Annotated in this window: 100 protein-coding genes and 5 CRISPR repeat arrays (1 of these 105 running past the window's edge); of the genes, 21 read left to right on the forward strand and 79 right to left on the reverse strand. The window is 30.1% G+C overall.

What is annotated here, in order from left to right:
• Both ACX6CF_RS08545 and ACX6CF_RS08550 read left to right on the forward strand, forming a co-directional pair.
• The coding region (locus ACX6CF_RS08545) for a ribbon-helix-helix domain-containing protein (protein ID WP_458784902.1) at positions 1 to 204 on the forward strand (204 nt) is incomplete at its 5' end.
• 116 nt (positions 205 to 320) lie between these two features.
• Positions 321 to 608, forward strand: coding sequence for a hypothetical protein (locus tag ACX6CF_RS08550; RefSeq protein ID WP_458784903.1), 288 nt, complete (start codon positions 321 to 323; stop codon positions 606 to 608).
• A 158-nt stretch (positions 609 to 766) separates the two neighbouring features.
• A CRISPR array of direct repeats spans positions 767 to 2339; the repeat unit is 37 nt; unit sequence GTTTCAATCCTTATTGTATTGGATTATGTATTACTAT.
• A gap of 337 nt (positions 2340 to 2676) precedes the next feature.
• On the opposite strand, the gene ACX6CF_RS08555 is transcribed toward ACX6CF_RS08550, so the two are convergent.
• From ACX6CF_RS08555 to cmr1, 8 genes are all read right to left on the reverse strand, one after another.
• Positions 2677 to 2811, reverse strand: coding sequence for a hypothetical protein (locus ACX6CF_RS08555; protein ID WP_458784904.1), 135 nt, complete (start codon positions 2809 to 2811; stop codon positions 2677 to 2679).
• A 418-nt stretch (positions 2812 to 3229) separates the two neighbouring features.
• Positions 3230 to 4246 carry a type III-B CRISPR module RAMP protein Cmr6 gene (gene cmr6, locus ACX6CF_RS08560; RefSeq protein ID WP_458784905.1) on the reverse strand — a complete coding sequence of 339 codons (1017 nt, stop codon included), beginning with the start codon at positions 4244 to 4246 and terminating at the stop codon, positions 3230 to 3232.
• On the reverse strand, positions 4247 to 4705 hold the full coding sequence (gene cmr5 / locus ACX6CF_RS08565) for a type III-B CRISPR module-associated protein Cmr5 (RefSeq protein ID WP_458784906.1): 459 nt from the start codon (positions 4703 to 4705) through the stop codon (positions 4247 to 4249).
• Positions 4695 to 5606 (reverse strand): type III-B CRISPR module RAMP protein Cmr4, encoded by a 912-nt coding sequence (cmr4, locus tag ACX6CF_RS08570; protein WP_458784907.1) that lies wholly within the window; start codon positions 5604 to 5606, stop codon positions 4695 to 4697. The genes cmr5 and cmr4 overlap by 11 nt, the downstream gene beginning before the upstream one ends.
• Positions 5607 to 5630: 24 nt before the next feature.
• Complete coding sequence (locus ACX6CF_RS08575; protein ID WP_458784908.1) at positions 5631 to 6947, reverse strand: hypothetical protein; 1317 nt, start codon at positions 6945 to 6947, stop codon at positions 5631 to 5633.
• A complete protein-coding gene (locus ACX6CF_RS08580) occupies positions 6948 to 8036 on the reverse strand; it encodes a type III-B CRISPR module-associated Cmr3 family protein (protein WP_458784909.1) in 1089 nt (362 codons plus the stop codon).
• 14 nt (positions 8037 to 8050) lie between these two features.
• Positions 8051 to 9874, reverse strand: a complete 1824-nt coding sequence (gene cas10, locus ACX6CF_RS08585) for a type III-B CRISPR-associated protein Cas10/Cmr2 (RefSeq protein WP_458784910.1) — start codon at positions 9872 to 9874, stop codon at positions 8051 to 8053.
• 5 nt (positions 9875 to 9879) lie between these two features.
• Entirely contained in the window at positions 9880 to 10866 is a 987-nt protein-coding gene (cmr1, locus tag ACX6CF_RS08590; protein ID WP_458784911.1) for a type III-B CRISPR module RAMP protein Cmr1, read from the reverse strand.
• Positions 10867 to 11313: 447 nt separating this feature from the next.
• Here cmr1 and ACX6CF_RS08595 point away from each other — a divergent pair, with 447 nt between their 5' ends.
• The 4 genes from ACX6CF_RS08595 (at position 11314) to ACX6CF_RS08610 (ending at position 13904) form a co-directional block, all read left to right on the forward strand.
• Positions 11314 to 11490 (forward strand): hypothetical protein, encoded by a 177-nt coding sequence (locus tag ACX6CF_RS08595; protein ID WP_458784912.1) that lies wholly within the window; start codon positions 11314 to 11316, stop codon positions 11488 to 11490.
• Between the two features lie 120 nt (positions 11491 to 11610).
• On the forward strand, positions 11611 to 11898 hold the full coding sequence (locus ACX6CF_RS08600; protein ID WP_458784913.1) for a hypothetical protein: 288 nt from the start codon (positions 11611 to 11613) through the stop codon (positions 11896 to 11898).
• A 199-nt stretch (positions 11899 to 12097) separates the two neighbouring features.
• A CRISPR array of direct repeats spans positions 12098 to 12864; the repeat unit is 37 nt.
• A gap of 458 nt (positions 12865 to 13322) precedes the next feature.
• Positions 13323 to 13502, forward strand: coding sequence for a hypothetical protein (locus tag ACX6CF_RS08605; protein ID WP_458784914.1), 180 nt, complete (start codon positions 13323 to 13325; stop codon positions 13500 to 13502).
• 114 nt (positions 13503 to 13616) lie between these two features.
• The gene (locus ACX6CF_RS08610; protein WP_458784915.1) at positions 13617 to 13904 is read left to right on the forward strand and encodes a hypothetical protein; all 288 of its coding nucleotides are present in this window, start codon (positions 13617 to 13619) and stop codon (positions 13902 to 13904) included.
• A gap of 122 nt (positions 13905 to 14026) precedes the next feature.
• Positions 14027 to 15161: a CRISPR direct-repeat array (repeat unit 37 nt; unit sequence GTTTCAATCCTTGTTTTACTGGATTATGTATTACTAC).
• Between the two features lie 268 nt (positions 15162 to 15429).
• On the opposite strand, the gene cas4 is transcribed toward ACX6CF_RS08610, so the two are convergent.
• The 13 genes from cas4 to ACX6CF_RS08675 all read right to left on the reverse strand — a co-directional run bounded on the left by cas4 (position 15430) and on the right by ACX6CF_RS08675 (position 32017).
• Positions 15430 to 16041, reverse strand: coding sequence for a CRISPR-associated protein Cas4 (gene cas4, locus ACX6CF_RS08615; RefSeq protein WP_458784916.1), 612 nt, complete (start codon positions 16039 to 16041; stop codon positions 15430 to 15432).
• Positions 16016 to 16306 (reverse strand): CRISPR-associated endonuclease Cas2, encoded by a 291-nt coding sequence (gene cas2 / locus ACX6CF_RS08620; RefSeq protein WP_458784917.1) that lies wholly within the window; start codon positions 16304 to 16306, stop codon positions 16016 to 16018. The genes cas4 and cas2 overlap by 26 nt, the downstream gene beginning before the upstream one ends.
• 1 nt (position 16307) lies before the next feature.
• Positions 16308 to 17294, reverse strand: a complete 987-nt coding sequence (cas1, locus tag ACX6CF_RS08625; protein WP_458784918.1) for a CRISPR-associated endonuclease Cas1 — start codon at positions 17292 to 17294, stop codon at positions 16308 to 16310.
• An 11-nt stretch (positions 17295 to 17305) separates the two neighbouring features.
• Complete coding sequence (locus ACX6CF_RS08630; protein ID WP_458784919.1) at positions 17306 to 17962, reverse strand: CRISPR-associated endonuclease Cas6; 657 nt, start codon at positions 17960 to 17962, stop codon at positions 17306 to 17308.
• A 12-nt stretch (positions 17963 to 17974) separates the two neighbouring features.
• A complete protein-coding gene (gene cas3 / locus ACX6CF_RS08635; protein ID WP_458784920.1) occupies positions 17975 to 20305 on the reverse strand; it encodes a CRISPR-associated helicase Cas3' in 2331 nt (776 codons plus the stop codon).
• Between the two features lie 68 nt (positions 20306 to 20373).
• Positions 20374 to 21081, reverse strand: a complete 708-nt coding sequence (gene cas5b / locus ACX6CF_RS08640; RefSeq protein ID WP_458784921.1) for a type I-B CRISPR-associated protein Cas5b — start codon at positions 21079 to 21081, stop codon at positions 20374 to 20376.
• A 9-nt stretch (positions 21082 to 21090) separates the two neighbouring features.
• The gene (gene cas7b / locus ACX6CF_RS08645) at positions 21091 to 22020 is read right to left on the reverse strand and encodes a type I-B CRISPR-associated protein Cas7/Csh2 (protein ID WP_458784922.1); all 930 of its coding nucleotides are present in this window, start codon (positions 22018 to 22020) and stop codon (positions 21091 to 21093) included.
• Positions 22021 to 23814 carry a TIGR02556 family CRISPR-associated protein gene (locus ACX6CF_RS08650; protein ID WP_458784923.1) on the reverse strand — a complete coding sequence of 598 codons (1794 nt, stop codon included), beginning with the start codon at positions 23812 to 23814 and terminating at the stop codon, positions 22021 to 22023.
• A gap of 372 nt (positions 23815 to 24186) precedes the next feature.
• Positions 24187 to 25536: direct repeats of the CRISPR family, unit length 37 nt; unit sequence GTTTCAATCCTTGTTTTACTGGATTATGTATTACTAC.
• A 424-nt stretch (positions 25537 to 25960) separates the two neighbouring features.
• Positions 25961 to 26458 (reverse strand): hypothetical protein, encoded by a 498-nt coding sequence (locus tag ACX6CF_RS08655; RefSeq protein ID WP_458784924.1) that lies wholly within the window; start codon positions 26456 to 26458, stop codon positions 25961 to 25963.
• A gap of 138 nt (positions 26459 to 26596) precedes the next feature.
• Positions 26597 to 27950: a CRISPR direct-repeat array (repeat unit 37 nt).
• A 277-nt stretch (positions 27951 to 28227) separates the two neighbouring features.
• Entirely contained in the window at positions 28228 to 28914 is a 687-nt protein-coding gene (locus tag ACX6CF_RS08660) for an ABC transporter ATP-binding protein (protein ID WP_458784925.1), read from the reverse strand.
• Positions 28914 to 30026, reverse strand: coding sequence for an ABC transporter permease family protein (locus ACX6CF_RS08665; protein WP_458784926.1), 1113 nt, complete (start codon positions 30024 to 30026; stop codon positions 28914 to 28916). Before ACX6CF_RS08665 ends, ACX6CF_RS08660 begins: the two co-directional genes overlap by 1 nt.
• A gap of 2 nt (positions 30027 to 30028) precedes the next feature.
• Entirely contained in the window at positions 30029 to 31105 is a 1077-nt protein-coding gene (locus tag ACX6CF_RS08670; protein ID WP_458784927.1) for a hypothetical protein, read from the reverse strand.
• A gap of 141 nt (positions 31106 to 31246) precedes the next feature.
• Entirely contained in the window at positions 31247 to 32017 is a 771-nt protein-coding gene (locus ACX6CF_RS08675; protein ID WP_458784928.1) for a hypothetical protein, read from the reverse strand.
• A 381-nt stretch (positions 32018 to 32398) separates the two neighbouring features.
• Here ACX6CF_RS08675 and ACX6CF_RS08680 point away from each other — a divergent pair, with 381 nt between their 5' ends.
• A complete protein-coding gene (locus tag ACX6CF_RS08680; protein WP_458784929.1) occupies positions 32399 to 33277 on the forward strand; it encodes a DegV family protein in 879 nt (292 codons plus the stop codon).
• Positions 33278 to 33599: 322 nt separating this feature from the next.
• On the forward strand, positions 33600 to 34553 hold the full coding sequence (locus tag ACX6CF_RS08685) for a calcium/sodium antiporter (protein ID WP_458784930.1): 954 nt from the start codon (positions 33600 to 33602) through the stop codon (positions 34551 to 34553).
• Positions 34554 to 34658: 105 nt separating this feature from the next.
• Here the strand turns inward: ACX6CF_RS08685 and ACX6CF_RS08690 are convergent, their stop codons facing one another.
• Together ACX6CF_RS08690 and ACX6CF_RS08695 are read right to left on the reverse strand one after the other, a co-directional pair.
• Positions 34659 to 35114 (reverse strand): DMT family transporter, encoded by a 456-nt coding sequence (locus ACX6CF_RS08690; protein ID WP_458784931.1) that lies wholly within the window; start codon positions 35112 to 35114, stop codon positions 34659 to 34661.
• A 13-nt stretch (positions 35115 to 35127) separates the two neighbouring features.
• Positions 35128 to 35550 (reverse strand): DMT family transporter, encoded by a 423-nt coding sequence (locus tag ACX6CF_RS08695; RefSeq protein ID WP_458784932.1) that lies wholly within the window; start codon positions 35548 to 35550, stop codon positions 35128 to 35130.
• 129 nt (positions 35551 to 35679) lie between these two features.
• Here ACX6CF_RS08695 and ACX6CF_RS08700 point away from each other — a divergent pair, with 129 nt between their 5' ends.
• Entirely contained in the window at positions 35680 to 36360 is a 681-nt protein-coding gene (locus ACX6CF_RS08700) for a Crp/Fnr family transcriptional regulator (protein WP_458784933.1), read from the forward strand.
• A 99-nt stretch (positions 36361 to 36459) separates the two neighbouring features.
• On the opposite strand, the gene ACX6CF_RS08705 is transcribed toward ACX6CF_RS08700, so the two are convergent.
• Positions 36460 to 39114, reverse strand: a complete 2655-nt coding sequence (locus ACX6CF_RS08705; protein ID WP_458784934.1) for a calcium-translocating P-type ATPase, SERCA-type — start codon at positions 39112 to 39114, stop codon at positions 36460 to 36462.
• 487 nt (positions 39115 to 39601) lie between these two features.
• On the opposite strand from ACX6CF_RS08705, the gene ACX6CF_RS08710 reads away from it, so the two are divergent.
• The 7 genes from ACX6CF_RS08710 to ACX6CF_RS08740 are packed head-to-tail and all read left to right on the forward strand — an operon-like array spanning position 39602 to position 45602.
• The gene (locus tag ACX6CF_RS08710) at positions 39602 to 40360 is read left to right on the forward strand and encodes a hypothetical protein (RefSeq protein ID WP_458784935.1); all 759 of its coding nucleotides are present in this window, start codon (positions 39602 to 39604) and stop codon (positions 40358 to 40360) included.
• A gap of 22 nt (positions 40361 to 40382) precedes the next feature.
• Positions 40383 to 41636, forward strand: coding sequence for an aminotransferase class III-fold pyridoxal phosphate-dependent enzyme (locus ACX6CF_RS08715; RefSeq protein ID WP_458784936.1), 1254 nt, complete (start codon positions 40383 to 40385; stop codon positions 41634 to 41636).
• A gap of 24 nt (positions 41637 to 41660) precedes the next feature.
• Positions 41661 to 42515 (forward strand): transketolase, encoded by an 855-nt coding sequence (locus ACX6CF_RS08720; RefSeq protein ID WP_458784937.1) that lies wholly within the window; start codon positions 41661 to 41663, stop codon positions 42513 to 42515.
• 3 nt (positions 42516 to 42518) lie between these two features.
• Positions 42519 to 43526, forward strand: a complete 1008-nt coding sequence (locus ACX6CF_RS08725; protein ID WP_458784938.1) for a transketolase family protein — start codon at positions 42519 to 42521, stop codon at positions 43524 to 43526.
• A gap of 3 nt (positions 43527 to 43529) precedes the next feature.
• Positions 43530 to 44321 (forward strand): hypothetical protein, encoded by a 792-nt coding sequence (locus ACX6CF_RS08730; protein WP_458784939.1) that lies wholly within the window; start codon positions 43530 to 43532, stop codon positions 44319 to 44321.
• Positions 44322 to 44356: 35 nt separating this feature from the next.
• Positions 44357 to 44869 carry a VOC family protein gene (locus ACX6CF_RS08735; protein WP_458784940.1) on the forward strand — a complete coding sequence of 171 codons (513 nt, stop codon included), beginning with the start codon at positions 44357 to 44359 and terminating at the stop codon, positions 44867 to 44869.
• Between the two features lie 52 nt (positions 44870 to 44921).
• Positions 44922 to 45602: a TetR/AcrR family transcriptional regulator gene (locus ACX6CF_RS08740; RefSeq protein WP_458784941.1), complete on the forward strand. Its 681-nt coding sequence runs from the start codon at positions 44922 to 44924 to the stop codon at positions 45600 to 45602.
• Positions 45603 to 45661: 59 nt separating this feature from the next.
• Here ACX6CF_RS08740 and ACX6CF_RS08745 read toward each other — a convergent pair whose 3' ends face one another.
• The 16 genes from ACX6CF_RS08745 to ACX6CF_RS08820 form a co-directional block, all read right to left on the reverse strand.
• Complete coding sequence (locus ACX6CF_RS08745) at positions 45662 to 45892, reverse strand: DUF3892 domain-containing protein (protein ID WP_458784942.1); 231 nt, start codon at positions 45890 to 45892, stop codon at positions 45662 to 45664.
• 104 nt (positions 45893 to 45996) lie between these two features.
• Positions 45997 to 47061: an ornithine racemase Orr gene (orr, locus tag ACX6CF_RS08750; RefSeq protein ID WP_458784943.1), complete on the reverse strand. Its 1065-nt coding sequence runs from the start codon at positions 47059 to 47061 to the stop codon at positions 45997 to 45999.
• A gap of 49 nt (positions 47062 to 47110) precedes the next feature.
• Positions 47111 to 48484 carry a GlmL-related ornithine degradation protein gene (locus tag ACX6CF_RS08755; RefSeq protein ID WP_458784944.1) on the reverse strand — a complete coding sequence of 458 codons (1374 nt, stop codon included), beginning with the start codon at positions 48482 to 48484 and terminating at the stop codon, positions 47111 to 47113.
• A 40-nt stretch (positions 48485 to 48524) separates the two neighbouring features.
• Positions 48525 to 50741, reverse strand: a complete 2217-nt coding sequence (oraE, locus tag ACX6CF_RS08760) for a D-ornithine 4,5-aminomutase subunit OraE (protein ID WP_458784945.1) — start codon at positions 50739 to 50741, stop codon at positions 48525 to 48527.
• Between the two features lie 2 nt (positions 50742 to 50743).
• Positions 50744 to 51127: an ornithine aminomutase subunit alpha gene (locus ACX6CF_RS08765; protein ID WP_458784946.1), complete on the reverse strand. Its 384-nt coding sequence runs from the start codon at positions 51125 to 51127 to the stop codon at positions 50744 to 50746.
• A gap of 71 nt (positions 51128 to 51198) precedes the next feature.
• Positions 51199 to 52596, reverse strand: coding sequence for a 2-amino-4-oxopentanoate thiolase subunit OrtB (gene ortB / locus ACX6CF_RS08770; RefSeq protein ID WP_458784947.1), 1398 nt, complete (start codon positions 52594 to 52596; stop codon positions 51199 to 51201).
• On the reverse strand, positions 52589 to 52897 hold the full coding sequence (gene ortA / locus ACX6CF_RS08775) for a 2-amino-4-oxopentanoate thiolase subunit OrtA (protein ID WP_458784948.1): 309 nt from the start codon (positions 52895 to 52897) through the stop codon (positions 52589 to 52591). Before ortA ends, ortB begins: the two co-directional genes overlap by 8 nt.
• Positions 52898 to 52972: 75 nt before the next feature.
• The gene (gene ord / locus ACX6CF_RS08780; protein ID WP_458784949.1) at positions 52973 to 54022 is read right to left on the reverse strand and encodes a 2,4-diaminopentanoate dehydrogenase; all 1050 of its coding nucleotides are present in this window, start codon (positions 54020 to 54022) and stop codon (positions 52973 to 52975) included.
• Positions 54023 to 54095: 73 nt separating this feature from the next.
• Entirely contained in the window at positions 54096 to 55082 is a 987-nt protein-coding gene (argF, locus tag ACX6CF_RS08785) for an ornithine carbamoyltransferase (protein WP_458784950.1), read from the reverse strand.
• A 67-nt stretch (positions 55083 to 55149) separates the two neighbouring features.
• Positions 55150 to 56376 carry an arginine deiminase gene (gene arcA, locus ACX6CF_RS08790; RefSeq protein ID WP_458784951.1) on the reverse strand — a complete coding sequence of 409 codons (1227 nt, stop codon included), beginning with the start codon at positions 56374 to 56376 and terminating at the stop codon, positions 55150 to 55152.
• A gap of 550 nt (positions 56377 to 56926) precedes the next feature.
• Positions 56927 to 58909 (reverse strand): alpha-amylase family protein, encoded by a 1983-nt coding sequence (locus ACX6CF_RS08795; RefSeq protein WP_458784952.1) that lies wholly within the window; start codon positions 58907 to 58909, stop codon positions 56927 to 56929.
• Positions 58910 to 59081: 172 nt separating this feature from the next.
• On the reverse strand, positions 59082 to 59669 hold the full coding sequence (locus ACX6CF_RS08800) for a hypothetical protein (RefSeq protein WP_458784953.1): 588 nt from the start codon (positions 59667 to 59669) through the stop codon (positions 59082 to 59084).
• Positions 59666 to 60106 carry a hypothetical protein gene (locus ACX6CF_RS08805; protein WP_458784954.1) on the reverse strand — a complete coding sequence of 147 codons (441 nt, stop codon included), beginning with the start codon at positions 60104 to 60106 and terminating at the stop codon, positions 59666 to 59668. The genes ACX6CF_RS08800 and ACX6CF_RS08805 overlap by 4 nt, the downstream gene beginning before the upstream one ends.
• A 26-nt stretch (positions 60107 to 60132) precedes the next feature.
• A complete protein-coding gene (locus ACX6CF_RS08810; protein ID WP_458784955.1) occupies positions 60133 to 60957 on the reverse strand; it encodes an AraC family transcriptional regulator in 825 nt (274 codons plus the stop codon).
• A 39-nt stretch (positions 60958 to 60996) separates the two neighbouring features.
• Positions 60997 to 61503, reverse strand: a complete 507-nt coding sequence (locus ACX6CF_RS08815; protein WP_458784956.1) for a GNAT family N-acetyltransferase — start codon at positions 61501 to 61503, stop codon at positions 60997 to 60999.
• A gap of 47 nt (positions 61504 to 61550) precedes the next feature.
• Positions 61551 to 62486 (reverse strand): AEC family transporter, encoded by a 936-nt coding sequence (locus ACX6CF_RS08820; RefSeq protein WP_458784957.1) that lies wholly within the window; start codon positions 62484 to 62486, stop codon positions 61551 to 61553.
• 380 nt (positions 62487 to 62866) lie between these two features.
• Between ACX6CF_RS08820 and ACX6CF_RS08825 the strand changes: the two genes are divergently transcribed.
• The gene (locus ACX6CF_RS08825; protein ID WP_458784958.1) at positions 62867 to 63649 is read left to right on the forward strand and encodes an SDR family NAD(P)-dependent oxidoreductase; all 783 of its coding nucleotides are present in this window, start codon (positions 62867 to 62869) and stop codon (positions 63647 to 63649) included.
• A 60-nt stretch (positions 63650 to 63709) separates the two neighbouring features.
• Here ACX6CF_RS08825 and iolG read toward each other — a convergent pair whose 3' ends face one another.
• From iolG to ACX6CF_RS08905, 16 genes are all read right to left on the reverse strand, one after another.
• Positions 63710 to 64723, reverse strand: coding sequence for an inositol 2-dehydrogenase (gene iolG, locus ACX6CF_RS08830; protein WP_458784959.1), 1014 nt, complete (start codon positions 64721 to 64723; stop codon positions 63710 to 63712).
• 14 nt (positions 64724 to 64737) lie between these two features.
• The gene (locus ACX6CF_RS08835) at positions 64738 to 65574 is read right to left on the reverse strand and encodes a sugar phosphate isomerase/epimerase family protein (protein ID WP_458784960.1); all 837 of its coding nucleotides are present in this window, start codon (positions 65572 to 65574) and stop codon (positions 64738 to 64740) included.
• A gap of 39 nt (positions 65575 to 65613) precedes the next feature.
• Positions 65614 to 66606 (reverse strand): ABC transporter permease subunit, encoded by a 993-nt coding sequence (locus ACX6CF_RS08840; RefSeq protein WP_458784961.1) that lies wholly within the window; start codon positions 66604 to 66606, stop codon positions 65614 to 65616.
• Positions 66599 to 68116, reverse strand: coding sequence for a sugar ABC transporter ATP-binding protein (locus tag ACX6CF_RS08845; RefSeq protein ID WP_458784962.1), 1518 nt, complete (start codon positions 68114 to 68116; stop codon positions 66599 to 66601). Before ACX6CF_RS08845 ends, ACX6CF_RS08840 begins: the two co-directional genes overlap by 8 nt.
• Positions 68117 to 68192: 76 nt before the next feature.
• Positions 68193 to 69176, reverse strand: a complete 984-nt coding sequence (locus ACX6CF_RS08850) for a substrate-binding domain-containing protein (RefSeq protein WP_458784963.1) — start codon at positions 69174 to 69176, stop codon at positions 68193 to 68195.
• A 244-nt stretch (positions 69177 to 69420) separates the two neighbouring features.
• A complete protein-coding gene (locus ACX6CF_RS08855; protein WP_458784964.1) occupies positions 69421 to 70968 on the reverse strand; it encodes a response regulator transcription factor in 1548 nt (515 codons plus the stop codon).
• A 15-nt stretch (positions 70969 to 70983) separates the two neighbouring features.
• Entirely contained in the window at positions 70984 to 71874 is an 891-nt protein-coding gene (locus tag ACX6CF_RS08860) for a substrate-binding domain-containing protein (RefSeq protein ID WP_458784965.1), read from the reverse strand.
• 53 nt (positions 71875 to 71927) lie between these two features.
• Positions 71928 to 73646 (reverse strand): sensor histidine kinase, encoded by a 1719-nt coding sequence (locus ACX6CF_RS08865; protein ID WP_458784966.1) that lies wholly within the window; start codon positions 73644 to 73646, stop codon positions 71928 to 71930.
• Positions 73647 to 73931: 285 nt separating this feature from the next.
• Entirely contained in the window at positions 73932 to 75185 is a 1254-nt protein-coding gene (locus tag ACX6CF_RS08870) for a uroporphyrinogen decarboxylase family protein (RefSeq protein WP_458784967.1), read from the reverse strand.
• Between the two features lie 14 nt (positions 75186 to 75199).
• Positions 75200 to 75523, reverse strand: a complete 324-nt coding sequence (locus ACX6CF_RS08875; RefSeq protein ID WP_458784968.1) for an L-rhamnose mutarotase — start codon at positions 75521 to 75523, stop codon at positions 75200 to 75202.
• A 17-nt stretch (positions 75524 to 75540) separates the two neighbouring features.
• On the reverse strand, positions 75541 to 76731 hold the full coding sequence (locus ACX6CF_RS08880; protein ID WP_458784969.1) for a uroporphyrinogen decarboxylase family protein: 1191 nt from the start codon (positions 76729 to 76731) through the stop codon (positions 75541 to 75543).
• A gap of 83 nt (positions 76732 to 76814) precedes the next feature.
• Positions 76815 to 78032: a sugar ABC transporter substrate-binding protein gene (locus ACX6CF_RS08885; RefSeq protein ID WP_458784970.1), complete on the reverse strand. Its 1218-nt coding sequence runs from the start codon at positions 78030 to 78032 to the stop codon at positions 76815 to 76817.
• A gap of 34 nt (positions 78033 to 78066) precedes the next feature.
• Positions 78067 to 79209: an ABC transporter permease gene (locus tag ACX6CF_RS08890; RefSeq protein WP_458784971.1), complete on the reverse strand. Its 1143-nt coding sequence runs from the start codon at positions 79207 to 79209 to the stop codon at positions 78067 to 78069.
• Positions 79202 to 80227, reverse strand: coding sequence for an ABC transporter permease (locus ACX6CF_RS08895; protein WP_458784972.1), 1026 nt, complete (start codon positions 80225 to 80227; stop codon positions 79202 to 79204). Before ACX6CF_RS08895 ends, ACX6CF_RS08890 begins: the two co-directional genes overlap by 8 nt.
• Positions 80211 to 81731 (reverse strand): sugar ABC transporter ATP-binding protein, encoded by a 1521-nt coding sequence (locus ACX6CF_RS08900; protein WP_458784973.1) that lies wholly within the window; start codon positions 81729 to 81731, stop codon positions 80211 to 80213. The genes ACX6CF_RS08895 and ACX6CF_RS08900 overlap by 17 nt, the downstream gene beginning before the upstream one ends.
• A 129-nt stretch (positions 81732 to 81860) precedes the next feature.
• Positions 81861 to 83069: a sugar ABC transporter substrate-binding protein gene (locus tag ACX6CF_RS08905; RefSeq protein WP_458784974.1), complete on the reverse strand. Its 1209-nt coding sequence runs from the start codon at positions 83067 to 83069 to the stop codon at positions 81861 to 81863.
• Between the two features lie 215 nt (positions 83070 to 83284).
• On the opposite strand from ACX6CF_RS08905, the gene ACX6CF_RS08910 reads away from it, so the two are divergent.
• Together ACX6CF_RS08910 and ACX6CF_RS08915 are read left to right on the forward strand one after the other, a co-directional pair.
• Positions 83285 to 84886: a response regulator transcription factor gene (locus ACX6CF_RS08910; RefSeq protein WP_458784975.1), complete on the forward strand. Its 1602-nt coding sequence runs from the start codon at positions 83285 to 83287 to the stop codon at positions 84884 to 84886.
• 2 nt (positions 84887 to 84888) lie between these two features.
• Positions 84889 to 86700 (forward strand): cache domain-containing sensor histidine kinase, encoded by a 1812-nt coding sequence (locus ACX6CF_RS08915; RefSeq protein ID WP_458784976.1) that lies wholly within the window; start codon positions 84889 to 84891, stop codon positions 86698 to 86700.
• 48 nt (positions 86701 to 86748) lie between these two features.
• On the opposite strand, the gene ACX6CF_RS08920 is transcribed toward ACX6CF_RS08915, so the two are convergent.
• Positions 86749 to 88053 carry a hypothetical protein gene (locus tag ACX6CF_RS08920; RefSeq protein WP_458784977.1) on the reverse strand — a complete coding sequence of 435 codons (1305 nt, stop codon included), beginning with the start codon at positions 88051 to 88053 and terminating at the stop codon, positions 86749 to 86751.
• A 138-nt stretch (positions 88054 to 88191) separates the two neighbouring features.
• On the opposite strand from ACX6CF_RS08920, the gene ACX6CF_RS08925 reads away from it, so the two are divergent.
• Both ACX6CF_RS08925 and ACX6CF_RS08930 read left to right on the forward strand, forming a co-directional pair.
• Positions 88192 to 89016 (forward strand): helix-turn-helix transcriptional regulator, encoded by an 825-nt coding sequence (locus ACX6CF_RS08925; RefSeq protein ID WP_458784978.1) that lies wholly within the window; start codon positions 88192 to 88194, stop codon positions 89014 to 89016.
• 81 nt (positions 89017 to 89097) lie between these two features.
• Entirely contained in the window at positions 89098 to 89508 is a 411-nt protein-coding gene (locus ACX6CF_RS08930) for an FxsA family protein (RefSeq protein WP_458784979.1), read from the forward strand.
• 59 nt (positions 89509 to 89567) lie between these two features.
• On the opposite strand, the gene ACX6CF_RS08935 is transcribed toward ACX6CF_RS08930, so the two are convergent.
• The 22 genes from ACX6CF_RS08935 to ACX6CF_RS09040 form a co-directional block, all read right to left on the reverse strand.
• Entirely contained in the window at positions 89568 to 90839 is a 1272-nt protein-coding gene (locus tag ACX6CF_RS08935) for an ABC transporter permease subunit (protein WP_458784980.1), read from the reverse strand.
• On the reverse strand, positions 90829 to 91875 hold the full coding sequence (locus ACX6CF_RS08940; protein WP_458784981.1) for an ABC transporter permease subunit: 1047 nt from the start codon (positions 91873 to 91875) through the stop codon (positions 90829 to 90831). The genes ACX6CF_RS08935 and ACX6CF_RS08940 overlap by 11 nt, the downstream gene beginning before the upstream one ends.
• 2 nt (positions 91876 to 91877) lie before the next feature.
• Positions 91878 to 93476 (reverse strand): sugar ABC transporter ATP-binding protein, encoded by a 1599-nt coding sequence (locus ACX6CF_RS08945; RefSeq protein WP_458784982.1) that lies wholly within the window; start codon positions 93474 to 93476, stop codon positions 91878 to 91880.
• 105 nt (positions 93477 to 93581) lie between these two features.
• Positions 93582 to 94739, reverse strand: coding sequence for a DUF3798 domain-containing protein (locus ACX6CF_RS08950; protein ID WP_458784983.1), 1158 nt, complete (start codon positions 94737 to 94739; stop codon positions 93582 to 93584).
• A 275-nt stretch (positions 94740 to 95014) separates the two neighbouring features.
• Positions 95015 to 95419 (reverse strand): hypothetical protein, encoded by a 405-nt coding sequence (locus ACX6CF_RS08955; protein WP_458784984.1) that lies wholly within the window; start codon positions 95417 to 95419, stop codon positions 95015 to 95017.
• A 42-nt stretch (positions 95420 to 95461) separates the two neighbouring features.
• Positions 95462 to 96625, reverse strand: a complete 1164-nt coding sequence (locus ACX6CF_RS08960; protein ID WP_458784985.1) for an ABC transporter permease — start codon at positions 96623 to 96625, stop codon at positions 95462 to 95464.
• A gap of 13 nt (positions 96626 to 96638) precedes the next feature.
• Positions 96639 to 97286 carry an ATP-binding cassette domain-containing protein gene (locus ACX6CF_RS08965; protein ID WP_458784986.1) on the reverse strand — a complete coding sequence of 216 codons (648 nt, stop codon included), beginning with the start codon at positions 97284 to 97286 and terminating at the stop codon, positions 96639 to 96641.
• A gap of 13 nt (positions 97287 to 97299) precedes the next feature.
• Positions 97300 to 98079 (reverse strand): class I SAM-dependent DNA methyltransferase, encoded by a 780-nt coding sequence (locus ACX6CF_RS08970; protein ID WP_458784987.1) that lies wholly within the window; start codon positions 98077 to 98079, stop codon positions 97300 to 97302.
• 6 nt (positions 98080 to 98085) lie between these two features.
• Complete coding sequence (locus ACX6CF_RS08975; RefSeq protein WP_458784988.1) at positions 98086 to 100443, reverse strand: B12-binding domain-containing radical SAM protein; 2358 nt, start codon at positions 100441 to 100443, stop codon at positions 98086 to 98088.
• A gap of 16 nt (positions 100444 to 100459) precedes the next feature.
• Positions 100460 to 101800, reverse strand: a complete 1341-nt coding sequence (locus ACX6CF_RS08980) for an aminotransferase family protein (RefSeq protein ID WP_458784989.1) — start codon at positions 101798 to 101800, stop codon at positions 100460 to 100462.
• 1 nt (position 101801) lies between these two features.
• Complete coding sequence (locus tag ACX6CF_RS08985; RefSeq protein ID WP_458784990.1) at positions 101802 to 103229, reverse strand: PqqD family peptide modification chaperone; 1428 nt, start codon at positions 103227 to 103229, stop codon at positions 101802 to 101804.
• Positions 103213 to 103428 carry a hypothetical protein gene (locus ACX6CF_RS08990; protein WP_212690973.1) on the reverse strand — a complete coding sequence of 72 codons (216 nt, stop codon included), beginning with the start codon at positions 103426 to 103428 and terminating at the stop codon, positions 103213 to 103215. Before ACX6CF_RS08990 ends, ACX6CF_RS08985 begins: the two co-directional genes overlap by 17 nt.
• Complete coding sequence (locus ACX6CF_RS08995) at positions 103425 to 104783, reverse strand: B12-binding domain-containing radical SAM protein (RefSeq protein WP_458784991.1); 1359 nt, start codon at positions 104781 to 104783, stop codon at positions 103425 to 103427. The genes ACX6CF_RS08990 and ACX6CF_RS08995 overlap by 4 nt, the downstream gene beginning before the upstream one ends.
• Entirely contained in the window at positions 104761 to 105063 is a 303-nt protein-coding gene (locus tag ACX6CF_RS09000; protein WP_458784992.1) for a hypothetical protein, read from the reverse strand. Before ACX6CF_RS09000 ends, ACX6CF_RS08995 begins: the two co-directional genes overlap by 23 nt.
• Positions 105064 to 105086: 23 nt before the next feature.
• Positions 105087 to 105776, reverse strand: a complete 690-nt coding sequence (locus ACX6CF_RS09005) for a CPBP family glutamic-type intramembrane protease (RefSeq protein ID WP_458784993.1) — start codon at positions 105774 to 105776, stop codon at positions 105087 to 105089.
• A 220-nt stretch (positions 105777 to 105996) separates the two neighbouring features.
• A complete protein-coding gene (locus ACX6CF_RS09010) occupies positions 105997 to 106263 on the reverse strand; it encodes a hypothetical protein (RefSeq protein WP_458784994.1) in 267 nt (88 codons plus the stop codon).
• Positions 106264 to 106414: 151 nt separating this feature from the next.
• The gene (locus tag ACX6CF_RS09015) at positions 106415 to 106843 is read right to left on the reverse strand and encodes a hypothetical protein (RefSeq protein WP_458784995.1); all 429 of its coding nucleotides are present in this window, start codon (positions 106841 to 106843) and stop codon (positions 106415 to 106417) included.
• Entirely contained in the window at positions 106836 to 108566 is a 1731-nt protein-coding gene (locus tag ACX6CF_RS09020) for an ABC transporter ATP-binding protein (RefSeq protein ID WP_458784996.1), read from the reverse strand. Before ACX6CF_RS09020 ends, ACX6CF_RS09015 begins: the two co-directional genes overlap by 8 nt.
• A 515-nt stretch (positions 108567 to 109081) precedes the next feature.
• Positions 109082 to 110002 carry a helix-turn-helix domain-containing protein gene (locus ACX6CF_RS09025; RefSeq protein ID WP_458784997.1) on the reverse strand — a complete coding sequence of 307 codons (921 nt, stop codon included), beginning with the start codon at positions 110000 to 110002 and terminating at the stop codon, positions 109082 to 109084.
• A 59-nt stretch (positions 110003 to 110061) separates the two neighbouring features.
• The gene (locus ACX6CF_RS09030) at positions 110062 to 110967 is read right to left on the reverse strand and encodes a DMT family transporter (protein ID WP_458784998.1); all 906 of its coding nucleotides are present in this window, start codon (positions 110965 to 110967) and stop codon (positions 110062 to 110064) included.
• Between the two features lies 1 nt (position 110968).
• Positions 110969 to 113290: a glycoside hydrolase family 65 protein gene (locus ACX6CF_RS09035; RefSeq protein ID WP_458784999.1), complete on the reverse strand. Its 2322-nt coding sequence runs from the start codon at positions 113288 to 113290 to the stop codon at positions 110969 to 110971.
• Positions 113291 to 113304: 14 nt separating this feature from the next.
• Positions 113305 to 115343, reverse strand: partial view of a glycoside hydrolase family 2 TIM barrel-domain containing protein gene (locus tag ACX6CF_RS09040; protein ID WP_458785000.1) — the 3' portion only. Its footprint extends 1006 nt past the window's final position; only the last 2039 of its 3045 coding nucleotides appear in the window; its start codon lies beyond the right edge, outside the window; its stop codon occupies positions 113305 to 113307.

Here is a 115343-nt window from a genome sequence, read left to right on the forward strand (position 1 = left end):
ATTATTATACTAGGAGGTGAACATTTGTCTGAGAAAAAAATAGGTCGTCCTACGGATAACCCTAAGAATTTTTCAGTACGAATTAGAATGGATAAGACTACGGTTGAAAAACTTGATAAATGTTGTGAGATAGAAAAACTTAACCGTTCAGAAATGATTCGTGAGAGTATTCATAGAGCCTACGATAACCTAGAGGATAAATAAAAGTGATGGTCGCCTGCAAGCTAACACATCACTTCTATATCCACCACTATCAAAAATAGAGGTAAATCTATTATACCCTGTTTGCGATAGTAATTCAATAATGGAGGTATGATTTTATGTTAGATATCACAGAACACTTTAATGTTTTTGCAGTACATATGTTAGATAAAACTTATAGAGATTTTGTTAATACAGATTTAGAATACCAAGAATTAGATTGCTACTTGGATAAAAACAAGCATAAATTTGAAACAATAATAAATTCCTTAAGTGAAGAAGATAGTAAGTTTGTAAAAGCATATATTTCAAAGCAATCAGATAAATTGACGTGTGCTAATCAATGCTTATATTTAGCCAGTTATAAAGATTGTATTAAGTTGTTGAAGTTGCTTGGCGTAATATAAGAATAATTTTTTTAATGTTAAAAAGTCATCTAATAGATTTAATCTATTGGGTGACTTTGTTTTGTTATCTTTCATCTAATTACATTATTTCAAAACATAATTTCCTGGATTATGTATTACTACGTAAAAAGAGTTGATTCAAACAACTTTAAAAGCGTGTTACAATCCTTATTGTATTGGATTATGTATTACTATTAATAGTATTTAGGAGGTGAGCAAGTGAGAAACCTGTTTCAATCCTTATTGTATTGGATTATGTATTACTATTCGAACTTATCTAATGTTTGTTGATTGTCATTCTCGGTTTCAATCCTTATTGTATTGGATTATGTATTACTATCAGCACGTGGGGAGTAGCTCCTCAACCTTTAACAACGTTTCAATCCTTATTGTATTGGATTATGTATTACTATGTGGCATCTTATTTTTTTTACATTTTTTTACAAAAGGTTTCAATCCTTATTGTATTGGATTATGTATTACTATATTCAACTGTAGAATATTTATATCAAACCGAACAGAGTTTCAATCCTTATTGTATTGGATTATGTATTACTATTAATAGAGTTAATTAATGAATTACAATTATCCATTACGTTTCAATCCTTATTGTATTGGATTATGTATTACTATATAACTATACTGCATCTGAAGTTATACAAGACGATTGTTTCAATCCTTATTGTATTGGATTATGTATTACTATTAATACTGGCTACCTTCTTTTATATCGCTTCTGAACCGTTTCAATCCTTATTGTATTGGATTATGTATTACTATAGTAACGGAAAACGGAGGAAATGAATATGTCAAAAGGTTTCAATCCTTATTGTATTGGATTATGTATTACTATGCCTTTTTTCGTTAAGCGTTAACATTTTGGACTCGTGTTTCAATCCTTATTGTATTGGATTATGTATTACTATTGTAACTGCTGCTATTATTACTATAGCTAATAGTAAGTTTCAATCCTTATTGTATTGGATTATGTATTACTATATCAATACGTGGCTTCACAAGATTCTGAACAAGAGGTTTCAATCCTTATTGTATTGGATTATGTATTACTATAAACAATAACGAGAATCAGGAGTTAATTAGTTCTCTGTTTCAATCCTTATTGTATTGGATTATGTATTACTATTCCATTATACGGTGAACATGAATACTGGAAAGAAGTGTTTCAATCCTTATTGTATTGGATTATGTATTACTATGTATTCGGACACATTAAGCAAGGGGCATAATATAAAGTTTCAATCCTTATTGTATTGGATTATGTATTACTATTTCAAAATACTTTTATGTTGCTCTTCAACAATCTTTGTTTCAATCCTTATTGTATTGGATTATGTATTACTATAATCAGAGTGAATTGCAAGCACAGACAGATTTTATGTTTCAATCCTTATTGTATTGGATTATGTATTACTATCAATTACAGATCGAGAAGCAAGAAAGCACAGACATATGTTTCAATCCTTATTGTATTGGATTATGTATTACTATCCGACACCAGTAGTTGCAGATCAAGAACCAGAAGTTAGTTTCAATCCTTATTGTATTGGATTATGTATTACTATGCAGAAAAGAAAAACCAGGAAGTATCAGTTAAGGTTAGTTTCAATCCTTATTGTATTGGATTATGTATTACTATAAAAAGAAGCCGACGGTAGTATATTGGCAACGGATTTGTTTCAATCCTTATTGTATTGGATTATGTATTACTATAGACCCCATGGCTAAAATCCACCAATTTCAAGGGTTCAGGGCTTTTTTATACTTCAACAAGTTTTGTAATATTATGTATAATAATATTGGATAATGTCAAAAATATCGTCATTTTCAGTTGGGACGAGTAAGCTTGAACCCTTATTATATCTGACCTTAAGTGTGGTGACAAATTTTGCACCAATAATTTTGTAACAATTTTAGTAATAAACTTCTCTATTCATATGATATTATATCATAACTCATTGTGTTATTGTTGCATTTCCTTGAATTTACTTAGAATAATATTCTTGAATTAATTCATCAATAATACTTTTGATTTTTTCATATTGATCCATCAATTGTTGATTGTCATTATTATTTTCTTGTCTTTGAATATTTCTAACAGGGATTGAACATTTTTTTCTAGTTCTATTTCAGTATCAGTCATTTCATCTACATCATAATAAATGGATGCTGAAGAATCACTCATTCTACCATATATATATCATCACGTATTATATTATTATTAATTTCAACAGTAAAATATGGTAATACCATCTTTAATAAATTTCTTTTGAAATATTATATCTAATACATTTGTTAACTATTATTCTTTCTATATGTATAAGAACTGGAATTATTAATTTGTATATTATAATTGAGGTTATTAAGGATATTATTAAAATGAGTGGTAACGGTAAATGATATTTTGAGTTTGATAAAGTTATGTTAACAACATTACCAAAACTTATTATTATGATAAACCATTTCATTATCTTAATATCATATAATGGATTGGTTTTACCTTTGGCTGTTTTTATTGGATTAAATATTATGCTTAGTATTATTTTCAAGTTGTTAAGAATCATTTTAATGCTCCCTTTTGGATTTTCAATATTATAATTACTTTATTTTATATTAAAATAACCATATCCAACAGAAGTTTTTGCCCCTAATCCATTCAGTTCTATTGCGTCTTTTATGTTTTTTTCTATAAAATCATATAAATAATAATCTTTATATACATTTAATTTTTCATTTTCTTCTATATCTCCAATTTTAAGTCTTGAAATACTTTTATCTACAAGTAAATTGAAATTAAACTTACATTCTTTATCATCATTATTTTGCAAAATCAAAAATTCTATAGGCTTTGGTTCATCTGTATCTAAAGGAAGCACATCATTTTCATTTTCTCTATAATAATTACTATGATGAGGCGTTATAATATCTTTTTTAATACAAAATGATGTAGGAAAAATATCCATAAAAATAACCTTACCTTTTACATTTTTACCATCTTTATTTTTACCGCCGAAGATAGTTGTTAACAACTGACTTTCACATGAATCATCTTTGTGATTACCATTATTATCTGTAAAAATAACATTATAGTATTCTTTTATTAAATAATTTCTTAGAACTCCTTTTATTGCGGAACTAGGAATATATGGTATTCCATAAGTTCCATGTAAAGTAATACTTGTCTCATGAACTGAATGGTTACCCAACCCTACTATTAATTTATCATTAATTACTCCTTCTAGTTCAATTCTATCATAAATTAATTCCAGTTTTTCAAATAAGAGTTTATAATCTTTTGTAATTTTACTAAGTATTTCTATCTCGCATTTATTCATTGAATACTCATCATGTAAACTAAAAAAATACGAGAATTTATTAATCAATAATGCTTTATTAGCATTATTCGGAATATTATTATAATATTTTATTAAGTCATTATATGTATGATATGATTTAACATTATTATCTTTATCCAAAAAAATTATATCATTTTTTTTAACGTTTATCTCTCTTACATTCTTAATTTTTTTATTAACAAATTGTTGTAAAAAAATATATTTATTTTTATCTTTTTTATTTGATTTATCTTTACCTACTTCTTCTACAATTTTAACTTGCATTTAATTCTCACCTTCAATCATACCATTTGCAAATCTCTTTATCCAAATAAAAAGATTTATCATTTCTTTTGATACCAATCTATATTCAACTGGATTTAATTCTGTTATTATTTCTATATATTTTGGAATTATATTCACATAATCATTATAGGTTAATTTACTAGTATATATTTCGTCTATGCTTTTCCTTCTAGCATCAACAAATATTGTTCTAAGCTTGTAGTTATCCATACTCCACATTATTATATTTTTAAAAACCTCATTATGTTCATTAACTTTATTATTATTTGCAATCTTAGATAAGTTAAATACAATTGTGTTAATAAAACCATTATTTCTAATCAAAGTGGACATTTTTAGTACTAAAGTTTTATATTTACTTTTATCAATATTATCATCAATTTTTTGTACACAATCTAAGGCGAATTTTGATAAATCAAGGTTATAATTATTTTCCAATTTTTTCGCCTCCCTTAATACATTCTTTGCCTATTAGCTTCGTAAATCCTTTTCCAAGAGTAGCATTACCTCCAATTTGGAATAACCCATCTATTTTATCATCAAAATATTTCATAACATACTTTGCTGTAATATCTGTAGTAAATTGATCTGAAGCTAAAACAGTAAAATATAATATTGCTTCAGAAGGCAAATATTCCTCAGTAAAAAGACCTGATTCTTTAGCAGCTCCTGTATTAATATCAATTGCATTTCTAGTTATTACTTCTGTATACATTGTTACTAAATCTGTAAAATCTGTATTATTTAATATGACTAACCTATTTTTATCAATTTCACTTATGTGATTATCTAAATAATTTTCTAATGGTTTTAATTTATTTTGTTTGAGTTCTTTAATTGCCTGTTGTTCAAATATATATTCTTCTAATACTTCTGGATTACTATTATTACTTATGCATTTTCCTTCTAGTATATTAAGATCATTAAGATATTTTTCTAGTCCATCATTATTTTCATTACTCTCGCTTTGAAATTTTATATCTTCTATCCATCTTTTTAAAATATAAGGGCAAGTAACTAATTTATATATATTGGTCATTGACTTAATTGGAAAAAACAATAGCTTGGCATCTGTAAAACCTATTGCACTGGCATAATTATCTCCTTCTTCTGGACCAAAAATACTGTATAATTCATCAATATTTTTTTTATCTTTATGTATTAATTTGTTATACAATCCATGTTTTATTGAACCTTTCAAGCTAGATGCTTCTATTATTGGAAAATTAGAATGTTTTTCTCTTTGGATTGGCATATCAACACTATCTAAGCCTTGTCCTGCTCCTGCATGAATAGGTGTTAATGCTCTTATATATTTTACTTTTGTAATCTTATACATTTTTAAATCCTCCTATAAATTTCATTATAATTTATCATTTATTAGTTTTTCTATGGTACTTAGTTCATCAAAACATATAACCTCAAGCTCTGCATTTTTAGCTGCATTTAGGGCTAATTTTTGTTTCTTTAATTCTTTATTAGTACCAGTATTAATAATAGATTCTTTTTTAAATAATGGTGATAATAATAAAGGCATTCCAAATACTCCTGCTAATCTATATGTAGTATAATTATGACTTTTAGCATTATCACCCTTAAGTCCTCCAGATTTACATTCAAAGTTTATTATTTTACCAGTATCTTTTAAAAGAACAATATCCAACTCATCAACAATATCATTATTCTCATTTTCAAAATAGGTTTTTAAACTTGTCCTCATATCAACAATACTATCGTTATTTTTTACTAAATCATAAATTACATATGACGTTATTTTTTCAAATATGTATCCAGCAGGGTAAGATGCAGCACATACTTCATGAGAATTAATTATATCGTAACCAATATCTTTTAGACCTTCGTATTCTGACATTAGCACTTCAAAAACTTTTATAATAAATTCTCGTCTTTCATGATTGTCTTTACTATTTTTAACTGCATTAGATTTTAATAATAAATTCCTAAAAGAATCTTCACATACCTTTACGATTTTATTATCCTTATATTCAATTTTATATTTATTACTTTTACCTTCTGCTTCTTTTAATATTATTTTATATAATTCTATATAAAATTTATATTCAAAGTCATTTTTAAGAGGATTTTTTAATTTCTTTTTTAATACTTTAGTCGATTTTAAATTTGACTTTGTATTAAATCCAACTAGTTTCAACACTGTTTCAAAATCTAAATCTCTGTATCCATAATTTTCATATTGGTTTGATAATAATTTACCCTGACTATTATTAAGTATTAACTTTTCCGAATTACCTTCTATGTACATTAATTTATCATTTTTTCTTGTGTCATCTTCTTGCATCAAATTACTTACTGCTAAGGCAATAGTCCTCTGCCCTCCAGTAATATGCCAATATATTTCATCTTTTTTACAGTTCTTTATTATATTATCCTGAATTTCCTCTTGCATTGTTTCTATATTAAATAAATCTTTAATATGATAATGGTTGATTTTTATTCCTATATCCATATTTTCCAACCATTTATCCCATTCATTATTTTTGATATTAAGGTTAAAATATTTTTTAGTTTCATCTTTATAAGTTATATTATATATCTTTTTTATACTATATTTTTTCTCTAGAAACTTAATTACAAGATAGTTTGTTATTTGATTTAATGTAGAACATATAACTAAAACTATTTCTTTTTTTTCTTCCATTTATTTCTCCTCCAATACTACATATTTATTAAAACCTTTAGGATTATTGCATTCTAGTATGTCTCTACTTTTATCTATTTTTTCAACTAATACAACAGTTCCTGCTGGATATCCTTTGTACATTTTTCTGATAGCACCATTTTTTTCACTTTTTGTTTTCATATCATAACCACCAATATATATTGGCTTATCATTAGCTATACCTAAAATCTTCATATTATTTTCTTGAAAAACCTTATTAATACCCTCTTCAAAATATGCTGAACTAGTAAATACTACTTTAAATATATTATTATTTGGCTTCTGTCTGCTCATTATTTTAAATCTCTTAATATATCCATTATCTTCTTTTTTATATTTACAAGCTTTATTCTCTCCTCCTAGCTTTAGATGTCCATAATCTAAATCATTTAATTCTATTCCGTTATATTTATCCTCAACATAATCCTCACAAATCGAATAATCTACTAAGTAAGCCCATTCATTATCCATATTATTTGTATCATCGACAAATTCAGTCTGTTCAATTTTATATAATTTACCATGTTGAACAGTTTTGGATAATTTATCTATACCAATACCAACCTTAAATCTCTTAGCAAATAGTTCCTTTTCATCTATTAAATTAATTCTTATTCCTTGTTTTTTTAGATATGAATCATATACATTATTAATATCAATATATTTATTGTTAACTTTTTCATATTCATTATTTTTAGGACTTTCTAATATATAGTTATAATGTAACGAGCTCACATTACCATTTAATTGTTTAAAACTTCCGAACAAAATTTCTTTTGATGTCATAAATAAATCCATGGGTGCTTTAATATATACTTTATTATCTTTAATATTATATATATATATCTGCTCTATGTTAAGAATCTTTTCATGATCATAATTGGCTTGACTAAAAAAACTTTTTCTAAAACAATCATTTTTAGTTAAAAGAGCTGTAAAAATTGCTCCAAAAAAAGTTGACGAAAATGGAGTGTTTTTACTTCTTATTATATTATTAATACCAAAATTGAATTGATTACCATCGCCAAAAAACATGCTATCACAAGGTTTTATACTAATTATACTCAATTATTTCGCCCCCCCTAATTACTTAAATCCCAATCAATAACTGACATTTTTTTACTTAATTTAAGTATATTAATAATATTTTTATAATCTATATAACAATGATTAGATTTTATTTCCGAATAATTTTTACAAATTATATCTCTAATAAAATTGCTCATTTTTTCAATATATTCATCAACTTCTTTACCCAAGTTTTCATTATTGAGTTGACTTCGTTTCATTAATCTTGTCAATTCATAAACTGCTATTTCATTAAAATATTGTAGTTCATTATAACTCACATCTTTTATGTTAAATCTAGAAATTTCTTTTTCATAGTTATATATGTATGAAAAAGTTAGATTATATTTGATTGATGAATATGCTTCTGCCAGTTGACACAATACTTTAAAATCTGATTTTTTCAAATAACCTGTAATTTCTTTTGAATTATTAACTATATAGGTAATAGCCACACCATTTTTCTTGTGTTCTTGCTCTTCATACATTTTTTTTATATTTTCTAGCTCTTTTCTAGTTTTATCTAATGCATAACTCATAGGATCTTTACATTGTGCAATTGTTATACTTGATGAATATGTAATTTTATCCTTATACGTTGTATATTGACTTAATTTTTCTTCTACGTCTTCTTTAAATAACACATCAATAACATTCATAACATGAATGATATCTTCTATAGGAAGTACCCCTAAAAAATCATCTCCGCCAGAATATATAACTTCGCAATTATTCTTAGATAATTTTTTTCTTAACTTACATCCAAATTCAATAATGACTTTTGAAAATTCTTTTTGATATTTTCTGAGATTCGTTCTATCTTCCAAATAATATCCACTTATCCATTTTCCTAAATTATCAATATCAAATTGAATAAAAGCATATTCATAAATAGGTTTCTTAATCTCCTTATAAATATCTTTCATCTCGTTTTTTATTTTTGTTAATTTCTTTATCTGTTCAGTTAAAATTAATCCTTTACGTAATTCATACTCTATTTGTTCTATTTTTTTATTGACATACTTTTTATCTTTGCTTATATCAAATCCATTTAATTTTAATTCAGCCAAATTAATTACATATGAAATTTCATCAGGATTATAGTATTTGTCACTTTCAATAAAAATCTCTTCCAACAATTCAGGTACTTTACTTATTTCCTTTTTATTATTTCTTTTCCAATTTTTTATTGCAATTTTATAAACAGAATTCAACTTCTTATTGTTTTTATCTTTACTATAGATTCTTTTAAATAGACACATATTACATAATTCTTCGTCTTTGTTTAATTTACAATCTCTTCTATACTTTTCTGTTAAAGAATGAGTAACAATATTTCTGTTACCACATACATGACATTTTTTCATACTTCGTTGCTCTATTTGTTCAAATTCATGAGTATTTTTCAAACTCTCAATTTTCCAAGTCAAACTATCATAAGCATCATAATAGTTACCATTTTTTATTTCTTCAAATACCCAATAAACATTAAAATATTCCTTTAAGTTAAGTTTTTGATAACTGTATTTAATATTATTACCTACTGTATTTTTAAAATCGCTTTCATATTTATCAAATATTTCAATCTCAATATTTTGTAGATCAAATATCTGATGCACTTTATATATCATATAATTTGAGTAATCTATATCTTTTTCATCTTCATGGTTAGGATATATTATCTCATCCTCCTGACTAAATTTGGATTCTATCTTTTTATGTATTTCTTTCATAATATCCGATATAATGCTACTACTGTTGAATAAATCTATTAATTTTCTTGATTCAACAATATATGGCTGTACCGGACCCATAGTAATTCCTAATAAATAACTCATCCATATCACCTACCTTCTTTTTTTACTTGATTAACAAATTCATCCACATAATTTTTATTAACGGTTTTACTCTTTTCACTTATTTTTAACTCATTAATTATATATGCATAATTCAATTCTTTCACAATCATATATTTGTCTGTAGTATTTTCCCAAAATGATATATGTACAGGTGATGCAAAACGCTTTACTGATACCTTTTGATATTTACAATTACCTAATATATTCTTATTGATTTTTTTACTATCTATCTTATAACCTTTGTTAGTAAACCATTTATCTATTAATTTATCATCCAATCTATCGTGGGTTAATTTTGAAATTTCATATAATATTTCATCATATTCTTTATTAATTTTAATAATAGAAACTCTTTTAACATAAGGAAAATCTCCATCAGTAAAAAAATCATTAAAATGTCCTAATATCTTTTGTTCTTTTTTACATATATTAAAATGTCCCTTATACTTATGACCATAATTAATCATCTTACAAAATATTTCTATAGGATTTTCTTTCAGTAATTTATTATATTTGTCCGTTTCAAATCCCTCAACATCTGTAACTGTAAAAGATCCAAATCCTTTTCTAGAACGATTACCTAAAGAACCTATAATTGATGATTGAATTAACAATATGATATACATTTCTAATTTTATATTGTCATTTCCAATTAAATTTATCTTTAATTGATTACCTTTAGATAAACATTTTTTTTCAAATTTAGGCTTATGAGGAATTATTTTTTTATCACTAACTCTTAATTTATCGTATTCTATTTTTAGGGCAATTGGAGATTTATTTTTGATATCTCCAAATAATTCTTTTTCTTTTTCTTTCATATCTTTTAAATTCTCGAAACGATATAATTCTCTAAAAGTACTTCTCATCAGAGATTTTAATTCTGTTATTCTAAATTCAGGTTTTGACTGCCTTACTCCATAAGAACACATTGGAGTAATAATTTTTATTTTAGCTTTTATTATCTTCAAATTAAACATCACCCTATCCATTTAATATTACATTATATTTATTTATGTTATTTAGTTTTATATAGATTCAGCATAATTATATCTATTTATTTCTATATACACTTTACTATGTGTATTTTAACACAAATGAATAATATTCTCTATTTAAAATTAAATTTACTCAGAACATTTACAAGTAAACAATATAAAAAAACATTCTTTAATTAAATAATGTTTAATACTTTTTATTTTATTTTACACTTGATTATGCCATTTTATATATAACAACATTAATTAATCATAATACATGCCTATTAATTATTATATGACATTAGATTTATATGCATATTATCAAAACATAAGTACTTTTGTCGCAACATATACTATAATTTACGTATTTTTATCTTGACATTCGGGGCCACATATTATAAGATTATTATGGGTCACAAAATAATAGGAGGTGAAGATGTGCCTAAGAAAGTAGGCAGACCAACTGATAATCCTAAAGGTAAATCTATTCATGTTAGGCTAGATAAAAAAAGTGATGAAATACTTGAGAAATATTGTAATGAGTATCAACTTAATAGAGCCGAAAGTATTAGACGAGGAATAGGTAAGTTGGAAAGCGACTTAAAAAACAAATAGAAAGAAGCGGTGAACGCCGATCAAGCAAGTACACCACTTCTCACATCCCACTATCTAAATAGAGGTAAATCTATTATACCCTGTTTATGATAGTAATTCAAGAATGGAGGTATGATTTTAATGTTAGATATCACAGAACACTTTAATGTTTTTGCAATACATATGTTAGATAAGACTTATAGAGATTTTATTAATACAGACTTAGAGTATCAAGAATTAGATTGCTACTTGGATAAAAACAAGCATAAATTTGAAACAATAATAAATTCCTTAAGTGAAGAAGATAGTAAGTTTGTAATAGCATATATTTCAAAGCAATCAGATAAATTGACGTGTGCTAATCAATGCTTATACTTAGCTAGTTATAAAGATTGTATTAAGTTGTTAAAATTACTTGGTATTATATAAGATTGATTTTCTTATTAATTTGAGACAAAGCCACCTGTTAGAAATTCATTCTATTTGGTAGCTTTGTTTTATTATTTTTAAAAATATCTGAATTGTGTTATTGAGTTTATATCACATAGAAATAATTTAATCCCCTTTTTTCTACTGGATTATGTATTACTACTAATGAACAAAGGATTTTAAATTATATGGAAACCAAGTTTCAATCCTTATTTTACTGGATTATGTATTACTACATTATATAACCCCCTTCCATGATGTACCGTCATAAGTTTCAATCCTTATTTTACTGGATTATGTATTACTACTAAAAATTTATACACGTCTCTATCTTCGTGTTTGGGTTTCAATCCTTATTTTACTGGATTATGTATTACTACGCTGGAAAAATACGTATATGTCCAGGCCGAGGAGGTGTTTCAATCCTTATTTTACTGGATTATGTATTACTACATTATCAATTATCTGAATGGCTTAGTAGGGCATGTGGTTTCAATCCTTATTTTACTGGATTATGTATTACTACCTATATTACAGTGAAGGAGTAACAAAAAATGGAAAAGTTTCAATCCTTATTTTACTGGATTATGTATTACTACGAATTAACCATTATTACAACTGCATTAGTATCACTGTTTCAATCCTTATTTTACTGGATTATGTATTACTACCCGAACATACCGGCAGATATAATAGCAAATAACATATGTTTCAATCCTTATTTTACTGGATTATGTATTACTACTTTATTGTGGGTAGTAGTTATAGTTGGTATGATTACAGTTTCAATCCTTATTTTACTGGATTATGTATTACTACGGGAATCAGATATAAACAATATCCAAGGAAAGAAATGTTTCAATCCTTATTTTACTGGATTATGTATTACTACAGACATTAAATAATGAAATACAAGTCTAATTAAAATGTTTCAATCCTTATTTTACTGGATTATGTATTACTACATATTCAAATATCTATATATTAGCATATCGTAATATTGTTTCAATCCTTATTTTNNCACCAATTTCAAGGGTTCAGGGCTTTTTTATACTTCAACAAGTTTTGTAATATTATATATAATAATATTGGATATTGTCAAAAATATCGTCATTTTCGGTTAGGACGAGTAGCCTCAAACCCTTGCTATATATAGTTTCAAACATGCTGACAAATTCTGCACGAATAATTTTGCAACAATATATAATTTCCATACTATATTTTTCTATTAATATTATATCATATTTAGATAATAATTCTATACTTTTCACTATTTTATGCAAACATTTCTATAACAGCAATCATCACACCTTGCCTTATATATCATACAGAATAATTATTGACACCACATATTTTAATCTTGACAATTGTACCCACATAAGTTACTATAATAATGTGTCCACAAAAGCGAGGTGAAAAATACGTTGGGAAACAAAAAAATAGGTCGTCCTACTAACGCACCTAAGAATAAAACTATCAAATTTAGGATTGATGATGAAACAGATAAAAAACTAGAATATTGTAGTAAAGAACTTAATGAAAGTAAATCTGAGATTCTAAGAAAAGGTGTTAGAAAAGTATACGATGATCTAAATAATAACTAAGAGTTCTGCCGCCTCACTAAGCATACAAAACTCTTATTATCCACTATCAAAAATAGAGGTAAATCTATTATACCTTGTTTATGATAGTAATTCAAGAATGGAGGTATGATTTTAATGTTAGATATCACAGAACACTTTAATGTTTTTGCAATACATATGTTAGATAAAACTTATAGAGATTTTGTTAATACAGATTTAGAGTATCAAGAATTAGATTGCTACTTGGATAAAAACAAGCATAAATTTGAAACAATAATAAATTCCTTAAGTGAAGAAGATAGTAAGTTTGTAAAAGCATATATTTCAAAGCAATCAGATAAATTGACGTGTGCTAATCAATGCTTATACTTAGCTAGTTATAAAGATTGTATTAAGTTGTTAAAATTACTTTGTATTATATAAGATTGATTTTCTTATTAATTTGAGACAAAGCCACCTGTTAGAAATTCATTCTATTTGGTGGCTTTGTTTATTATTCTTAAAATATCTAAATCGTGTTATTGAGTTTATATCACATAGAAATAATTTAATCCCCTTTTTTACTGGATTATGTATTATTACTACTAGTCAATATAGTTTTAATCAATACGTTGTTTAGTTTCAATCCTTGTTTTACTGGATTATGTATTACTACTAAACCAAACTTTAGCGTGAATGTGGATGCATTCATGTTTCAATCCTTATTTTACTGGATTATGTATTACTACGAATTATTAATACATGATAGAGAGTTCTTACAAGAGTTTCAATCCTTGTTTTACTGGATTATGTATTACTACCAAGTTACAATTTATTTTTGTAACGTCCCTACGGTGGTTTCAATCCTTGTTTTACTGGATTATGTATTACTACTACCGTCCTATTTAGCAAGTGACTACAATTCGTATAGTTTCAATCCTTGTTTTACTGGATTATGTATTACTACTATCATATGTGTGATTTTGGATATTATGTGCACGTTGGTTTCAATCCTTGTTTTACTGGATTATGTATTACTACATGAAATGATAATCTTTAAAAGTCACGCATGGAGAAGTTTCAATCCTTGTTTTACTGGATTATGTATTACTACAAGAAGATTGAGGGGGAAAAGCAGTGATTAATTATAGTTTCAATCCTTGTTTTACTGGATTATGTATTACTACCTTACCGTACCACCACAAGTTCAAGTGCAAGTACAATGTTTCAATCCTTGTTTTACTGGATTATGTATTACTACCACAAAATTTATCATTAAAATTTGATATTATTTGTAGTTTCAATCCTTGTTTTACTGGATTATGTATTACTACATATGAAAATTTATTAGTTGACCTTCAATAATAATGTTTCAATCCTTGTTTTACTGGATTATGTATTACTACGTATTCCAGCCAGAAAGGGAAACTTTTAACTGGACTTGTTTCAATCCTTGTTTTACTGGATTATGTATTACTACAAACATAGAATATGCAAGTTGGGTTAATGATGGACAGTTTCAATCCTTGTTTTACTGGATTATGTATTACTACGAAGTAGAGCGCACAGACAAGGCGCAGCATGCTATGTGTTTCAATCCTTGTTTTACTGGATTATGTATTACTACGTTATAAAGGCAAAGAAACAAGAGGGCATTAAAATATGTTTCAATCCTTGTTTTACTGGATTATGTATTACTACAGACCCAATGGCTAAAATCCACCAATTTCAAGGGTTCAGGGCTTTTTTATACTTCAACAAGTTTTGTAATATTATATATAATAATATTGGATATTGTCAAAAATATCGTCATTTTCAGTTAGGACGAGCAACCTCAAACCCTTGCTATATATAGCTTTAAACATGCTGACAAATTCTGCACGAATAATTTTGCAACAATATATAATTTCTATCCTATATTTTCCTATTAATATTATATCATATTCAGATAATAATTCTATACTTTTCACTATTTTATACAGATATTCCTATAACAGCAGTCATCACACCTTGCCTTATATCTTGTAGCCTTAGGATAATAACCTTGCATCACATCTTGAAACTGTTTAATTTTATCAATAAGTTTTCTTTCATCTTTTTCAGTAATGGGTAATTCTACAATCTTATTATTGCTTCTGCAATATATTAGATATCCCCTAGTTACATCAACATCATATACTTCTTTTATCATTAATCCGTACATAATGATTTGTGTCCTATAGGTATCATAGACTTTATCATTATATACAGCAAATTTATAATCAAGTGGTGCCATTGTATTATCTTCTAATGTTAATATCTCATCCACTTTACCTCTTATCTTATATAGATTGGATACTAGTTGTACATCTATTTCCTTATCTATTACTCTAAGCTTTTTTCTTAGATAATTCTTATTCTGTCTTTCTCTTAGTAGATGAACGTCTTTACCTTTTTGGACTTTATAACGCTTTTCTTCATATTGTTCAATGCCTAGGCATTTCATGAAGTAGATAAATCTTTGGCAGTAATTGAATTCTATCATCTCTGATGGGGTGATATAATAACTATTCTCATTAAAAGAACTTGGAGATAATTTCATTAGTAACCAACTCCTTATCAAAGGCTTGTCCTATTAATCCTGCTTTGTTGAGTTCTGCTTTACTCATAGGGAATACATAGACAGAATCTTCTTCTATATTAATTAAGTCTTCTGCTCTTAGTTTTATTTCATCGAAATCATTATCTTCTATTTCACCTAGAAAAACACTTTTCTGCACTCTATATAATCCTATGTTTTTACATTCTTTTGCTAGTTTAGTTCTTATTCGGTCATTTTTAATATCATACATAACCCATACTAACAACTTATTTTACCTCCTTCAGTATTATATTGGCTAATTGGTGGCAGTCATATTGAATTATATTTTGCATTTCAATGTTTCTTCCTTTGTACTTTATTTTTTTCTCCATCAGCTTGTTATATTCTCCTATAAGTAACTGTTTGCCTTCTTTGTTAAGATAATATCCACCTTCTATATTATCAAAATGCTCATCTTTTATTTTTTTGGTACTAAATAATCTGAATACCACTTTATCCATTATTCCACGATATATTTCTATGAGGTCAAAAGTAAAAGCCTTTCTATTATAATTGTCAACGTGCATCAATCCTATATATGGGTCAAGACCTGCAATAATACAGGATTTTTCAACACTGGAATAGAGTATCCCATATCCATAATTAAGCATACAATTAAAATAATCCTTTGCTGGATTACGGCTTCTACCATCAAAAGTATATTTATCAGGTATCAGCTTGCTAAGTGCATCAAAATATACTTTGCTAGCATAACCCTCATACCCCTGTAGCGTTCCTCTAACCTTATCAATACCATGTTTTGTATCAACTCGGCTTATTTTTTTCTTCTGTTCTATTAGAATATCTATTGCATCTTTTACAAATTCTCTTGTATTCTGTCCTCTATTAAGTGACAATTTTGTCAAGTGTTCCATTTGATCCTCTATCTTAGTACCCAACCATTCTTTAACTAATTCTACGCCAAGTGTTACTTCGTTGAGTTTTAATTGTTTCCTTCTGATAGTACTTACACTACCCAACTTACTATGCCAGACTCTACCATATGGTTTACCAGTATTTTTCAGAAAAACTACATCAATGTTATTTTCAACTGCAAGTTCTAGAACATCTGTAGTCAATGCTGCCGCTGTAGATATCAAAATCTGTTCTACTTTTTTAGCTGATATCTGATGTTTGCCGTTATCATTTTTTATCTGAAAGCATTCGCCTACTTTAGATATATATGTACCAGGTGTATTTATGATTAATTTCATAGTATCTCACCTCAACTTATTCTTTTGATTGTACCAAAACCTCTCGCTACTGATTTACCTATACCCAAGTAATCAGGAATCATGAAGTTTGTATAAAACATTCCTGTAAATCCAATCATCTTAACTCCCTTGAATTGCACAATCATTTTCTTTAGATTGGATTTAACTTTTATTTCTTCTTCAACAGTATAACCAAGATATTTGGAACAAGATAATATATTACCTACCAAGACTCTGTTTAATATTAGTTCTTTATCAATAATATTGGCTTGTCTATATTCTTTATTGTTTTTCTGATTCAGTCCAATCCAAGGAGTTAAAAACTCATATTTATAGACATCTTCTGTTGAACCATATTCCCTTTTATACATATTGATATTCTTTTCGTAGATATCATATTCTTTTGTATCGATACGTAATTGGTTGTTAGTAAAGAATACCTCTTTTACTATATCTATGCCTTCTTTTTTTAATCCTAGTAGTATTGGAATATTATCTATTACTTTGTATTGTACTATTGGATATTTATATACGAATTTATCATCTTTATGGTTATGCAGTTCTATATATTCATTATATTTATTAGCAAAATACCCTCTTAGTTTTGGTGTATCTCTTCTATCCATTTTCACATCATCGTATTTTAATAAAATGTACTCTAGCTCCATATTTTACTCCTTCTAGAAAAAATAATCTTCCTGTGTCTTATCTCTAATAAATCCAGTTTCCATATTGTAATAATTTCTTAATTCTTCTTTTGTGATGATATTAAACCCTTCAGTAACTTCACCATCATAATACTTTTCTGGTACTGATATTATGTATTCATATAATCTATGTTTTATCTTATTGTAAACTTCTTTTTTAATGGTTAAATTCTGCTCTTTTTGATTCTCACTATAATCTTGGTATACTTTTCCTGCTTCATCATCAACTTCTATAAATAAATCAACGGTTTTAAAATCTTTATTTATTAGTTTGAATTGATCTTGTCCCAGAGCATCATTATACAATAATTTACTTATATTTTCCCATATTTCTATTGACAAATCATCGCTTTTACCGTCATTCAATAGTTCAAAATAGGATTTTGATAGATTATAGAATTCTTTTTCTTCTATTATGTCTTCATAGTCATTTAAAGTCTTTAGGGTTAGATTCAACAAATATTTGTCATAGACATATTCACATAGAGCTTTTCTATCATCTCTTAGGTTAAATAATTTCACTATGCCTTTTTTATCTCTGCCATTTCTATTACATCTACCACAAGTTTGGTTGATACTATCAAGTATTGCAAAGTCTCTATAAACTCTATCGAAGTCTATATCAACACCAGCTTCTATTAGTTGTGTAGATATCATTATTACTTTTTTATTGTTCTTCATTAATTCTTTTGCCTTATTGATTCTTGCTAATCTCTCTCTTGGTATTACATTAGTTGATAAGTAAAAAATATAGTAATCATCTTTTATATCTATTTGATCGACTATATGATTATAGATATTGATTGAAGATTTTACTGTATTAAGCACTATTAGAAAACTGTCATCCCTATGTTTATTGATATCTTCAACCAAGAGATTGTTGAAGTCATCTAATAACATACCCTCTTTTATATAGCTTTTATCCAATGTTATTCGGTTCAATTGTTGAAAATACAGCTCTTTCTTTTTTACTAGTTCTATAATTTCACTATGACTTTCTCTAAAAATCATGGGAAGAGTTGCAGTGACTAGTATTATATGCGTGTTATAGTTTCTAGATAATTCTATAAACATCTTCCTTATTATATGCCAATACTTATACGGTACAGCTTGTATCTCATCCAAAATAATTATTGAATCAGCCATATTATGTAGTTTTTTTAGTCTTCTATTATTTATTGAAAAAATACTTTCAAGCAATTGGACAAATGTGGTTACAATAATTTCACTATCCCAATTTTCTATAAGATATTCTTGTATATCATATGTCAAACTTTCATCTGATTGTTTATAGGATTTTTCTGCAAGAAAATGATGTTTTAACAATACTTCACTTTTATTTCCATTCTCACCAAGCAGCTTACTGAACACATCATAATTCTGTTCTATTATGGACGTAAAAGGTAATGCATATATTATTTTATTATTTCTTCCTATCTGTTCTCTGAGTTTAATAGCTACATTGATACAACTTAATGTTTTTCCTGTTCCTGTTGGTACATTAATAGATAGAATTTTATCCTTATTAACATCTATAGAATCTAATCTGGTAATTGCATCTTGATAAATGTTTTCCCTTAATGTATTGATTCTATTGGGCTTTCCTCTAAAATTGATAGCTTTATATTTATCTACTATATCTTTATCAATATTTATCTCATTAGATTTTATATGCATCAATGATTGTATATCTGTTTTGGAACTATTGTAAATAGCTGAACCTTTATCAGCACTAATCAATATGGAAAACAAATAATCTACTAACAATGTGTCATCTATAGTTACTGCTTCTAGAATATCTAATAATTCATCTTCAAAATCATAACTCAGCATATACTCAATCTGTTCTCTTATCTCTTCAATCTCATCACCAAGTTCAAAATAATCGTAATCAAAATGATTCAATTGTTCGTTCAAAACATCTTCATCATCATATAATATTCCATCATCTAGATTACTAAGCTTACCGTGATGTCTTTTAACAACATAAAAAGCTATTATTGCTAATTTATCATCACTGGTTAATTTCCAAACCAAATAGTATGTTATATATGCAGACAGTGTAGCATGATTTTTATATTTTGGTTTTTGGGAACTCAAGTATTTTTCTGGATCTCTTATGTATTCTTGAAAATATTTTGTTCCTTTACCTATATCATGATTATATAAAATCAGCTCTAAAGTCTTTTTAACTGTTATATCATTATACCACCTAGTATGTTTTTTAATAAAGATTTCCAGTCCTAATTGTTTTACTTCTTCTAAATGATCTTTCAGTGGTTTATCAGGGTGTGATAATATCATAGAAACTCCTTTCATGACAATAATCAAAGGGCTAATTATGATTTGATTATCATCATTAGCCCTATTTATTACATAAATACTACTCTTTCTTGATTTTCAAGTTCATAATATTCAATATCTCGTATTTTAATTTTTTTGCCATTTCTTTCGAATAGTACATCTGAGAATTTAGTGACTTCTCGGTCTTCTAACATATCTATAGCTATTCTCTCAGTGAAATATTCTTTGTCACCTTCAAATACAATATCTTCTTCATTAACTTTATCAAGATTAATAACTGAATCAATTTCAGTCTCTTGCCTTATCATTTCATAATCATATTCACCTATATAAGCAAAATTAGCTAGATTTTCACTTAGTCCTACAGATATTGTGTAATATGATTCATGTCCTACCAACTTATCTCTTAACTCTCTATACAATTCATCGTCTTTTAGTATAACGTATATTCTATATTTGCTTTCTTTCAAGTATTCAAATCTAATCTGTGTTCTCTGCTTCATCCTAGCCATATAGTATTTTGCAGTTTTTGTATCAATAAGATTTTGTGCTACCATTACTTTTTTTATTGGATTAATTATTCTAAGTGAAATACTGCAAATATCTGAACTAAGTACTATGTTATTCTTGTTTTTTGGTATGCCTAGCATTGCTCCTAATATACCTGTTATAACTGTTCTTGTTGGAATAGAATAAGTTATAGGAGAAGTCGTTGTATAAGGTTTTTTAATGTGAGCATAATCTGCCCAAATATCAAAAACTATAATTTTATCCATAGTATTCACCTATAATTCTACTTGCTTCATTTTATTGGTTAATAAATCCTTAATCTGGATCTCTCCATCATCACATTTTAATTTTAGTCTATCATCTACAATGTATTCTACTGATTCAATCTTATCATTATACTTAATAAGTATATTTTTTAGGTTAGTGACATCTAATACAAAATCTTCCACATCTCTTATTTTTTCGTCTCTAAGGTCAGTTGCTAATTTTATATATTTGTTGACATCTCCTATGAAAAATCCTTCTTTGTTATAATTAATCTTCATTAACAGCCTTGGCATCTGTCCGAATTTTGAACGTGTTATTAGATTCTTGGTTCCTTCCCACATTCCTTCTAGTAATAAATTGATATCTTCTTCAGTTAGGTTGGTATGCTCTGCTGCTTTATCATTAATTATTCCATAGAAGCTTATGAATGAGTAAGGTAATACATATTCTTCTCTATAAGTTTTTTGTTTTTTACCATCTTGAGAAGCAAACGCTCCTGTTCCTTTGATGTATTTTAATTCTACTTCATGCATTGACCTTCCCATCTGAAATTGTACAGGTCCAGTAAAAGTAATTGAATCTTTTTTGAGAGGAAGTACCCCTCCGAATAATCTTATATCTATACATTTCTCTAATATCTCTTCAGTATTACTGCTAAAATCATCACTTCTGGCTTTTCCGTCTTTTATACCTTCTTTTTTATTGACTGATTTTAACTCTCTAACAAAAATATCTTTGTTATCATTACCATTGTAACCTTTGTATTCGTATAAATAATCCCTTATCGTTCTCTTTAGTCTTACATCTGTAACAATGTTAATATTTTTTTCTTCATCTATTCTAGGTTTATTGGAATCTGTAGGATCACCATTAGGATTAGCATCCTTGATATCATAACAGAATACAAGTTCACTTTTGCATTTAACTACATCACTCATCTACTTATCCTCCTCATCACTGGTTTTATTTTCTTTCGTATTGAACTTGTCAGCTAAGTTCATTCCAAGCACAAAATAATATGACATTTCATCATCTGAAATAGCATTAAAATTAGCGTTGATAAAATATTCTGATATTATGGATTCTAAATCAACATAATAGTTTTTGTCATATTCATTAAGTTTATTAATAACCTCTGTCAATATTCTTTTAACAAGTTTTTCATTTAATTTTAATCCATTTAATCTATTATAAAATGGTTTTGAATTACTATTTGCATATTGAATATTTAATAATTTTTTTGTTAATATTCCTTCTAAGAATATACCTATTTTAGCATCAGTATTCAATATTTCTTTATGATTATCTATGAATTGTATGTACTTATTATCACTTGAATTAATCAAAGATTTCACCTCGGTATCATTAATATTATTTAATAATTTTGCTTCATTTAGATAATTTAATACAAGCCATGAATTAATTGTAATCAGCTTACTATTACCATCTTCATTTTCTTTTTTGATTATTGTATTTATCAATCTTTTGATGATAAATTTGTAATCTATCTTCTTCCCGGCAAATATATCATGAACTATTTCTAAAAAATGATTATCATAGTTTGTAAAAAAATATTTTAATATTGAGAAGTTAAAGCTAAACTCTATTGGTTCATTATTCTTCTTACTATTAACTTGGATAGAATTAAATTCTGGATATTTGTTAGTATCCTCTAGTTGTTTTTTTATCTGTAATAAATAACTAAGTCTAGATGGATATACATCTTCAATATTTTCTAATATCTTGAATTCGCTGTTATGACTTCTGTAGAACATTATATTAAATGAAACATTATTTTCAAGATTAGCTGCTGCTCTTAATATCCCTGGTTCTCTCTTTATTAATCCTTTTTCATTAGATTTGCTAAGAGTTATTTCCTTGTTTTTCTTAAGGGTGCCCATTATTCTATTGTATTGTTTGAAATTATTTTCTACATCTATATTAAATATGAATTTGGGAACTAGAAAATAAGTAAAACCTGCAAAGTAGTCACTTAAGTTATCTTCTAGATATCTTTTTCCTAATTCAAGTATTGTTCCGCATTCTGAGCATACTGGATAATTTCTCCAAGCATATTTTCTATTGAATCCACCTGTCATAAATCCAGGTTTGTCTACTGTATAGAAATTGTAAGTATTAGTAAAACCGTTTATTTGTTCTTTTTCCTGTTTGCATACATAACATATTTTATCACTGGCTATAGAGTATTGCTCATCTTTATTAAATGCTGTTCTAAAGTTATATTTACTGCTTTCATTATTAAGCAAAACCTTTTCCAATTCTTGATATTCATTTAGTTTTTTATTGTTCAATTGTAGAGAAAGAGCGTATTTCTTATCTTGACTAACTAATTTCTTAATGTCTTCAGCGATAGCATTGAAGTTGTTTTCATCTCCCATAAAATCAATTATAGTATTATAACCGTCTATATCTATTCTTTTGATTGGTAACATGAAATTTCTTAGGGACTTATGTATATCTGTTTTATTTAGTATTAGAGTAGGGGTTATATTTCCCCCTCTTGATGCTCCTTTTTTATACATAAGTTCTTCGGTCTTACTGATACTATATTCTTCTTCATTAATACCTAGATAGTCTGTTTTATCTTCTAACGTTCTAAAGTTAATATATAAAATATTATCAACATTGGGTATATCTAGGATTGCGGATACTCCCGATTTATTGCTTACAAATTTCTGATATTTACCTAACTGATATAATGATTTTATCATTTTTTCACCTCCTTTATTAAACTACTACACTAAAATTATACACTTTTCAACATATATGTTCAATATATTATTTTATTTATTATAATTCTTTGTTTTTTATATGTTTTTAATAATAAACTATTAATTGTATGACTAAAATATAAATTTCCTAATATTTAATTATATGTCTGTGTAACACATATTGAATTTATTTAAGATTGTATAATAATTATATAAAAAAAAATTATACTTAAGTTTATTTACTAAGTCTAATTAGGATAACTGTATTTTTAATTTTAAAGATTTTTGTATTTGAGTATTGAATGGTTTGTTATCTTATTGGATTATGTATTACTACGTTTATTATGATAATATGCATGATGCAAAACATAAGTTTCAATCCTTGTTTTACTGGATTATGTATTACTACTACTTAGAATCAGTAAGTACAATGTTTGAAGATTTGTTTCAATCCTTGTTTTACTGGATTATGTATTACTACAAGATTCAACAAACATCACCCTACCACGACCACTTGGTTTCAATCCTTGTTTTACTGGATTATGTATTACTACCTAGTAGATAATTACAATGAGACAATTGCGAACACGAGTTTCAATCCTTGTTTTACTGGATTATGTATTACTACTGATATCTTCAATTTGCTGATGACTTTCAACGACAAGTTTCAATCCTTGTTTTACTGGATTATGTATTACTACTGGAGTCCACTTTGTATAATAATTTTACCGGATGCGGTTTCAATCCTTGTTTTACTGGATTATGTATTACTACGAAAATATAATTGAGTAACACACCGCATTTAATATAGTTTCAATCCTTGTTTTACTGGATTATGTATTACTACTCCACCTAGATATTTAAAGGTTATGCATCTTGTTAGTTTCAATCCTTGTTTTACTGGATTATGTATTACTACATTCTTTTACATGCGTTGAAAATTATGAAATTATTTGTTTCAATCCTTGTTTTACTGGATTATGTATTACTACGCCAATAGACCCGAAATTTTAGCACATGAGTATATGTTTCAATCCTTGTTTTACTGGATTATGTATTACTACAAAAGCCACAACAGCTAATCTTTTAACTTGTTTTAAGTTTCAATCCTTGTTTTACTGGATTATGTATTACTACGACCGCTAATGGATAAGGTTGGATTCAAAGTCATTCATGTTTCAATCCTTGTTTTACTGGATTATGTATTACTACGAGTTATGACTACTATTTAGATGTTGTACCATTCCAGTTTCAATCCTTGTTTTACTGGATTATGTATTACTACTCAAAATGTCTTGTGCTCCAAATCCATCTGCCATTGTTTCAATCCTTGTTTTACTGGATTATGTATTACTACCAACACATTCATTTAGGAATAGTTATATGTGGCTTAGTTTCAATCCTTGTTTTACTGGATTATGTATTACTACCCGACACCAGTAGTTGCAGATCAAGAACCAGAAGTTAGTTTCAATCCTTGTTTTACTGGATTATGTATTACTACATTATCCCAGTGGTATTCGGTGTAAGGATTAAGCAGTTTCAATCCTTGTTTTACTGGATTATGTATTACTACAACAGTTCTTGACATGGTTATACAAGCTTTTATTGAGTTTCAATCCTTGTTTTACTGGATTATGTATTACTACGGGATTTCCTCATCGCATCGGGCAAAGAACAAACTGTTTCAATCCTTGTTTTACTGGATTATGTATTACTACAGACCCCCTGGCTAAAATCCACCAATTTCAAGGGTTCAGAGCTTTTTTATACTTCAACAAGTTTTGTAATATTATATATAATAATATTGGATATTGTCAAAAATATCGTCATTTTCAGTTAGGACGAGTAGCTTCAAACGCTCACTACATCTAGCTCTAAACATGATGACAAATTCTGCACCAATAATTTTATAACAATATAAGATTATTTTTTTATATTTCTTACAAATATTATAACATATTACAACAATATTTCTACACTTATTTATTACTATTTTCTTGTCAAATATATTTTCTATATTTAGCTTCTTTAACAAACACACCAGTAAATTTTAGGATAAAGTAAAGAAATTAAAATAGATGGGTCTTTAACATTATTAGTATAATCAATAAAGTTATTAGCATATTGGGTTTTAGAGCAAAATTTATCTATTACATATATTTGTAAAGCTAGCAAATTTCTTTGACTTAGTAATAAAACTATATAATAAAAAAAGCACAAAAATTCTAAATATACTACTCCTAGTCCAATCTCGTTTTATTGTAAAATTCTTTTCTAATATCTCATCTCTTGTTATGACAATTGAAATTAGAACATTTTCTACTTGGATAGCCTCATTTATGACATCATCATCAGTAGCAAAATTATGATACTCCTTATATCTACCAGGAATAATCCCTTCTTTGAAAAATGCATATCCTATCTGATCATGATATAGTTCATTAGTGTATACAATAATAACTTTACCATTTCTTTTCCAAATATAATCTACTGATACATCTCCTACATTCTTAATATACAATTCACTGCCAACCATATCTTCTATTGATTTTAGTGAATAGTTATATAAACTCACTTCCCATATCAATAACCCAAGAATAATAATGACCGGCACTATTTTGAGTAGATATTTAAATTTCATAGATTCTCCCATCTAACGTTATGTATTAGAAACTACCAAAGCCAATATCCGCTTTACCATTTAGTGTCACCGGATATATTCCTTTACCAGTCTACACTAGGATATTGATGAGCATAAAACTCGTTTAAAATCATTAATGTTTCAATCCTTATTGTATTGGATTATGTATTACTACTTAATTCGTTTCCTGAATTCTTCTAGACCTTTTTTGTTTCAATCCTTATTGTATTGGATTATGTATTACTACTAATGCATTCGTGGTCTGCTGTTGATCCAGCGGTAAGTTTCAATCCTTATTGTATTGGATTATGTATTACTACAATAATCAAAGCCACGATATAACTAAGACTATAGCATGTTTCAATCCTTATTGTATTGGATTATGTATTACTACTTAGTGATCTTTGTTCTTTGTGCTGCTGGTGCTAGGTTTCAATCCTTATTGTATTGGATTATGTATTACTACATATTTAATCCAGAAGAAGATCAAGAAAAAATTATGTTTCAATCCTTATTGTATTGGATTATGTATTACTACGAAAAAAGTAAAAGCAGCCTACATTAGAGGACATAAGTTTCAATCCTTATTGTATTGGATTATGTATTACTACGACTTGGAAGTTCATTCAAGAAAACCAATAAAGGATGTTTCAATCCTTATTGTATTGGATTATGTATTACTACAAGTATTAGCAAGAGAAGAAATCGAAAACATTATAAAGTTTCAATCCTTATTGTATTGGATTATGTATTACTACCAGGAGCAGTATTGCCACTTAGTCAAGATGATTTTGGTTTCAATCCTTATTGTATTGGATTATGTATTACTACAGTAACCCTTGATCCTTCCATTATGTCGATATCAGTGTTTCAATCCTTATTGTATTGGATTATGTATTACTACAGCAACATCTTGACCGTTAATATTTAATCTTACACAGTTTCAATCCTTATTGTATTGGATTATGTATTACTACTATGCGCCGGTCCTTACTACTAAATCTTTTTCATTTTCGTTTCAATCCTTATTGTATTGGATTATGTATTACTACGAATAATTGACATAATAATATACCAAAACATGGTTGTTTCAATCCTTATTGTATTGGATTATGTATTACTACCAGTTTATAGTATCCGCTTGTGGCTGGATGCTTCCGTTTCAATCCTTATTGTATTGGATTATGTATTACTACCTCTAGCTGCTATATTGCAAGCCATATTTAATCCTATGTTTCAATCCTTATTGTATTGGATTATGTATTACTACTAGCACTATTCCATGTTACATTGTATCGTTGCATGACGTTTCAATCCTTATTGTATTGGATTATGTATTACTACCGCTTCTGGAATGTTTGTGTCACCCCTTGCACCAGAGTTTCAATCCTTATTGTATTGGATTATGTATTACTACGCGGTTTCCCCCGAAGGTTTCCTTCTGATATGTATATAGTTTCAATCCTTATTGTATTGGATTATGTATTACTACAGACCCCCTGGCTAAAATCCACCAATTTCAAGGGTTCAGGGCTTTTTTATACTTCAACAAGTTTTGTAATATTATGTATAATAATATTGGATAATGTCAATAATATCGTCATTTTCTCTTATGACGAGTAGCTTCAAACCCTCACTATATCTAGTTCTAAACATGGTGACAAATTCTGCACCAATAATTTTATAACAATATAAGATTATCTTTTCATATTTCTTACAAACATTATAACATATAATAACACTGTTTCTATACTTTATTATTTATATTTTTAATTATTTAATATATCATTAACCAAACAACCATCTTCTATTTTTAATATTCTTGAACATATTTCCGAAACATGTTTGTCATGGGTAACAATAATAACAGTTTTTCCCTGTTGATTAATCTCTTTTAATAATTGCATGACTTCATTAGATGTTTTTATATCTAATGAACCTGTAGGTTCATCTGCCAGAATTATATCAGGTTTATTTACAAGCGCTCTAGCAATGGCAACTCTTTGCTTTTGCCCCCCTGACATCTGTGAAACTTTTCTATCAGCTAATTTTCCTATTCCCAACTGTTCTAGAAGACAAACACATTCTCTTTTAATATGTTTTAAACCCATACCGCCTATTAACAGTGGAATAGCAATATTTTGAACTGCTGTACTTTGATTAATTAATCCATAATTTTGTAATATAAATCCAATTTTTCTATTTCTTATAACTGCTAATTGTTTTTGACTCTTATTAGTTATTCTTTCATTGTTCAAATAGTATTCCCCATCTATAACAAAATCCAAACAACCTAATACATGAAGAAGTGTTGATTTACCCGAACCTGATACCCCTTCAATAGCTATCAGTTCACCTTTTTTAATTTCTAGATTCAGATTTTTAAGAGCGTGAACTTCAGCACCTGTATTTTTTTTATAATACTTATTAACATTTTCAAGTCTTATATAACTCATTATTCATTCCTCCGTATTAGATCTACAGGATTAGTCTTTAATAGTTCTATAACAATCCAAAGTGAACTTGTCATATAAATTACTAGTATTACACCAGCAGATATCAAATAATTATAACCATCCATTATAAGACTTTTATATGCATTTTGATTATATGTGAATCCAATTAATATAGCTGCAAGAATGCTAGCTATCAAGACATGAGTGATACTACGTATAATCTCAATAATTATACAATTCGCCCAAGATAACCCAAGCATATAGTATATGGCAAATTCTTTTTCTTCGTATATTTTTTCTAACATATTATTAGAAGTTAAAGTTGCAATAATAAGGCTTAATAATAATATCCACATAATTAGCTGTTCTCTTAATTTATATGATAATTGATTTTTAGTATTTTCTGTTAGTTTAGAAGAAGAGGTAATTAATCCATGTTTACTTAATTCATCTATTATGACTGATTTATTTTTTTGCTCTTTTTCCATAAAAATTATTTTTGGTTTTTCTGGATATGTAATCAGCTCATTACTATTTATTATACCAACTTCTTCGTATGCAACAAACAAATTATTCCACTTCAATTCGCTACTTGTGACACTTAGATTAAAATAATAATTTTGCTTAGATAATATTCCAATCACTTTACAATTAATTTTTTTTCTAAAATCCTTGTTATTTAATTCTTTTTCAATTATATCACCTATTTTTAGCTTATAAGTCTTTGCATATGAATAAGATAATATAATAGGTATTTCTTCATCACTATATTCTGTAAACCAAATACCTTTACTGAGAGGCAAATGTATATTTTTTATAATAGAATCGTTATATATCATAACTTCCAATCCATCAGTTGTTTCAGATTTTTCTAACTCTCCAACAGTATAGTCTTTATCTTCATATTTGCTACCTTTATATTCACTAATATGATAACTTTTTTCTATATTCATATCCTTGACCATATCTAATACATATGTATAATGTCTCCACATACCTATCATAACATTAAGTAGATATATTATAAGAACTAGTTCAAGTATAATAATTATTTTAGATAAAATATTATTTTTAAATTTATTCAATCCCATATAAAGAATTCTTTCCATCATAATTATAACCTCTCTACTAATCCATCTTTTAATGCTTTTCTAATTTTAATAATAACGTTAATACTTACAAAAATTATTATTATAATAAAACCACTAACATATTGAAAAAGACTTAATGAATTAGATTCTATATAAGACTCATATATAATAATGGCTAAAACATAAATGATTCCAAGCATAAGAATAATATCAAATAGTAATAACAAGAATCTTTTTTGAAAGCTCATTCCACATAACAAATGAATAGCAAACTTATCTAAATTAATTTCAGTTAAATATCTAAAAATATTAATTATGCTCAGTAAGGAAATCAATACTATCCCACCACCAATAATTAATTTAAAGGCTAATTCTTGAAAATCACTGTTATTTACTTTTGGGATAATTATTTCATTATATTCCTCTATCTGCTTAACCAATGTCATTAGATAATCTTGTTGAGATAGATTCAATTTTTCCTTAAAATTAATACTTAATTCATTAACTCTACTATGATTTTCTATAAAATCCTTATATGGAATATATATAATTTCATCTAAATATCCTCTACCTGTACCAATTATTTTATATATCTTATTGTTTAGCTCTATATCTTGACCCACTTCAATCAGATCATATCTGCTGGTAAAAGAACTTTTAATTATAAAAGCTAATTGACTATTACTTTGCAAATCATAATCCTTATAAAATTGTCCTTGTCTTATTTCAAAATGTTTTCTATAACGTTTAACCTCCATTGCTAATCCTACTATGTTATGACTATTACTTTCATTATCCATTCCTAAACCATGAAGTTCTAATTTTGCAATTTCTGGTATTTTATTTGATACCAAAAGTTCATCTACTGTTAATTTAATTACATTAATATCTTGTTCACCATTTTTATTGTATATAATTCTATATGGTTTATACTCCTGACTAGAATTTTTTCCTTTAACATAACTTGTATAATAAAAAGAAAAAAAGTAAAAAAAAGCAATAAAGCATATTAAAAAGTTAGTTAGGATTACACACAATATTTTCTTTCTTTTTCTAAATAATATTTTAAAATCTTGATAAATTAAATATATTAATCTCATCTATAGACTCCTTGATAGTAGAATACAGCGGTTCATTTATTAAGATATGACATCTCATTAATATTATAACATACTAAAAATTAATATTAGAAAAAGCAGATATGAATTTATCTGCTTTTCTAATACCATCAACTATTTATCCTAAAAATAATAATTCTCTCCAAAATTATTATCCCAATAAGTCTCACCACCAACAGTATAATATATCACATACTGAGAAGCTGCACTTGAAGTTGTATCTATACCATTTTCCTCCAAATCAATAGACCATGCTTCAGTACCATTAGAATAACTACTATGATAAGTACAATCGTAATCATTATATGTTGCCCAATTATCATTAGTAACACGTACTTTAACAGTTTTGTTGTATCCAAGATTTTTTAGATAGAACCATAGATCCTTAGAATTACTATAGAACCTACTCTCACCTATATTACATTTTGATAATTCAACTAGATGTTTTGATTGACTAAGATAATAATTATTACCATTATTATTATCCCAATATGTATTTCCATCAACTTCATATTTAATAGCGAATTTACAATAATTGTCTCCACAATATTGATACTTTACTCTAGTGGTATAAGGTGTATCATATTTCCATATTTCATAACCATTAGGAAGTGTTTTATAATAGGAAGCAGTTACATCTGTCCAATCAGTATCATTATACATAAAATGAACAGTTACTTTTTTATCATATGCTAAGTTCTTCACATATATATATCCTGTAGATGAATACCCATTAATATAGCCTTTGTAACCAAAATCCATATGTAATTTTGCAGAATATAGTTGTACGTTTTCAGCTTCTGTTTGTGCATAAGAAGTAATGTTTAGTATATTTATAGTTAGTATAAAGCAGATAAGAAAAGTTGCAATGTTTAATGTTTTGTTTTTTAACATCATAATTCCTCCTTGTATTATTTTTTTACAATATATATAATATTTCACTTTTTTAAATTTGTCAATATATTTCTCTATTTTATATAAATATATTATATTATCAAACTTTATTATATTAACAATAAATATTGTTTCTACAATTATACCATAGACAAATTTTCATATTTTAAATTTAAGTATTTATTATGTTAATTCAAAGACAACATAACAAGATTATTATGCATAAAAATACATTTAACATAGTTCTACTAACTACATCTCAAAACATGGTAACTGGCTTTAACACTATAGTTTACGCTGTATGTGTCAATCAATAATACATTTTAATACTAATTCTTATATGCTATAATAATTCATATAAATACTATTGGAGGTTGCTTTATGCCAAAATTTGAAATTATGTGTGATAGCGCATGTGATTTACCTGATTACCTAATTGAAGAATATGATATAAATATAATTCCTTTTTATATATCCTTTGATCAGGAAAACTATTTACGGGAAAGAATTGACATAACTATAGATGAATTCTATGATAAATTATATAATAACTTTCCAAAAACATCATTACCTTCCGTACAAGATTATATTAATAAATTTACTCCTTACGCAGAAGAAGGGAAAAATCTATTATGTATAACACTCACATCCAATTTTAGCGGCTCTTATCAATCTGCTGTAAATGCTCGTGAGATTATACTAGAGAGTTATCCTGATTTTAATATAACAGTTCTAGATTCTAGATTATGTACAGCTTTACAGGGCTTATTTGTTGTTGAAATCGCCAAAATGAGAAATGACGCCTTATCTCTTGAAGAAGCAATTGATAAAATCGAAAAAATAATACCTACAGGCAGGATAATGTTTACTATAGGTACTCTCGAATATATGCAGAAAAGTGGAAGAATAGGTAAAGTTAGTGCTATAGCTGGTACTATGCTTAATCTAAAACCCCTTATCGTAGTTAGAGATGGTGAATTATACCCTTATGGTACGATTAGAGGAAGAAAAAAAGCACTTAAGAAAATAGTTGCTATGACTAAAGAACACTTTAAGAAATCTGATGAAGATATATCTCAATATAATTTTTGTATAGCTAGAGGACATCATGAAGATGAGGCTGAGAAAATAGCTGAGAAAGTTAAAGACCTTGGAATAAAAAGCGATTTACCTTTTTATCAAGTAGGTTCTACAATAGGAACTAGTTGTGGACCTGACCCAGTGGGCATTACTTTTATAAAAAATTATAAATATGTATAATTTCTTGATTTATTGATACATATATAGTATAATTTTTATTAGTTTAAGGGAGTAGCTTAAAACTTAGTTGTGAATACTGAGTTGAATAATCAGTCGTCAGTCCGGTTAATACACCCGGCTGGTTAACCATTTGATAACTATGCTTATGATTATTTTATCATGTAGTATTATTATAAAATGAAAGCGAGACTTTTACTGTATAATACAGTAGAAGTCTTTTTTTGTCACAAATCAAGACTTAAAACTTATGCTAATAAAGGGAAAATAATATTAACTCGCAAAAAGATTCACAGCAATTCAATATACAAGGAGGATAACATTGATGGAAAAATACTCACCCTATTTGCTATTTTTAGTTGGTTTTATCATGATTATTAAAGGCAGTGATTGGTTTATAGATGCAACCATATGGATAGCCAAAGTATTAAAAGTACCAAATATTATAATAGGAGCAACTCTAGTTAGTATCTGTACTACTTTACCAGAGGCAATGGTATCTGGAAGTTCCGCTATTAATGGAAATGCAAGTATAGCATTTGGTAATGCTTTAGGTTCAATAGCTTGTAATACTGGTTTTATAATGGGTCTAACTATCATTTTATCAAGACCTGAAATCAGGCAGAAAAAGAAACTTCGTAGAACAGGATTATTTTTAGTATTTTTATTAAGTCTATTAACTGTTTTTTCTCTTGTATTTGGAGAAATATCAAGGATCACAGGCTTTATGTTCCTAGGAATCTTAGTTCTCTACTTATATAACAATATAAAAGATGCTAAGATGAGCAGTATTGAAGTTAAGCAAGATGAAAGTATTGAAGTTACAAAAGGTATTGTAATAAAAAATCTTATATTCTTTATTATAGGTATTGCTTTTACAATCGTTGGCGCTAATCTCTTGGTTACTAACGGTGAAACAATTGCTAAGATACTGGGTGTACCAGATATAATAATAGGTGTTACACTTACTGCTTTTGGTACTTCCTTACCAGAATTAGTTACTGCGATAACAGCCATAGTTAAAAAAGCTCATGATATATCTATCGGTAATGTTCTTGGTGCTAATATACTTAATATCATATTGGTTATTGGTTTATCATCTAGTATATTACCATTTAAGATTCAACCTAGCTGGTTAAGTTATCACATACCATTTGTATTTGCTATAGTACTTATACTTGTTGCATTTACTTTGATTAATAAGAAGAGATTTCAACGTTGGAATGGAGTATTAATGATTGCTACTTACTTTGCTTATATCTATTTCTTAGTGTTTTAATTATAAAAATAAAAAACTATATATCTTGATATAATAAAATCCTGGGCTAACAACCAGGATTTTATGTTAAGCAAAATTTTAATGGAGTAAAAATTTGCAAAACTACTAATTAATTTTTTCTATTTCTTTGGCTTTCTTATCACCAAAAATATAATATGCAAGTCCAACTACAATCAATAACCCACCTATTACTTTACCAGTAGAAAATATTCCAAAATTGATATAATCTATCAATATTCCTGTAATCATCTGTCCTAAAAAAATAAGTATGGTAACATAAACTGCTGATATTTTGTTTATCAAAAGGTTATTTAAACATATGATAATTGAACCTATTGCTCCACCTAATATATAATAGAATGGAAAATCACCTAATTTATTAAAAGAAAAGTCAAATACAAATCTATTCAAAATCAAATAAAATATAATTGAACATATTAATCCCACTAAATAGTTAGTTATACTTGACTGAATCAGTCCCACTTTTGTTGCTAGATTTCCATTAATTGATATAGAAACAATAACTAATGCCCCTGCTAATAGCGCTAATATAATGTACATTACAGGCCTCCTATTATAAAATAATCATCACAACAATCCCAATACTCATTATTGCTATACCAGTTAATTTTTTTATATTTATCTTGTTTTTCTTAATTCCCAATAATCCAAAATGGTCAATGAACATGGATGCAATCAATTGCCCCATCAATCCAAGACTAATTGTTAATGCAACACCTAATTTATCAAAGCATACATTATTTAATGTAACATTGAAGATTCCAATCGCTCCACCAAGAAATAAAAACTTTGGCAACCCTTTAATGCTTTTCAATTTACTTCGACTAATTAAAAATATAATGCTTGTACCTATTAAACCTACTAAGTGTATAATAATCAATGATTCATTATTACCTACCTGTTGAGCTAATAGTCCATTAAACGAAATCATTAGAGCAATCATAACTCCATTAATTACAGCTACAAATTCAAACATTAGATGCTCCTCTCATTTGCATAAGCTATTTATTTAAAATTCATAAATAAGTATTTACAAATTACATGTATTAAGATATCATTTATAATACTATATGTAATAGGACATATGTCATAGGAGATGATTTTTTTGCAAACATATAAAGATATACAGTTATTCAACACCTATAATGAAAGATATAAATTATATGAAATCTTTGGAGATGATCTAGTAAGTTATTACGAGTTTCATCTGTTCGAAAAAGGTGAAATGATATGTAAGATGGAAGAACCTGTTTATTATTTTTACCTTTTATTAGAAGGTAAAGTAAAAGTATTTACTATGTCAGAGGACGGCAGAATACTATTACATGAATTCTATAAATCCATAAGTAATTTTGGAGATATTGAAATTCTTAATGATACTAATTACAGCAGTAATGTTGAAGCTATAAAACAATCTCTATTTATAGCTTTCCCTGTTAACTATATAAAATCCATATGTATGAATAGAAAAAATTTTTTACAGTATCTATGTGTCAATTTGAGCAGAAAATTCATTATTAGCTCAAAAAAAAGTTCTTATAATATTTTATATCCTCTAAAAAATCGACTAGCTGCATTTATCTTGGAACATATAACCATAGAAGGTCAAAAATTAATAACACTCACTTCATCATTTAAAGAAATAGCTGAATCCCTGGGAACAAGTTATCGTCATTTATATAGGTCTTTGAATGAATTGAAATTGCTTAATCTCATTGAGATTGATGGTAAACAGATTACGATTATAGATGAAATGAATCTTAGAAAATTGAGTAAAGAGTTATAGCCTTTTTAACATTAAATAAATTGATTATAGTCAAGTAAGTCAGAACAAATGATTGTTCTGACTTGGTTTTTGCAAAAAATATATTAATCAATAATTTTCTTATTTCTTCAATATCTTAGCTAATTCCCCTGTTATAACAGGTATAATTGCCAATCCTACTGCTACACCCATTTGAGTTATATCTAATGGGAATGTTCTAAAGACAGGTTGTAGAACTGGTATATATACAACACCAATCAATAGAAGGATAGCAATTAGTACTGAATAATTTAGATATTTATTTCCTAGGAAATTCATTTTGAAAATGGATAATGTTTCAGATCTAGCTGAATAAGCTCTAAGCATTTCACCTATGATCAATGTTACAAAACATAAGGTTCTAGCTATTGTAAGCTTGGTTTCACTATCTACATCACCTGCCAAAACAAATCCTAATTGATAAGAAGCGAGTACTGCTATAGTAAGACCTATACTTTGGAATGCTAATGCAATACCCATCTGACGGTCAACTATTGGTTCTTTCGGATTTCTAGGTTTCACACTCATGATTCCTTTTTCGCCTTTTTCAAGTCCTAATGCAAAAGCTGGAAATGAATCTGTAATAAGGTTTATCCATAAAAGTTGAATAGGCACTAGAGGAACTTGCCAGCCTACTAACATAGCAATGAAAATTATTAGAATCTCTCCTATGTTACAAGATAATAGGAACCCAACAAATTTTCTTATATTACTATAGATGATACGTCCTTCTTCAACTGCATCAACAATACTTGCAAAGTTATCATCTGTGAGAATCATATCTGCCGCTTCTTTTGAAACATCTGTTCCTGTAATCCCCATGGCAATTCCTATATCTGCCTTTTTAAGTGCTGGGGCATCATTGACACCATCACCTGTCATAGCAGCAACATCACCATTGGATCTTATTGATTCAACAATCTTTACTTTATGTTCTGGCGAAACTCTTGCGAATACACTTGTCGTTTTGACTTTTTCTTGTAACTGATCATCTGAGTAATTGTTGATCTGTACACCTTCCATAGCTTGTTCATCATTATCAATAATACCTATTTGTTTTGCTATGGCACTACCTGTAACTATGTGGTCTCCAGTTATCATAACAACTCTAATACCTGCATCCTTGCATAATTTAACGGCATCCTTGGCTTCTTGTCTTGGTGGATCTATCATACCTGTAAGCCCAACGAAGGTTAGATCATTTTCTTCGTTTTCCAATTGTGCGTTTTCATTTACTTCTTTGTATGCAAATCCCAAAACCCTTAACGCATTCTTAGCAAAAGTCTCATTGACTTTACTAATTTCATCTTTATGCTGCTGGGTTAGAGGTTCTTTGTTACCATCTATGATTATCTCTTTACACCTAGATAGTATTACGTCAGGTGCACCTTTTGTAAACATAGTAAATGTTCCTTCAACATTGTGAAGTGTTGACATTAATTTTCTGTCAGAATCAAATGGATATTCTTTTAATCTAGGGTATATGTTATTAAGTTTATCCCTGTCATATCCTATTTTGGCTCCCAAAACGATAAGAGCACCTTCTGTTGGGTCTCCGATTATTTCTTCATCTTTCAGCCTTGAATCATTACATAGAATTCCTGCCATCAACATTTTTTCTAATAATTTATTATCTTTTTCACCACTAGTTATATCTCCAACAGTCTTATATCCTGTACCAGAGACTTCCCATTGATTGGTTCCATCAAATACTTTTACAACAGTCATTTTATTCTGTGTTAAAGTACCTGTTTTATCCGTACATATTACAGTTGTACTTCCAAGTGTCTCCACTGCTCCTAGACGCTTCATGATTGCATGTCTTTTTATCATCCTCTGCATACCCATTGCAAGAACTACTGTAACTACAGCTGGTAGACCTTCTGGTATAGCAGCGACAGCTAAACTGACAGATGTCATCAATACCTCAATGAAAGGCTGATTTCTTAATAGTCCAAGTACAAATATAATTGCACATACGATAATACAAACTATACCAAGCATTTTCCCAAAAGCATCTAATTTCTTTTGCAAAGGTGTCTCTTCCGAAACAGCTTCATTAAGCATAGAAGCAATCTTACCGATCTCCGTTTCCATTCCAGTACCAACAACGATTCCTTTACCTCTACCATATGTAACGATAGTACTCATATAGGCACAGTTTAATCTATCAGCAATCTGAGATTGTTCATCCAGTAAAATTTTCGCATCTTTTTCCACTGCAACTGACTCTCCAGTAAGAGCTGATTCATCAATCTTAAGATTAATGCTTTCTGTTAATCTTATATCAGCAGGAATATAATCTCCCGCTTCTAATTCAACAATATCTCCTGGCACCAATTCTTTTGAATCAATACTTGATATCTTACCATCCCTAATGACTTTTGCCTTTGGCGCAGCCATCTCTTTCAATGCTTTTAGAGCATTACTAGCTTTCCTTTCTTGTATAATTCCAAGGGCAGCATTAAGAATTACGATACCAATGATTACTATTCCATCAACTAATTCACCTATGGAAATTGATAAAATACTTGCAGCTATCAATATAATTATGATAAAACTGCTGAACTGTTCAATAATCATTTTGAATAATGTTTTGCCCTGTTTTTCCTTCAAGCTATTAGGACCATATTTAGTTTGTCTTTTACTCACTTCGTTGCTATCTAACCCGTCATTTATTTTGACATCTAAATCCGATGCAACATTATCTACATCCATTGAATAATATTTAGCCACTTTAATCCTCCTATTCTAACAATTGTTATTAGTCAATAAAAACCAATAATAATATGATAATACCAAATAATGTTAAAAAAATAAAGCTTTTTGAGAACTTATATATATTGAACTTAAACATCTATACACCAATTTTAATAAATTTAATATATTTTCCTTGATTTTATATATCATCTTCTATCTTATTGTGTTCAAGCCTACAGATAATTATTACATCAAAAGCGACTATATCACGTTATTTCGTATATTAATCAATGCTATATATTATAAAGCATTTTTTTCATAAGACTTAAAACTATAATGCATCACGAAAAAAACTATAATATTAATTAGTTGTTTTCATTATATTGTTGCCAACATATTTCTCTTATGTAACAATGTAACCATAATATAGAGTGAGCGCTCGTTCTATAAATACATATTCGGTAATATAATGTTATATAAGTACATTGAACTGTTTATGTGTTATATGAAAGGAGGAGATTATGTGACACAGGAATTAACCAAAGCGAACATTAATCTTTATGCTGTACTTCGAGACCTTGAGGACTTATGTGAATTAGACAAGGATATGAAAGCCCTCATAAAAGACATAAGCATGACGATTAAGTTTGTAGTTAAGAACGGTCCAAAAGGATTCTTATCCTTTAAAGACGGCACATGCACATTTAGTAAGAACCTAGACAAATGTAATATTATCCTTTATTTCAAATCTCCACATCATTTTAATCAAATGATTGATGGTAAAGCTAATCCCATACCTCTAAAAGGACTTTCCAAAATCAGCTTCCTCAAAAATGAATTCATAACTCTTACAGACAAACTCTCCTATTACTTAAAACCTACACCATCTCTATTAGAAAACTCAGCTTATCTAAGAAATAATACTATACTTACTGCTTACACTGCTTTTTTTGCTCTTGCACAAGTCGGGAACACAGATTCAATAGGAAAACTCAGCGCTAAAAGAATACCTGATGGAATTATCAATGTATCAATAACAGAAAGTAATACTGGAATACATCTTATTGCCAAGAATGGTCATCTACAGGCAAGGAAAGGATTATCTCCTAATAATAGGGCTTCAATGACTTTTTCTGATATCATCACTACTAATAAGATATTAACCGGCGAGATAGATACTTATTCTTGTATTGCAACTCAAAAACTTCAATTGAAAGGTTATATTCCTATGCTGGACAATATGAACAAGTTACTTGGTCTAGTATCATCCTATCTACAATAAGAAATGAAAGGAGGTTAAATAATTGCAAACCTATACTTATAATGAAAATCAAAAGCTTTTCAAGAAAGCCCTTAACTTAATTCCTACAGGTGTATATGGACACTTAGGTCCAGCTGAAGGTTGTTTCATACCAGTATGTTCTTACCCATTTTTCTCATCTCGAGCAAAAGGAACTTATTTCTGGGATGTGGATGGTAATCGTTTCATTGACTATATGTGTGCCTATGGTCCTAATGTTCTAGGCTACAATGATGAAGATGTTGATATGGCAGTTGCAGAGCAAATGAAGCTTGGTAACTGTACAACTGCTCCTTCTTCCATCATGGTGGATTTTGCGGAACTTCTAGTGGATACTGTAGAAATGGCTGACTGGGCATTTTTCGCCAAAAATGGAGGGGATGTCACAAGCTTTGCACTTATGATAGCAAAAGCAGCTACTGGAAGGAAAAAAACAATTCTTGTCAATGGTGGTTATCACGGGGTAGCCCCTTGGACTCAGAAGTTAGGTTATCCAGGCATCTGTGAAGAAGATATTGTTAATAACATCTATGTAGACTGGAATAACTACGAACAAGTTGAAAAAATAGTTAAGGATAATCCTAATGATATCGCCTGTTTCATGGCTACTCCTTATCATCATCCTGTATTTACAGACAGTGAATTGCCTGAAAAAGATTATTGGCAGAAAATAAGGAAACTCTGTACAGATAATGGAATAGTATTAGCTATTGATGACGTTCGCTGTGGTTTCCGATTAGATATGAAAGGTTCTGATCATTTCTTTGGATTCCAAGCTGACTTAATGTGTTTCTGTAAGGCTCTTGGTAACGGATATAATTTTTCAGCATTATGTGGTACTGATGCTCTAAAAGATGCAGTATCATCAGTTATGTATACTGGTAGCTACTGGCTATCTGCTGTACCATTTGCCGCTGGCATGGCATGTATTAATAAATTAAAGAAATTGGATGGACCGAAACTAATGCAGGAAAAGGGTAAAAAATTAACGGATGGCTTAGTTGACATAGCCAAGAGCTATGGCTTCAGCCTAAAAGTGTCAGGCGTTCCTTCTATGTGGTATATGCGGATTGCTAATGATGATTCCTTGACCCTTCATCAAGAATGGATATCCGAATGTGTCAAAAGAGGTGCTTTTTTCGCTAATCATCATAATCTATTTATTAACTGTGCCCTCTCTGACGAAGATATAAAACTCACTCATGAAATAGCAGATGAAAGTTTTAGAGTAGTAAAAAATAATCATAAAGAAATATAGATATTTCTTGGAAAGGAGTGCATTATGCCATTAACTGACATTGAAATAAAAAACCTAGAGAAAAAAGCTCATGAATTAAGATGTCTATGTGTAGACACAGTTGTTTGGGCAGGCAGCGGACATATCGGTGGTTCTATGAGTGCCATGGATATCTTAACTATACTATATTATAAATACCTTAATATTGACCCATCCAAACCTCTATGGGAGGATAGAGACCGTTTTATTCTAAGTAAAGGTCATATAGGTGTAGGTTTTGCACCAGTACTAGCTGACAAAGGTTATATTGATAAAGAACTTCTAAAAGAATATAATCACACCGGTTCTGAACTTGGAATGCACCTTGATTCCAATAAGGTTCCAGGAGTAGATGCATCTACTGGTTCATTAGGTCATGGTCTGCCAATTGCAGTGGGTATGGCGTTAGCTGCACGTATCAACAATAAAGACTACAAAACCTTTTGTTTACTTGGTGACGGTGAATGTGATGAGGGTTCTGTATGGGAAGCGGCAATGTCAATATCTCATTATAGAGTAACTAATTTAATAACTATAGTAGATAGAAATCGTTGTATGATTGATGGTCCAACAGAAGATGTCATGTCCCTTGAACCATTCGCCAAAAAATGGGAAGCATTCGGTTTTATTGTGAAAGAAGTAAATGGACATAGCTTCAGCGAATTAGCAGAAGCCATTGATTATGCATTAGCAGAAGAAAAAGCTCCTGTAGTCATTATCGCAAATACATTAAAAGGTTGTGGTATAGATTTTATGGAAAACAATTATAAATGGCATTATGGAGGACTTAATTCTGAAAAGATAGCACAGAGTAAAGAAAGCTTAGAAAAATATTATAAAAAACGTGTGAAAGGAGCATAGACTATGGGTGGATTAACATATACAATGCTTGATACAACCAATCTTTCAACTGCTGAGATGTATGGAAATGTCCTATGTGAATTAGGAAATGAACATCCTGAGATAGTAGGTCTTTCAGCAGATTTGGCTAAATCAACTAAAATAGGTTTGTTTGCAGAAAAATTTCCAAATAGATTCTTTAATACTGGTATAGCGGAACAAAATATGTTCAGTATTGCTTCTGGTATGGCAAAATGCGGTCTTGTTCCTTTTGTATCCACTTTTGCGATCTTTACATCCATGAGAGCCCTTGACCAAGTACATACCGATATATGTTATCAAAATCTTAATGTAAAAATGATAGCTACTCATGCTGGATTATCTTTTGGTCAGGCAGGAACAACTCATCATTGTACTGAAGACATAGCTATTATGCGTTCCATGGCTAATCTAAAAGTTATTGTACCTGCTGATGGCATGGAAACAGCCAACGCAGTTACATCAGCATATGAGACTAATGGTCCTGTATATATAAGAATCAATAGAGGTTTTGACCAAAAAATATATGAAAATACTGATTATGATTTTAGAATAGGAAAAGCTAATCAGTTGATGGATGGTAATGATTTAACTATTATCGCTTGTGGTTCTTGTGTATATCAAGCCATAGAAGCTGCAAAAATCCTTAGTAGTGTTGACGGTATAAAAGCAAGAGTTCTTAATATGCATACCATAAAACCTATTGATAGAGACGCAGTATTAAAAGCAGTATATGAAACAAGACGAATAATAACCGTTGAAGACCATAATGTAATTGGTGGACTCGGAAGTGCAGTAGCTGAAGTAATTATTGAAAGTGGAAAAGGATGTGCCTTCAGAAAGCTTGGTATCCCTGATACTTTCTCAATCATAGGTCTTCATGAAGACTTAATGGCTTACTATGAAATAGATACCAATGGAATATTAGAAAACGTTCGCAAATTGATTGGCTTAGAATTTGAAGAAGATGAAGATTGGGAAGATGAGGTGTAGATAATGGCTACTAGAGAAGATATTTACGCTAATAAAATATTTCTTAACGCAGTACTTCCATTAGTTAAAACAATTATCTCATCAAATGAAAAGTATGCAAAGAAATTCAAAAACAAGAACGGGATAGTTGGGATAAGTGCAAAAGACCCTGATGGAAAAGTTGGAACTCATTATATCATTGCAGATGGAAATTTCACAGTTGTAAAAGGTCCTAATGATGATTGTGATGTTGAACTAGAATTTCGTAGCATAAAAGATCTTAATGATTTTTTTGCAGGTAAAAGCAAAAAACTTCCTAAGATAAAAGGTTGGTACCATATCAGTCTACTTACCGCTACTTTGTCAGTTCTAATGTATATGGCTAAATTACTTGGTGCTACTGCACCTCCTGAAGATGATACTGAAAAAGATCTAATTGTAAAATTATATTTTTCTCTATTATCAACTGGTATCAGTCAACTTAATAAAACAGGTCATCCAGAAGTATCAAAATGGGTAAAGAAAAGTCCCGACCGTATATTTGCATGGAAAGTAACTGATAAACCTGACCTTTCTTCATATATAAGAATAAAAGCTGGAAAATCCAAAGCTGCACGTGGTGAATATAAACGCTCAAAACCATTTTTCACCATGCGTTTCGATTCAACTGATAGTGCACTAGGAACACTTCTAGGGATAGATGATATGATTGAAGCTACTATAACAGAGAAATTGATTATGGAAGGTGCACCAGAATTTGGGGCACAGCTTGGTGAATATATGCTACTTGTCGGTTCCTACGCAAAAGGAAGTTGATGATATTTCAATAACTATGGAAAGGATGAATCTTCATGAAGATAAGGTCTTTAAGTCACGTAGGACTTACAGTTTCTAATTTTGATGATGCTGTAGATTTTTATAGTAGAACATTTGGTTTCAAACTAATCAGCGAACAGACATTAGGAAAAGAAAAGATCAACAATCTATATGACTTATATCTACTTAAAAATGCTAAAGTCCGTTTTGGTTTTTTAAGAGCTCCAAAAGGTGGTGTCATTGAGATATTCGAATTCTTCCCTAGTGTTCCAAGTGAACATACTGTATGGAATAGACCTGGTCCAACCCACTTTACCTTGGATGTAAAAAATGTTAAGAAGTGGTATAATGTATTAAAGGCTAAGGGTATAACATTTTTATGTGAACCTCAAAATACCCATGGGACAGAATGGGTATTTATGAAAGATCCTGATGGTAATTTAATTGAACTTATTGATCTAAAATTGAATTATTCCATAATAAGAGTCATTGGTGGATTAGTCGCTTACATAATGTCAAAAACAAAATTCAAAAAATATTATAATTAGTATATTGAACTAAACATAGTACTGTAGTTTTTTCTCTACAAAGGAGGTTGAAATGGATACTACACTAAATACTAAAGAAATTACTGGTAGAACTAAATATCATAAAAGCACATTTGACAAGATATCTGAAGAACGTAGACAACGAATTATGGATGTAGCAATATCTGAATTTGCTGCAAATGGATATAATGCATCAAACATTAATACCATCGCTAAAAAAGCTGAAATAAGTATTGGATCAATGTATAGTTATTTTGCCTCCAAAGAAGATTTGTTTCTTACTATTGTAGATGAGTGTTTTAATGTTCTAGAATCAGTTTTATATTCTATTGACATTAAAGAAGGTGATATCTTCTATATCCTTGAAAAACTATTAAGGGCTTCAAGGTATTACGCAATCAAATATCCAGAATTCAATCAGATATATCTAGATGTAACAACTCAAGGATTAAGTAAATTCTCTAACAAGCTATCTCATAAATTAGAGGATATAACAGCCAATTTTTATTTGGATATTCTTAATTCTGCAAAAGATAGTAATCTAATTGATGATGATATGAATTATAATGTAGTCTCTTTTTGCATAGATAATTTAATTATTATGTTTCAATTTTCATATACATCTGATTACTACAGAGAACGCATGAAGATATTCACAGGATATGACACCATAGAGAATGAAGAAATGGTCATTGAAGAAATCCTGAAATTCATGAGAAAAGCTCTAATATAATTAATACAAAAACCCCAATGCATATAAAAACTATACATTGGGGTTTATATTATTTGCTCTTAATAAGTTGGAAGATTATCCAAATTATTATCAGTTGATCCATCTGGATCAGCTCTTAGAAACTCTACACCATTTTTAGCCTTGCTTACATTAACGCCATCAATACGATTTTCTTGAGTCATCTTAATAGCATCTTCAATTGGATACGCGTTACCATCATTTAGCATAACTTCTGTTATTTTACCATAACCATCTTTTCTTACTTTAGTAATTCTACACTTTTCTTCCATGTAAATCCTCCCTTATATATCTAAATATAATTACGTCATTATTATGTGCTAAATAAGGGAAAATATTCATTTATTTGTATTTTATTGAATTACTGTAGTTAATTTCACACATAAATCTTTTTCACATATTCAGATGTAAATAAGCTTAACACACTTCCATATTTCAAAGAAAATCTGAGTATACTGCCAACAGTATAATTAGTAATACTCTCCGTAACATCTAAAATCAAGTGGTCACTACTTGAACCAATGATTTCAATACTTTTATCATCTGGCAATATATCTGTAGGATTAACATCTTGTCTTCCAATAGCGCAAATAGCTCTTTTACGTATACCTTTATCTTGAAAAGATGGTTTATTACCAAAAGCATCCATTCCTATATTGCCTATAGGGACTGATGGTTTCTCCTGCAATTCAATGATTTCGCATTCTAGAGTCATTGCATCCTGATAAGTATCTTCAATTGTATTTCCAAAAGCTGTTTCTCTTCCAAGTATAATAGATTCTCCTAGCCTTAATTGATTGATTCCTTTAGGCATATCTCCTGATTCAACTAAGTGCAAACTACTAGAATTCCCTCCCGACACTACTTTCAAATTCAATTTATATTTTTTTCTAATAATCTCTTTCAAAGTTAAAAGATATTGAAGATTAGATTTCTCTGGGAGAATTCCTCCGTAACATGTTAGATTTGTTCCTATTCCAATTAAGTCGATATTATCTAATGAAAGCATTATTTCAACAGTTTCAAATATCTCTTCTTCTTCAAATATGCCTTCTCTAAGGTCCCCTAAGTCAATCATCAATATTATTTTGTGTCTTATATTTCTTTTTTTAGCTTCAATCGATAATTTTCTAATAGTTGCGATTTCAGAATTAAGCGATATATCTGCATATTCGACCACTTCATCTACTTCGCTTATCATGGGTAGTCTCAGTAATAGTTTTGGTAGCTTGAAACGCTTTAATTTCTTTAGATTCTCTATACGTGAATCTCCTATTACTCTTATGCCTCCTTTAATCATCTCTCTAACTATCTTAGGTTTACCACAGAAGACTTTTGTAACTCCAACTACATCAATATTGTTTTCATTACATAGTTCAACTAATTTCTTCGTATTATTTTTGATCTTTACAAGATTTATTTCGACTCTTGGATAACACATTATACCCTCCTATAGAACAATACAAATATATAATAAATGATTGATAAAGTTATATTTTATTGTATTCTAAGCTTTCTAATAGTAATTTTAGTGCTCCTTTAGGATATTTCTCTGATATTACACCTAATGAGGCCATTATATATAATCTGTCAACCAATATTCTCACATCTTTTGAAGGTAATAATTCATCTCCGTTACCTTGTATCATCTGTCTGAGAATATCAATTCCTTCAAGTCTAGTTAATGCACCACCTGTTCCAATTATGTATTTAACATTAGTTAAGTCTTTTCCTTCAGCGATAGTTTTTTTACCAGTTGTACCATATAGATATCTTAATTTTCCGGCATGCCTTTTTATTGCGATAGTACTAGCTTCTAGTGTTAATTGTTTGATTAAATCTTTTTGAAGATTAGTTTCAGGAATAGGTTTATAGTCCTCTATGATATTTTTCAAATCAATCATATCAATATTCATTTTTCTAGAAAGTTCTTGGAGGGATATATTATCTATTATATTATTAACATTAATATAAACTCCAAGATCACCTTCTACTGTACGTTTAGCCATAGGTTCTGGACTTACTAATATTTGATTGATTTCATCACTGCCTGATGTCACTGAATGTACATCTGTTGTGGCTCCTCCCACATCTACAACTACTAAATCACCTATTTCCTCTTCTAACAATTGAGTTGCCTTCATAACTGCTCCTGGCGTAGGTAAAATGTTCATATTAACTAGTTCACGTACCTTTTCCATACCTGGTGCTTTTATGATATGTTCCTCAAATACTTCTTGAATCTTTAATCTTGTTGGCTTAATATTAAGTTTGTCAATCTTCGGATAAACATTCTCTACAATATATACTTTTCTTGAAACTTCATCAAATATTTCCCTAATTTCATCTTGGTTTTGAATATTACCTGCATATATTACAGGCGTATCTTTCAACTCTTCAATCTCAGCGATACACTGGGCATTATATAGTACAGTGTCCCTCTCTCCAAAATCAACTCCACCTGCTAATAAAATGATATTAGGTCTGATTTCTTTTAGTTTCTTTATATCAGTTCTTCTTAATTTTCCTGAAGTTATGAATTTTATGTTAGCTCCTGCTCCTAATGCAGCTTCTTTGGCAGCTTTCACAGTCATGTCATGAACCAAACCATGAACAGTCATCCTTAGTCCTCCTGCTGCACTACTAGTAGCAAAAAATTCATTGTACTCAACAAAAGAAGCATCTAGGTTTTTCTTTAAATCTTGAAAAGCATTTTTCAGCCCTTTTGTCACATCTCCTTCAAGAACAGTTGTATATGATTGACCTTGACCAACAAATTTCGGATTATCTGTTTCCATATCTGAAAATGCATTAACAACTGTAGTTGTACTTCCTATCTCAGCTGAAATAAGATCTACTTTCATATTCATCACTCATTTCTATTTAGAGATTTTCAACCATTTTCTATTTATCTTTTTCGTTCTCTCTTCTTTTTTTGACTAAGAATGTAGCTACATCAACACCTTTTGAACCTCTTCCAAATCCTGCATCCATACCATTCTTAACTGCTATTTCTGGTGTGACTTGTGTTCCACCGCATACTATCATTATCTTATCCCTTATACCTTTTTCAACACAGTAGTCATTTATTCTTTTCATATTTTTATAATGAATTTCATCATGACTTATGATAGTTGAAGCCAGGATAGCATCTGCGTTTAACTCAATAGCTGAATCAACTATCTTAGCTACTGATACAGATGTTCCAAGATAATGGCACTGTATTCCATACTTTTCGATTCCCCCATGTTTGATATCCAATATTTCTCTAAGCCCTACTGAATGTTCATCTTCCCCTATAGTTCCTGCTACAATTTTCATAGGTCTATTCTTGATATCTTCTCTTATTTCATCATCACTCATTACTATAGGTTTTGGTGGTATTACAAGTTCATTGATATCAATTCCAAATGATACCTTTCCTTTTATTTCTATTCTAGTTCCTTCAGCCGCCTGCATCACTTGTTTGTGAATTACTTCTACCTCTTCAAGATTCATTTTCTTACCTATTTCTACTGCTGCAAATTCTGCTGTTCGATCATCAGTAGGTAACATCATAGTTATAAATACTGTACCGTCACCCATCCATTCCATTTCTGGTTTTAAGATAGAAGTTTCACGTATGTATTTTGTTTCTTCCATTCTCTTATATACATTATCTTCTTCGTCTAACTCATCTATATATACTACTTTACTTCTATCTTCAAATGAACATCCACCTATTAGTGATGAAGGATCATCAACAGCTTTTTCACCATATTGAGCAAGATTATTGTATCCGAAGAATGCTGTAACAGGTGCCATATAATCTTCATCTCTCTCAATAACAGAACCTGCACCAACTCCACCATTTATTTTTCTTGCAATTCCATCATAATTTCTTTCTGGATAACATCCTGAATCTACAAAAAATCCAGCTTCAACTGCATTGAAATAACCACCTATCTCAAGAATCTCTTCCATGAACAATACAGCACGTTCTTTTAATTCACGTATCTTCTCTGGAAGGAATCCTTCATTCCTCTTCAATGCTAGCATTTCCTTTAATCCATCCATACCTATCATTGCTTGTTTAGCAGTATTAGTTCCTTCTATATTATATATATGCCAAGGTACATTCCTACCCTCATCAGGTGTTATGGTTGATTGTATATCTGCACTTGTCAACTTGGAAATAAGAAGGTTAAGTGTATGTGTTACTGTTGCTTCTCTTGTTGATGAACCCATATATTTCGTATTTTGCTGTGCTCTTATCTTATATTCTCTAAATAACTCTCTAAGTGCGATAGCATAAGGTAGATCAAGTTTCATACAAGGTGCTGGTGGAGCAGTTGGCGGAACAGATGATAAGCAAATATTTTCTTTTTTGATTCCTGATTTTACAGAGAACATAGAATTAAGTCCATGCTGTACCATAAGTTCAGGCATTACTCTCCATGCTTCTCTAGCCGTTGCATTAGCATTATGAGCTCCATCGATCTGTACTATATCTGCATAAGCCATTACATGTTTAGCGCTAGCAGCATCCACAAAAGAACGAATCATGTTGATATTTCTATATAGAACATTATATTGTGGATCTTGATGAGCTCCATTTACTCCTTCTTCAGCAAACATTACTGCAATTTCTGGTCCTGCTACACCACTTACATATGAGTGATAATTAATTTTTCTTCCTACTTCATCTTCTATAAAATCTAATGCTTTCCTCTGAGCTCTAAGTTGTTTTCTTGTTATTGGAATTCCACCTATACCTTGTGGAGTTCCTTCTATCAATCCATCAAAATGGCTTTGTCCTGCTGTTCTTATTACCATAAGATGATCTGCGCCATTCCAAGCTGCCATACGCATTCTACGTATATCATCTTCAAATCTTCCTGATGCAATTTCTGTAGTGATGACACTGTCAGGCTGTGGATCGATATTATTAAAATAATGAGCAGCTGGAAGTGGTTGACTTTGTTTTAAGTTTTCGCTAGTATCACTGTATCTAAATGGACCTATGTCTCTTACTTCTCCTCTACCATCTCTCCAATGCCATCCCATTCTACGAGGTGTGTAATGCTCTAAATCTTTTAAGATATATTCTATATCCAGTTTTTCATTAGGTTTTAGATTCATTGTTACTTTCCTCCCCCAAAAACTTGTTCTAAGTGAGCCCATAGCTCTTCATCATTATTCGCTAACCTAAGTCCTGCGTCCCTTATTGATAACTCTTTATCTCTAGCGACTCTATATACTAAATGTCCAGCACCTTTTCCCACAAGATGTTTCTTTTTTTCCATTATTGATGAAACAATTGCCTTAGACTCAATACTTGAAAATCCCATTCTTAATAATACCGAACGTTCAATTGATGGTGACGTGTTACTTTTAGCCATCTCTACCATAGGGTCAACTATTTTTTCAGCCAGTTCCCAGAATCTTTTTTCTAATTCATCTTCTGATAGATTTTCTAAATGTTTTCTTCTTGATTCATAATCATCCAGTCGATTATTATTACCCATAAACTTCCTCCTTGTATATTTACTTATTTCATAATAATGTCCCCATTACTTATAAGTAAATATTATTCTATTTATATTTCTTCAATTAACCCTTTAACTTCTTTGATACTTAGATTGGTTTCTTCTGCAATAAAGTCAATCTCCATATCTGTAAATTCTTTATCCGTTTTTAGATTCTTGATATAAGATTTCTTTAATTTGATCATATCTAATTCTTTAGCTTTTATAAGGCTAGGATGTTCTGGTAATATTATATTTTTACCTGGAATTTGATTAACTGGGTCACCTATCTCTATACTAATACCGTTTTCTCTTGCAAAAGATAATTGAGCAGATACATGTTTTCCTGCACCTGTATATTCCGTCTCCTGCACAACGATAATTTTATCTTCATCCATCTGTGTAGCAAGGTCGAATGCTGCTGTTACCGATGTATTTCCAGCAGGTCCTCTTTCAAGTCCTTCAACCATAGCTAATGCTTCTGTCATATAAAACACTTCGCCTTGTGATACCGTTACATATCTATTCATATATTTTAATGGTCTTGCTGCTGATCTTGGAACATCTGACCTATCTGGATTAGTAGAAAAAGGCACACCAAAACCTGTATGACCTGTAGTAAATGATTTTTTATTGAACTGATTATCACTTGCCATATGAAGCCCTGTCAAATCAACACTTGCACCAACTATAACCGTATCTTTTGCTCCGCATTTCAACAAACCTCTTGCAGTTCCTGTTAAATTACCACCACCTGCATTAGTGACAACTACCATATCTGGATCCTGGTTTTCATTTTCTCTGAACCATGTAGCTAATTCATATCCCAATGTTTCAATGCCTGCTACACCAAAAGGAGTATATAGGGAAGCATTAAAATAACCTGTCTCGTCAAGTATTTTAAGGAAAGTATAGAATAACTCAGGTCCTACAGTAAGTTGAATGACTTCTGCTCCATAAGCTTCACATTTCCTTGCTTTTTCAATAATCTCTGGCTGTCCTTTTCCCCTACTGTCATAGCATTCTTGTATAATGATGCATTTCAATCCCTGCATAGCCGCTTGACTTGCAACTGCCGCACCATAATTACCACTTGTTGCAGCTACTACACCTTTGTATCCTAATTTTTTGGCATGATAAACAGATACTGCAGCACGTCTGGCTTTGAAACTACCTGATGGATTGGCTGCTTCATCTTTCAGAAATATTCTAGCACCTTTACCTTTGCCGCCTATTTTTCTAGCAAGTTTTGTTAGATTCTTGAGTTCATAAATAGGTGTATCTCCAATACTAGTACTTTTTTCTATTTCTCTAACTTGGTCTAGATTATATCCTGTTTTTCTCATCATCTCTTCGTAATCAAAAACAATACCATCTTTTTCAAAATCATTATAATCAATACCAACTGCTTTTTTCATGATTTCATTTTTTCTACTCATGATTGCTTCATAACTTGTTTCTCTACTCACTATCTGCACCTCCTAGAATAGTCCTAAGCTGATTACCAATATAAGAAAGCTCAGGTATATAATCTCCAAAAGTATGTTGATAGCTTGGATTAATCTCTATTAGAGTTCCTTCTATTTCACGTCCTATATATGTTTCTATAATAACTTTGTCATTGATACATGCTTCTTCATTAACTAAAAAACCTTTTACCCACATTTCAAGAGGACACTTTTTAGTATCTTCAGGTAAATGACTAGCCCTCTTATCTGGTTCTAAAATAATATTATGAATTCTAACCCAGTCACCTTTTTTTGCTATCATAATAAATACCCTCCTTCATTATTACTGACATAGTAATAAGTAGACGGTATAGAAAATTCTATACCATCAACTGATTTATAATTCTATTAAATCTCTCATATCACCCATAATAGCTCTTGGAACAGGTAAATCCAACATGGTCTTAAGCCCAGCTCTTGCATTAATTACATGAGGAATCATATTGACGCACATTGCAATAGTACCGATTCCACCAGGAATTTCTGGATTAATAGCCATGTTGACATCTGGAACACCTTTAATTCTTATGTAATCACCAGTACTTACCCCTTCAAGCTCTGGCTCTATCTGTTGAGGATGTATCATATTGATTTTTCTTTCCCCATTGACCATTCCATGACCAACCATATTGACGCCTGCCACATCACCTGCTTCTACTTTTGCATAAGGAGTTTCTCTGTACACATTAGTAATGATAGGCTTACATCCTTGATTGATTGGACCATCCAACTTCCAGCCTATTGCATCTGTAATCATCCTTATGGATTCAGCAAAACCTACATGACCTGCTAAAGAGCCATCTTCTACTTTTCTATTAAAATCATCTGCTTTGATACCTACACCTTGCTCTTCCATTACTGTTGGTCCAAAAGGTGATAGACTATTTACTCTTTCACATTCTATACTTTCAACTTCTTCACAAGCTCCAGTTAATACAACAGCTAGTAAGTCCATAATTAGACCTGGATTAATTCCAGTTCCCAAAACTGATACGCCATTTTCTTTTGCAAACTTATCTATTTCATCTGATAATTCAGGGGACCCCGCCCTAGAATATGCCATCTCTTCAGCAGTAGATATTACATTTATTTTCTTTTCAGCGATATATTTAATTTTATCAAAAGCTCCTTTTACATAAGAATCTGTACATAATAATGCTATATCTGCACAACCTTCTGTAAACACTTCTTTTTCGTCATCTTTAATGATTACTTCGCTTCTTTCTTCTCTATCTACTCCTAGAACTTGATACATGCTTTTGTTAATTTTATTAGGGTCTTTATCACATACTCCAACTATGCTGACACCTTGTTTCTTTAACAGCATCTTAGCCATTCCGCTTCCCATAGCTCCAAATCCCCAAATTACAACTTTTATATTCTCCATACCTTATCCTCCTCTATCAATCTGATTAATCAAGCAAAACTACTTACATCATCAGCTTGATACACTATTATAATTATAAAGTCGCTACCATAACAGCTTTTATGGTATGCATTCTATTTTCTGCTTCATCAAATGCTACACAATATTTACTTTCAAATACTTCATCAGTTACTTCCATTTCACTTATACCATATTTGGCTTCTATTTCTCTACCAACAGTAGTTTTCAGATCATGGAATGCTGGAAGACAATGCATGAAAATAACTTCATCATCAGCCATATTTATCATATTCATATTTACTTGATATGGTTTTAGTAATTTGATTCTTTCTTCAAAATGTTCTTCTTCACCCATAGAAACCCATACATCAGTATAGATAACGTCCACATCACTGATACCATCTTCTATTGAATCGGTAACTGTTATAGTAGCACCTGATTCTTTAGCATATTCTTCTGCTTTTGAAACTATTGATTTTTCTGGGAATAATTCTTTTGGAGATACTATTTTAAAGTCCATACCCATTTTTGAAGCACCTATCATTAATGAGTTGGCCATATTGTTTCTACCATCACCCACATATGCAAATTTTATTCCCTTCAAATAACCCTTGTGCTCGAATACAGTAAGAAAATCTGCTAATATTTGAGTTGGATGAAATTTATCTGTAAGTCCATTCCATACAGGAACGCCTGCATATTTCGCTAGGTCTGTTACTGTATCATGGGAAAATCCTCTAAACTGTATACCGTCAAACATTCTGCCTAGTACTCTAGCTGTATCAGCTACAGATTCTTTTTTGCCTAATTGAATATCTCCTTTTCCTAGATATTCTGGGTGAGCACCTTCATCAACAGCAGCTGTCACGAATGCACACCTTGTTCTTGTAGAAGGCTTTTCAAAAATCAATGCTATATTTTTTCCATCAAGATTCTTAGGTCTTATACCTGCATATTTTTGTCTTTTTAATTCACTGGCTAAATCAATCAAATACTCAATTTCCTTCATAGAATAATCCTCTAACGATAATAAATGTCTACCTTTCAAATTAAATGCCATAATACCTTCCTCCTCCAAAAAATTTATATTATTTTATCTTTGATATATGTTAAATATATTTAGATAATTAAATATCTTCTCTTATAATTGGCATACTCATACATCTTGGACCGCCTCTGCCCCTTGATAACTCTGAACTGTGAATAACGTGTGTCTTAACACCGTTCTCATTAAGTATCCTATTTGTTACATAATTTCTGGAATAAACTACAACCTCACCAGGAGCTATTGCTAGAGTATTAGAACCATCATTCCATTGCTCTCTTGGTCCATCAATTTTATCCCCACCTGCACATCGTATTAAAGTAATATCCGTTAATCCAAGATATTTTTTTAATATTTCTTGTAATGTTGCTTTTTCTTCTGTAACTTTAATAGAATTATCTTTCTCTTTAGTTATTGAGTAAACTGTTAATGGTCCTTCTATTTCATGATGAATAGTAAACTTATTATAATCAATCATTGTAAAGACTGTATCTAAGTGCATGAATGCTCTCTTTTTAGGTATATTGAATGCAAGTATTGTGTGAAAACTCTGACCTGAATCAAAAATATTTCTTGCAAGTGTTTCTACCGAATGCGCTTCTGACCTTTCAGAAATACCTATAGCCAAGACATTCTTATTAAGTATCAGTGTATCTCCACCTTCTAGAGATGTTTTTTCATCACGATTATATAATATTGGAATATGAGCATCCCGAAATCTAGGATTATGTTCTATTATATATTTCATAAACAATGTTTCTCTGTTTCTTGTAGACGTTCTCATCTTATTTATAGTAATCCCGTTCCCGATTGCAGCAGCAGGATCTCTAGTAAAGTATAGGTTTGGCATTGGATCCAGTATAAAAGGATATTTCTCATCTACCAAATAAGATAAAGATTTTGCTATATTAGGTAATTCGCTTTTTCTTATTCCTGACATCATCTTTCTAATTAACATACCATCATCTTTATTGTCAAAATACTCTAACAGTGCGTATTTCATACTTTCATCATATATTCTAGCTTCATTTAAAAAGTCCTTTATTAGATTTTCTCTAACCTTCTTATCCTCTATTGCTTCAACTACCAAATCTTGTAGGTAAAGCACTTCAACTCCTTGTTCTTTTAAAGTCCTTGCAAAATAGTCGTGCTCCCTTATAGCTTCTTTCAGATACGGAATTTCATCAAACAAGAGTTTTTCCATAATATTTGGTGTTAAGTTTTCTATTTCAGCTGAAGGTCTATGAAGAATTACAGAAACTAGCTTACCTATTTCAGATGTTACATGGAGTGGATTATCGTAAGACATCAACTTCCCCCTTTTACATTAGTATTTTATGAATAAAAAGCTATTAGTCATAGCTTAATTAAATAGAAAAAATCATCAGTTCATTGTCCATGAATAAAATGGTTCATATGTCAGAAATATGCACTTTCACATACATATTATCACATAATTAGCTTGCAATAACAACCACATTTTTTAATTAAAATTACCTTTAAAATATTATGAATTTATATTCAATGCTTTTCGGATAAATATTCAACAAAAACCCCCATTATTACTGTATTTTCTATTATAAAACGTTTAATTATAAATAAATTTTTTTTTATAATTTTCTTAAAAAAGTTATAGTTTTATAGAATTATAATATAAAAAACCCTATTGATTTTAAAACTATACTTTATTAAATCACTCTATAAAACAATCTTTTAATAATAGTCACCATAATATAAATATTATCAATATAACATAATATATATTTTGTTTTTAGTATTATTATCAGTATTTAAAAGGGTTAAAAATAGAGCATCTTACTAGATTAACCTAGTAAGATACTCTATCTATTTATTAAATATTAATATTCTAAAACAACCATTTGATGACAATCTATTTTTCCTACAGTATATGTTATTTTATGACCTTCTTGATTAAATTCAACTTCTGTCATCTGTGGTGCCAGATATATTTTATTTATTTCTTCATTAATTTGTAATTGGACTTGTATATCGTATATTGGCACTATATCTTCAATAACCTCTACACCTTCACCACGTTTAACAGGTACTGCATACAGAAGATGGTTTATGAATCTATCTTGCTCTTTTTGATGTTGAAGAGTTGTTATTCCTTGCTCTCTAAGATTGGTTATTAATGTCTTGGAATCATTTAATAATTGATCCAAAGCATATTTAACGGTATCTTTTAATATTAAATGCCCTTTTGTAGCATAATCACTGAAGACTTTCCAAGCTATATAGATACCTGAATCACTTTTCACCATTCCTGGAGAACGTTTACCAGGCTCATTGGGTGTATGAAAATGTGAAGAAAAGTGCAATAGGTCTCTATTAAAATATGAGTCTTCTCTTTCTCCTAGAACTTCTCCTTTGTCTAGTGAAATCTTGATTCCATCACTGTACATAATAAATGAAGTACTTCCAAGTCCTTGATAACTGAATTGTGGAATGAAATAGTCTGGTTTATAAGGATTTTCACCTTCATAGCCAACTCCTAGATCAAGTGCAAATTTTTGTTTCATTTCATCCAAACCAGATTGCCCAGTAGCTAAAATCTGTCCACCCTGTGAAATATAATCTTTCAATTTTTTCTCAAGAACTGAGTTTATTAATATCACATCAGGCAATATTATAACTTTATACTTGTTAAAATCTTCTTCTATATCTATAACATTGAATAGATAATTGCCTTCCAACAGCATTCTTACAGCTCCTGAATCGCTTCTTCCCACAAAATCGTGAGGGTCATCCATATCTTTTCTTCTTATACATTCTTGAGATAATAAACCGATATCAGCTACAGCCTCAACATCATCACACCAAGCCTCTTTTTCTTCAACCTCTTTATATGCTTCACCAATTAATCCATATGTTACTTCATCTAGCATTCCTTGAGGATGCATCTGATCTCCAACACATATTTTAGCTCCATTGGCTAAGTTGAGTGCCGCCTCATAGCGAAGTGCATTAGGATGTTTGAAACCACCGAATTCTCCCCATGTAGTATGAAATTTACCTGTCATACCTAAGAATTCTTTACCTAAACCTTGTACATATCTGGCAGATAATGGAAAATGGTCATATCCCCATCCACCAGTAGGTAATGATTCTAATTCAAAATGTGTATAATATCCAAATAAATCTCTTCTTCCTTTTTCCATATGACCACTGTTATGAAAGATTTTCATATCTGGTTTAATACTATGTATGGTTTCTTCTATCCTTTGCAGATAATTTTTATATACTCTTTCTCCTAGTTCACTGACAGCCTTATCATCTCTAGGGTCCTTCCCCTCACTGATTAACTGATTCATACAAGTCTGACAATAGCATTTACGAGTTCCCACTATATCAAGGAATATTCCTTCTGTATCATATCTATTTACCACTTCTTCTACCTGACTCAATAAATAGTCTAGATATGGTGTATTCATACACAATTCATGATAACCTGCAACGGTAAAATCTTTTACCCACGTTGTACTTTGGTCTTTATTTCTGAACAACCACTCTGGATGCTTTTTTGCCATCATTTCATCCAATCCAGCAGATATATATATCTGAGTTTTAACATCTATTTCTTTACAAGCCTCTAACATATTTCCCAACAAGTCCATCTCTAGTGATGGATGTGACTCGCTAACACCATTTTGATAATATAACCAGCCATGATGACCTTTGGCGAAAATATTAATTGAATTTACATGACCTTTTTTTAGTGCATTCTGAAATTGTTTTTTATCAAATCTGCTACCTACTCCTGGAATATTCTCTCCTGTATGAAAATCTAAATGAATCTGTCTAAATGGCATTTTGCCCATAAAAATTCCTCCTTGAATATCTTAGATAATAAAATTCTAACATAATCTTAGGAGGACTATCTTTATAATTATTAACTTGTTTTTTAATAATATTAACATATTGTATAATTAATCTACTATAACTATTTTTTCCATTCAAAATGGTCTGCTTAGCTAAATCTTTGTATTATCCTTAAGAATTCCAGTCACCTGTTATTGTATGCCAAACATCATGTTTAAAAACTTCTTCACCATCATCATTCTTTCCTATTAAAAATATATTATCACTATGATCCATAATCAAATTAGCATCTTCGCCTTCTATACAAAAAACAAACATTGCTTCACCATTTACTCTCTTTTGATAATAAAATCCTTCATCAACTGTATTAATTAATTCAATTGAAGTTATATTTTCATCATTAACTATTCCATGTAATTTAATATACGGTTCACTTCCAGAATAGGACCATGTAAAATTAACAACTTCATTATAATCAATTTTACTACCACTTACTTGATCTCCCGATGACCAAAACAAAAATTTTTTATTTACTGTATTGGCAGATATCCAATCTTTATATCTACATAAATATATTTTACCAAAATCTGTATCAACTGTTTCAATAACTTTTGAAGGTCCATAATGATATGTTCTTTCAGATTTTTCATGTGCTTTCAATGGCGATAGTGATAAATATGATAAAGAAGAAAGTTTGAAACAAACTACTATCAAAACTACACATAAAATCCATTCAAATATTCCTATCAATTTTTTCAACTATTGTCACCTTCTTTACTTACATCTACAGTCATCTCAACTAACCTATCGTATTGTTCATATTTTATAATAATATTATCCGTAATTTTAATTTTTGAAAATTCCAGTACTCCTTGTTCTCCCCATAATTTGCCAGAACTCCAACCTCCTCTATATTTAAAAATTTCATTCTCTTGATTTCTTATTTCAAGTGCTCCATTATTAAAAGACCAGCCTTGTTCGTTTCTTATCAACTTGTATTCCATATAGGTTATGCCATCATCAAGTATCAATCTCTCAACAATAAACTTATCATTATCAATTAACATATTTTTATTAATATCATATATAATAGCTTCATCGCTATATTTACCTTTTGAGTCAGGTAATAATATTGTACTATCAGATAATATAAATATCATACATATAACAATTATTACTCTTCTTAAGATTTTCAAAATACTCTCCCCTTTATATCTTGAATCTACCGTTGCTTCCTATAGACAGAAGCAGTTATTCCTGTATAATTCTTGAATTGATTAGAAAAATGACTAACTTCTGTATAACCCACTTTTTGTCCAATCTCAGAAATGGATAGATCCGAATTCAATAAATATTGTTTAGCCTTCTCTAACCTTTGTCTTTTCACATAATTCATTGGCGTGTTTCCAAAGTGCAAACGAAAAAACTTGATGAAATAATTAACTTGAAGATGAGCAATTTCTGCCAACTGCTCAACAGTAATAGATTCTCCCAAATGTTTTTCAATATATGATAAAATCAATTCTAATTTTTCTAATGATGGAGATTTGTACATATGTAATTCTTTTACATTAATCTTCTCCAAAAAATATGCGATAATCTCCAACAGCACTCCTTTTGCTTTTAGTATAGAAGATATATCATTCTTTCTATCAAGAATAACCAATTGCTCGAATAAATCAGTAAAATAGTCCTTATCTTCTTTAATGTTAATTATGTTAGGAAAATCAAATATATCAAAAAGATTCTTATCGCCAATAGTTGCAGTAAAATGGCACCAATATTTTTTATAAAAGTTATTGTTGATATATGAAAAAGCATGTGGTTGATTGGCTGGTATTATAACCAAATCTCCTTTTTTAGGAAATAAACTCTTATCACAGGTCTCTACCCATCCATCTCCCTCACATATATAATATAATTTGTTAAAGTAGGGAATATAGCTTTTTTCTTTCCATGTATCATCACAATGGATATAATCTGCAATAATTAGATTAACATTCAGATTAGACAAATAAGCCTTACTAAAATTTTTCTCATCCTCCATAATATTCCCCCTTACATTGTTATATTGAACATTCACTGATTACTGAAATATCTTCTCGTAACAATAAAAAGCTAAATCTCTCCCTGGAAAATATACTTCTCCGACTTTTTCATATCCTAATCTATCATAAAATGAAAGAGCAATAGGGTTACCACTGTAAGTATCCAATCTAATTGTTTTATAGTTTTTTTGTCTAACCAGGTCTTCAGCGAAACTCATGAAACTCTTTCCTATACCTTTTCCTTGTCCCAAAGGACTGACCGCTAACCTATGTACAACAAGTATACCTGTTGATTCACTCTTCCAGTCAACAGTCTTGTATTCCTCATCTTGTTCTTCATTAAGGGTTATTATACCTAAAAACCTATTTTCATCCTTCATTACATAGAGGTTACCATCTGCTATATCTTCTAAAATTACTTCTTCATTAGGATAATTTTCATTCCATTGAAATATATTTTGTGCTCTCATATTATTAACACAATCACTTACAAGTTTCATAATCTCATCTTTATCATCTATTATTGCTTTTACTATCTCTGACATAATCATCTTCCAATCTATTTATATTTGTATTATTCAAAATCATTCTACTATATAGCAATAAAAACATACACTATATAAGTTATTACACATACACAAGTCGTAGCTACTGTAATATTATTCACAAGCTTAGCATTCTTTTCATCACCATATCTTCCCACAAAAATCGAAAGTGAAAATGGAGGTGGTAATATAAGCAGTGTAAAATACCCATATTCAAGGTACTTATCAAAAACCATGAATTTATCAATTATGAGAAATTTTATTAAATAACCCACTGATAACATAATTACATAACGCATTATTACGTAAATAATTGTAGGCTTGGTATATTGTTTATCAAAAGATAATCCATAACCAATCACTATAAGAATAAGTGGTGTAGCTACCTGGCTAAAATATTCTAATGTAACATACAATCCATTGAGTACAGGCTGTTCAAACAATAGGTTTGATATCCCTAACAGATTAATAGTAATACCTAAAACAAGAGCTATGATCAATGGCGAAGTCAAAAAACCCTTTAATGTTTCTAGGCTCAATTTTTCATTACTGAATACTACCTTTACCGCTGATATATATATAATCCAAATAAAAAACTCATGTCCAATACCCATAATTGCCATAGAAGGTAAATTAGCTTCACCAAATACAGTAACATATAGAGGAATCCCTAATAGTCCGAAGGTAAACCCAGACATGATAAAAGGCAAAACAGGATTACTTATTTTAGGAATCTTATTGAGTAGAAATCCAATAAATAACATTAAAATACACAAGAACATTATTGAAAAAATTAATCCTACATATTCCTTTTTAAGCTCTATATTGACAAATGCAATAAACAAAACAGCTGGAAGAGCCATATCAATAACTATCTTTTTAATACCATCAATAGTTTCTTTACTAAGAAAATCTGTTTTTCTGATAAGAAAACCTATAAAAAATAAAATAAGTATAGGCATTACTTTAGATATTAGTTCCATTATGTTATCCTTTCTTGTTATCTAATTCTTTTAAGCAAAATTTTACATATCACTGAAAATTATACCATAAAAATATATAGAATATAACTACTTTTAATTCAACTTATATACTATTTACTCAACTTTCCCACTTCAATATTCTATGCAGGTAAGCTAATTAAAAGGCTTTGCAGAATAAAAATATAGGTGTTTCTTCTATCTTTTTATTCTGCAAACCAAACCTATAACCCTTAATTTACCTGCATTAAATTAAAGGTGGAAAAGTTGAGCTATTTATAATTATAAAAGCCAAAATTTTCTATATAGGTTAATGTTTATGTTTCGCATAAATAAAAAATAAATACAAAAACTATAATTATATTTTGAAATAAGGTGATGATATGAAAAAAGGTTATGTATTAATAACTGGCGGAAATAAAGGAATAGGACTGGAATTAGCTAAATTATTTGCAAAAAATAATTATCCATTAATATTAGTAGCTACAGATATCCTTGCACTTTATGAAGCTAGAAATATAATTAAAAAAAGTTACAAAGTTCCAGTTAGTCTAATTCAAAGAGATCTGACTAAAAGAAATGCTGTTGACGAAGTATATAAAATTATAACTGACAAAAAAATCCAAGTAGATATCTTAGTCAATAATGCCGGTTTTGGAACTTATGGTCCATTCATAGAGACAAATCTAGAAAAAGAGTTGGATTTAATAGAGCTCAATATAAGAGCGGTTACCCATATGACAAAACTATTTTCACAAGATATGGCTAAGAGAAGGCACGGAAGAATATTGAACATTTCTTCAACCAGCGCTTTCCAAGGTGGCCCATATATGGCTGTATACTTTGCATCAAAAGCCTATATATTACATTTTACTGAGGCAATTCATAATGAATTTAAACCTTACGGTTTAAGAGTCACTGCTCTGTGTCCTGGTCCTACTGATACTAATTTTACTGATTATGCAAAAGGTTCAGGCAAAGCACGTATATTCCAATCCATGCTTTCTGCTAAAAGAGTTGCAACAGCAGGTTATAATGCTTTGATGAAAAATAAGTTGTTCAAAGTAGTAGGTATCAAGAATAATATATTAAGGCAACTTAATAGGCTTTTACCAAGAGAAGCAGCAATTAATATTGCTCAATATTGTTTATTGAAAGAAAAATAGTTAAATATATGATTGGGCTGTAGCATTATATTTTTTAATGCCCCAGCCCATTATTAATAATTAAATTTTGATCTCAGATATCTTGACTGGTCGACCTTCTTTCAAAGACTTCTTAGCAGCCATGCCTATCATAACGCTTTTAAGTCCATCATAGACTCCAACTGGTACAGGCTCATCATTTACGATTGCATTTATAAAACAGTTCATCTCTTCTCTAAAAGAATCCATATATCTTTCCAAAAAGAAATATAGTGGTTTTTCACCTATAATACCTTGTTCATTACTTATCATAGCTGTTGATGGTTTATCATTTGATGTAGATACCATTCCCTTAGAACCAAACACCTCAGCTCTTTGATCATAACCATAAACTGCTTTTCTTGAATTATCTATAACAGCTAGAGTACCATTTTCCATTCTCATAGAAATTAAAGCTGTATCTACATCTCCTGCTTTACCAATCTCTTCATCAATAAGAACATCTCCCTGTACATAGACCTCCTCTACATCACTATTGACTAAATATCTAGCCATATCAAAATCATGAATAGTCATATCAAGGAATAATCCTCCTGACACCTTGACATAATCAATTGGTGGTGGGGCTGGATCTCTAGATGTAATTTTCATGATATGAGGATCTCCTATTCTTCCCACATTAACTGCATCTCTGACAGCTTTAAAATTATGGTCAAAACGTCTGTTGAATCCTACTTGATATTTCAAGTTTTTATCCTCTAGAGCATTAATGACTTCCATAATCTTATCAATCTCCAAATCAACTGGCTTTTCACAAAAAACATGCTTAGAAGCTTCTATTGCTTCTAGTGAAATAGGAGCATGTGTATTGGTTGAGGAACAAATAAGTACCCCATCTATGTCTTTATCTTGAAGTATTTTTCTATAATCCTTATAGCATCTTGTTATACCTAACCCTTCAGCCCACTTTATAGTTTTATCTGTCATGTATATATCTGCGATTGCTACTACTTCCCCACGTGGAACATTATAGCATATATTCTCTGTATGTAATTTACCTATTCTACCTATCCCAATAATACCTATTTTAACCATAACTAAAACCCTCCTTATTCAATATAAAAGAATTTAGATACAACTTTAGCTGTTTTCTCTTTTCCTATCTTAATTGTTTCTTCTATGTCCATATTCCAATACTCTGGTCTAAACAACTCAACTGAAACCATTTCATCATAGCCGATGACTTTTAGAACAGCTAGTATCTCATCAAGATTGATTACTCCATCTCCAGGCCATAGACGTTTATCATCACGAGCAGCACCTATTGGTAGATCTTCACTATCATCAATATGGAAAATAAATATCTTATTTCCATCTGCGGCTTTTAAATCATTAATATGAGATCCCATAGCATGAAAATGGAAACAATCAAGTACAAGACCTACGTTATCAAGATCAACCGTTTTCACTATATCATATGCTTGTTCAAATCTATTAACCGAACAGTTAGGATAACCTACAAACTCAAACGCCAATTTCACATTATAATCCTTGGCTATCATAGCTAACTCAGTTATCTTATTGACAGTTTCTATCTTTATCTGTTCTCTAGTATAATCCCCAACATCAAATGTAGGTACAACAACGATTTTTTTACAATTGATTATGTTACCCATTTCACATAGAAACTTAAGATTATTCAGTATCTCTTGGTATCCCTCTTCATCTCTAAAAGTTATGAATTCTAGAGCATTGAATGCAAAAGGCTTAATCTTGTTTTCTTTGAAGAAGTCAGCTAAATCTTCAATAGTATTTCTAGTAAGATAATCCTTAAGTTTATCTAATCTAATTTCAATTAGGTCATATCCATATTTCTCACAATAAATTAAATCTTTCTCTAAAGTTGAATATTTCATAGTTGTTGCCTGATTAAAACATATTTTCATTTTTAATGTCCTCCTCTTGAAATTAATGAATATTTATAGTTATGCGGTCTTTGTATTTTTTCTCATATCAAATACTACAGCTCCGACAATAATTAAACCTTTTACAATCTGTTGTATATAAGGAGAAACCCCTAATAGCAATAAGCCATTATTAACTACTCCAAGTATTAAGATACCAGCGATGACACCGCCTATACGTCCAACACCACCATTATGGCTTACTCCTCCAATAGTTGCAGCAGCTATGGCATCCAACTCATAATTCAATCCTAGAGTTGCAATACCTGAACCTGTCCTTGATGCTAATAAAACCCCAGCTACAGCAGCACAAAATGAAGACCATGTATAAACTAGAATAATATTTTTCTTTACTTTTATCCCTGCAACCCTAGCAGCTACATCATTGCCTCCGATAGCATAGACATTCTTACCGAATTTCGTATGATTAAGTAAAAACCAAGCTATTATGGCAAATATAATAAGTATAATCAACAGATTAGGAATACCTAGAATATTTCCCTGTCCCACTGTTTTAAATTCTTTTTTAAGCATTGGTACAGGATATGCATTAGTGTATAGCATTGCAATACCCCTAACAATAACCATACTACCTAACGTTGCGATAAATGGTGGAATCTTAGTATACGCAATAAGAGACCCATTGATAACACCAAAAATCGTTCCGGCTAATATTCCAGCAATTATGGCTACAGGTAATCCAATACCTATAGGCATATCCAACCCTTTGAACATCTGTGCACTATACGTAGGATTCTGAATCAAACTTGCTGATACAACAGCTGATAATGCAACAATGGAACCAAGAGAAAGGTCAATCCCTTTTGATAGAATACAAAAAGCTACACCTAGTGCCAATAACCCCTTAATAGATTCAGTTGTAAATAGATTTATTATATTACCCACTGTCAAAAATTTTGGAGAAGCTATAGTTACAACAATAACTAAAAATATTAAAACAATATATATAGAATTTTTACTAGCAAATTTTTTATAATCAAATGACTTATTCATGATTTCCCTCCTCATTTCTTTCAAAACCATCTGTTGCATATTTCATTATTACTTCTTGATTAGCATCTTCACGGTTAATAATACCTGTCATTTTCCCCTCATGCATTGTTAATATACGATCACTCATCCCCAATACTTCTGGCATTTCAGAAGAAATCATTATTACTGCTTTGCCATCTCCAGCCAGCTTAGTTATTAAAGTGTGTATTTCAGCTTTTGCACCTACATCAATACCACGGGTAGGTTCATCAACCATTAGTATATCTGGATTGGTAAGTAATGCTCTTGCAACAAGAACCTTCTGTTGATTACCACCACTAAGACTTTTTATTTCGGTATCATAATCAGCAGTTTTTACATTCAATTTATTAATATAATCTTCAGTATCATCATGGATTTTCTTATGGTTGAGTTTAATTCCTTTAGAATAATTATCCAAACTAGATAGAACAGTGTTATCTCTAACACTCAAAACAGGAATAATACCCATTTTTTTACGATCTTCAGTCAATAGACAAAGACCATATTTTAGTGCATCATATGGATTATTAATTACCACTTCTTCACCATTAATATAAATATGACCGGCTGTCTTAGGTCTAATTCCAAAAATGGTTTCAACTATTTCTGTTCTTCCAGCACCAACCAATCCAGCAAAACCAAGAATTTCTCCTTTATGCAATTCAAAAGAAACATTCTGAAATGAATTTCCTGAAGCTAAGTTCTCAACTTTTAATACCGTTTCACCAATTTCACAGTCTATTTTAGGAAACATTTCTGTGAGATTTCTACCTACCATCAATGAAATCAATTTATCTATATCCAGATTGTCTGCATGATCACTACCGACAAACTCACCATCTCTTAAAACTGTGATCTCATCACATATTCTAAATATCTCATCCATTTTATGCGAAATATAGATTATAGTTACACCCTTAGCCTTTAGATTATTTATTATCTTAAATAATTGTTCAGCTTCTGTTGTAGTTAGTGCTGATGTAGGTTCATCCATAATAACGATATCCGCATTGAATGACACAGCTTTTGCTATTTCAACCATTTGCATCTTAGCCACTGTCAGATTGCTCATCAATTCATCTGGATCAATATCCATATGTAATTTATCTAATAATTCCAATGTATCTTGTCTCATCTTTTTATGATCAATCATAATTTTATTTTTCAAGGGTTCTCTACCAAGCCATATATTCTCAGCAACACTTCTCGCTGTCACTACATTAAGCTCTTGATGAATCATAGATATTCCTTGTTTCTGTGCAGATAATGTATTTTTAATATTTATTTCATTCCCCTTTAGAACAATCTTTCCAGAAGTCATTTGAAAAATACCTATCAAGCATTTCATCAACGTTGATTTTCCTGCACCATTCTCTCCCATTAATGCATGCACAGTTCCAGGTCTAACTCTAAAATCAACACCTTTTAACGCTTTAACTCCAGGAAATACTTTAACGACATCAATCATTTCTAATATATACTTACTCATTAAAGTTCCTCCTCCATATTTATTACATTTATAGTTAAAAGCTGAGGATTTTAGCCCCAGCCTTTTATTACTATACTTATTCTACAAAATCCGCTAGATTATCTTGGGATACAATTTGGAAAGGAATCCATCCATATTTTTCAACTTTTTCACCATTTGCCATTTTATATGCAAAATCAAATGCTCCTGAACCTTGTCCACTAGCATCTTGGAATATAGAACATGCCATTTCTCCAGCTTCTATAGCAGCTAGAGCATTAGCTGTAGCATCAATTCCAACAACTGGAACTTCTAATTTGTTCGCTGATTTCAATGCTTCTATAGCACCTAGAGCCATTTCATCATTATTACCGATAACAACATCAATAGGTTTTCCTGTTCCAATGAATTGTTGCATTTTTTCCATAGCTTTTGCACGATCAAATTCCGCAGTATCTTCAAATTGTTTAACAAGAGTGAATCCATTTTCTTCGAGAGTTTCTTTTACCGCTTTCGTACGTGCATTTGTATGTTGCAATCCAAGTGTTCCCATAAATAATACATAGTTGATTTCTTTATTACTTTTATCTTTAAAGTATTCAGTTAGAAATTGTGCTTGTAACTGACCTGCTTCATATTCATCAGAACCTACAAATGAAGATTTCTCCGCATCATCAAGGATAGGTTGGTTAGGTAATCTATTAACAAATACAACAGGTACATCTCCAGCTGCCTTCAATATTTCTTCAGTTGTATCTGTGTTAACTAGATTAACAATGATTGCACCACATTCTTGTGATACAAAGCTACTAATATGTGATAACTGTTTCTGAATATCATTCTCTGCATCAAAAGCTATTATCTCTGCATCACTTTGTTTTTTAGCTGCATCTTTTACAGCTGTTTCCAAAGTAGAAAGGAATTGGTCACGAGATGACATTGTTAAACCAATCTTAATCTTTTCATTTTCCCCACTGCCATCATCTCCACCATTATTTGTAGTAGTTGTTTTTCCCCCACAACCAACAAACAATGAGCCTGTTAGAATACATGTAAATAATAATGCCAAAAATCTCTTCATTTTCTATCTCTCCTTATTTGATTATTAACGTATTTAGATATGATGTTATATGAGTTTCTAAATATGTTTTAATAAGTTTCTTCATATATAATTGTAAAATAAAATGCACGTCCTTAATAGACATGCATTTTCAAGATAATATACTGTTTTATTTACGTGTAATACTTTGATATTAATTTTTAATTCCTATGCAACCTTTTAAAATGTGTAAAATTATGATTTATGTGTAATATCTTGCTTACAATTAATCAACATATTTTCTATAACATAAAGGACTAAGTCCAACAATTTTCTTGAATATTTTACAGAAGTATCTATAGTCATAAAATCCACATAACTTAGCTATATCTTTAATCTTTTTATTAGTACTACTCAGTAGACTTTTTGCATTGTCAATACGAATCGCAGCTAAGTAATCTGTAAAATTCATCTTAGTTTCATTTTTGAATATACGACTCAAGTAGGTTGAATTAACATCCAATTGTTCTGCAACACTAGTAAGAGAAATGGTCTTCTCATAATTATTATTCATATATTCTATAGCTTTGGCTACTGTGATATTGGTAATTTTGGTAGGGATATTAGGATAATAATGAATATGTTCCCTGTAATTATCTATCATTCTTTTTACTTGTTCAATTGATGTTATATGTTCATATATCTGGGGCTCCCTATCAATCTGAAGTATTCTATCCATCTCTTTCATCCAATCTATAACAACTGCTGAATTGATATATTCTCTTTCAAAATATTTTATCTGCTCTTTTGAACGTTCCATTATTTCTTCGATATCAGCTGTTATCAATAATTTTTTGATATCATCATAAAATCTATTGAAAGTTTTTTCCTTATGTATAATATTTATCAGCTCATGATACAATATCTTATCTTTGTTATAGAAGCTTCTTTCTAAAGCTTTCTGTGCATGATTATATGCATTTTTCAGACTTTCTTTACCAATACAAATATCGCTCACACCTATAACAGATGAAAGCTCATATTTCTCTTCTATGAATTTATGGAACTTACCAGCTATCTCATTCAATATTAAATGACTTGAAATAGATGTTGCATCTACGATAATTGTATAATTATAGTCTTTCGTAGCTATTATTTCATACTTGTAACTTTTGTCTATTATATTTTGGCTCATACCAACTAAATCATTAAATATGGATATTTGTTTTTGCTGATCATTTTTATTATTTGGCTCATAAGTTTTTAATATCTTGATTTCTATGACTGCTGTCTTAAGCAGAGATAAATTAAGATCATTATTTATACATTTTTGTTTCAATTGATTATAATCATATTTATTCTTACTTACATTATATAAAAACTTCTTTTTAAGTTCATTACTTCCTAGATCAGCTAAATGTAACAATTTCTTTTTTTCTTTGGCTTCTTCTCTTCCTTCGTCTACTTTTGTTCTTAGAGTATTAAGTATATTATCTATGTTTTTCTTATTAAAAGCATTCTTTAAAATATAATCATCTGCCCCATGTTTCAAAGCTTCTTTTACATAATCAAAATCGTCATGACAACTTAGTACTATGATTTTACATTGTATTTGCCTCTTTTTTATCTCCTTTATCAATGAAATACCATCCATAACCGGCATACTGATATCCGTTATAACCAATTCCGGTTTAAGGAGTTCTATCTTTTCTAGTGCCTGTTCTCCATCTTGAACATTATCAACAATCAAGAATCCTTCTTTTTCCCAATCTGTTACAGCTAGTAAAAACATACGAACTAAATAATCATCATCTACAATCAATGTTCTAATCATACTCTTCACCTTCTTCTAATTGTTTATTTTCAAATATTTTTTGGCATTTTCATTGGTAATTAACTCACTCTCTATATAAATATTGCTTTCTATTTCTTTTCCATCTAGATATTTCACTACTATATGCATTGTTTCATTAGCAATATCATACCCATTTTGCGAAACCATAGCAGTTATTTTACCATCTATTATTTTTCTGATACTATCTGTTTGAGTATCCACTCCAATAATTGATATAGGTTTGTCCAGTTCAAGAAATTCCAGTCTATCCATAACACCTAATGTCATAGTTGCATTCGTACAAAAAATACCATCGATATTAGGATATTTATCAAGTATTTCTTTTGTTTTTTGTACAGAGTCCAAGAAACTACAATAAGCTTCCTTTTCATAAACAATTTCTATATTCGTCTTAGACTCAATATAATCTTTGAATCCTTTAAGTCTTTCTATATGAGGTGATTGGATTAATGTCCCTGTCAGAATTGCTACAGATCCTTCATTATCCAATAATTCATTCATATATTCACCAGCGATCTCTCCTATCTTTATGTTGTTAGAACCTATGTATATCTCATCTTCTTCATAAATATCTGTGTCCATTGAAAACACAGGTATATTTTTCTCCTTGGCAACATTCATATATTCTGTATTGAATGAATCACAAGGAACAACTATTATTGCATCCACATCGCTATTTAACATATCATTAATTAAAATACTTTGCTGGCTTACATCCTTTTCTGTTTGTGGATGAACAATTAGAACATCTACGTCTAATTCATCAGCAACTTTCTCTATACCTGACTTTAAAGACAAACAATATTCACTATCCATTGCCTTCAATACTACTCCAATCTTATACTTGTCCTTATAACTATCTTCTAGATAATTTTTATTGTTCACATGGGAATTACATCCGCATAATAATAGTAGTAAGATGATAAATGCTAGTTTTTTTATGATTTTTCCTCCTCTCTTATGATGTATTGCTCTTTTGTCTTCGTGGCTGGAATGATTATCATAACTTTTGTTCCTTCTTCTATTTTGCTTAAGTAAGACATACTCCCATAATCTCCGTAATATAGATTAATTCTTTCTTTTATATTGCTAATACCAATGCAATTAAATTTTTCATTCTTTCCTTTTTTTCGTTTGAATATATTGTTTTTCTCTTCTTCTGTCATACCTTTTCCATTATCTTCAACACTGAGTACCAATTCATCTTTGGTCCTTGTTGCACAGATGATAATTTTGTTCTTATCTGTTTTAGTATCAAGACCGTGATAAATACTATTCTCCACTAATGGCTGTAATATAAGTCTTGGAACATATAAGTTTTTTACATCAGAATCAATTTTATACTGAACAGTAAAACTATCCTTATACCTAAAAAGTTGTAATAATACATAATTGCTTACAAGATTCAATTCATCTTCAAGAGTGATAAAAGCACCTTTCTTACTTATAGTTGATTGCAGTAATTCTATAAATGCATCTAATAAATCAACTATCTCATACGACTCCTGTAAAAAAGCAGCACATTTAATGGAGTTAAGTGTATTGTACATGAAATGAGGCGTAATCTGATATTGTAGAGCTTCTAGTTCTGCTTCTCTCTTAAGTAGTTTTTCGGTGACAAGTTCATCAATAAGTTTTTCCATTTTATTAGCCATATTGTTGAATCTACTGCTTAATATTGTAATCTCATCATTACCACTTACTGTAGCTCTTGCAGTTAGGTCTCCTTCGCTAAGTTTTCTCATAGCAATCTTCAAATTTCTCACAGGAACATATAATCTATTGGACATGAAAAATGCTAATCCAATAGAAATGATCATTGTAATAACTGCCGCTATAATTATATAATTCCTTACATTCGCAATATCTTTAGTTAATGCTTGTACATCCAAATCACTAATGAAACTATAACCTGTAAATGGTGCAATGATTCTTTGTGAATGTCTTCCATTGTCTGAAGGATAACAAATCTCTTTCCCCAGCTTCGATAATAATTTGCTGGAAACAACAACATTATCACTATTTAGTATTTCTGTGGTAATGTTAAGAGAACTATTGATACTATCAAGACATGAAAAATAAACGATTCGCTCATCCATATTAAAAGCAATTTCGCCTATTATTTCATTTGTATCTGGATCTTTGATAGGCTTTGAATATGTAAATAGAAATTTATTAACAGAACCAATATCATCTTCTATGTAGATTGGACTAAAATTTTGTTTGAAATTATTAATATTATCTAACCATTTATAGTCTTTTATTTCATTAATGTCTATAACTGCTTTATACTCTTGAGATTTAACTACTCTCTTAGCTTTCGGTAAATATACATATACGGAATCAATATTTTCACTAGACATCTTATAGTTGTTCAATAATATATTCATTGCAAGAAGCCTATCTTCTCCCCCATATTGTTCTCTAATCAATTCTATCAATCCTAAATCACAGCTGGCTTCTACAGATGCATAATACATTTTTCTCATAATATTATCAAATTCCGAAACTTTATTATTAATATTTTCTGATATAGTGTTCCTATAATTTTTTTCTATAGCGGCAGAAGTTTTTTTATAGTATATGATTGATGTTACTATTGAAATTATAGCTGTAATAGAAATAATACTTAGAATAATTTTTGCACGAAATTTCATAAGTCACCCCTTATCTTTTTGTAATTTTTAGACACAATATATCTTTTAGTACATATTCGTTTGTTTAAAACTTACTAATTTATATATTTATCCAAATAATTTTTATTAATTACAGATATATATTAAAGTAACTAGAATTTTTTGTCAAGAATTACCCTTTATTTCCAAAACCCTTCATTATTCGACCAATAAAATATACACAAGAAAGTGTATATAATAAAAAGAGCTATTTCAATATAACCATAATAAAATGGATATGAAACAGCTCTCCCAATATTATATTACTTATTTATCACCGTTGAATTCCTTGACTGCATTATACATCGCAATAATATTTTCAGCAGGCACATCTGGCATAATATTATGCTCTTGATTAAAGACAAATCCACCATCTGGTGAAAATATTTCTAGATTACTAAGTACATGTTCTCTAACTTCTTCTGTAGTTCCTCTATTTAGTACCCATCTTGTATTACAACCGCCACCCCAAAAGGTTATATCTTTGCCAAATTCTGTTTTAAGTATAGCAGGGTCCATCCCATTAGCGGTAGTCTGTACTGGATTAATTACATCATATCCAGCTTCAATCAAATCTGGTAGAAGAGAATATATGGAACCACATGAATGTAGAAATGTTTTCATATTACTATGTTTATGTACATAATCACACAACATGGTATGTCTAGGTTTGAATAACTTTCTATAGACATCTGGTCCTATTAATGGTCCACTATCCATACCTAAATCATCTCCAAAACGTAATATATCTACTATATCTCCAACAGACTCACACACTTTTTCTAGTGTATTAAGATGTATTTCCAATAGTTTATCCAATAATTTTTCAACATTTACTTGATCTATATAACAATCCATCAAAAAATTATCCATACGTCTTAGAAAAGTTCCCCATTCCAATAGATTACAACCACATACTATCATTATGGCTTTGTCAGTAGAATTACGTAGTTCTATTGCTTTTTTTCTTAGATTAATCCAAAAATCCGGCTCACCAGCATGATCCCATGGACTATGGACTAGATAAGACCATAGAACCTTATCCATTGCCTTATCTATATCCTTATAATCATTTGGATATCCATCAATATAGGGGAAGATGGTCTGATCAAAAAAAGTTGCTCCTTGAGGCATCTTTGCAATTAGTGTCCCATCTGAGTGATATGCTGTATAACTACCATTAACCTCTTTCTTAGGTTGAAACCACTTAGGATATTGTGCTGTTGAACCATCAGCTAGTGTGTAATCATACCAATCTTCATCTTTATTATTGTAGACTCTTCCTAAATCAACGACATCTACTGAGAATCTATCAAGAATTTGGTCTTCTGGAACAACCACCTGTTGTACAACGTCATATACTCTTGTATGACCCTTTTTTATATCTAATTTCTTTTTCAAATTATTGTATGCAATAGCAGAAATATTAGAGCTAGGTGTTGCCCCTAGATCAATTGGTACTTTGTCTGGTTGTTTATGATTGATTGCAGCTAATATTCTCTCTCTAGAAGTCATTTTCATAATACCTCCCAATATTAATTTTGATGGAATACTTCCTCCATATCAGCCCACCATTCTCCTTTTTTCCTTGTGGTCAAAGGTTCTTGGCAAGGTTTACAGATCTCCCACCATTTTTGTGTAATAGGATCAGCTGCCATTTTTGCCATATCTTCTTCATACTTATTCCCACTATATTCATAATAGCTGAATAAGTATCCGTCTTTATAGTAAATAGAATAATTAACTATATTACATTCTTTTATCATCTTCAATACATCTGGCCAAACATCTGCATGAAGCTTTTTATATTCATCCAATTTATCTGATTTAACTTTTATTACTGAACCATATCTCTTCATATTACCGACCTTCCTGTTTAATTGCTATTGATCTTTTCAGCTAACCTAGCTATTTCAGTTTTTATCTTGTCTAGATCCAGTGGATACTCGCCATATTCTCTAACTACTTCAAGTGCATGATAATAACTTTCTGGCTCAACATCATTACTTATTGAATGGTCAGATTGAAAAATCCATCCACCTGTTTCAGCCGCTTGCATTTTATATAGAACTTCACGTTTAATCTCATCAAGATTATTTTTTTCAAATATTCTCATATCTATATTTCCACAAAAACCTAACCTACCTCTATATTCTTTTTCTAATTCAACAACATCAAGATCAGCTTTTGCTTCAAGAGGATTATAAAAGTCCAACCCTAATTCAATCATGTCATTATAGATAGCAGAAGCATTACCACATCCATGATAGATGACTGGTAAATCATTAGCATGACATATTTCAATTAGTTTTTTGGTAATAGGTTTAAAATATTTTCTCCACGCTTCTGGACTGAACAACATGCCATTACGATAGGCAACATCTCCCCATATTATCATTCCAGAAAGTCTTCCCTTTCCTTCTTTTATCTGAGCTTTTGTAAAATCAACCAAGAAACTCCCTACTCGTTTCATGAAAGCTTCAAATAATTCTGGCTCAGCCAACATCCACATCAAAGAATTTTCTGTTCCAACAATTCGCCACACATACTCATAACCTTCACAAACAGAACCAAATACAGGTAATTTATCTACATAAGCATCTACACGTTCAGACCAAGCAGGTATGTTTCTTAATAATATATCTCCTACACCATTTATCTGGTCATCTGAAGCATTATTGAATCTTCTTTTATCCGTAGGATCATCAAAAGTGAATTCAGCCATTTCTTCTGGTTCTTTTATGGAAAAGCTGTCGTAATGTGGCATTACAATATCTCCTGATCTATGGATAATAGCTTCGAAACCAGTTCTTATATATATATCCTCACCATTTTGTTCAATTACCTCAAATGATTTAATATGAGGGTCCATGTTAGGAGTGATAGGAATATAATCTAAATCAAAAAATAAATATGGATCAAAATCTTCTCCCCATTTCTCTATACATTTACTTTTGAATCCTGTCCAAAAAAATTCACCAACTGGAATTCTATCACATTTGTTATTGAACTTTGCTGCATATTTGATTCTATTCAACTTATTAAGAACAACATCATTTTTCTCCACAATCTCGCATCCCCTTTTTTAATTTAGATATAAGGGGCTACCTCACCTTCAGAATAGTAAGACAGCCCCATCATCTTAGATTTCTACCATTGAGCTGGCATGTAATTATCTACATCATCTGCTGTAATAATATGTCTTGGTAAATAAGCTACTGGATCAATATCTTCTCCGTTGAAATATCTAACTGCTGTAAATAATGCTATGGCTCCATCACCTTCTGCTGATTGATATGTGATACCTGCACTTACTCCATTTTTTACTGAATCCATACCAGTTTTACTATTACCTGCTGCAACTACTACAATATCTTCTCTTCCAGCATTTTTAAGAGCTTCTTCAGTACCTGTCATGCTGAATCCATCACCAGCAAGGATTAATCCTTTTAATTTATCTCCATATTTAGTGATCCAATCAGATACAAGTTGCATTGTTGCTTCTGCTTCTAGATTAGCAGTATCCATAGCTAATAGGTTCATATCTGGAGCATAGTCCATTAATTCAGTTATTGGTGCAAATGTTCTAGCAAAATATGGTGATGAACCAGGCATATGTCTTACTACGGCATATCCCCCTTCTTTATCCATTTCATCAGCAAAATATCTTGCCAACATTCTGAATTGACCCCAATCATCTGGTCCAGTCCATGCTGTACAATATTTCATAGCTGCTTCTGCTGGTATTGTGTTGGAAGCAATTATTGGTATACCTGCTTGATTGATTTTTCTCATGAGTGGTGCACAAGCTGTAGCATCAACAGGTGCAAATATAACCGCATCAGGTTTTTCATTAATTGCTTGGTCTACTTGTTGAGATTGTAGATCCATATTCCAGTTACCATTAAGTATCTTGACTTCAATATCATAAGCTTCTGCTATCTGAGTAAAACCATTAACATATGCTGTCCAATATGGATGGTCTCCTGCCTTTAGAAGAACAACTTTTTTACCTACAGCACCATCTGCTGGTGACTTTGGTAAATTCTCTTTTACTGTAGTCCATCCAGCATATTCAATATCCCACCAATGTCCTGCATCTTCTTCAGCCAAAGCTTTTGGGTCTTCTGGGCGATCAGGTACTTCTTTTTTCTCAGTTGGCAGAATCAAAGGTTGACCATCACTACCTATTATGGAAAATACGTCTATCTCCTTAGATTTTTCCAAGTTGGATTGCCCACTAGACTTATCACCTACCGAAGCCTTATCACTATCTGACTTCTCTACCTTTTCCTTAGAACCACACCCTACAAACAAAGTAACTAGTAAACTCATAACTAAAATAACACTAAAACACTTTTTAAACATAATGAAACCCTCCTAGTATTTATAATTTTATTACCTATTGCCGTATACTCTGTGCTTCCTTCAATAATTCAGGTCTCTGTCCTTTTAACAGTTCATACCTATAATTTGTATAAGCTTCATAGAAAACGACTACTGCAAGGATTAGACCATTAATGAATATTTGTATTTCAAATCCAAGACCAAAACAACCTATCATGTTAAATAGTACTTGGAACATTAATACTCCGAAATAACTTTTGAGTATACTTCCTTTTCCACCAGTCAATTGAGTACCACCAATTATAACTGCGGCAAGTGATGTCATCAGAGCTTTTTGAGCGAATATGAATCTAGCAGTCATGGAGCTTAACCTCATTGCAAATATTGAACCTGCTAATGAAGCAGTAATTCCACATATTACGAATCCTAATATTATGTACATATCTTTGTTGATTCCTGCTAACCAAGCAGTTTCAGGATTACCTCCAACTACATAGAATCCTTTTCCAAATCTAGTATGGTCAACAAAAAATATTCCTAATGAAATGATAATAAAAGTTATAATTACAATTGGTGAAAACAGTTTTGTTGTTAGCCATAAGATAATAAAAACTGCTGGAACTACTATGGTAGTTATTCCTTTTATTGTTTTAATGTTAGGTCTACTTAATACAACAAATAGAATGATAGCTGCAATAACTATAATAATGAACCAGATTGGAAATTGTCCCGTCTCTAAGAATTCACCTAATGAATAATTATCTATACTCTTTGTTCCTCCATCACTGTACAGGTGCAATACTCCTCTAATTATTGTCATAGTACCTATTGTGGCAATAAAAGAGTGTATTTTGAATTTCACAACTACGATTCCATTAAATAATCCTATTAAAGCACCGGCTATAATAGCTATAATCAGGCTTAGCGTCCAACCTAATTCAGGTTGCAACCCAACACACAACATACCACAAAATTGAGCTGTAGCTCCAATAGACAGATCTATCTGTGCCAGAATAAATACCAGTGTAAATCCTACAGAAATAATAGCTAACATACATCCAGATATTAATATAGTGGACAAATTCATTCTATTAGAAAAATTAGGAGCAAATATTGCTGAAAAACAAGTTAATAAAACAAGCAGTAGTATTGCTCTGTTTTGATCTATTAGAGAAATAATATTCTTATTTTTATGCATAGTCTTTACCCACCTTTCTTAACTTATATGTATGTAAAGCAACTACTGCAATGAATACCAATCCAACAAATACGTTTTGCACTGCTGTAGGGATACCTATAAATGTAAGTATATTATTTAATAGTCCCATAACTAATACACCACCAAGTACACCCCATATATTTCCTCTTCCTCCTGATAACGCCATACCACCTATTACAATAGCTGTAACACTTTTGAAATCATATCCTTCTCCTAGATAAAATACACCTAGCTTATTCATGGACGTGATTAAGATTCCTGCTATGGATGCAGTAAAAGAACTAATAAGAAATGCATACATCACTGTTCTTCTTACATTGATACCTGTACATTTGGCAACATCATAAGCAGAACCCACTAACTTTAATTGATTACCGAATTTTGTTTTCTTCATTACGAAATTGGCGATTATGTATAGAATAACCATAATGATTATTAGTAAAGGAATAGGTCCTATTTTAATCCTAAAAATATTAACAAAAGCTGCTCCAGATGTGCCAGGTTCCAGATCTGGATATAATTGATTACCAGACCATACATATCTCATGATTCCTTCCATACCAAATTGCATCGCCAATGTCCATAAAATAGCATTTGCTCTGAAATAACCTACAACAATTCCATTAACAAGTCCTATGAGCATTCCGAACATTATCCCAAGTATAAGAGCTGGAATAAGCCCCAGATGCAGAAACTGGACTGTTATTATACCCGAGAACGCCATAGCTGATGGTACACTCATATCTGCCATTTGCGAACTATAGATTACAAAAGATAATCCACAAGCTGTAATTCCCAACATACCCACAGCCCTTAAAATGTTCAACATATTATCTGGTGTTAAAAATTTGGTAGGTGACACAATGATTCCTAAAATAATTAGGATTAGAGCAATAACATATACACCTGCTTTATCAAATAACTTACTGATACTGTTTTTATCATCTACATCATTGAATCTAGATTGTACTATAGGTGTATTATCCTTCACAGACATCGCATACACTCCCTTCCCCATTAGCTGCAAGCAGTGCTGTTTCTTCAGTTAATTTTTCTTTACCTATTTCTCCAATAATATGTCCGCCTCTAATTACATAAGCCCTATCTGATAATCCAACAAGCTCTGGTAGGTCTGAAGTCATTAATAATACTGTTGTTCCATTATCCGCTAATTGTGTAACTACATCATGTATTACTTGTTTAGCACCAACATCAACTCCTCTTGTTGGTTCATCCAGTATTAAAATATCAGGTTCAGTGGCAAGCCATTTACCTAGTAATATTTTCTGTTGATTTCCACCTGATAAACTTCCAACTCCAACCTTAGGATTTGGAGGACTAACCTTCAATTTCTCAATTTGCTCCATGACAATATTTCCCGCATTACTCTTTTTGTATACACCATTCCTAGAAAACTCAGGAATCAGAGCTGATAATATATTATCTTCATTGGTTAATCTAAGAAATAGTCCTTGTGATTTTCTATCCTCTGATAGATAGGCGAATCCTTTATTAATACCATCATCATAATTTTTTGGTGTCACATCTTCTCCGTCTTTTATTACTTTCCCTTTATCTATGGGGTCAATCCCAACTATACATCTAGCCAGCTCTGTGCGTCCTGCTCCAGATAATCCCATGAACCCTAGAATTTCTCCTTTTCTTGCATTAAAAGAGATATTATGTACAAAACCATGTCTAGTCAAATCTTGCACTTCCAAATATGTACCACCTATTTTGCCTTTTCTCTTACTATAGAATTTATCTATTGTTTTTCCTACCATCATCTGAACAAGTTCTTCTGGTTTGACCTCATCTATATTCCTTGTATCTATTCTCTTACCATCTCTCATGACAGTGACCTTATCAGCTATCCTAAATATTTCTGGTATATGATGAGAAATATATATGATTGCCATACCTTTATTCTTCAGATCAGTAATAATATTGAATAACATCTCTACTTCTTCTCTTGATAAAGCTGATGTTGGTTCATCAAATACTAGTATGTTAGGGTTATTCCCCATCACTTTTGCAATTTCAACCAACTGAGCTTGATGCTGACTAATTTCTGAAATATTTTTTTCTGGATCTAGACTTTCTAATTTCACTGTTCCCAAACATTTTTTTGCTTCTTTTATCATTTTATTTTTGTCAAGAACAACTCCATATTTTATTGGTAACCTTCCTACCAAAATGTTCTCTGCTATACTTATAGGTCGTGCTAAACTTAGCTCTTGATAAATCATACCAATACCATTTTTCTTAGAAATTGATGGAGAATAAAGCAACTTTTTCTCTCCATTTATTAGAATATCTCCTATATAATCGTTATAGGAACCTGCAATCATTTTCATCAGAGTTGATTTACCTGCTCCATTTTCACCCATAAGAGCATGCACTTCCCCTTGGTGAAATTCAACGCTGACATTATCTACTGCAAGAGTTCCTGGAAATCTCTTACTAACATTTTTAACTTCAAGTGCTACATTGTCTGCCAAAACGTATCCCCACTTTCTTATATATAATCAACTTATCTTGCCAAATTTGCCCAAACCATATTTTTTTGCTTCATCAAACATAGCAATAATATTTTTTGCTGGATCCTTTGAATTCATAAAATCCATCCCTTACCATTGAGCCGGCATATATTTATCTACATTTTCCTGCGTTATGATGTTACTAGATAGATAATAGATATTATTTATCTTCTTTCCATTAAACCAATCAGCTGCAACTTTTATAGGAAGTGCCCCATCTGCTTCTGCTGACTGATAGGTTATAGCGAATAAATCCCCTTTCTTAACCGCATCCATTCCATTTTTACCATTTCCTGATGCTACAATAACTATGTCATTTCTTCCTGTTTCCTTACAGGCATCAATAGCACCGATTGCTTGTATTGAATCATCACTACAAACGATACCCTTTAATTCATCACCATATTCATTAATCCATTTTGTTACTATTTCTTTTGAAATATCATAATCAAAATCACAGTCCTTACTATCAAGTGTCTCTATATCAGGTGCATACTCCCTGAGCTCCGTAATAGGTGCCCAATTTCTTGCATAATATGGCGAACCGCCTACTGGTGTATGCCTTAGATAACAAACACCACCTTCTTTGTCCAATTCATCCGCCATACTCCTTGCTAACATACGAAAGTTCTCCCAATCATCTGGTCCAGTCCATGTAAGACAATATCTTAATGCCTCAGATTCTGGAAGTGTATTAAAGAATATTAGTGGTATACCCTCTTCATTAATTCTTATAGCTTGAGATACAGCTTCTTTTTTATCAATGGCTGCTAATATAATCATGTCAGCACCATCGTTTATTGCATAATCTATTAATTGATTCTGCTTTAATATATCTCCATTTGGGCTTAACATCCTAAAATCTATTCCATATGCATCTGCCACTTTTTTTGCTCCGATTCCCACTGCCGTCCAATAAGGATGTTCACTGGTAATGATTACATAGACTTTTTTACCCTTGGCTCCATCAGCTGGAGATGATGGTATATTAACTTTATCTTTGACCCACCCTGGGAAAGTGATATCATACCAATGCATAGGATCGGCTAGAGGTAATAGCTCTGGATTAGAAGATCTTTCTGGTAAATCTTTTGTTTTGGTTGGATAAATAAGTAACTGTCCATCATAGGACTTCAAATTGGATATATCAACCTGCAAATCAGTATTACCGTCATTTATTGATTGATCTTTTTCAGAAAAATTGTTGTTTTTTTGGTAATCATAATCATTATATTTACAACTAATTAATAAGGTTGATGCAAGAAAGATTGTTATAACAAGTGCTAATAATTTTTTCAAAAAACTCCTCCTTAAAAAGTATTATCATTTTTTAATATTAGCACATCACTTACGATAGATACATTATAATTCACTTTCTAGAAAAAGTTAATTCAATTTCTTAATATGTTTTGGTCCATTTATTAACAATAACAGTAAGCATATTGATTTTTTGACTCTATGATGATATGCTTTTTTTAGGTTCTTAAAATTAAGACAGTAAGGTGGGACACTGTATGTATAAACTTTTAATTGTCGATGACGAAAAATTGGTTCGTTCCTCTATAAGTACTATAATTGATTGGAATTCTCTTGGCTTTACTGAAGTATATGAAGCTGAAGATGGAGAACAAGCTCTAGAAATAGCATTAGATAAAAAACCTAATCTTATACTAACTGATATAAAAATGCCTTTTATGGATGGTCTTGAATTAACCAAACAGATTAGAAAATATCTTCCTACATCTTATATAGTTATTTTAAGCGGTTATGATGAGTTTGAATTAGCACAAGATGCAATTGCTCTCGGGGTAAAGGACTATATCCTAAAACCCATAGGCGCAAAAACTCTCTATAATAAAATTGCTCAATTGTGCAAAGAAATCAATATTGAAAATGACCAACGTAATTATTTGACAAAAATGAAAAACCAATTGCACCAAAGTCTTCCTCTATTACGGGAAAGATTGTTAAATATGCTTATTTGTACTCCAGGCAATAATGATAGGATAATTGACCGCCTGTATTCGCTAGGCATTGAATTCAACTTAGCACCATATACAATCTGTGTAATAGAACCTGATTTGAATAACATCCTCCCCAAAGATTCCGAAATATATTATTTTGCAGTAAAAAATATAATTTACGATACTATAGGAAAAAGCTATTATGTGTTCTCTGATAATAATAATAATATAATAATTGTCTTCAACAACAGTGAATATATAACCCCTATAGAAAATCGCAGCATCATATCAATTACACTTCAAGTAATACAAAACAACGTTAATTATCATCTTAATATACCTTTAACATCTTCAATAGGAATAACTGTGGATAGTATCTATAGGCTCTATTCATCCTATACAGAAGCCTTATCTGCACTAGAATGTAAATATACGCTAGGGAAAAATAATACCTATGATATAAATGACCTAGATTATATACAACCAGAATTCTATTATCCCTTTGATACAAGTGGATATTTATTAGAAGCAATAAAAGCTGGTGAAGTGAATCGTATCAAACAAACATTATCTAACATTTCTACTTTATTGAAGAATCAAGAAACCCTCACATGGGTAAATATCAAGCTTATATTTATAGAAATAATTACTCGCATATTGAAAGTGGTAGTTAAAACCAGTGATGTTTCTTCCTCTACATGGGAAGAAGGTATATCCCTATATGATACCATTGAGAAAATGGACACCTTAGATGAAATCGTTAGAAATGTTCAATCTTTTTGTATAAAAGCATCGGATAAATTAGCTTTAACTAGAAACAATAGTAATTATAATATCATAGCAAAAGTAAAAGACTATATTGACAATAATTATGAACAAGAGGACCTTTCCCTGAATTCAGCAGCTGAATATGCCTCTGTTAGTTCTGTTTACTTGAGTTCTTTGTTCAAGAAAGAAACTGGAATCAATTTTAAGTCCTACTTGATTAATAAAAGAATGGATAAAGCTATACAGCTAATTAAATCCACTAATTTCAAAACTTATGAGATTGCTCATCTTGTTGGATTTTCCAATCCCCATTATTTTAGTATCTCTTTTAGAAAATATACTGGTAAATCACCTACTGACTATAGAAAATCCTTGGAGGAATAATAATGGTAATAGCTAATAAATATCTAAAAAAAATTAGATACATCAGTATACGTACCAAAATACTATTATCTTTTTCCTTGGTTATTATTTTATTAATAAGTTCAACCCTTATCTTCGCACTGAGTAAATATAATCATAAACTCCTTAATAACAATATTGATTATTCCAAAAAAGTTACCTCATCCCTTGTTGTCAATCTGGATGAATATATCTACCAGCTTAAATATATTTCTAATATAATTGCTTATAATCAATATGTACAAAAATACCTTAATAAACATGATTCTTATTATAGCATTGATTCATCAGATAGTTTTCAACGCACACTTGAATTTCTATCGAATATTGTAACTTCCCGTAGTGATATTGACTCAATACTGGTTTTTGATAATGATAGATTATCAGTTTTCAAGAGCACACATCTTGACCTTAATACCACTTTCGATTATAAAAATCAATTATGGTACAAAAACATATTAGACTCAGGTGTTACCCCTAAGATATCAGGTCCTCACAAACAAGAATATTTAGACAATCCAGAAATTAATGTATTCTCGGTTAATAGAACAGTTCAAAGATATGATGGACTCAAAAAAACAGGAGTCATCCATTTAAGTGTTAATTTATCCGAATTAAAAAAATTCTGTGAATCAGAAATATTATATAAAAATGGATTTATATTTATTGTTAACGATTATGGAGAAATAATATATCAACCTTATAACAATACTAGTAGTAAAGAAATGACTTCTTTACAGAAAGATGCAACTAATTTAGTACCTAGACTAGCTAGTGACAAGATTAATATTTTTACCCATACTATTAATGCTGAAAAATATCAAATCGTATCAAAACATATGAATAATGCTAATTGGTATATAGTTGCTGCAACTCCATATAAATCTATTACTGAAGATGCAGAACATATAAAGAACATCATTATTTCCATGGGGTTATTATCTCTAATATTAGCACTTGCAATAACTTATATCCTATCAACTGCAATAACAAAACCTATTCTTAACTTGCGAAAGTGTATGGTTGAAGCCACAGAAGGAAATCTTACTATTAGATCAAATATAAAATCCAATGATGAAATAGGTATATTATCTTCCAGTTTCAATAGTATGTTATCTCAGATTGAAAAATTGATGCAACAAGTAATATCAGACCAAGAACAAAAACGCAAGTTAGAATTGAAAACACTTCAAGCTCAGATAAATCCGCATTTTCTTTACAATACACTTGATTCCATAATATGGATGGCAGAAAGTAAGAACGAAAATATAGTACCCATGACCGAATCATTATCCAAACTCTTTAGAATAAGCCTCAGTAAAGGTAATGATATCATACCTCTTCTTTCTGAAATTGAACACGTTAGAAATTATTTATTTATTCAAAGCATGAGGTATACTGACAAATTCGACTACTCAGTATCAGTAAAGCCCCAGTTATTACGTTATAAAACTATAAAACTTATCCTCCAACCCATAGTAGAGAATTCGATTTATCATGGAATAAAAAATAAAAGAGGTAAAGGTAATATCACTATAAATTGCTATTGCAATGAGAATAAATTATTAATCACTATAACTGATGACGGTATAGGAATGAACTCTGAAACATGTACCAAAATATTATCTCCTTCATATAAAACTGATGGGCGCCTAAGTTCTGGCATTGGCGTTCATAATGTTAATGAAAGAATCAAGCTATACTTTGGAAATCAATATGGTCTTAGATATGAAAGCACCATTTCTATTGGTACAACTGTCTACATTGATTTACCTTTAATAGAAGATAATCCATAAGAAAATAGACGCTGTTTAGTTACCAAAATCTAAACAGCGTCTATCTAATTAATTACAATACTCTTCTGCAATTTTCATAGCGATTTCTTCCCATTTCCAAAGTCTTTCTGGATGATAATTCACTGTAGAAATATCTTTCATAATTAATTCCACATGACATTTTCTATCTGTCCTATCCATAAATTCTCTTATTTCTTTTTCCGCTTGTTTAACAGACCAATTGCTTTCTACAAATATAGCAGGATTGACTTTTCTACTCATAACATAATCAGTTTGAACATTCTCAATTATCCTATCTATATTACACCATGGACTAACAGAGAGTTTCCTGAGATTAGGAATTTTTCTAAGTAGATTCATCTTTCGATCTAGAGGTTCACAACAACCATAATAAGTATATCCCCATCTACTTAACCATTTCATATCATGTTCTATGGCAAACTCCCAATGCATCTCGGGAGATACTTCACTGAATATCTGTGCATTAGAACATCCCCACATATTATGAGGTTTTACATAATCAGGGTCATAATCTTTACCAGGTAGATTACTTATGTAACCATATCCTCCCGAACCGATTCTTGTATTATTACAGTCTATTGATAATAGATTCTGCTCTACGAATTGATCCAATTCACTCATCCAAGCATCAACCATTTTATCAACTGCATCATGAACCATTTCAGGTCTCATAACTAAATCCATCATGGCTTCCTGTACACCCCACCATCTAATTAAATAGTCCCAAGGTGTAAACCATATGTGAGTCTGTCCTACTTTCTTGACAGGAATTATACCTTCAAATATATCACACATAGCCCTATAAGCATTTTCTGTTGCTTCTTTATTATGAGTTATTTTTGGTAATTTAATCTTTTCTATATCCTGTGGCTCTTTTATCTGAATCTTAAAATGTCTTGAATAGATTTCATTATCATCATCAGTCTTTATAACATCTACTTCCTCTTTAATACCGAAATCGGTGCTGTGAATAACTAATGGACATTCTATATAAGGATTCACCACCATATCGCCTGGCATATGATTCCATTGATATATAGTTTTTCTTAGAGTATCTTCAAGATTTCTTGCCCATTCATGTTCACATTGTAATGTCAATTCGTCATTGACATTCATTTCATGCCAAGGTATTTCATTAATCCATACCATTGGTCTAGATGAATTAAGATCATTGAGTTTCGTCCATAATACTGCTTTTTCTTTATGTATTGGTAAAGATGAAATCTCTGCAATCCTTGCCCCAAGTTTTCTTAATACCTCTTTATCTTTTTCCTTGAGAATAATCTCTTGCGCTACAGGTGGCATAGTATGATGACTTGGATCATGCAACATATAAATCTCCTCCTTAATATATATAATATTGACTTTTGATAATTCACTGTTTATACTTATGATACAATATACTTAACCAATTGGGTATCAATAGAATAAACCAATATATATATATTATCAACTTAGGAGATGTTTGTTATGGATAATCTTAACATAAAAATTTTGAGTGGTGGATTTAATAATTGTTTACCAAAATGGAGTTCTAAGGTTACGAAAGACAATTGTTACAAAATATATTTCCCTGTAAATGGAGAAGTTAATCTTGTGCTGGAAAATAATATGTATAATATTATCGCAGGTAACGTGTATTTTATTAATGGTTATAAACTACAAGAGCAGATATGTCATGACTCTATGGATGTGTATTGGATACATTTCCAACCTAGTTCATTATTTGTAAATAAGATATTAGATTATCTATCACCTGTTTATTGTTGGGATAAAAACAACAAAATACTTGAAAGTATAATCTATGAACGAATCCCACAATTATTTGATAACCCTAGAAGTGCTGACAATAATGTCTTAGAGACAGCACCTTTAAGTTTACCTATTTATATAACTTCAACTATTCTGCTTTTAATATCTGATATGATGGAAAACCAAAAAGAAATTATTGATAAGATTTCATATGTTGAATATGAGAAGTTAAAACCTTCTATATACTTTATGAATAATAATTATCATAGACCTCTAAGCCTAGAAGAAATAGCAGAAAAAGTTTATCTTAATCCAATATATTTCTTAAGATTGTTCAAGAGAAATTTTAATATAACTCCCCAACAGTATATAATGAAAAAAAGATTAGAAGAAGCATGCAGCCTTCTTAGAGAAACAAAATTAACGATTAACGATATTTCCAATAGGCTGGGATTCTGTAATCAATTCTATTTTTCCAAAACTTTTAAAAGAAATTATAATAAAACACCTTCACAATATAGGAATTTGATAATATTACCTTAAATTAATAAAGGATTAAAGATTTATTCATATACTGTTCATTATTTTCGTTTATACTTATAAGAAAGAGATGAGGGATAAAAAATGAAATTTACATTTGGAAAATTACTTTTAATCTTTACTATAGTACCATTTGTTGAATTATATATATTATTAAAGTTGGCAAACGTAACATCCGCTAGCATTACATTACTTATTATTGTTATTACAGGTATAATAGGAGCATATTTTGCCAAACATCAAGGAAGAGCTGTTATTAAAAACATTCAAGATGAGAGTAGTAATGGTCGTATGCCTGGTAATGAACTCATGCATGGTTTGTGTGTTTTGATTGGTGGTATCTTATTAGTAACTCCAGGAATAATAACTGATTTATTTGGATTCAGTTTACTCTTTCCACTGACTAGAACCATCTATGTTAATTTTATTAAAACATATTTTAGAAATAAATTTGAATCAGGGAATATTAACATATATACATCAGACAAATTCTAATGAAGACTCTGTTTAGTCATACTAAACAGAGTCTTTATTTATTTTATTTCATGTCATCTCTACATTTTATTGAGTTTATATTTTTTCCATGCATGAAGTCCAAGAGATATACCTATTACACCATATACAATAAATGATCTGAAGAACTCACCTATCTGAGCATCTCCAAAGAGTGCTTTTCCTGCCGTTGGCGAAACAATGAATATCATGTGGAACAAGATGACTCCTGTTATTGCATGGCTGATCTTAGCATTAGTTACTGAAGCACCACCTATAAGAATTGCAGCTATGGAAAACATTGCTACTTGCATATGACTGCCGTATGTATTCATGGTACCTATATTCTGTAAGAATATTATTTGTCCCCATGAAGCAAGAACTGTTGATATTATCACCGCTTGTATTCTGGTTCTATTAACATTGATTCCAGCTACTTTTGCAATATGTTGACTATGCCCTACTGTCCTAAAATTCTGTCCAATCTTAGTTTTCATTATCAGCTTATTGAATAAACATAGAAGAGCTATAACAATCCATGTGATAAGTGGTATCTTAAGATTTTTGTACATATTATCCACTAATAATATTATTACACTTATTGCTATCAAGACTACACTTGCAGCTATATATGCTATATAAGTTTCCTTGGATTTCTTGACTATTTGATTTTTATTTATTTTAATTAAATGGTATACTGCGAAAACGACTAATAATACACATAGTATAATAATAAAGTAAAATAGATTTAATCTAAAAATACCATCTAAAGCATATTTTATACCCCCATCTCCATCAACACCAGTTAATGCTATAGTATTTCTTAGCCCTATACCATCTGGCTTAATCATAACACTATTGTTCATAGGGATAGCGGTTCCTACCATAACAAGAAGTAGAAATTGATACAGTCCATTAGCAAAAAAACTTACTATAAGACCCGCAATCATTTCTTGACCTTTTGTAGCATTGAATAACCTTCCTGTCAAATAACCAAATAAGATTGCAATAGGTACTGCTAATACTATACACAGAATGAATCCTAATATTCCATCCACTTGCCAATAGGTAACTGCAATAATCGATAACTGACCTGCCATAGCACCTATTACTAGACCAAAGTTAAGCCCAAGTCCCGCTAGGATTGGTATTAATAATGATAGAACCAAGAATGAATTCCTTGAAATTCTACTTATCAATTCATTGAAAATATATACTGAACTAAGCTCTGATATTATCATACCAATAAGTGAAAGTGTAATAAACACAATAGATACAATATTATTGATCAGTAATTGCTTCATAGATTCTTTATTGAAGAATTTAGCCAACATATTTACCCCCTTTCACTTTAGTTAATGCATATAAGATTATCCCATTCTGTACTACCATTCTAACCATTTCAGAGATATTGCCCGTAGGGAACAACTCGTTAGCTACTGGCATTGAACTGGTTAATAACCCCTGAAATAACAGCACACCTATTATTACATGGGAGATTTTTGCTCTCTTAGCCGTTGCTCCACCGATTAATATGGCAGCTACAGCTGGAAATGCCATATACAGAGGTGCTCCATATAATTGAACAAATCCATAGCTTGATGAATAAACAATGATTCCAATAGCACCTAGAACTGTTGATAACATATTAGCTATAATTCTTCCTTTGTCAATATTGACACCTGACGCCTCAGCAAATTTTGGATTCATACCTGCCGCAAGAATAACCGTCCCTGTTTTACTCTTAGTGAATAAGAATACTAGAAAACATACCAAGAGAAAAAATAAAATCAAACCTGTGGGAATATGAACACCATTAATACCACCTATTTTAAACCCCCATAGATTATTTAATACATGACCAAAAGTCTTTTCCAACGTAAATGTATTTCTAAGTCCTTTTCCAATTGGCCAAACCATTTTTGTACTGCTAAAAGGTATCATTATCCATGCTATACACATTAACTGAACCATGGAAAATCCTGTATATGTAGCTATTGTCATTTCTGAACCTTTCACCACATTAAGAAGTTTTCCATAAAAATATCCAATCAACAATGCTAGAGGAAGTGCGAAAATCATTGCAGCAAATAAAGCTATAAATCCAACTAACCCCAATTCTACACTGATGACTGCCCCCATTAAGCCGCATAAAATTCCGATAGGCAGTGCAAAGTTAGGTCCTACTCCTGATTGAATTGAAGGAACCATAGCCAATACTAGTATTCCATACATACCAAATCTCTTAATTATATCTGTAAACAGCATATTCATAGGTAGCCCCTGTACATTAGCTGTTATTAATACAGCAATAAATAAAATAGTGATAATCAGTCTAGGAACTCCGATTTTATTGATGACTGCTTTCATTGCTACACCTCCTCTTCCATTATTTTGTTCAATGGAATTCCCGACATAAGTAGCCCAAACTTTTTATTAGTATCTGAAGGTTTTAATATTCCAGCTAGTTTTCCTTCACTAATAATAGCTATCCTATCAGATATACTTCTTATTTCTGCTAATTCTGAGGAAGTCATTATAATTGTCATACCAAGTTCCTCATTAAGCCTCAATAATAAATCTAACACTAATTTTTTAGCTCCAATATCTATCCCTCTTGTTGGCTCTGAAACAAACAGAACATCTGGTTCTTGTGTAAGAGCTCTGGCTATACACACTTTTTGTTGATTACCACCACTTAATCTTCCAACGTGTTGTCTACTACTTGTACATCTAATATCCAAATCCTTAATTTTTTTCATTGAATATTTCTTTATCTTTGTCCAATTCTTGAGCTTAAAAAATACTAGATCAATTAAAAATTGTTCCTTTATATTAAGCGCAGTAAAAACCATGTTTAGTTCAATGGATTCATCAAGAATCAATCCAACATTTTTTCTATTCTCTGATACAAATGCAAAACCAGTCTCTAATGCATTTCTAGTATCATTAAGCAATAATTCCTTCCCATTGTATAATACTTTTCCACTTGATGGATACAGACCCATTATACCGTTAGCTATTCCAATCTTACCTTGACCTGCAAGTCCACCTATTCCTAATATTTCACCTCTATGTATCTGCAAATCAATACCTTTTACCTGCTCACCAGGCATATCAACATATAAATTCTTGATATCAAAAATAACTTCCCCCGCAGTATTTTTGATTCCTTGTTTGTTTTGTATATTTATCTTTCTTCCAACCATTAGTTCAGCTAATTCTCCAACATCAGTTTCACTTGCTTTTTTATTACTAACTCTAATTCCATCACGTAGAATAGTCACATTATCTGCTATCTCTATAACCTCATCAAGTCTATGTGTAATAAAAAGAATGGCAATACCAGAATCTGCTATTTTTCTCATTGCTCTTAATAAATTCTTAGCCTCACTCTCTGCTAATACAGCAGTAGGCTCATCAAAAACAAGAAGTTTTACATTTTGCTTATCAATTTCTCTAGCAATTTCTATAAATTGCATATGTCCTACAGGTAGACCTGCTACTTTTATCCATTCATCAATGTTGATTTCAAGTGTATCTAATGCTTTCCTAGCATCTCTATTCATCTTATTGAAATCAATAGATTTTAACTTTTCTCCTAAAACACGACTAATAACATTATTTTTCAATATTTCTCTATTCAATTTGATGTTTTCAGTAATAGTAAATTCTGGTATCAACATAAATTCTTGATGTACCATACCAATTCCTAATTTCATTGCTTCTTTTGGAGATTTGACATTTACTTTTTCTCCTTCAAAATAGACTTCTCCTTCAAACCCACCTGTGTTATGAATTATACCCATTCCAAAAAGTATGTTCATCAAAGTAGATTTACCAGCACCATTTTCTCCTAATAGGCAATGAATTTCTCCTGGTTTCACTTTTAGTTCTATATCCTTTAGAACTTGATTCCCTGAATAACTTTTATTAATATTTTTCATTTCAAGTAAATAATTATATTCCATGAATTTCCTCCTATATCTTTTGCAGTTAATTTAAAAAGAAGAAGCCATCTTATAATATAGCCCAGACCCTTACAACTAAGAGCCTGGGAAGCTAAGTAGATTTTTCTATAGATCTATGAAGTCTATAAGGACTAAGAAATAATTATCAAATTCTTTACCATTTTCTTCTAATAATGTTATGTTGATATCAATGTCATCACCATATTCACTGGTGTATTCTACAAAACATTCTTTTATTTTATCGTCATTAACTTTCTCTTTGAATTTACCTTCAATCCATTGGGAAGCGTACTCTGCTCCAGCTTGAACAAACATCATGTTAACTGGAACAGGCCAAGTAGACATTCTACCAGTCATATCGTTTTCAGCATTGATTCTTCTTATCTCATCTATTACATAACTAGCATCACCTTTTTTATCATCTGGAATTTCTATTTCTAGAGCAGAAGGGAATCCGTGATAAGGTGATGGACAACAAGGTTGAGGATAGATTCCATGTTCTTGGAATACTGATTTTATTAATGGTGGCTGCATAGCACAGTTAGTCGAGAAGAAAGCGGTATCTTCACCATATTGTTGAATTTTTTTAGGTACATCTTCAAGAATGAACTGTTGTGCACCTGAAGGACCTGCATCTCCTGTTGGGTCTGGAGCAGTAGCATCAACAAATTTAATACCATACTTTTCACAATTTTCTTTGAAAAGATCTCTTCTTGCAGCAAGTAAAGCATAAGACATATGTCTTGGGAATGAGTAATGTACAAATGTTTTAGCTCCTTGTTTATTACTCTGATCAATAACAGCTGTACCCATTCCAAGTTCATCCATCTGGAAACAAACGTCTGCTCTATCTGCAATCATATTAGGGTCTTCGCCTGATGTACCAACAATAATTAATAAATCATCTCTTGTTTCCATTACTTTATCAATTGCTGCTGATGTACCTGGAACACCTTGACAAATTATTAGGGCTTTAACATCTGGATCAGCCGCAATACCAGCAATATTAGCTATAACTGTTTCTTGTTCATCCATAAATTTTTCTGGATAAGTTTGAAGAATTACTTTATCTTCTCCATATCTTTCTTGGAAAACTTCTTTTGTTTTTTGTGCTGCTCTGTATTCTTCTTCATTCTGAGATACAGTTCCAGTAACAATCCCTATCTTCCAATCACTTGCAGTTTTTTTACCACATCCTGCAAATAATGATACACTAAGGGCTAATACAAGAAAAATTGAAAACAATCTTTTTAACTGTTTCATTAAAATACCTCCCACAATTTTATTTAATAAATGGTTTACTTATAAATATAGTATTGAAACAAACTCTAGTAATAAGTTGTCTAAAATCTACTTAAAAAAATAAAGTCGATTAATGTACCTTGTGTATCTTATTATTACTATAATATATTTTACAGGACATAGTATTATGTATGTTTTTAACAAAAAAAATAGGTTACTGATAATTATTTTTATACATAATAAAAAACTCCTTAATTAATTATTTTAATTAAAGAGTTCTCTCGTTATTATTTATATTATTTTAGTTTTCCATAAACACTATAAGTTCCTTTTTCAGCCATATCGTCTGATGCATTACTATTGTTGACAATAATATTACAATACCATAAACCTTCTGGTACATTGACATCCACAGAATCCTCGTAATTATTTCCGCTTTTTGTATATAAGATATCATTACCCTTATCAATAATCTGAATTGTAATATTCCCTTCTTCTACAGATGCGCTACATTCAAATTTTAATATAGAATCTTTTTTGACATTGAAAGGTATAAATATGCAGTCTGAATACTTCCCAAAATCCACAGTTTCTTGGAACGCCGATTTTGATGTATTCTCTCGGTTCATTAAATTATATACGAAAACAAATGATATACATATAACTGCTAGTACTAATAATAATTTTGTATCTCTTTTCATAGGCTTTCCTCCTACTATAATTTGGTATAATCTATTATTTACTTACTTCACCATAGCTTCCATAGGATATATTTTGTATGTCCTAAGTTTAATTAAAACATATTTTACGATTATGACAAACAAACAAAGTCCAGCCATATATAAGATGACTCCAGTATCCATAGAATATACATTCATTTCATATCCTAAAAAACTAGTTGCACTGCTATTCAATCCATTCAAAATCAAGGATACTAATAAAATGGAAATAAGGAATACTCCTCCTACGACTATAGATAATCCTCCCACAAAAATTTTATTGATATATCTATTGGATAGTCCAAGTGCTTTTAACAAACCTATTTTTTTGGATAAACCTTTCATAAGATATGATATCAATAAGAAAACTATGATAATGTTGCTAACAAGCATCATAATAATATTTATTATTATATTTCTATGTTTATTATTATTAGATTTAAAATTGGATGCTGTACTTCCCACATTATATTCTCCTATCATATTAGTAAATTCAGATATAGTATCTTTATAGGTATTAATGCTATCGTTATTCTTGAAATACACCAAAACTTCATTTTCTGTAACTTCTGTATCATTTAACTCTTCATATGTATCTATAGAAAGCATGATAGAAGATTTGAATTGCTCTACATTATCATCTAATATACCAACTACTCTATACTGAGCAGGTTCTACATCGGCTATATCTTTATCAAGTGTAATACTTAAATTAACCAAATCACCTATACCTAGATTATATTCCTTCGCTGAATATGGACCAATAACTACTTCTTTTTCACCACTTTTGGGCAGTCTTCCCTTAGCAACACTGTTCTTTAATTCTTGTTGAAAGAATTCATCTTCAACACCGGTAACTACATAATATATACTTTGAAAAGTAAGACGGTCATCTATATAATATAGATTTCTTGTAATGGTTTTATATACGCTCATATCATTTCCATATAGTTCTTTCAATGCATCTGATAATCCATCTACATCATGATATAACCAATAATGAAAGACTCCATCTTGACTGGATTTACCTTTAAGGTTGATATCAGGTGTTAGCACTGATTTAGTCTGCTGTTTAATTATTTGATATTGTACTCCTCCATAGGTTAGAAGCAGAACAAGAACAACAAAAAATATTATTAAAAATCTTTTTTTCTCAAAATAAATATCCATAAAAATCTTTTTGCCCATATTTTTTCCCTCCCTACAGATTGATTACATAATCAGCACAATCATCAAAAAACTCGTCATGACTTGCTACTATTACAATCTTATTTTTGTTATGACAGTAACCATCAATAAATTCTACAATATTGCTAGCATTATCTTTGTCGAGATTAGATACAGGTTCATCACATATTAGAATGGAAGGATTTTTGAGTATAGCACGTGCAATACCTACTCTTTGTTGTTCTCCTCCAGAAAGTTCATATGGATAATGGTTAATTCTATCTTCTAATCCAAGTAATTTAATTATATCTTTTGCTTTATTATATATTTTTTCTTTATTAATCTTGTTTTTCAACACGTCTGCAATAACTACATTGTCTATTACCGTGAGATTATCAAAAAGATTGTAATCTTGAAATACAATGCCTATCTCTTTTCTACGCAGATTACATTTCTCTTCTTGTTTTAGATCACTTACTATAATATTATTAAAACTAATTTTGCCACTATCTTCTTTTTGTAAGAAAGCCAGCAAAGTCAGTAAAGTGGTCTTCCCTTTTCCCGATTCTCCTTTAATTAAATATAAGTTTCCTGACTGGAATTCATAATTAAAATCATTAATAACATTAATCCGTCTCTTCTTCTTAACAAACTGTTTAGATAAATGTTCTACTTTTATCATATCAATAGCTCCTTTACTTTTTTATGATAACAAATTTCATTTTACCTGTCTCATAATTAACAGCATTCAAAGTATACGTCTTTTCATGTTTAAAGGCTGTTTGATCAATAATATTACTAATCATTTCATTATTTAATAGATATTTGGTTGTTGATGTAATGTACCTCTTTGTTTTATCATCTATATTGGTTTCACTGTAAACATTAACTATTGATCTATCCTCAAGTATTTTTTCATTAATTATTGCATACCCTTTTTTATCTTTGTCAAATAAGAATGTTGGTCTTTTTTCTCCTGATTCAACTTCTTTTGGACAATCCAAATAATTGAATACGAATACTCCTCCATCTCTTAGATTGTTGTAAACATTATTGAATAATTTTATTCTTGTCTCATCATCTTCCAATAAACATATAGTAATCCTCGCTAAAATAATAATATCATATTTGGATGATGAAACATGTCTAAGCATGTCATCACATACAAGAGTAGGGTTTACATCCAACTCAGAACATTTATCTTCTAATATCTCTAACATATCTTGTGATATATCCAAGCCAGTAGCGTCATATCCTCTTTTCAATAGTTCCACTAGAATTCTACCACTGCCACATGCAAATTCCATAATATGATTACCATATTCACTTGCAAGCTTCTCATATAAGGGTACATCAAATATATCATTTACATTATCATCATAGAATTTGGCAAAATGTCCTGAATATATTTCTTCTTCATATACATTAGGCAAACCCATCTCTTTTATTTCTTTGCAGAATCCAAAGTATTCCAATTATATTCACCTCTTCACCAGCATATTGTTTTTTTCCAATTTCAGTATTATATCTATAAAATGTTCATCACTAAACAAAATATCATCTTTTAATCCCATTAAATACTTGGCTGTATCTTGTTCATCTTTTGTACAATAAATGATGGTATTCTCTTCTAAGTTATAGATAATGGATAAATAGTCATATTCAAATATCACAACCTCATCCTTGAATAAATATGAATCTCCTGTATTATAATCTTTGCATATAGTGAATCTTATCTTATCTTCACCTTCAACATTAAATAGATTAAAGGTGTAATAGTAATACAATATATTTTCCATTCTTAGATAATACCAAAGCCCTAGATTACATTTAACATGTTCGCAGAACATTTTACGGTTCAAAAAATGTGGTAAAAATGTACATTTAGAACATTTACTAAAAAATTTACAGTTACTGCACTCATCACTACTGTTTAGTTCCATTTGTTTTGATAAGTTCTCTACCAATTGACTGGAGGTATCAGTAGTTGAACCTGCATGTCCACGATTAATACAGAGATGAACCTTTTCATCTGATAAAGTTACTCTATTAAACTGATTTAAGGTACAGATTCCACTGAACATACATGCATTATGAATAATACCGTTCTTAATATCATTTATTGTGAAGTAACCTTTTCTCATAATTTCTGTAGCTTTGTTTTCTAGTTCTATCAAATCTTGTAGACTATTTAAACTTCTTGTTGTGATACTAAGGTTTTTACTATCGTATAAATTATCTATTTGTATATTTGTAACATTGTCTTTGGTTCTAGTACTGATTATTGATGGTATATACTTATCTGACTTATAGAAAGTTTCTAAGGTATCATCATATTCCTTAATGCAATATTTCATATTTTTTCTATCATCACAGAAAAGATATTCCTTACTCAATGAAAGCTTCTCGTTATTACGAATAATTCTTCCATTGATATTAATATTATTATCAATGAAATCCTCATAGCCATTGACATCATCTTTTACAAATACATTATCAAACCTGCTATATCTATTATTAAAAGGTATCCCTGAATAATAATATAGGATATCCTTGACTCTTTTGCTCTTACTTGTTGACTGCTCAATATAAATATCATTAAGTATATTTTTCTGTTTCAACAGATTATAGATTGTACCCATATCATAATTATGATAATAAGTTCTGTAAGGTAATACTGTGGATGATATATCCTTGTGGGTATCATATAATTTACTATTTTCAAATATCCTGCTACCGGGAAAACTTGTCATGAAGCATACGCTTATATTGTCCATCTTTTTATCTTTAACGTATTCTATAGTTTGAAATGCATCTTCTAATTTTTCAAAAGGCAATCCAAAGTTAATACTTATATATGGATTAATTCCTACCTCCTCACATTTTTTATAAGACTTTCTTACCTTTTCAATGAATTGTAATGAATTCTCACCTACCACCTTACCAAGCTTAGACATAACTTGGTTGGATGCTGTTTCAAGACCAATCACTATATTTCTAAAATCCGCTTCACTCATTAAATCAATTAATTCTTCTGATAATAAATCTGCTCTTGTACAACACCAATATGTATATTTTATTTTGTTTTTAATTATCTCTTTGCATAATTCTTTGGTTCTATTGTTGCTTATGGAAAAGCAATCATCATAAAAATTGATTTTCAGATTATTATTGACAAAAAATTTTTTAATATATTTCAATTCATCGATAATACCTTCAATGCTATGGGTTAAATACCTATTCTTGCTATAAGAACAAAAAGCACAATTACCATAACATCCTCTCGATGTAATCAATCCTACGTTCTCCACTTCTTCTATCGGAACAGAACCACTGCTATAAGGGAATCCAATATCATCTAATGTATAATCATAATATCTAATACCTTTATTTACAATATCAATTCCTTTTCTGTATATAATATTGTCTACATCATCTAAACTACAGCTGTTGATAAGATTATAAATGGTTATTGGATCTTCTTGTAAAACGCATATATCAACCATGACTTCATCAAGAAGGTTGTGACCAATGAAGTTACTTACAGGTCCAAAAGTAATTATTTTATTATCTTTTCTACAGGCTTTCAATCTATTGACGATGACTTTTGAAATATAATAGTTGTATTCATTAATATAAAATATGTATGTATCTGTTTTATAATTGAACAAGTCATCCATAAGATCATGGTAATTATTAATATCTTTGTTTATATATTGAATAACTTTAACATCATTCTTCTTTAAATAAGAAGAAACATATGCAGAATCCAGCTGATATTCTGCTCCTGTTACATAACCATTGACTACATTCATATAGATCAATACTGCATCCAACATCTCTACAAAACCCCAATCAAAATACTATACTACTAAATACTTGCTCAAGAATACTTACTAATTCATCTACTTGTTCTTCATTCATAATCAACATAGGCAATAATGTCAACCCTGACTCAGCATGAGATACTATTAAACCTTTCTTCAATAATTCATATTTCAATATCCCTATCTGTTGTATGGAAAGATGACTATTATTCTTCTTTCCTTTTATAAGCTCTATTTGTAGAAGACACCCTTTGCCCCAAATATTATTAACATTTTTATGATTGATAATATTTTTACTTAGCTTATCCATTATGTATGAATTAATATGTTTCACATTCTCTCCAATATTAAGTCTTGAATACTCTTCTATGGCAGCTATACACGCCGCACATGATACTAGGTTACCTCCTTGAGTAGTACCATGATATAATAATTTATCAGACTCATTATATACTGAATATAACTTCTCATTGAACATGACTGCACCCAAAGGAAGATACCCATTGTTAATCCCCTTAGCCATACATATGATATCCGGTTCAATATTAAGGCTATTACTGTATAATGCATCACCAGTTCTATAGAATCCTACTGTGACTTCATCTACTGTCATCAAAATATTATGTTCTGTACATAATCTCTGTATCAAGTCAATATATCTATTAGTTATAATAGATACACCATTAGAGGCTAGAATAGGTTCCATCAAAATACCAGCTATTGTATCATGATTCTTAATGATATATTTTTCTATATTCTGCAATTCATGACTTTCTCTTTCATTTTCAGATATATCTTTCTGTTCTATCTCAGGGTCAAAGAAAACTATATCATCTACTAATGGTCCATATCCTGCTATGTGTTTCCTGCTTAATCCGCTTACTCCCATACTTCCATAATGTGTACCATGATATGAATTATTAAAACTTATGATTGTCTTTTTATCATTACGTCCTCTAATACTCCAGAATTCTCTCATAGTTTTAATAGCCAATTCTATACTTTCAGAACCTGAACATGTAAAAAACACTTTCTTCATATCACATTTACTAAGGGATAATAGCTTATTAGCACAAGCAATGATTATTGGATTAGTATAATAAAAAAGTGAAGTAAAAGGTAAATCATGTAACTGTCTATTTATTGCAGATATTATTTTTTCATTACCATAACCTAAGGCGATATTCCACAAACCACTTGATGCATCAATATATTTTTTATTGTTTACATCAAATAAATAGATACCTTCACCACGAACAAAATTACGCATACTGAAATAATCTTTGTTGACTGATGAATAGGGGTGCCATACAGGGTACTTGAAGTCCATATCATGAGAAATGATATTCCTTAGATTCAAATTGTTCATCTTATGCCCCCTCTTTATCAATGATTGGTCTTGAATAGTTCCATATTATTTCAAGCATAGCATTCATATAATATTCACACAAAGGGTCTTCCCCTTCAATATTATCTTCATTACCAAGAGCACACGCTCTGCATCCTCCTCCACAAAAATATCTCATTTTACAATCTTTACATGTTGATATATTATCTACAGAATATTTTAATGATATATCTTTACCTCTTTGCATAATTTCTGCCATATCATCTTCTAATATATTTCCTAACCTATATTCTTCATGTTGAAGAGAAGGACATGGATACACATTATTGTCACTGCTGATACTTATAGTACCGCATCCTAGACTGCAATTGGTAACCTTATGTCTGTTGATGACTTTCTTAGTTTGATCTGCTGCCATTGATAGTTCAACATATCTTCTCTTCTTATCCTCTTCTAGGAAAAACTCTTCCGTCTCTCTAATATAGTGGATACGTCTATTTATTCTTTCCATATTCTTTAAGAATTCTCTAACATTATCCTCATATTCATTAGGGTCTGCTTCAATTATAGGTTTGTTATCTACCCCTCTGCCTACAGGCATTAATCTAGTAAGATGAATGCTATCTATATCATGTTCATAAGCAAATTTTGGTATTTCAGGCAAATTACTAATATTATATTTAGTAGGTGTAAATGAAATAATCAACCTTTTTATGTTTAGTTTTTTAGCTAATTGAAGGCTGTTTAACATCTTATCAAATGAGCCCACACCTCTTGTTTTTTCATGAAACTCAGCTTCGGTACCATCAACTGATACCTGTAAAGTATGTATATTAGGTAAGACTTCCTCATATATTTCATTACCTACAGTACCATTAGTTATTATTACAATATTCTTGTATTCTAGTTCATTCAACCTTTTTGTCAACGCTGGTAATCCCCCAAATAGAAATGGTTCTCCACCACTGATTAAAACTGTACTACGATAATCTTTCGGTATTTTTTCTAGAAAACCTATTACACCATCAATATCTACCTCTTCTTGCTCCACATCAGTACATGTTGAATTGGAATAACAAAATGGGCATCTTAGATTACATTTTTCTGTAACATGTATCCATACATCATTAGGATACTCTGCTGAAGCTGGTTCCAAAATAGTTTTGGAGTGACCTGATTCCAGTAATAATTCCTTATTGATAGCTTCTTTTAAGAAATCCCTGAATTGTTCTTTTAGAAAATCAGTTCCAAAGGAATATAATTTTGATATTTGTTGTATAACGTTTTGTAAGGTTTCTTTTCCATCACATCTATTCAATATTTCTTTACCCGTGGAATTGGTTCTAAGCCAATTGACATTATCGTAGTCAATAAATAAGTATTTATTATCTTTTTTCATGATTTCAAACTCATTATCCAATTTATAAATTTTATCATAATCTAAGTTCATGTTTTATATCCTCCCCTTCAACTTTTTTTCCATCTGGATATATGATAGTCTTAATTTCATCAATAGGACACCATATCTTGATATCTGATTTTGGACTGGTCTTCAATAATGCTCCCTTTTCATTTAACAGATTATTAGTAACTATTTCTCCACAAAAACTTAAGTTGGATGTAGTTCTCAAAATTATTTTATTTATCACTTTACCCACTCTCTTTTCAAACTTTCTATTTTTACAGCTCTAGCTAGATATTTAGATGATTTATAGAATATTTCTCTTTGGTCGTTAACGGTAAAACTATCCGTTTTGACGATAGGATCCAATAAAGAATATTGTTTGTATCTGTCAGCAGTTATTTCTAATCCTAGTTCGTCTTTATGCGTATGTTGCCATGTTCCTGGAAAAGGAGTGTTAAATGACAGTGCAATTTCAGCTCTATATTTTTCATACATCTCCTTTATGAATAGATATGTTTCTTCCATGGTGTCTTTGGTATCGCAGAAATGCCCTACCATGAAAGATAGACAAAGGAATATCTTTTTCTTATAAGTATAATCAATTATTTTTCTTGCTTTGGTCAGATTTATTCCTTTTCTAATGCTATCCAAGACTTCTTGACTGGCACTTTCAATCCCATATTGTATTGCTATACACTTATTTTCCGACATGAGATTGAGTAATTCTTCTGACATCACATCTATTCTTGATTCACAATGCCAATAGATGTCAGGATCGTATTCGCTCATTAATTCAGTAAATTTTTTAACTCTATTTGGAATAGCTGTGAATGTATCATCAACAATATATATTTTCATTACTTTTGTATTCAATAATGCTCGCATCATAACTATTTCCATGAATACATTTTCTATATTTCTAACCCTGTATGTAGCTCCTGATAATGTAGTTGCTGAACAATATATGCATCTACCGGGACATCCTCTGCTTGTAAATATATTTATTATTTCCTTATATTTTGATATATCTACCAAATCTCTTTTTACCAGTGGAGCTATATCCAGATCTGCACATTGTTTTCTAAGCTTATTCTTAATAATCCTTCCATTTCTTTTAAAAACTAATCCATCAATATCTTCCAGCTTTATGAGATGTTCGTTGGTTTCTAAGGCTTCAACCAATTCAAGCATGGTTGATTCTCCTTCTTTTCTAATAATATAATCAACATATTGAGATTCCATACCATCTTCTGGTACAAGTGTGGGATGAGGTCCACCTAATACAATTGGTACATTGGGATAAACTGACTTGATTTTTTCAGCGAATAGTTTTGCTAAATCAATATTTTCTGTGTACACCGAAATACCAATTAAAATTGGTTGCAGCTGTTCAATATTATCAACAACCTCTTTGAAAGTCATTCTATGATAGCATAGATCAATTATAGTTGCTAAGTAACCATTAAGTTCCAACCATGTTCCAAGTGAAATGAGACCTAAAGATGGATTATATTGTGTATCACTTGAAAAATCTTTTTGTAGATAAGTTTGAATTGGTAGATTAATCAGTAAAATATTATTCGTATTGCAACCACCCATCTATTTCATCCTCTTTCATATTAATTATGTTATTGTCAATTAATAGTTGTATTGATTTTCCAACTATTTCTTCAATGTAACGAGGTTCATCAGTATCTTTGTATTCATTGATTAATATCTTATTTATATCATCAATAGTATTTATCCCATTGATTAATTCAAGTACAAGTTTTACAGATTTATTGAGAAGTAATTTCTCGAAATTATTATTGACTACCGCATAATCCCCCTCACCCTTCCAATTGATCGTTTTAACTTCTGGTACCAAATTCTTATCCATAATATCCTCCTATCCATGAAAAATTAGTATACAAATAGTAATATCAAATTTAGAAATGTCCCATTTAAGATTACATGAAAAACAATGCATGGGATAATACTTTTAGTTCTTTCAATTATCAAGCAATTAGTTACTCCTAAAACCATGATAGCAATTAGATTATAGCTTGCTGACATGGAATAATTGCTAAACGCATTATTTACTAATGACATATGCCAAAATGTGAATATAAGTGAAGTTATGATTGTAGAATTAGTTTTACCAATAATATTTCTAAAAAAATTATATAAGAATCCTCTAAAAAACAGTTCTTCCAATAAAGCTGCCATAAAAACAAATTGAAATATATTCTGAATTAGATTGTCAGGTGATATATAATTATAAGCACCAACGATAATTCTTACTATACTAGTTATAATATTGGGTAAACATATAAGTATTATAAATAGACCTATCTTAGAATTGATCTTCCACATATTTTTAAAATATATTGGTTGTCTTATTATCATATAAACAATAGATATTATAAAATAATAAGCAAGTATATATGACGGAATTAGATTAATCCCCTTTATGACTAGTCCTTCATTAAAATACCCTAAGTCAAGTAAAATCGTAATGAGATAGCATCCTATAATACTAAAAATTATATATATGCTATCCATCCATTGAATATTATCTTTTTTAATGCATACTTTTTCATTAAATCTCATTAATAATAATATACTGATCGCTGCTATTAAGAATAGCAAACCATATGTATCAACATAAAAGAATGGAACAACATATAATATAATATATATATAATCATCTTTTGCTTTTATTAGTTTAATCGCTTTTTGTATAAGTCATCACCTCGTATTCTTGAAAACGTTCTTTACATTACTCTCAGGATAAATGATAATCCTGAGAATAATGTAATCAGCTAATATATTATGTTAATGCAATACCAACTGTAACACCTGCTCCTACAGCAGCACCACCTGCTCCAATTCCTAATGTCCAACCACATCCTGAGCTATAGCTTGAATCTACACAGTTATCACCTGATACAGGGTGACATGAATAAGCAGTTTTACAAGAATCAGTTCTATCATAAGTAGCAGGTCTAGTACTATATCCACTACCACATCCATTCAACCCCATAAACATATTTGTAGAAGCATTAGGCATTTTGATTATGTTAGGTTTTGGTAACATATTACTGCACCTCCTTCCTTACATAACTTCATAAGATTATCAAATGAATATATATGTACACTATTAAAAAGATAATGTTATGAAACTATGTTTATTAACTAATCTTAATTTATATTTAAGGATTAGCTAGCAATGAAATGGAACTACTAATTTATATACCAGATTTTTCAAGTAGTATTGACAGCAGACTTTTTTCATCCTTACTCACTTGAAATTCATATAATTTGTCTGGATCAAATGTTTTGAGACCTGGTTGAAACCGAATCTTATACCTAATGACATCTCCTTCTTCCAGACCAAGTTCGCATTCATCTTTCTCAATTATTATCCCTTCATATTCACTATCCAAGGAAAAATCATATGTAAGAAGGAAAAGCGTCTCATTAACTTCGCCTAAAGTATTATCGTTAAGCATATTAGTAATGTAATAAGTATCTTTGCCTTTTCCAATAAACTTACCATTAACAATATATTTCTCTTGTATTTTCAACATATTAAGACCTATCAAGAAAAGACCGGTTAGTATAAAACAAAGTATAAACACTACTTTAACTACTATAATCATTTTTTTATTATCCAATGCTTTTCCCCCTCTCCCATAATTCTCTGTATGTCTCTGATTTTCTTATAAGCTCATCACTACTTCCAATAGCTTCCATATTACCTTTTTTCAATACACAAATATTATCCATATTCTTTATTAAATCTAAGTTATGAATTATAAATATTATTGTTTTCTCACTGAATTCTTTTAATATATTATTGTATATCTTACTTTCTAGTTTTTTATCAAGATTAGAAAATGATTCATCAAAAATGTATATATCAGAATTTCTGAGAAGACTTCTTGCTATACATATCCTTTGTTTCTGTCCGCTTGAAAGATTGAAGCCATTTTCTCCTATTATAGTTTGTATACCATTAGGTAGTTGAATAATAAAATCTTGTATATGGCATAGCTCCAATATTTTTTGAAAATGACTTTCTTCTACATTACTATTTCCATATAATATATTTTCTTCAATACTGCCATTTATCAAATAACTTTCTTGGAATACTACGCTAATTTTCTGCCTAAGTTTATAAATATTAATATTTTTTATGTTTTTATTTCCTATGATGATATTTCCTTTATCTTTTTCAATATCGTATAAACGTATTAGTAAATTGGATATAGTTGATTTTCCTTCTCCACTTTCACCGATTATTGCATATTTACTGCCTTTTTTGAATTGTAATGTGAGATTCTTTATTACATCAATATCACTATCTTCTTCGTATTTAAAACTAAGATTGTCTACAATGATATCAGAACCTTCTATAGTTTCATTTGATAGGTCGTCCTCTTTTTTTATATTGAAAATGGATTCTATCCTGCCAAATGCTACCATTACATTCTGTATATTAATATTTATATTTATAAGTGCACCAGAAAATTGATTGAATCGTTCAACCAAAGTATCAAAAACAAAAAATACTCCTACGGTCATATTTCCTTTATATATCTCATATATAGCAATAATAAAAATCAGCATAGAGCTTACAAAAGACACCAAGGATACAAAACTACTATGTTTAAAAATTATTAAGAACCTATCATAACTTAGGTGAATGATTTTTTTTAATAAACTATCATATTTTTCTGAATTGGCTTCTTCTTTACTGTAAGCCTTAATTATTTTTATACTAGACATAATTTGTTTTAGAAAACTAATATGTACTGACGCTTTTTCTCTAATCTCTTCTTGATTGACTTTTACTTTTTTAGCATATCTTGTTGATATATATGTTTGAATAAGAACTGAGAATATACCTATCAATGATAATTTCCAGCTGAAATAGAACATGACAAGCGCTGTAATAATAACATTAGTCAGATTATTTATTATAGAAATAATAGTATCTGTCATGAATCCAGTCACTGTACCAACATCATCGATACTCTTACTAACTACATCACCTACTTTGATATTTTCCAAAACATTTAGTTTGCATTTTTGTAGGTGATTCACTAAATCGTTTCTAATATTTTTAGCTATGGATTGATTTACATATAGATTGAGATAACCGTTACAAAATGACATCAAAATATTAATAATGTAAAAGAATACGAATATGCCTATTACATAATTTAATAATTCAACTTCTTTTAGAATTAAAACTCTATCTATGATAACCTTGAATAGTAGTGGGTTTACTAAAGATATCAATGAACTTAGCCCTAGAATAATAAAAATCATAGCTTCATAACTTATAAATGGTTTAAGATATTTGACATATTTCTTTAGATATTCTTTTAGCATATGTAAACAGCTCCATTCATCAATTTATATTTTTAGCGTTATTTATAATATATATTTAAATTGTATTTATATATATTGTTATTTATATTTTTTTTATTATCATATTATTTTATTATCAAACAATTATTTTGGTAATTTTACGTTCACCGCATAGATAAACTAGTTATAATTAAAAATATATATTGCAGTTGGAATTTATATCAGCAAAACCAGAGATGTTAATGAAAATAGATTATATAATAAATTATTATTAATGTTTATATTTCTACAATTAATTAATTAATTCTAAATTTTCTTATATATTCATTATATTTTATATTCAATAATAATACAAGTATTATTTATTGTATGTTTTTATAATTTTATGTATTTTTATATACTTTCCATACCTTTTTTGCCATATTAAGCACTGTAAGTTAATATTTTATGCCAAAAAATAGGTTCTTACATTAAAATATTTAATATAAGAACCAAAAAAAATTATATTTTTAAGAATATCCTGATAAAAGCTAATATTATAATGAATAAAATAATTCTAACAAGTCTTCTCTAACTTTAACTGGGGTTTTACCTTCAAACTTTTTGAATACACTGCAAAAATAATTTTCATTATTAAAACCTACCATATCTGCAATATCTGCAACATTTAAATCCATTTCTAAAAACAATTTTTTTGCCTGGGCTATCCTATATTTATTCAGATATTCTACTAATTTCTCCCCTTGAAACTGTTTAAATATTCTACTGGCGTATTCAGAGTTAAGACCTGTATCTCTACAAATATCATTAACAGATAGTTTCTTGTAATAATTCCTAGCAATATATACTTTAATTTGATTAACAACATATTGCTTCTTATTACCATTTTCTTTCTTATTGTTAGTCTGTTTAATTACATGTTTAAGTATCTCCAAAAAATATATCTTTGCCGATATCTGCCAATAATCATCTTGTTTGATATAAGCGTTATAGATACTCCTAAACAAATATTCAACTTCATCAGGATTATTGAACCTCATATATTCAGGTAACATATATCCATCATCAAAAACTGGATTTTCTCTCATATGTTCCGTATATTTAAGGTTCTCACCGAAAAGTGTGATATATGTTTCTGCATTATTATAAAAATTATAATGCCATTCTTTATCATCACAATAGAAGAAATCGCAGTGAAACCAATATAATTCACCTAACAAATCTTCATCGACCCAAAATTCATGAGATGTATTAGGTGGTATGAGAATCAAATCGCCTCTTCTAATTTTATAATATCTATCTAAAATATTTACATTTGCTGTTCCTTTAAAACAATATAGAAACTGATGGTCATATATCTTTCTGGACTTGTGTCTCCAAGAATCTTGATGTTGCAATCCCACTTCACGTATATATGGACATAATTCATCAAATGAATGTATTTTTTGTTTATGCATGATATCACCTTATTATTTTTAGTTTATATACATTATAACATAAATATAATAATTACCAGTCAGTTAATTTTACGGCTAACCTTATGATTAGGTTTTATTTCTATTTCAGTTAGGATAACCGCACTAAGTATGATAGCACCTCCAATTATTATTTTAACAGTTAAAGGTTCTAACGATAAAATTACTGAAAATAGTGTTCCAAAAAAACCTTCCATGGAAAGTATGATACCAGTTTTTGATGCGGAAGTATATTTTTGAGCAGCTGTCTGCATGAAATAGCAGATGCATGTACTAAAAATACCTAGGTATAAAACAGCCGGCAATCCGCTTTCTAGATCAATTGATGCAAATGAATCCATGTCAAATATTAATAATACAACGATTGATAAAATAGCCGCTGTCGTAATCTGAACAAAAGTGATTATCTTAGCGCTGCTGTTTTTGACAGCAATTTCTAAATAAGCAATATGTAATGCAAATCCAATAGCACAAACAAATATCATTAAATCGCCAAAATTAAACGAAGAAATTCCATTCATGGGTGAAATAGTTAAAACCCCTACCCCTATTAGAGTAAATATAGCTAATATGAAAGATTTTAATGGAGGTCGTTTTCTTGTAATTAACCAAACAATAAAAGGTACCATAATCACATTAGTAGCAGTAATAAATGCACTGTTGGACACTGTAGTTGTAGATTGCCCTACAGTCTGAGTATAAAAAGCAACAAATAATATACAACCTGCTATAATACCATGCTTTAATTCTCTACCCTTAATATCTTTTAATTGTCGTATTGATGTAAATAGTAAAATTAGAGCTGCTACACTAAAGCGTGAAGCCATAATCAATGATACATTCATATTAGCTTTAATAGCATATTCTGTGGCTATAAATCCACTCCCCCAAATGATTGCTACAATAATAAGGTGTATATCAGCTCTTAACTCTAATCTATCTTTCATTTTATGCTCCTCCATAGATTCGTTCTTCACCATTAACAATATATCTAAAAGAACTATTACAGTCATCTGCCTTTACAATTACATCGTCTTTGGTAACTAATATTCTTAATACATTACCTTTCCATTTAATAGCGTAGCTTACTTTTTCCCATATATCTGGTAACTTGGGCTTAAAAACTAAAGTACCATCATTATCTACAGACATTCCACAATACCCAAGTGTAACACACTGCCAAGTACCTCCTGCTGAAGCTGCATGAATTCCTTCTCGAGTATTTCCTTGATTATTTCTTATATCAACATATGCAGAGCGACAAAGATATTCATAAGCTCTTTTATGATCTCCAACACGAAGACCCATTAAACAATGGATGCTTGGGCTCAATGATGAGCGATGCAACGTTCTTTTTTCATAATACTCAAAATTAGTCTTTTGTGTTTCTATATCAAAATCATATTCCATCAGAAACATAAGCATAACCACATCAGCTTGTTTAAGTATACACCTATCTTCCTTATTTATTGAAGTTAGCTCATTAGGTAGAAGCGGCATTCCATTTTTATCCCATTCATTTATTACAGCATCTACTAAATCATAATATCCATCATATTGTTCAATTAATCCTCTTGAACTTTTCAAATATATTTTATCTGCCTTATCAGCCCATTTTGTTATATCATTTTCATCTACATTAATCTTATTTAATAATTTATTATATATTTCCTTATCATTTTCTTTATATGATTTTAGGTATTTTAATGCTTGTTTGATATTCCATTTAGCTAGATGATTAGTATATGCATTATTGTTTACTGGTTCATGCCATTCATCAGGTCCAGTTACTTTATTAATTTCATATCTATCTTTTTCTTTATTATATTCTAATCTAGACACCCAGAACCTTCCTGTTTCAACTATTAATTCAAGTCCCATTTTATCTAGGAAATCTTTGTCATCAGTAAATTTGTAATATCTATTAGCCCCATATGCTACTGCTGCCGTTACATGCTGTTCATAATCCGCTACGTAGCATCTATAACATGAACCATCAGGTTCGATTGTCCAATCAGGACATTCTTCATCTCCTGTGTCAGCTGATTCCCAAGGATATTTTGCTCCTTCATATCCATTATTGATAGCATTTTCTCTTGCTTTATCAATCAGACGATACCTATATTCCACTAAATTTTTTGCGATATCTGGAAATACATAATTAAAGAACGGGAGAATAAATAATTCCGTATCCCAAAAAGCATGTCCTCCATATTCTTCACCATGAATTAATTTAGCACCAATATTAGTAGAGGGATTACTGGGATTAGGTGTACTCATAACATGAAAAATATTGAACCTGAGAGCCTTTTCCATATCTGCATCCCCTGTAATCTGTATATCTGCCATATCCCATAGTCTGGAATATTCTTTTACATGTTCACTAAACTCATTATCGAAACCTCTTTCTACCAAAGATTCAAGTTCATGATGAACAGTAGCTTTTACATTATTGGACTCTCTACCAGTACATATGTTAACATATTTTTCTATTATCAATGACTCACCTTGATTGACATCAGCATCTAAAAATTCACAAGCTACTTCACCAAACTTCTTAAAAGTCCTACTTTTCATTTTATTATTATTCTTATCATCTTTTATTAAAACTGCTGTTCCTGTACCTATAGGAGTTTTATCATCTCTGGTTTCACTTTCCATATAACATCCAAGATCTCTAAATTCACACACCTGTTCTGTACTTAGATGCTTCACTCGAAATCTCGGAAAATCCATAAAATTAGTTATTGTCCCATCAATGATATTTTCAAATTCAATGATTCCTTTATAATTTAGTGGTGTAATGAATACTTTAAATGCTCCGCATTTTGGATTCTTCCTACTAAGGAATTTAATAATCTCTACTCTAGTCTCTCTTCCATCATAAGCAGTTGTAATATAATGCTTAGCAACAAAACCTTTTTTCATATCTAATACTCTTACATACTCTCTTAATTCTTTTCCGCTCTCAATACCTATCTGTTCGCATTCATAATACATTTTCAATTTATTCCAATCAGGAGTATTACATAATTCTCTTTGAAAGGCTTCTGATCTGTCAAATATCCCATGAATATAGTTTGCAGGCAACGTATTTTTTATATCTCCTTCTTCATGGCTACCTCGATTTCCCATATAACCACTTGCTAATCCAAATAGTGTCTCATACACTAGATTTTCCCTTGGATTATAATTATCCTCTACAATAAGCCATTCATCTTCTGATATTATATCTTTGATTTCACTTGTAAACTTGTTTTTATATGTCATGTTATCCTCCAATTCTAATTAATGGCTGTATGAACATAGTCAATAACTTTTCTTCCCATAGCTATTTTTTCATCATCAGTCTTAATTGGTATAATAGATAAATTCCAGTTAAATGGTATAGTGAACACCTTATATTGATTCATTCTATCTGGACCACAGCTTTGGCTTCCTAATCCAGAATTTTTCATGTCACAATTGACTAACAGATAATCTTCTCTATGTATATCGCAATGATATCTAGCTTCATTCAAATTATGATCTTCTACATCCCTAATACTAAAATCTATTGATTCATTAGTTCCTATAGCAAAACCATTATTACTATCATCCGCTAACACAACCCATTTAACATCTGTTCTATTTCCATTTTCTTGTGGAGTTAAATATCCAAATTCCATTTCATCCCATGTTAAGCTAAAAATACCATCTTTTGTATTACACTGACTATCACAATAACATTCACCTGGACCCCTTCCATGATATAGGATATCGACAAACTCCTTACCTATTTTCATCTGAGAACCAATTTTAGGCAAATGATCAGGTTTAGCTCCATGAAAAGATCCATCAAAATTAATATTTACACACCCATCATAAGATACTGAATAAGTAATAGTAACAAAGGTACTCCATTCTAATGCTTTTGGAGCAAACTTTCCCTTTAAGACTATTTTCAAAAGATTACCCTCACTATTGTGATTAATGCTATGAACGCTCATTATCATAGAATGTATATGCTTTTCATCCCATACTTTCTTATTTTCAATATCATTATCTGTATATGCTCTGTAATAATTAAGTTGTGGTCCCTTATCTATAATAGATTTATCATTATAAGTATAATTATAGATTCTTCCATCTATTAATGAAATATCAAAATCAAATGATTCTCCACTTACTGATAGCACATTTTCTTTTTCTATTATTTTTGCAGGTGTAAGATTGACTATTTTCTTAGGGTGATAATCTTTTATAACGAATCTATCAAATCCAGCTATCCAGCCTTTTTCAGCCCATTTAAGTTCTTTGTTCAATTCAAATCTAATATCTAGCCATACATTTTTTCCATAACATAAGCAATATAAAGATTCATCCAATTTGATATACGCTATTTCATGGGGATTCACCATAGGCATTTTCATAACGGTAGTTTTAACTTCCTTGCTATCTTCAATTAGAGTACAGACCATATCTAAACAATCCAACTTCAAGAAATCCCAATTATTTTTTACTTTAATGTATTGTTCATCCCATGAAAAATCTACTATATGAACATTTTCAATAACTTTTGAATACTCATAAAAACCAGGTGTTGGTTTTGAATCTGCCATTAATAGTCCATCCATACAAAAATTGCCATTATGAAATCTTTCTCCGAATTCTCCACCAAAATAATATCGCTCTTTTCCTATATCATCTTTTTGGTATACTCCTTGGTCTTTAAATTCCCATACAAATATCCCCTGAATACGATTTGATTTTTCTACAAGTTCATAGTATTCTTTTAGGCTTCCTGGACCATTACCCATTGCATGTGCAAACTCACATAATATATGTGGTCTCTTAGGTGATGATTGTGTATCTATTTCATATAAATAACCTACTGACGAATACATTGTACTACTTACATCAATGGATTCATTCTTGAAATCACCTTCATAATGCACAGGTCTGATAGGTTCATTTTTTTTACACCATTCGTACATTTTCTTGAAGTTAGTTCCATATGATGACTCATTTCCCAGTGACCATAAAATGATACTAGGGTGATTTCTATCTCTTTCAACTACTCTTTCTATTCTATCAATATAAGATGGAAGCCATTTTTCATCATTACATAGTCTAGTATCTTGCTTAATTATTTCGAATCCATGTGTTTCCAAGTCTGCTTCATCGATAACATATATGCCTAATTCATCACAAATATCATAGAAAAAAGGATTATTAGGATAATGGGAAGTTCTTATTGCATTCATACCACTACTTTTAATCAATGTTAACTCTTCAAATGTCTGCTCATAAGTTACAGCTCTTCCACTTATAGGTGAATATT

It is taken from the genome of Vallitalea sediminicola (assembly GCF_054408565.1).

Coding starts and splice junctions, on each gene's coding strand:
- ACX6CF_RS08550 (WP_458784903.1), top strand. CDS start 321: ATGTTAGATATCACAGAACACTTTAATGTTTTTGCAGTACATATGTTA.
- ACX6CF_RS08555 (WP_458784904.1), bottom strand. CDS start 2,811: ATGAGTGATTCTTCAGCATCCATTTATTATGATGTAGATGAAATGACT.
- cmr6 (WP_458784905.1), bottom strand. CDS start 4,246: ATGCAAGTTAAAATTGTAGAAGAAGTAGGTAAAGATAAATCAAATAAA.
- cmr4 (WP_458784907.1), bottom strand. CDS start 5,606: ATGTATAAGATTACAAAAGTAAAATATATAAGAGCATTAACACCTATT.
- ACX6CF_RS08575 (WP_458784908.1), bottom strand. CDS start 6,947: ATGGAAGAAAAAAAAGAAATAGTTTTAGTTATATGTTCTACATTAAAT.
- cas10 (WP_458784910.1), bottom strand. CDS start 9,874: ATGAGTTATTTATTAGGAATTACTATGGGTCCGGTACAGCCATATATT.
- ACX6CF_RS08600 (WP_458784913.1), top strand. CDS start 11,611: ATGTTAGATATCACAGAACACTTTAATGTTTTTGCAATACATATGTTA.
- ACX6CF_RS08610 (WP_458784915.1), top strand. CDS start 13,617: ATGTTAGATATCACAGAACACTTTAATGTTTTTGCAATACATATGTTA.
- cas4 (WP_458784916.1), bottom strand. CDS start 16,041: ATGAAATTATCTCCAAGTTCTTTTAATGAGAATAGTTATTATATCACC.
- cas1 (WP_458784918.1), bottom strand. CDS start 17,294: ATGAAATTAATCATAAATACACCTGGTACATATATATCTAAAGTAGGC.
- ACX6CF_RS08630 (WP_458784919.1), bottom strand. CDS start 17,962: ATGGAGCTAGAGTACATTTTATTAAAATACGATGATGTGAAAATGGAT.
- cas3 (WP_458784920.1), bottom strand. CDS start 20,305: ATGATATTATCACACCCTGATAAACCACTGAAAGATCATTTAGAAGAA.
- cas5b (WP_458784921.1), bottom strand. CDS start 21,081: ATGGATAAAATTATAGTTTTTGATATTTGGGCAGATTATGCTCACATT.
- cas7b (WP_458784922.1), bottom strand. CDS start 22,020: ATGAGTGATGTAGTTAAATGCAAAAGTGAACTTGTATTCTGTTATGAT.
- ACX6CF_RS08650 (WP_458784923.1), bottom strand. CDS start 23,814: ATGATAAAATCATTATATCAGTTAGGTAAATATCAGAAATTTGTAAGC.
- ACX6CF_RS08655 (WP_458784924.1), bottom strand. CDS start 26,458: ATGAAATTTAAATATCTACTCAAAATAGTGCCGGTCATTATTATTCTT.
- ACX6CF_RS08660 (WP_458784925.1), bottom strand. CDS start 28,914: ATGAGTTATATAAGACTTGAAAATGTTAATAAGTATTATAAAAAAAAT.
- ACX6CF_RS08665 (WP_458784926.1), bottom strand. CDS start 30,026: ATGATGGAAAGAATTCTTTATATGGGATTGAATAAATTTAAAAATAAT.
- ACX6CF_RS08670 (WP_458784927.1), bottom strand. CDS start 31,105: ATGAGATTAATATATTTAATTTATCAAGATTTTAAAATATTATTTAGA.
- ACX6CF_RS08675 (WP_458784928.1), bottom strand. CDS start 32,017: ATGTTAAAAAACAAAACATTAAACATTGCAACTTTTCTTATCTGCTTT.
- ACX6CF_RS08680 (WP_458784929.1), top strand. CDS start 32,399: ATGCCAAAATTTGAAATTATGTGTGATAGCGCATGTGATTTACCTGAT.
- ACX6CF_RS08685 (WP_458784930.1), top strand. CDS start 33,600: ATGGAAAAATACTCACCCTATTTGCTATTTTTAGTTGGTTTTATCATG.
- ACX6CF_RS08690 (WP_458784931.1), bottom strand. CDS start 35,114: ATGTACATTATATTAGCGCTATTAGCAGGGGCATTAGTTATTGTTTCT.
- ACX6CF_RS08695 (WP_458784932.1), bottom strand. CDS start 35,550: ATGTTTGAATTTGTAGCTGTAATTAATGGAGTTATGATTGCTCTAATG.
- ACX6CF_RS08720 (WP_458784937.1), top strand. CDS start 41,661: ATGCCATTAACTGACATTGAAATAAAAAACCTAGAGAAAAAAGCTCAT.
- ACX6CF_RS08725 (WP_458784938.1), top strand. CDS start 42,519: ATGGGTGGATTAACATATACAATGCTTGATACAACCAATCTTTCAACT.
- ACX6CF_RS08730 (WP_458784939.1), top strand. CDS start 43,530: ATGGCTACTAGAGAAGATATTTACGCTAATAAAATATTTCTTAACGCA.
- ACX6CF_RS08735 (WP_458784940.1), top strand. CDS start 44,357: ATGAAGATAAGGTCTTTAAGTCACGTAGGACTTACAGTTTCTAATTTT.
- ACX6CF_RS08740 (WP_458784941.1), top strand. CDS start 44,922: ATGGATACTACACTAAATACTAAAGAAATTACTGGTAGAACTAAATAT.
- ACX6CF_RS08745 (WP_458784942.1), bottom strand. CDS start 45,892: ATGGAAGAAAAGTGTAGAATTACTAAAGTAAGAAAAGATGGTTATGGT.
- orr (WP_458784943.1), bottom strand. CDS start 47,061: ATGTGTTATCCAAGAGTCGAAATAAATCTTGTAAAGATCAAAAATAAT.
- ACX6CF_RS08755 (WP_458784944.1), bottom strand. CDS start 48,484: ATGAAAGTAGATCTTATTTCAGCTGAGATAGGAAGTACAACTACAGTT.
- oraE (WP_458784945.1), bottom strand. CDS start 50,741: ATGAATCTAAAACCTAATGAAAAACTGGATATAGAATATATCTTAAAA.
- ACX6CF_RS08765 (WP_458784946.1), bottom strand. CDS start 51,127: ATGGGTAATAATAATCGACTGGATGATTATGAATCAAGAAGAAAACAT.
- ortA (WP_458784948.1), bottom strand. CDS start 52,897: ATGATAGCAAAAAAAGGTGACTGGGTTAGAATTCATAATATTATTTTA.
- ord (WP_458784949.1), bottom strand. CDS start 54,022: ATGGAGAATATAAAAGTTGTAATTTGGGGATTTGGAGCTATGGGAAGC.
- argF (WP_458784950.1), bottom strand. CDS start 55,082: ATGGCATTTAATTTGAAAGGTAGACATTTATTATCGTTAGAGGATTAT.
- arcA (WP_458784951.1), bottom strand. CDS start 56,376: ATGTCTTACGATAATCCACTCCATGTAACATCTGAAATAGGTAAGCTA.
- ACX6CF_RS08795 (WP_458784952.1), bottom strand. CDS start 58,909: ATGGGCAAAATGCCATTTAGACAGATTCATTTAGATTTTCATACAGGA.
- ACX6CF_RS08810 (WP_458784955.1), bottom strand. CDS start 60,957: ATGGAGGATGAGAAAAATTTTAGTAAGGCTTATTTGTCTAATCTGAAT.
- ACX6CF_RS08815 (WP_458784956.1), bottom strand. CDS start 61,503: ATGTCAGAGATAGTAAAAGCAATAATAGATGATAAAGATGAGATTATG.
- ACX6CF_RS08820 (WP_458784957.1), bottom strand. CDS start 62,486: ATGGAACTAATATCTAAAGTAATGCCTATACTTATTTTATTTTTTATA.
- ACX6CF_RS08825 (WP_458784958.1), top strand. CDS start 62,867: ATGAAAAAAGGTTATGTATTAATAACTGGCGGAAATAAAGGAATAGGA.
- iolG (WP_458784959.1), bottom strand. CDS start 64,723: ATGGTTAAAATAGGTATTATTGGGATAGGTAGAATAGGTAAATTACAT.
- ACX6CF_RS08835 (WP_458784960.1), bottom strand. CDS start 65,574: ATGAAAATATGTTTTAATCAGGCAACAACTATGAAATATTCAACTTTA.
- ACX6CF_RS08840 (WP_458784961.1), bottom strand. CDS start 66,606: ATGAATAAGTCATTTGATTATAAAAAATTTGCTAGTAAAAATTCTATA.
- ACX6CF_RS08845 (WP_458784962.1), bottom strand. CDS start 68,116: ATGAGTAAGTATATATTAGAAATGATTGATGTCGTTAAAGTATTTCCT.
- ACX6CF_RS08850 (WP_458784963.1), bottom strand. CDS start 69,176: ATGAAGAGATTTTTGGCATTATTATTTACATGTATTCTAACAGGCTCA.
- ACX6CF_RS08855 (WP_458784964.1), bottom strand. CDS start 70,968: ATGATTAGAACATTGATTGTAGATGATGATTATTTAGTTCGTATGTTT.
- ACX6CF_RS08865 (WP_458784966.1), bottom strand. CDS start 73,646: ATGAAATTTCGTGCAAAAATTATTCTAAGTATTATTTCTATTACAGCT.
- ACX6CF_RS08870 (WP_458784967.1), bottom strand. CDS start 75,185: ATGAAAATGACTTCTAGAGAGAGAATATTAGCTGCAATCAATCATAAA.
- ACX6CF_RS08875 (WP_458784968.1), bottom strand. CDS start 75,523: ATGAAGAGATATGGTTCAGTAATAAAAGTTAAATCAGATAAATTGGAT.
- ACX6CF_RS08885 (WP_458784970.1), bottom strand. CDS start 78,032: ATGTTTAAAAAGTGTTTTAGTGTTATTTTAGTTATGAGTTTACTAGTT.
- ACX6CF_RS08890 (WP_458784971.1), bottom strand. CDS start 79,209: ATGCATAAAAATAAGAATATTATTTCTCTAATAGATCAAAACAGAGCA.
- ACX6CF_RS08895 (WP_458784972.1), bottom strand. CDS start 80,227: ATGTCTGTGAAGGATAATACACCTATAGTACAATCTAGATTCAATGAT.
- ACX6CF_RS08910 (WP_458784975.1), top strand. CDS start 83,285: ATGTATAAACTTTTAATTGTCGATGACGAAAAATTGGTTCGTTCCTCT.
- ACX6CF_RS08915 (WP_458784976.1), top strand. CDS start 84,889: ATGGTAATAGCTAATAAATATCTAAAAAAAATTAGATACATCAGTATA.
- ACX6CF_RS08920 (WP_458784977.1), bottom strand. CDS start 88,053: ATGTTGCATGATCCAAGTCATCATACTATGCCACCTGTAGCGCAAGAG.
- ACX6CF_RS08925 (WP_458784978.1), top strand. CDS start 88,192: ATGGATAATCTTAACATAAAAATTTTGAGTGGTGGATTTAATAATTGT.
- ACX6CF_RS08930 (WP_458784979.1), top strand. CDS start 89,098: ATGAAATTTACATTTGGAAAATTACTTTTAATCTTTACTATAGTACCA.
- ACX6CF_RS08935 (WP_458784980.1), bottom strand. CDS start 90,839: ATGTTGGCTAAATTCTTCAATAAAGAATCTATGAAGCAATTACTGATC.
- ACX6CF_RS08940 (WP_458784981.1), bottom strand. CDS start 91,875: ATGAAAGCAGTCATCAATAAAATCGGAGTTCCTAGACTGATTATCACT.
- ACX6CF_RS08945 (WP_458784982.1), bottom strand. CDS start 93,476: ATGGAATATAATTATTTACTTGAAATGAAAAATATTAATAAAAGTTAT.
- ACX6CF_RS08950 (WP_458784983.1), bottom strand. CDS start 94,739: ATGAAACAGTTAAAAAGATTGTTTTCAATTTTTCTTGTATTAGCCCTT.
- ACX6CF_RS08955 (WP_458784984.1), bottom strand. CDS start 95,419: ATGAAAAGAGATACAAAATTATTATTAGTACTAGCAGTTATATGTATA.
- ACX6CF_RS08960 (WP_458784985.1), bottom strand. CDS start 96,625: ATGGGCAAAAAGATTTTTATGGATATTTATTTTGAGAAAAAAAGATTT.
- ACX6CF_RS08965 (WP_458784986.1), bottom strand. CDS start 97,286: ATGATAAAAGTAGAACATTTATCTAAACAGTTTGTTAAGAAGAAGAGA.
- ACX6CF_RS08975 (WP_458784988.1), bottom strand. CDS start 100,443: ATGTTGGATGCAGTATTGATCTATATGAATGTAGTCAATGGTTATGTA.
- ACX6CF_RS08980 (WP_458784989.1), bottom strand. CDS start 101,800: ATGAACAATTTGAATCTAAGGAATATCATTTCTCATGATATGGACTTC.
- ACX6CF_RS08985 (WP_458784990.1), bottom strand. CDS start 103,229: ATGAACTTAGATTATGATAAAATTTATAAATTGGATAATGAGTTTGAA.
- ACX6CF_RS08995 (WP_458784991.1), bottom strand. CDS start 104,783: ATGGGTGGTTGCAATACGAATAATATTTTACTGATTAATCTACCAATT.
- ACX6CF_RS09000 (WP_458784992.1), bottom strand. CDS start 105,063: ATGGATAAGAATTTGGTACCAGAAGTTAAAACGATCAATTGGAAGGGT.
- ACX6CF_RS09005 (WP_458784993.1), bottom strand. CDS start 105,776: ATGAGATTTAATGAAAAAGTATGCATTAAAAAAGATAATATTCAATGG.
- ACX6CF_RS09010 (WP_458784994.1), bottom strand. CDS start 106,263: ATGTTACCAAAACCTAACATAATCAAAATGCCTAATGCTTCTACAAAT.
- ACX6CF_RS09020 (WP_458784996.1), bottom strand. CDS start 108,566: ATGCTAAAAGAATATCTAAAGAAATATGTCAAATATCTTAAACCATTT.
- ACX6CF_RS09025 (WP_458784997.1), bottom strand. CDS start 110,002: ATGCATAAACAAAAAATACATTCATTTGATGAATTATGTCCATATATA.
- ACX6CF_RS09030 (WP_458784998.1), bottom strand. CDS start 110,967: ATGAAAGATAGATTAGAGTTAAGAGCTGATATACACCTTATTATTGTA.
- ACX6CF_RS09035 (WP_458784999.1), bottom strand. CDS start 113,290: ATGACATATAAAAACAAGTTTACAAGTGAAATCAAAGATATAATATCA.